Origin of the sequence: Microcoleus sp. SVA1B4 (assembly GCF_036700545.1) — a bacterium.
In the GTDB taxonomy this organism is placed as follows: Bacteria; Cyanobacteriota; Cyanobacteriia; order Cyanobacteriales; family Microcoleaceae; genus Microcoleus.
The window spans coordinates 1-115,343 of sequence record NZ_JAUBPB010000005.1; the positions used below are offsets into that span (position 1 = coordinate 1).

Annotated in this window: 93 protein-coding genes and 2 pseudogenes (1 of these 95 running past the window's edge); 39 read left to right on the top strand and 56 right to left on the bottom strand. The window is 45.9% G+C overall.

The features are described 5' to 3' along the window. Positions 1-113 precede the first annotated feature (113 nt). Complete coding sequence (ffh, locus tag QT987_RS03835) at positions 114-1,565, bottom strand: signal recognition particle protein (protein ID WP_333237412.1); 1,452 nt, start codon at positions 1,563-1,565, stop codon at positions 114-116. 307 nt (positions 1,566-1,872) lie between these two features. Here ffh and QT987_RS03840 point away from each other — a divergent pair. After that, positions 1,873-2,098: pseudogene (locus QT987_RS03840) on the top strand (type II toxin-antitoxin system HicA family toxin). Then, entirely contained in the window at positions 2,095-2,322 is a 228-nt protein-coding gene (locus QT987_RS03845; protein ID WP_190739090.1) for a type II toxin-antitoxin system HicB family antitoxin, read from the top strand. Before QT987_RS03840 ends, QT987_RS03845 begins: the two are co-directional and overlap by 4 nt. An 87-nt stretch (positions 2,323-2,409) precedes the next feature. Here QT987_RS03845 and QT987_RS03850 read toward each other — a convergent pair whose 3' ends face one another. After that, a complete protein-coding gene (locus QT987_RS03850) occupies positions 2,410-3,855 on the bottom strand; it encodes an NB-ARC domain-containing protein (RefSeq protein WP_333237414.1) in 1,446 nt (481 codons plus the stop codon). A gap of 154 nt (positions 3,856-4,009) precedes the next feature. Between QT987_RS03850 and QT987_RS03855 the strand changes: the two genes are divergently transcribed. Further along, on the top strand, positions 4,010-4,519 hold the full coding sequence (locus QT987_RS03855) for a hypothetical protein (protein WP_333237416.1): 510 nt from the start codon (positions 4,010-4,012) through the stop codon (positions 4,517-4,519). A gap of 3 nt (positions 4,520-4,522) precedes the next feature. Continuing rightward, positions 4,523-5,302 (top strand): Tat pathway signal protein, encoded by a 780-nt coding sequence (locus tag QT987_RS03860; protein WP_333237418.1) that lies wholly within the window; start codon positions 4,523-4,525, stop codon positions 5,300-5,302. A gap of 275 nt (positions 5,303-5,577) precedes the next feature. Here QT987_RS03860 and QT987_RS03865 read toward each other — a convergent pair whose 3' ends face one another. From QT987_RS03865 to QT987_RS03875, 3 genes are all read right to left on the bottom strand, one after another. Then, positions 5,578-7,080 carry a tetratricopeptide repeat-containing serine protease family protein gene (locus QT987_RS03865; RefSeq protein ID WP_333237420.1) on the bottom strand — a complete coding sequence of 501 codons (1,503 nt, stop codon included), beginning with the start codon at positions 7,078-7,080 and terminating at the stop codon, positions 5,578-5,580. Between the two features lie 297 nt (positions 7,081-7,377). After that, complete coding sequence (locus QT987_RS03870) at positions 7,378-7,983, bottom strand: Uma2 family endonuclease (RefSeq protein WP_333237422.1); 606 nt, start codon at positions 7,981-7,983, stop codon at positions 7,378-7,380. Positions 7,984-8,128: 145 nt separating this feature from the next. Next, complete coding sequence (locus QT987_RS03875; protein WP_333237424.1) at positions 8,129-8,911, bottom strand: calcium-binding protein; 783 nt, start codon at positions 8,909-8,911, stop codon at positions 8,129-8,131. A gap of 670 nt (positions 8,912-9,581) precedes the next feature. Here QT987_RS03875 and QT987_RS03880 point away from each other — a divergent pair. Further along, positions 9,582-11,966 (top strand): GAF domain-containing protein, encoded by a 2,385-nt coding sequence (locus QT987_RS03880; protein ID WP_333237426.1) that lies wholly within the window; start codon positions 9,582-9,584, stop codon positions 11,964-11,966. Here the strand turns inward: QT987_RS03880 and QT987_RS03885 are convergent. Beyond that, entirely contained in the window at positions 11,956-12,204 is a 249-nt protein-coding gene (locus QT987_RS03885) for a hypothetical protein (protein WP_333237428.1), read from the bottom strand. The two genes, QT987_RS03880 and QT987_RS03885, sit on opposite strands and share 11 nt — an antisense overlap. A gap of 65 nt (positions 12,205-12,269) precedes the next feature. Between QT987_RS03885 and QT987_RS03890 the strand changes: the two genes are divergently transcribed. Next, complete coding sequence (locus QT987_RS03890) at positions 12,270-17,783, top strand: protein kinase domain-containing protein (protein ID WP_333237430.1); 5,514 nt, start codon at positions 12,270-12,272, stop codon at positions 17,781-17,783. Positions 17,784-17,977: 194 nt separating this feature from the next. Then, entirely contained in the window at positions 17,978-18,415 is a 438-nt protein-coding gene (locus QT987_RS03895) for a hypothetical protein (RefSeq protein ID WP_333237432.1), read from the top strand. A 90-nt stretch (positions 18,416-18,505) separates the two neighbouring features. Here QT987_RS03895 and QT987_RS03900 read toward each other — a convergent pair whose 3' ends face one another. Next, positions 18,506-18,928: a DCC1-like thiol-disulfide oxidoreductase family protein gene (locus QT987_RS03900; protein ID WP_333237434.1), complete on the bottom strand. Its 423-nt coding sequence runs from the start codon at positions 18,926-18,928 to the stop codon at positions 18,506-18,508. A 42-nt stretch (positions 18,929-18,970) separates the two neighbouring features. Further along, entirely contained in the window at positions 18,971-22,051 is a 3,081-nt protein-coding gene (locus tag QT987_RS03905; RefSeq protein ID WP_333237436.1) for a PAS domain S-box protein, read from the bottom strand. A 660-nt stretch (positions 22,052-22,711) separates the two neighbouring features. Here QT987_RS03905 and QT987_RS03910 point away from each other — a divergent pair. The 6 genes from QT987_RS03910 (at position 22,712) to QT987_RS03935 (ending at position 30,417) form a co-directional block, all read left to right on the top strand. Further along, complete coding sequence (locus QT987_RS03910) at positions 22,712-23,905, top strand: NAD(P)/FAD-dependent oxidoreductase (RefSeq protein WP_333237438.1); 1,194 nt, start codon at positions 22,712-22,714, stop codon at positions 23,903-23,905. 125 nt (positions 23,906-24,030) lie between these two features. Then, positions 24,031-24,759: an HAD-IA family hydrolase gene (locus QT987_RS03915; RefSeq protein WP_333237440.1), complete on the top strand. Its 729-nt coding sequence runs from the start codon at positions 24,031-24,033 to the stop codon at positions 24,757-24,759. A gap of 257 nt (positions 24,760-25,016) precedes the next feature. After that, positions 25,017-25,640, top strand: a complete 624-nt coding sequence (locus QT987_RS03920) for a DUF3859 domain-containing protein (protein ID WP_333237442.1) — start codon at positions 25,017-25,019, stop codon at positions 25,638-25,640. A gap of 72 nt (positions 25,641-25,712) precedes the next feature. Next, positions 25,713-27,467, top strand: coding sequence for an asparagine synthetase B family protein (locus QT987_RS03925; RefSeq protein WP_333237444.1), 1,755 nt, complete (start codon positions 25,713-25,715; stop codon positions 27,465-27,467). A gap of 179 nt (positions 27,468-27,646) precedes the next feature. After that, positions 27,647-28,867 carry a decarboxylase gene (locus QT987_RS03930; protein WP_333237446.1) on the top strand — a complete coding sequence of 407 codons (1,221 nt, stop codon included), beginning with the start codon at positions 27,647-27,649 and terminating at the stop codon, positions 28,865-28,867. Positions 28,868-29,103: 236 nt separating this feature from the next. Beyond that, the gene (locus tag QT987_RS03935; protein WP_333237448.1) at positions 29,104-30,417 is read left to right on the top strand and encodes a hypothetical protein; all 1,314 of its coding nucleotides are present in this window, start codon (positions 29,104-29,106) and stop codon (positions 30,415-30,417) included. A 316-nt stretch (positions 30,418-30,733) separates the two neighbouring features. Here the strand turns inward: QT987_RS03935 and argJ are convergent, their stop codons facing one another. The 4 genes from argJ to rpsF form a co-directional block, all read right to left on the bottom strand. Beyond that, entirely contained in the window at positions 30,734-31,975 is a 1,242-nt protein-coding gene (argJ, locus tag QT987_RS03940) for a bifunctional ornithine acetyltransferase/N-acetylglutamate synthase (RefSeq protein ID WP_333237645.1), read from the bottom strand. A gap of 313 nt (positions 31,976-32,288) precedes the next feature. After that, a complete protein-coding gene (locus QT987_RS03945; protein ID WP_015176121.1) occupies positions 32,289-32,429 on the bottom strand; it encodes a hypothetical protein in 141 nt (46 codons plus the stop codon). Between the two features lie 61 nt (positions 32,430-32,490). Continuing rightward, entirely contained in the window at positions 32,491-32,685 is a 195-nt protein-coding gene (locus QT987_RS03950; RefSeq protein ID WP_006631905.1) for a hypothetical protein, read from the bottom strand. An 820-nt stretch (positions 32,686-33,505) separates the two neighbouring features. After that, positions 33,506-33,841: a 30S ribosomal protein S6 gene (gene rpsF / locus QT987_RS03955; protein WP_006631907.1), complete on the bottom strand. Its 336-nt coding sequence runs from the start codon at positions 33,839-33,841 to the stop codon at positions 33,506-33,508. Positions 33,842-33,856: 15 nt separating this feature from the next. Here rpsF and QT987_RS03960 point away from each other — a divergent pair, with 15 nt between their 5' ends. Further along, positions 33,857-34,774 (top strand): carbohydrate ABC transporter permease, encoded by a 918-nt coding sequence (locus tag QT987_RS03960; RefSeq protein ID WP_333237450.1) that lies wholly within the window; start codon positions 33,857-33,859, stop codon positions 34,772-34,774. Between the two features lie 125 nt (positions 34,775-34,899). Here the strand turns inward: QT987_RS03960 and QT987_RS03965 are convergent, their stop codons facing one another. The 8 genes from QT987_RS03965 to glyA form a co-directional block, all read right to left on the bottom strand. Continuing rightward, positions 34,900-35,100: a hypothetical protein gene (locus QT987_RS03965; RefSeq protein WP_333237454.1), complete on the bottom strand. Its 201-nt coding sequence runs from the start codon at positions 35,098-35,100 to the stop codon at positions 34,900-34,902. A 46-nt stretch (positions 35,101-35,146) separates the two neighbouring features. Continuing rightward, positions 35,147-37,699 (bottom strand): HDIG domain-containing metalloprotein, encoded by a 2,553-nt coding sequence (locus QT987_RS03970; RefSeq protein WP_333237456.1) that lies wholly within the window; start codon positions 37,697-37,699, stop codon positions 35,147-35,149. Positions 37,700-37,928: 229 nt separating this feature from the next. Continuing rightward, positions 37,929-39,077: an ADP-ribosylglycohydrolase family protein gene (locus tag QT987_RS03975; protein WP_333237459.1), complete on the bottom strand. Its 1,149-nt coding sequence runs from the start codon at positions 39,075-39,077 to the stop codon at positions 37,929-37,931. Positions 39,078-39,256: 179 nt separating this feature from the next. Beyond that, entirely contained in the window at positions 39,257-39,697 is a 441-nt protein-coding gene (aroQ, locus tag QT987_RS03980; protein ID WP_333237461.1) for a type II 3-dehydroquinate dehydratase, read from the bottom strand. A gap of 112 nt (positions 39,698-39,809) precedes the next feature. Continuing rightward, positions 39,810-39,947, bottom strand: a complete 138-nt coding sequence (locus QT987_RS03985; protein ID WP_333237463.1) for a hypothetical protein — start codon at positions 39,945-39,947, stop codon at positions 39,810-39,812. A gap of 299 nt (positions 39,948-40,246) precedes the next feature. Beyond that, on the bottom strand, positions 40,247-41,503 hold the full coding sequence (locus QT987_RS03990; RefSeq protein ID WP_333237465.1) for a competence/damage-inducible protein A: 1,257 nt from the start codon (positions 41,501-41,503) through the stop codon (positions 40,247-40,249). Positions 41,504-41,703: 200 nt separating this feature from the next. Continuing rightward, positions 41,704-42,759 (bottom strand): MraY family glycosyltransferase, encoded by a 1,056-nt coding sequence (locus tag QT987_RS03995; protein WP_333237467.1) that lies wholly within the window; start codon positions 42,757-42,759, stop codon positions 41,704-41,706. A gap of 588 nt (positions 42,760-43,347) precedes the next feature. Beyond that, entirely contained in the window at positions 43,348-44,631 is a 1,284-nt protein-coding gene (glyA, locus tag QT987_RS04000; RefSeq protein ID WP_333237470.1) for a serine hydroxymethyltransferase, read from the bottom strand. 168 nt (positions 44,632-44,799) lie between these two features. Between glyA and QT987_RS04005 the strand changes: the two genes are divergently transcribed. Then, positions 44,800-44,997 (top strand): hypothetical protein, encoded by a 198-nt coding sequence (locus QT987_RS04005; RefSeq protein WP_190739976.1) that lies wholly within the window; start codon positions 44,800-44,802, stop codon positions 44,995-44,997. A 142-nt stretch (positions 44,998-45,139) separates the two neighbouring features. Continuing rightward, positions 45,140-45,613, top strand: a complete 474-nt coding sequence (locus tag QT987_RS04010; protein WP_333109200.1) for a Tic20 family protein — start codon at positions 45,140-45,142, stop codon at positions 45,611-45,613. A gap of 109 nt (positions 45,614-45,722) precedes the next feature. On the opposite strand, the gene QT987_RS04015 is transcribed toward QT987_RS04010, so the two are convergent. After that, a complete protein-coding gene (locus QT987_RS04015; protein ID WP_333237472.1) occupies positions 45,723-46,499 on the bottom strand; it encodes a fumarylacetoacetate hydrolase family protein in 777 nt (258 codons plus the stop codon). Between the two features lie 808 nt (positions 46,500-47,307). Here QT987_RS04015 and QT987_RS04020 point away from each other — a divergent pair. Next, positions 47,308-53,847, top strand: coding sequence for a hypothetical protein (locus QT987_RS04020; protein ID WP_333237474.1), 6,540 nt, complete (start codon positions 47,308-47,310; stop codon positions 53,845-53,847). Between the two features lie 180 nt (positions 53,848-54,027). On the opposite strand, the gene QT987_RS04025 is transcribed toward QT987_RS04020, so the two are convergent. Beyond that, the gene (locus tag QT987_RS04025) at positions 54,028-54,609 is read right to left on the bottom strand and encodes a 5-formyltetrahydrofolate cyclo-ligase (protein ID WP_333237476.1); all 582 of its coding nucleotides are present in this window, start codon (positions 54,607-54,609) and stop codon (positions 54,028-54,030) included. A 215-nt stretch (positions 54,610-54,824) separates the two neighbouring features. Continuing rightward, entirely contained in the window at positions 54,825-56,219 is a 1,395-nt protein-coding gene (locus QT987_RS04030; RefSeq protein ID WP_333237478.1) for an NB-ARC domain-containing protein, read from the bottom strand. Positions 56,220-56,685: 466 nt separating this feature from the next. Here QT987_RS04030 and QT987_RS04035 point away from each other — a divergent pair, with 466 nt between their 5' ends. After that, positions 56,686-57,297 carry a hypothetical protein gene (locus tag QT987_RS04035; RefSeq protein WP_333237480.1) on the top strand — a complete coding sequence of 204 codons (612 nt, stop codon included), beginning with the start codon at positions 56,686-56,688 and terminating at the stop codon, positions 57,295-57,297. A gap of 134 nt (positions 57,298-57,431) precedes the next feature. Next, the gene (locus QT987_RS04040; protein ID WP_333054669.1) at positions 57,432-57,749 is read left to right on the top strand and encodes a hypothetical protein; all 318 of its coding nucleotides are present in this window, start codon (positions 57,432-57,434) and stop codon (positions 57,747-57,749) included. A 62-nt stretch (positions 57,750-57,811) separates the two neighbouring features. Here the strand turns inward: QT987_RS04040 and QT987_RS04045 are convergent, their stop codons facing one another. The 8 genes from QT987_RS04045 to QT987_RS04080 form a co-directional block, all read right to left on the bottom strand. Beyond that, positions 57,812-58,069, bottom strand: coding sequence for a hypothetical protein (locus QT987_RS04045; protein WP_333237482.1), 258 nt, complete (start codon positions 58,067-58,069; stop codon positions 57,812-57,814). After that, positions 58,029-58,391, bottom strand: a complete 363-nt coding sequence (locus QT987_RS04050) for a DUF6972 family protein (protein WP_333237485.1) — start codon at positions 58,389-58,391, stop codon at positions 58,029-58,031. The genes QT987_RS04045 and QT987_RS04050 overlap by 41 nt, the downstream gene beginning before the upstream one ends. A 92-nt stretch (positions 58,392-58,483) precedes the next feature. Next, positions 58,484-59,095, bottom strand: a complete 612-nt coding sequence (locus tag QT987_RS04055; RefSeq protein ID WP_333237647.1) for a Uma2 family endonuclease — start codon at positions 59,093-59,095, stop codon at positions 58,484-58,486. A gap of 1,179 nt (positions 59,096-60,274) precedes the next feature. Then, positions 60,275-61,219 (bottom strand): GDP-L-fucose synthase, encoded by a 945-nt coding sequence (locus tag QT987_RS04060; RefSeq protein ID WP_333237487.1) that lies wholly within the window; start codon positions 61,217-61,219, stop codon positions 60,275-60,277. 403 nt (positions 61,220-61,622) lie between these two features. Then, positions 61,623-62,654, bottom strand: coding sequence for a GDP-mannose 4,6-dehydratase (gmd, locus tag QT987_RS04065; RefSeq protein ID WP_333054667.1), 1,032 nt, complete (start codon positions 62,652-62,654; stop codon positions 61,623-61,625). Between the two features lie 445 nt (positions 62,655-63,099). After that, positions 63,100-63,831 (bottom strand): sugar transferase, encoded by a 732-nt coding sequence (locus tag QT987_RS04070; protein ID WP_333054666.1) that lies wholly within the window; start codon positions 63,829-63,831, stop codon positions 63,100-63,102. A gap of 243 nt (positions 63,832-64,074) precedes the next feature. Beyond that, on the bottom strand, positions 64,075-65,241 hold the full coding sequence (locus tag QT987_RS04075) for a glycosyltransferase (RefSeq protein WP_333237488.1): 1,167 nt from the start codon (positions 65,239-65,241) through the stop codon (positions 64,075-64,077). After that, complete coding sequence (locus QT987_RS04080; protein ID WP_333237490.1) at positions 65,238-65,450, bottom strand: hypothetical protein; 213 nt, start codon at positions 65,448-65,450, stop codon at positions 65,238-65,240. The genes QT987_RS04075 and QT987_RS04080 overlap by 4 nt, the downstream gene beginning before the upstream one ends. A 218-nt stretch (positions 65,451-65,668) precedes the next feature. Between QT987_RS04080 and QT987_RS04085 the strand changes: the two genes are divergently transcribed. Next, positions 65,669-67,762 carry an iron uptake porin gene (locus tag QT987_RS04085; protein ID WP_445299714.1) on the top strand — a complete coding sequence of 698 codons (2,094 nt, stop codon included), beginning with the start codon at positions 65,669-65,671 and terminating at the stop codon, positions 67,760-67,762. 499 nt (positions 67,763-68,261) lie between these two features. Here QT987_RS04085 and QT987_RS04090 read toward each other — a convergent pair whose 3' ends face one another. Then, the gene (locus QT987_RS04090) at positions 68,262-70,019 is read right to left on the bottom strand and encodes an NFACT RNA binding domain-containing protein (protein WP_333237494.1); all 1,758 of its coding nucleotides are present in this window, start codon (positions 70,017-70,019) and stop codon (positions 68,262-68,264) included. 238 nt (positions 70,020-70,257) lie between these two features. Beyond that, the gene (locus QT987_RS04095) at positions 70,258-71,811 is read right to left on the bottom strand and encodes an NAD(P)/FAD-dependent oxidoreductase (protein ID WP_333237649.1); all 1,554 of its coding nucleotides are present in this window, start codon (positions 71,809-71,811) and stop codon (positions 70,258-70,260) included. 66 nt (positions 71,812-71,877) lie between these two features. On the opposite strand from QT987_RS04095, the gene QT987_RS04100 reads away from it, so the two are divergent. Beyond that, complete coding sequence (locus QT987_RS04100; protein WP_333237497.1) at positions 71,878-72,507, top strand: hypothetical protein; 630 nt, start codon at positions 71,878-71,880, stop codon at positions 72,505-72,507. Positions 72,508-72,665: 158 nt separating this feature from the next. On the opposite strand, the gene QT987_RS04105 is transcribed toward QT987_RS04100, so the two are convergent. Further along, on the bottom strand, positions 72,666-75,836 hold the full coding sequence (locus QT987_RS04105; protein ID WP_333237499.1) for a tetratricopeptide repeat protein: 3,171 nt from the start codon (positions 75,834-75,836) through the stop codon (positions 72,666-72,668). A gap of 1,057 nt (positions 75,837-76,893) precedes the next feature. Continuing rightward, positions 76,894-77,379 (bottom strand): hypothetical protein, encoded by a 486-nt coding sequence (locus QT987_RS04110; protein ID WP_333237502.1) that lies wholly within the window; start codon positions 77,377-77,379, stop codon positions 76,894-76,896. Between the two features lie 213 nt (positions 77,380-77,592). Between QT987_RS04110 and QT987_RS04115 the strand changes: the two genes are divergently transcribed. After that, positions 77,593-77,778: a ribbon-helix-helix domain-containing protein gene (locus tag QT987_RS04115; protein ID WP_333128561.1), complete on the top strand. Its 186-nt coding sequence runs from the start codon at positions 77,593-77,595 to the stop codon at positions 77,776-77,778. Between the two features lie 310 nt (positions 77,779-78,088). On the opposite strand, the gene QT987_RS04120 is transcribed toward QT987_RS04115, so the two are convergent. The 5 genes from QT987_RS04120 to metK all read right to left on the bottom strand — a co-directional run bounded on the left by QT987_RS04120 (position 78,089) and on the right by metK (position 85,898). Then, entirely contained in the window at positions 78,089-79,885 is a 1,797-nt protein-coding gene (locus tag QT987_RS04120; RefSeq protein WP_333237504.1) for a HAMP domain-containing sensor histidine kinase, read from the bottom strand. Positions 79,886-80,233: 348 nt separating this feature from the next. After that, positions 80,234-80,539, bottom strand: a complete 306-nt coding sequence (locus QT987_RS04125) for a hypothetical protein (RefSeq protein WP_333237506.1) — start codon at positions 80,537-80,539, stop codon at positions 80,234-80,236. Positions 80,540-80,785: 246 nt separating this feature from the next. Continuing rightward, complete coding sequence (locus QT987_RS04130; RefSeq protein ID WP_333237508.1) at positions 80,786-82,702, bottom strand: HEAT repeat domain-containing protein; 1,917 nt, start codon at positions 82,700-82,702, stop codon at positions 80,786-80,788. A gap of 550 nt (positions 82,703-83,252) precedes the next feature. Next, the gene (locus QT987_RS04135) at positions 83,253-84,428 is read right to left on the bottom strand and encodes a family 10 glycosylhydrolase (protein ID WP_333237510.1); all 1,176 of its coding nucleotides are present in this window, start codon (positions 84,426-84,428) and stop codon (positions 83,253-83,255) included. A gap of 207 nt (positions 84,429-84,635) precedes the next feature. Further along, entirely contained in the window at positions 84,636-85,898 is a 1,263-nt protein-coding gene (gene metK / locus QT987_RS04140; protein ID WP_333237513.1) for a methionine adenosyltransferase, read from the bottom strand. A gap of 313 nt (positions 85,899-86,211) precedes the next feature. Between metK and QT987_RS04145 the strand changes: the two genes are divergently transcribed. From QT987_RS04145 to QT987_RS04150, 3 genes are all read left to right on the top strand, one after another. Then, positions 86,212-86,682 (top strand): AAA-like domain-containing protein, encoded by a 471-nt coding sequence (locus QT987_RS04145; RefSeq protein WP_333237516.1) that lies wholly within the window; start codon positions 86,212-86,214, stop codon positions 86,680-86,682. Between the two features lie 162 nt (positions 86,683-86,844). Continuing rightward, positions 86,845-86,946, top strand: a complete 102-nt coding sequence (locus tag QT987_RS29845) for an AAA-like domain-containing protein (protein WP_445299588.1) — start codon at positions 86,845-86,847, stop codon at positions 86,944-86,946. A gap of 12 nt (positions 86,947-86,958) precedes the next feature. After that, on the top strand, positions 86,959-87,198 hold the full coding sequence (locus QT987_RS04150) for a hypothetical protein (RefSeq protein WP_333237519.1): 240 nt from the start codon (positions 86,959-86,961) through the stop codon (positions 87,196-87,198). A gap of 450 nt (positions 87,199-87,648) precedes the next feature. Here QT987_RS04150 and QT987_RS04155 read toward each other — a convergent pair whose 3' ends face one another. Beyond that, positions 87,649-87,996: a rhodanese-like domain-containing protein gene (locus QT987_RS04155; protein ID WP_190659224.1), complete on the bottom strand. Its 348-nt coding sequence runs from the start codon at positions 87,994-87,996 to the stop codon at positions 87,649-87,651. A gap of 138 nt (positions 87,997-88,134) precedes the next feature. Continuing rightward, positions 88,135-88,761: a hypothetical protein gene (locus QT987_RS04160; protein WP_333237524.1), complete on the bottom strand. Its 627-nt coding sequence runs from the start codon at positions 88,759-88,761 to the stop codon at positions 88,135-88,137. A 196-nt stretch (positions 88,762-88,957) separates the two neighbouring features. Between QT987_RS04160 and rpsD the strand changes: the two genes are divergently transcribed. Then, positions 88,958-89,566 carry a 30S ribosomal protein S4 gene (rpsD, locus tag QT987_RS04165; RefSeq protein ID WP_172190738.1) on the top strand — a complete coding sequence of 203 codons (609 nt, stop codon included), beginning with the start codon at positions 88,958-88,960 and terminating at the stop codon, positions 89,564-89,566. Positions 89,567-89,975: 409 nt separating this feature from the next. Here rpsD and QT987_RS04170 read toward each other — a convergent pair whose 3' ends face one another. The 4 genes from QT987_RS04170 to QT987_RS04185 all read right to left on the bottom strand — a co-directional run bounded on the left by QT987_RS04170 (position 89,976) and on the right by QT987_RS04185 (position 96,372). Beyond that, positions 89,976-91,178: a catalase gene (locus QT987_RS04170; protein ID WP_333237527.1), complete on the bottom strand. Its 1,203-nt coding sequence runs from the start codon at positions 91,176-91,178 to the stop codon at positions 89,976-89,978. Between the two features lie 346 nt (positions 91,179-91,524). Beyond that, entirely contained in the window at positions 91,525-93,171 is a 1,647-nt protein-coding gene (locus QT987_RS04175) for a peroxidase family protein (protein ID WP_333237530.1), read from the bottom strand. An 84-nt stretch (positions 93,172-93,255) separates the two neighbouring features. Continuing rightward, complete coding sequence (locus QT987_RS04180) at positions 93,256-94,443, bottom strand: DUF2235 domain-containing protein (RefSeq protein ID WP_333237533.1); 1,188 nt, start codon at positions 94,441-94,443, stop codon at positions 93,256-93,258. A 486-nt stretch (positions 94,444-94,929) separates the two neighbouring features. After that, the gene (locus QT987_RS04185; RefSeq protein WP_333237536.1) at positions 94,930-96,372 is read right to left on the bottom strand and encodes an MFS transporter; all 1,443 of its coding nucleotides are present in this window, start codon (positions 96,370-96,372) and stop codon (positions 94,930-94,932) included. 718 nt (positions 96,373-97,090) lie between these two features. On the opposite strand from QT987_RS04185, the gene cbiD reads away from it, so the two are divergent. The 3 genes from cbiD (at position 97,091) to QT987_RS04200 (ending at position 100,889) form a co-directional block, all read left to right on the top strand. Next, positions 97,091-98,212 (top strand): cobalt-precorrin-5B (C(1))-methyltransferase CbiD, encoded by a 1,122-nt coding sequence (gene cbiD / locus QT987_RS04190; protein WP_333237651.1) that lies wholly within the window; start codon positions 97,091-97,093, stop codon positions 98,210-98,212. 347 nt (positions 98,213-98,559) lie between these two features. Continuing rightward, complete coding sequence (gene guaA / locus QT987_RS04195; RefSeq protein WP_445299589.1) at positions 98,560-100,161, top strand: glutamine-hydrolyzing GMP synthase; 1,602 nt, start codon at positions 98,560-98,562, stop codon at positions 100,159-100,161. A gap of 512 nt (positions 100,162-100,673) precedes the next feature. Continuing rightward, complete coding sequence (locus QT987_RS04200) at positions 100,674-100,889, top strand: hypothetical protein (protein ID WP_006631949.1); 216 nt, start codon at positions 100,674-100,676, stop codon at positions 100,887-100,889. 462 nt (positions 100,890-101,351) lie between these two features. Here the strand turns inward: QT987_RS04200 and QT987_RS04205 are convergent, their stop codons facing one another. The 6 genes from QT987_RS04205 to QT987_RS04230 form a co-directional block, all read right to left on the bottom strand. After that, the gene (locus QT987_RS04205; RefSeq protein ID WP_333054634.1) at positions 101,352-101,927 is read right to left on the bottom strand and encodes a TIGR04376 family protein; all 576 of its coding nucleotides are present in this window, start codon (positions 101,925-101,927) and stop codon (positions 101,352-101,354) included. Positions 101,928-102,295: 368 nt separating this feature from the next. Then, a complete protein-coding gene (locus QT987_RS04210) occupies positions 102,296-103,534 on the bottom strand; it encodes a hypothetical protein (protein WP_333237542.1) in 1,239 nt (412 codons plus the stop codon). Positions 103,535-103,984: 450 nt separating this feature from the next. Further along, positions 103,985-104,542 carry a hypothetical protein gene (locus QT987_RS04215; RefSeq protein ID WP_333237544.1) on the bottom strand — a complete coding sequence of 186 codons (558 nt, stop codon included), beginning with the start codon at positions 104,540-104,542 and terminating at the stop codon, positions 103,985-103,987. Continuing rightward, complete coding sequence (locus QT987_RS04220) at positions 104,529-105,647, bottom strand: AAA family ATPase (RefSeq protein WP_333237547.1); 1,119 nt, start codon at positions 105,645-105,647, stop codon at positions 104,529-104,531. The genes QT987_RS04215 and QT987_RS04220 overlap by 14 nt, the downstream gene beginning before the upstream one ends. A gap of 77 nt (positions 105,648-105,724) precedes the next feature. Continuing rightward, on the bottom strand, positions 105,725-107,647 hold the full coding sequence (locus QT987_RS04225) for an ABC-F family ATP-binding cassette domain-containing protein (protein ID WP_333237549.1): 1,923 nt from the start codon (positions 107,645-107,647) through the stop codon (positions 105,725-105,727). Positions 107,648-107,677: 30 nt separating this feature from the next. Next, entirely contained in the window at positions 107,678-107,842 is a 165-nt protein-coding gene (locus QT987_RS04230) for a hypothetical protein (protein ID WP_333237551.1), read from the bottom strand. Positions 107,843-108,163: 321 nt separating this feature from the next. On the opposite strand from QT987_RS04230, the gene QT987_RS04235 reads away from it, so the two are divergent. Continuing rightward, positions 108,164-108,418 (top strand): hypothetical protein, encoded by a 255-nt coding sequence (locus tag QT987_RS04235; RefSeq protein WP_333237553.1) that lies wholly within the window; start codon positions 108,164-108,166, stop codon positions 108,416-108,418. Continuing rightward, positions 108,411-108,674: a type II toxin-antitoxin system RelE/ParE family toxin gene (locus tag QT987_RS04240; RefSeq protein WP_333237555.1), complete on the top strand. Its 264-nt coding sequence runs from the start codon at positions 108,411-108,413 to the stop codon at positions 108,672-108,674. Before QT987_RS04235 ends, QT987_RS04240 begins: the two co-directional genes overlap by 8 nt. 50 nt (positions 108,675-108,724) lie before the next feature. Here QT987_RS04240 and QT987_RS04245 read toward each other — a convergent pair. Further along, a pseudogene (locus QT987_RS04245) lies at positions 108,725-108,889 on the bottom strand (ATP-binding cassette domain-containing protein); the annotation flags it as partial. Positions 108,890-108,986: 97 nt separating this feature from the next. Between QT987_RS04245 and QT987_RS04250 the strand changes: the two are divergent. The 7 genes from QT987_RS04250 (at position 108,987) to QT987_RS04280 (ending at position 112,404) form a co-directional block, all read left to right on the top strand. Continuing rightward, positions 108,987-109,739, top strand: a complete 753-nt coding sequence (locus QT987_RS04250; protein WP_333237559.1) for a hypothetical protein — start codon at positions 108,987-108,989, stop codon at positions 109,737-109,739. A 93-nt stretch (positions 109,740-109,832) separates the two neighbouring features. Next, positions 109,833-110,216: a hypothetical protein gene (locus QT987_RS04255; protein WP_333237561.1), complete on the top strand. Its 384-nt coding sequence runs from the start codon at positions 109,833-109,835 to the stop codon at positions 110,214-110,216. Positions 110,217-110,224: 8 nt separating this feature from the next. Continuing rightward, positions 110,225-110,560 (top strand): hypothetical protein, encoded by a 336-nt coding sequence (locus QT987_RS04260; protein ID WP_333237564.1) that lies wholly within the window; start codon positions 110,225-110,227, stop codon positions 110,558-110,560. Between the two features lie 62 nt (positions 110,561-110,622). Then, on the top strand, positions 110,623-111,006 hold the full coding sequence (locus QT987_RS04265; protein ID WP_333237567.1) for a hypothetical protein: 384 nt from the start codon (positions 110,623-110,625) through the stop codon (positions 111,004-111,006). After that, complete coding sequence (locus tag QT987_RS04270) at positions 110,996-111,343, top strand: DUF5615 family PIN-like protein (RefSeq protein WP_333237570.1); 348 nt, start codon at positions 110,996-110,998, stop codon at positions 111,341-111,343. The genes QT987_RS04265 and QT987_RS04270 overlap by 11 nt, the downstream gene beginning before the upstream one ends. Before the next feature lie 67 nt (positions 111,344-111,410). Further along, positions 111,411-111,551 carry a nucleotidyltransferase domain-containing protein gene (locus tag QT987_RS04275; RefSeq protein WP_333237572.1) on the top strand — a complete coding sequence of 47 codons (141 nt, stop codon included), beginning with the start codon at positions 111,411-111,413 and terminating at the stop codon, positions 111,549-111,551. A 481-nt stretch (positions 111,552-112,032) separates the two neighbouring features. Further along, positions 112,033-112,404 (top strand): DUF4342 domain-containing protein, encoded by a 372-nt coding sequence (locus tag QT987_RS04280; protein WP_333166918.1) that lies wholly within the window; start codon positions 112,033-112,035, stop codon positions 112,402-112,404. An 86-nt stretch (positions 112,405-112,490) separates the two neighbouring features. On the opposite strand, the gene QT987_RS04285 is transcribed toward QT987_RS04280, so the two are convergent. The 3 genes from QT987_RS04285 to QT987_RS04295 all read right to left on the bottom strand — a co-directional run bounded on the left by QT987_RS04285 (position 112,491) and on the right by QT987_RS04295 (position 113,815). Further along, a complete protein-coding gene (locus QT987_RS04285; protein ID WP_333237575.1) occupies positions 112,491-112,958 on the bottom strand; it encodes a serine hydrolase in 468 nt (155 codons plus the stop codon). A gap of 319 nt (positions 112,959-113,277) precedes the next feature. Continuing rightward, a complete protein-coding gene (locus QT987_RS04290) occupies positions 113,278-113,610 on the bottom strand; it encodes a hypothetical protein (RefSeq protein ID WP_333054618.1) in 333 nt (110 codons plus the stop codon). Positions 113,611-113,641: 31 nt separating this feature from the next. Next, on the bottom strand, positions 113,642-113,815 hold the full coding sequence (locus tag QT987_RS04295) for a hypothetical protein (RefSeq protein ID WP_333237577.1): 174 nt from the start codon (positions 113,813-113,815) through the stop codon (positions 113,642-113,644). 276 nt (positions 113,816-114,091) lie between these two features. Here QT987_RS04295 and QT987_RS04300 point away from each other — a divergent pair, with 276 nt between their 5' ends. Continuing rightward, positions 114,092-115,343: the 5' portion of an AAA-like domain-containing protein gene (locus QT987_RS04300; RefSeq protein WP_333237579.1), read on the top strand. Its footprint extends 614 nt past the window's final position; only the first 1,252 of its 1,866 coding nucleotides appear in the window; it begins with the start codon at positions 114,092-114,094; its stop codon lies off the right edge, out of view.

Here is a 115,343-nt window from a genome sequence, read left to right on the forward strand (position 1 = left end):
GGAATTTTAAAGTCCCAAAAGCCTTTCGACCCCAATTATTTACTCGCTACCCCTTGACAGTTCAAGACAGTATCTACAAATTTTTGACGATCGTGCAATATGTTTGACGCTTTCTACAACTGTCCAAAACCTTTTTTTGGCTTATCTTTTTTCTTTTTCTTCTTCTGCTGGGCACCCATATAGCCACGGGAACCGGGCTGCATTCCTCCGGGGCCGCCCATTCCAGGCATTCCCGGCATTCCCGGCAATCCTCCCATTCCTGTAAAGTTGCCTTGACTCATTTGCTGCATCATGGTACGCATTTTCTGGAAGTCGCTCACCAGCTTTGTTACGTCGTTTTCAGCGTAGCCGGCGCCTTTGCCGATGCGGCGGCGGCGGGATGGAGAACTTGCTAAAAGTTCGGGATTGCGGCGTTCTTCAACTGTCATCGAATTAATCATGGCTTCGGTGCGTTTTAGCTGCACTTCTCCCTGCCGCATTTGTTCATCTGAGAGTTTGTTCATCCCCGGAATCATTTTCATGATGCCGCCGAGGGAACCCATATTTTTTAACAGTCTGGTTTGCTTGAGAAAGTCGGTAAAGTCAAACTTTGCCGTGAGCATTTTCTCTTGCATTTTTTCGGCGTCGGCGATGTCAAATTCTTCTTGCGCTCTTTCTACTAGCGTCAAGACATCGCCCATGCCGAGTATTCTCGATGCCATGCGATCGGGATAAAATGGTTGCAAGGCTTCCACTTTTTCGCCGACGCCGACAAATTTAATCGGCGCACCGGATATTTGCCGCACGGATAAGGCTGCACCGCCGCGGCTGTCGCCGTCTAATTTGGTTAAAATTGCGCCGGTAATGCCGATTTGTTCGTGAAAGGTGCGGGTTAAATTTGCTGCTTCTTGGCCGGTCATGGCATCAACAACTAACAGCGTTTCGTGGGGTTGTACTGTTTGTTTGATGCGGGCCAATTCTGCCATCATGTCTTGGTCGATTTGCAGGCGGCCTGCTGTATCGACGATGATGGTATCGATGCCGATTTGTTTGCCGTGTTCGATGCCTTGGCGGGCAATTTCTACGGGGTCAATGTCTTTGCCTAATTCAAATACTGGTACGTCGATTTGTTTGCCGAGTGTCAGCAATTGGTCGATCGCGGCTGGTCGATAAATGTCGGTTGCGACTAGCAGTGCGGTACGATTTTGTTTGCGGAGGTGCAGCGCTAGTTTGGCGGTAGCTGTGGTTTTCCCCGTTCCTTGCAAACCTGCCATCAGGATAACTGTGGGCCCGGATTCGGCGGTGGCTAGGGGTACGTTGGTTTCCCCCATGACGCGCACGAGTTCGTCGTGGACGATTTTAATGAATTGTTGGTCGGGACGGACGCCTGAAACGACTTCTGCGCCTTGTGCTTTTGCCGCTACCTCTGAGATGAAGTTTTTGACGACTTGGAGGTTGACATCGGCTTCCAGGAGGGCGCGGCGGACTTCTTTGAGCGCGTCTTGGATGTTGGACTCGGAGATTTTATTTTGTCCGCGCAGTTTTTTCCAGGTGGATTCGAGTCGATCGGCAAGGGCTTCAAACATAGGGCATTGTTGGCTAGTCAGTCTTTTTAATTTTAAGGCTAAATGGGGCTGTTTGGATTAATGTTTTGCTAATTTTTCAATAATCCTTTCAGGGCGGGCTAGAAGCCCAACCCACAAGCAAATTATTCATGTGTTGTGGAACAGGCATCTTGCCTGTTCCTAAAACTGCTATAAGATGTGAGTTTTTACGCGGATTGATGCTGAAACTAATTCAAATTAATGTAGTAGGGTACGTTTTGACAAACCCTACTTTCTGGAATAGGATTAAAGTATTTCCGTCACCTTGCCACAATTTTAATGTCTGCTTATGCCCAAAAAGATTCGAGAACTCAAAAGCCTGCTGCTAAAAGCTGGGTTTACTTATCGTTCGGCAAAAGGCAGCCATACAAGATGGGTTCATCCTTTACTACTATCATGAACCAATTACCATTGCTGGAAATGATGGCGATGATGCGAAACTGTATTTAGAGAGAGAAGTTAATCGAAAAATTGGAATATTGAAAGCAATTGAAGAAGAGGAAGCTGAATCATGAAATTACCTTATATAATTGTTATTCAATGGTCGGATGAAGATAACTGCTACCTAGTTCACTTACCTGATTTTCCATCTCAGCAGTTCCACACTCATGGAGATACCTACGAAGAAGCTTTGCAGAATGCAGTAGAGGTATTAGAGCTTTTAGTTGAAGAATATCAGGTAGATGGTAAATCTCTCCCAGAACCTAAAACTCTAGTAGAAAACTTGCTGTTTGCTTGATTATTGATTTGAAGCGATCGCCCTTCCCAAAAAAACAGGCGATCTTATGTAGAAGGGCGATTGTTTTTATATTTGGAGGTTTTGAAGTTATTTGATGTTGGTTTTTACGTATTCTGCGATCGCCGGTTGGACTGTGAAGAGGGTGCGATCGCCCTTTTCGACTTTTTCCATTAATGACCTGCGTCTCAAGGATTCGACGGCTTTGAGGAATTCTGAAGGGGATAATTCCAGAAGGGCTGGTTTTTTGGAAATTTCGACTGCTTTGTTTTGATTGGCCAACCAAGACGTTACTTGTTTTTCGGAGTCTGACAAACGCTGAAAATGTTGGTGCAATAAATATTCTAAGTCTCCTAAGACTAGGCTATCATAGGATAAAAAATCGGAAACATTGCCGCTAAATAAGTCTTGAATTGCAGCGGCTACTGTATTCAACCACAAGGGATTGCCTCGGTAAAGGTCTATCAAGTCTGACCATTTTTCTGATTCTGCTAAGCCTTTTTCTGTGAATATTTCTCGCGCTGATTCGCCTAAACCATTGAGTTGCAATGTTTGACAATTTTTCTGATGGCCTTCTAATGCTGCAATTTCTCTGGGTTTTTCCCAACTGAGCAAAATTAGGCAACTGTTGTGGCATGATTCTATGATTTGTTTGAAGAATGCGCCATAGTTTTCATAGCCTGGTTTGTAGTTTCCTGCTAGTTGTCCGCTGCTGAAGATTGTTTGCACGTCATCGAGGATGATGAGACAGCGATGCGATCGCAAATATTCTATAACCCCCCCCAACCCCCCCTTGCTAAGGGGGGGAGACGGAGACGGAGGCTTGATCTCTTCGCCCCCCCTTGATAAGGGGGGGTTGGGGGGGTTAGTTTCTTGCTGCTGCGATAGGAATTTAATTATGTCGGTTTGGAGTGTTTGTAGGGGTGGCGTGTTGTGGAGGCTTCGCCAGATGATGCAATCGAATTCCTGTTGAATTTGTGGGATTAGTTGGAGTGTCAGGGCGGTTTTGCCAATACCGGATAAGCCTAAGATGCTGATGAGACGGGTGCGGTCTAAAATCCAGTTTTCTAGGGTGGAAAGTTCGGATGTGCGATCGAAAAATGTCGATATTTCTGGTGCGTCGCCTAAGTCGATGCGGGGCTGTTTTGCTGTTGGTTGGGGGTTTTGGGGTGTTTTGGGCGATCGCACTTTTTCAGAACAAACGTTAAGGTTATGATTAACTGTTACATTCTCACCAACTGTTACATTTTCGCCAACGATTGCTGATTGATAATTATAAATTTTACTATTTTCTAATACAGTCCTAAAATTTGCTTTAGTAATATTTTTTCCTAATTCTTTAGAAAGTATTTTCCAAAGTTGTGATCCGACATTTCTGACATGACTTGGACTTGAGTAAACTTCTTGAGCAATTTGCGTGTAAGTTATGTCTTGTAAGGTTCCCCGCAGAATAGCTTCTTGCACGTAATCTAAATGCTTTCCCGTCTTAGCAAAAATTAGCTCATCTGCCAGTGTCAAAACTTCGGCAATATCCATAGATTAGGGAGAAGCTGGAGTTTACGTCATTCATTATACCTGACATTTCGTACACTTGTGACATTTTTGATTTTGTCATCTATCTAAAGTCAGGACTTTTCCTACACAGCTCATCCTTTATATTAATTGATTAAGGTATTAGCAGGATATTTTTATGAAGCGAGTGCGGTGGCTCAGTGGTTTGCTCACGGCTGGGGTGTTGTCTTTTACTCTAGCAACTGTTGGGGCACAGGTGGCCCAGGCCCAGCGGCCTATTCCTTTGATTGACCTGCAATGTGTTCAGCGATCGGGTAGCTGGAAGGCTAGCCAAAGAGATATTTCTGTCGGAAGACAAATTTACACCACTGTTTTATATATTCAAAATCGTACCGCTATAACTTGTAGGCTTCCAGGTGGCCCCGCTTCTCTCCGATTGGAGTTTGCGATTCCTGATACCGAAAACTCCCCACCAGCACGAATAGATGTTTATGTTGACGGAAATCAAGTAGCTTCTCGCACTGGCGATCGAGGTCAAGTAAATACAATGATAGTAGATATTAGCAATGGCAAAAGTCTAGCAGTAGAAGTATTTTGTGCTAGAGCCACAAATTGTCAGAGTTTTACTCCCTACTACTTTATGAAAGCTCAAATTGAGCCGGGAGCACGCTCTCCAGGGAGTCGATAAATTATGAGTATCAGCCGCCGTCAATTTAATCGTATCATCATCTGGGGTGGCGCTTCTTTTGCTGCTTCCGCAACATCCGGCATCTTTTTCCCCAAACCTGCCGAAGCTTATTCCCTAGAATTTCCGATTAGTGCTTTATCAGCCGATCGCGTTTTTAACGGAATTCAAAAATATTGTGGAGCACAGCCCATCCCCGGCGTTCTCTCACCAATCGTACAAGGCAATACTAATGTTAGCAGTAAAATAGAACCAGCGGCCGCTAACGCCATTCGCACCGCAGACAAAGAATTTGTTAACCGCAATTTTACCAGCAAAAGAACCGAATTAGCGGTAACTGGCAGCGGTTCCAATTTTGCTGCTGATACCAGTCGGCTGTGGGGGCGGCAAAGACAGGATCGAGTCGGCCCGAATGTTGGCTTTGGCTTCGTGCAAAAGTGGGAAGATCAATACAGCGATGCCAAAATTTCTGGGCCGACAATGTGCGCTATTCATAACGCTCAACAAGTCTTAGCCGATCAAAGATTAACACCTCCTGAAATCGCGGCTTCTGTATTGCCAACTCGATCGCGATTGGATGATTGGGGCTCTTGGGGAGGGGATGCGGATGCGTCTGCTGGGAGGAATCCCGGTGCTGTTTTTGCTCAATACGATACAGCCGCAGGTACGGTGACATCTCGCTATGATTTAGTTGAACCGGGGCCGAGAGGTTTTGGGCGTGTAGAGTATACTATTGAAGCGGAAGATCAGCCTCGGCGGGTGATTTTGGTGACGGTGAGGTTTTAGGGAGAAATCAGCATTACGAAAATCCTGTTGGGGCGGGTTCGCCAAGATTTCTGATTCACATCCAGGGTATTTATAAACCCGCCCCCACCCACGAATAGGGCCGGGGCGGGTTTATTTGGCCTGTTTGTTTCTGTCAAATATTGTTTGTGAACCCGCCCCTACCTTATGGTGGGTGGGGGCGGGTTTATTTTACCTGTTTGTTTGTGTCAAATATTGTTGGTGAACCCGCCCCTACAGGATTAATTGCAATCCGATCGTCGATTATATCATAACGTTTATTGTCTTTGCAGTTGAGCAATCAAATCTAATGCTTTTTGAGCATCTGCATTCATTCCTTGAGTCCTAAATAAACGAGCCGCTTGCTGCAAATCTGCGATCGCCCCTTGTCTATCTCCCATTCTCACCAACGTAATTCCTCGGTTAGCAAAAGCCTTAGCATAACTGGGATTGAGTTGAATCGCTTGAGTGTAATCAGCTAAGGCAGAGCGATCGTTATTGATGCGAAACAGCGCTAATCCTCTGTTAAAATAAGTGTTAGCGCGACCGGGATTAATTTGCAGCGCTTGATTGAAATCGTCGATCGCCCCTTTTTGATCGCCCAAGTCCGAAAGTGCTAATCCTCGGTTGTTGTAAGCCGCTGCAAAGTTTCTATCCAAGCGGATGACTTGAGTATAATCTGCGATCGCCCCCGGTTTGTCTCCCATTGCCGACAAAACCAGCCCCCGATTGTAGTAAGCGTCAACATAACCGGCATTTAGGGCGATCGCCTTGCTATAATCAGCGATACTTTTGGGCATTTGTCTCAAATCGGAATAAGCGAGGGCTCGATAGAAATAAGCTTCCGCGTAATCAGATTGAGTTTGAATTGCTTGGTTAAAATCGGCAACAGCCCCTGACAAATCTCCCTTGTCAAACCGAGTTAAACCGCGAACATAATAAGTCTTAGCATCTTGCGGATTGTTCAGTTTCAGAGGTGCAGTAGCAGTTGGAGAGGTATTTATCAAAAGAGCCGATCGATTTAAACCTGCTTCGGATAATTTAGCTATAAAAGTGTTGATAGGAATCGCTGAATTAAATCCTGTTTTAATATCGGCTAAACCTGTAATAACTTTTCCGTCAATGACAGGATCGTAATCCCGATCGCCCTCTCCATGAACTCCAACTACCCGCCCTTCTCCATCAAATACAGGCCCTCCACTCATTCCCCCTTTCGTGACAGCATTGTAGCGCAAATTATACCCTTGGGGATGACTTGAAATTCTGCTTGTAACGAAGCCCGGCACAAACTCGAAATTGCGCTCTTTTTGGTGCTGGTTTCTGCTAGCCGGAATACCTGGATAGCCAAACACAAAAATTTGTGTAGCAACTGTCGCTTGTTCGGAATCGCCGAAAGTGACAACAGGATAAGAATCTGCACTGTTAAATGTTACCACTGCTAAATCGGGAGCATTCTGACCTTTCTGTAATAGTACACGACGGGTTACTGGATAGTTTTTTCCCGTATGACTGCGAATTGTATAGGTAAGTTTATCATCATCAACTACATGGTTAGCTGTCAGGAGAGTGTAGGTTGTACCTTGTTTTGCAATAATAAATCCCGTTCCACCACGCTTATCCGATCTGTTAATTTGAACGGTGACAGATTCAGCGAATTTGGCAATTTCTTGGGGAGTTTTTGCGAAAACAGGTGCTGCTGCAAAGACGACTATTCCTGCTACTGTTACTGTTCCTGCGAGGATGCTGGCGAGGGAATCAAACCGCGAATAATCCCTATTCATAGATATTTGCTGAAGAGTAAGATTTTTTATACTTATGACTTACGCATGGGAGTCCAGAAACCGGGTTTTTTGCCCCGAAGACCCGTTATTACCACAGATTCGGTAAAAAACCCGGTTTCTTTGGTCGAAATGCGTAAGCCCTAATACTCCGAATAGTATAGATTAAAATAAAATTTCTGAAAACCAGAAACCCTGATGTTTTCAGATGATTTCGATTTTTATGACATTTCGTACATTTCGTATATTTCCGCCATTGCCGGCCTTACTAGGCCATATTTTATTTGTATATCTTCTAGGTTAACCAGCTCTAACTGCGTCCCGAAACACTTTCAAAGCTTCTTTTTCTTCGGACATTTGCAGGCATCTCCCCAGCAATTCTAGATCCAAATCCGGCAACAGCATACTCCCAGAAACGCGATCGTAACCCTCCGAGTGCAGTTGGTAAATCGAAAATACTCCGTCTTCCCAAAACCAAACTTCCCCTACGTTAAATCTGCGGTAGTATTCCAGTTTATTAATAGTTCCGCTAGTAAAAACAACTTCGATCGCCAAATCGGGTGTTTCTCGCTGCCGTCTGTCTTCGCCAAAATAGTAAGATAAATCTGGTTCCTTGCTGCTGCCTTTTGTTTCCCCTTGGAGTGTAGCACTCCCTGTCGGTGTAAAACTAATATCTTTTTCTAAGAAAAAGATCATTAACATTCCTGCCAGCAGGCATTTAATGGTTTCATGTTCCGGCGAAAGTGTCATAATTTCCACATATCCGTCGAGGTAAGACAAGCGAACACTGCGAGTGTACTCTAGCAAGGAATCCAGAGCTTTGAACTGTTCCCAAGTCATTGATAGCGGCAAAATCAACCGCTGTTCCGGGAGTGCAGTTAATTTGGGGTGAGTGGCAATGGTCATATATACTTTACCCGATTTTTAGTTTCTACTTTTAGATTAGCATAATAATATATAAAGGGAGAAATTGGGGACTTCGATCGCTCTTGTTCCCCCCTTGTTAAGGGGGGTTATGGGGGATTTTGCCAGTCTAATTCCCTACAAATAACTAAGCCAAAAACTGGAATTGAGAACCGTTAACTGCCAAAGCAAACGGACTTGCCTGTTCAAATGCACCGATAAGTTCAAAGTTGTCCGTGTTTAAAACTATCCCCACAATCTGTCCGGTAAATATGTTTTCAATCACCATGTCGTTGATGATTCCGTCGTTATCGTAAGCAATCAAATTGTCGTTTTCAAAGAAAAGGTCTAGTTCTGTTAAACCGTCCGTCAAACCGATGCGATCGCCCTCGTCGAAGTTAAAATCGGTAATGACATCGGCTCCATTTATACCAAATGCTTCATCGTTGCTTCTGAGGACGAATATGTCACCACCGAGGCCTCCCGTGAGCACGTCAACTCCCCGATCGCCTGCTAAGAAATCGTCGCCCTCATTGCCCTCTAAATCGTCGTCTCCTTGCCCTCCCCGCAGGATATCGTTTCCGAACCCTCCGAAGATCAGGTCATTTCCGGCGTCGCCCCTAACTACGTCGTTGCCATCATTTCCATCCAGGCGATCGTCCTCTTTCCCGCCGTAAATTATGTCATTTCCGCCACCACCACCGATAATATCATTGCCGTTATTTCCTAACAGCCGTTCGTTAGAATCCGACGAACCTCCTATAGTATCGTTGCCATCGAGTCCCCAAACTCCCCAGGGAAAAGACGCCAAATTTCCATTCCCTACGTTAATCTCATCGGGTGTAGCGAATGCCAAAAGACGTGGCCCGCCCCCAGCAAATACAGGAAATCCCGTCACATCGCCAATAAGATTGTTAACCGTTAAAGCCATAACTATGTCCTTTCAAAAATCCTCTTAGCTGTATTATACATTTTAATTATTCTCTTGCCAAATAGCAAGAATGTTTGGATTTGGGCTGCAATTTTTATTTTCTCAATTAATGACAAGCAACCTGTTGAGCTATAGTCAATTACAATTATCAATACTTCGGTTACGCGATCGTATCAGTTACCAATTCCCAATTCCCAATTACCAGGGCTGTGCTTCATTCAACCCAAACCTGCTATATATCTCGCCTTTTAGTCAAATAGCATTAGTTGCTGACACGAATTTTTTGATGGTACCCGCCACGTGATTTATCCGTGGAATCAATCCAAAATCTAAAATCGAAAATCCTCAAGCCCCCGCATTTATCCGTAGGGTCAATTCTTTAATCTAAAATAGAAAATCTAAAATCGATTGACACTATCCGCTACTGTCTACCGCTTATAATGGGTGTTACCCCCCAGGCAGTAAACACGTTAATATCACCTATAACGTCGAGACTGAGAGGTTGTTTGTGAATAAAAGTAAAAGTCCCTGGGCCCATCCTCCGAGAAAAAACCCAGTTTCCGATACCCATACACAAACTTTACAAACAGGATATAAGCTCTTTACAAAGCCATAATCGCCGATCGCTGACATTTTTTGGCAAAATCCACTGCTTTCAGGTGTTTTACTCATGTCTACTCCTAAATCGTCTTCCCATCAAAACAACAACTCCGTAAAATCACTGCCAGCGACAGATATCGTCCCAACAAAGCCAGACAGTAACAATCTGCCCAGCGAACCAAGTATAGAACAGCTACTGGAAGCTTTGGCGGGCCAAGTACCCAGTCAATCTTCAGAAATTGAACCCTTGAAAACGTGGAAACAAGATTTACAGCGATTGTTTCAATTTCTCGGCGATCGTCGCGTTTTAATCGCAGTAATGCAACCAGGAACTTTTGCCCTGCGGTACGCTAACGCGGCATTTTGTCGCTTGGCAGGTTGGGAGGAAACGTCCTTGGCAACTCAATCTACCAACGGTTTGTTTGCAGAAACCGACATCACTCTGCTGCAACTATTCGAGGATGGGGACGGCAAAACAGCAGAACAATTGTACCGCCGCCACCTTTTGCACTGGGTATTTAAGCAATATTATCAAATTGACATCGACGGTTTACGGGTGCTAGAAGAACCTGTCATGGCGAGTGTAAAAAATCCCAAACACAGAGAACCTAGATTTATAGAATTTTGGCTGGGTTCGGAACAGTTGAAAATTACTCGAATTGACTCAAAAATAGATGAATTTGCGGATATTTCTTTAAGATTAATGCCTGTAGCGGAACGGGAAGCTTGGCTGATGCAGCCGAATCAACTGGAGAATTTAGCCGATCGATTGCAGTTGGATAATTATCGCGTAGAAGGCTTGCTGTTGCTAGAAGGTTTTGATGTCACTGTGCAGGAGCAAATTCGGCGGCTGACTCAGTTATTGATCGATCAAGATTCGATGCTGCGGCCAGAGAAATTTGAGAGAATCGATCGGTGTTTGCGATCCCTCTTCCATGCTGACGGCACTTTGCTGCTGCGCCCCGACGGCGAACAGGTACAGCTATTAGTTGCAAAAGACGGCCAACATTTGCAGCCGATTCTTTATTCAATGCACTCCCTAGAAGCTTCTCACTTTTTGAAGGCCACAGCAGCAAATCAAGTTTGGAATGTGCCAGACTTGCGTAGGGAGTGCGAAACCGAGTGCGATCGAACTTTGCGGAGAATGGGAACTCGATCGATGCTGCTGGTGCCCCTCGTAGTCAAATCCGTCACCCGCGAGGGGTGCGGGGTACGGATTTTGGGAGTCGTGGGGCTGTTGTGCGATCGGCCAAACCACTTCAACGGCATTGACGCTCAACACGCCCAAGAACTCATTCCCGCCTTCATTGCAGCCCTGCGGCAAGCCATCCAGGAGCGGTTTACCCACATTCACAACATCCACCCCGCAGTCGAGTGGCGGTTCGCTCAAGAAGCAGAAAGGCGAAGTTGGGGACTACCTCCAGAAACAATCGTATTTGCTGATGTTCATCCGCTATACGGAATTTCGGACATTCGCGGTTCTAGCGACGAAAGAAACCGAGCCATTCAAACTGATTTGCTCGAACAATTTCGCTTAGGTTTAGTCATAGCTGATGCTGTTTGCGAAACACAAACTACCCACCTCGGCGAGCAACTGCGACTCGACTTGCTCGACTACATCCAGCATTTAAAACAAAAAGTAACAGTCGATATGGAGGTGCGAGCAGCCGAATATTTAAACGAGCGTTTAGAAGTATATTTTGACTATTTTGTGCAGTGCGGGCCCAAGGTTCAGGCAGCAGTTAAAGCTTACCAAGCAGCCTGTGAAAATGAGCACAACTGCGTTTACAGCGATCGCAACCGCTACGACCAAATGTTGAACCTAATCAGCACCAAACTTCAAGAAACCTGGGCTCGCTGGCAAGAAAAAATGCAGCAAATTTTGCCCCACTACTGCGATATCGAATGCACCGACGGCATCGATCACATGATTTATGCAGGAAAATCGATCGACCCCACATTCAGCCAGTTTCACCTACACAGTTTACGGTACGAACAACTGCGAGCTATTTGCGATTGCGGCCGCACAGTTTTTCGCCTGCAAGCCGAGTCTCAAATCAACATGGAACTCGCACATTTAGTCTTAGTGCAGAATACCACGATCGACATTTTTCACAACGAAAACACCGAAAAAATGTTTGATGTCAAAGGCACTCGCGACATCCGCTATGAACTCGTCAAAAAGCGGATCGAAAAAGCCGTTGACAAAGACGCACAAGAGCGAATTACCCAGCCAGGAATGTTAACGGTAGTTTATTCAACCGAAGACGAATGGGAAGAGTACCAACAATACTTGCGCTACTTGTCTCGCGAAGGTTGGGTAGAGCCAAAAGTTCAGACGGGCATGGTAGAATCACTCCAAGGAGTCAGCGGTTTAAAATTCGCCCGCGTGCGTATTTTACCTGAACCGGAATCTATTTCTACTATCTGTGAAGTTACGGTAGTCAGCGATTGATAACCCGTTCAATAGCCCGTTTGAGGCGGAGTGCGATCGCTCCCATCTCCTCCTGTTTGAGGCCTGCGTGCGATCGCTCCCATCCCCCTGAAAAACGGTGCCGCGAAAACATCCGGGACTCACACACAAGACCAATATTACATTTAAGATGTTTGTTGACACCAACGACCAAGCCCACATTGTCACTTCTTGTATATTCCGTGTGATGGGAAATCGCCAAATACACGATCGGAATCACACCAAATCTAGATTAAGTAGTGTTAATCTAATCCCAATTATGTCCTGTAATTTATAACTTAAGTGATGTTAACCTTATCAGAATACCAAATAATTTCTACTCTGCACGAAGGCGTTGAAACAATAATCTATCGCGGACAAACACCGACAGACTCGCCCCCAGTAATTCTGAAAGTCCTCAAAGCCGAATATCCCACCCTCGAAGCCATTACCAGGCTCAAACACGAATATCAAATCAGCCAAAATTTAGACAGCGAACAAATCGTCAAAGCCATCAGGATCGAAACATTTGACCACCGATTAGGAATCGTTTTAGAAGACTTTGGCGGCGAATCCCTCGCCCAACTGCTAGAAAGAGAAACCTTGAGTCTGCAAGCAAAATTAAACATCGCCCTCCAAATAGTCAAAGCCTTACAATACCTGCATTTTCACCACATTATTCACAAAGACATCAAACCCAGCAACATCATAATTAACTCGCAAACAAAACAAGTAAAACTAACCGACTTCGGCATTGCTACACAACTCAACAAAGAAAACCCGCAATTTAACAACCCCAACTCAGTCGAAGGCACCTTAGCCTATATGTCACCCGAACAAACCGGGAGAATGAACCGCACCCTCGACTACCGCACAGACTTTTATTCCCTTGGTATCACATTATATGAAATGCTGACTGGAAAATTGCCTTTCCGCAGCAACGACCCATTAGAAATAGTTTACAGCCACATCGCAGTTCAACCAATATATCCCCATCAAATCAATTCAGAAATACCTGTCGCCATCTCAGAGATAGTAATGAAATTGATGGCAAAAAATGCCGAAGATAGATATCAAAGTGCGGCCGGATTGTTAGCCGACTTAGAAATTGCTTTGCATCAGTTAGAAACCACCGGACAAATTGCCGACTTCATCCCCGGACGCTTAGATATTCTCAGCCAATTGTTAATCCCCCAAAAATTGTACGGTAGAGAACAACAAGTCAACGAACTATTAGCAGCATTTGAACGTGTAGGGGCGGGTTCACCCAAATCTTTGCCACCCAACCTAAATACAGAAAAACCCGCCCGCCCCAATGCAGAAACCCTTTCAGCCGCATCTTTTCCACCCAACCAAAATACAGAAAAATTCGCCCATTGCCAAAGCGAATTAATGCTAGTATCAGGCTACTCAGGCATCGGTAAATCAGCCGTAGTCAACGAAGTTAGCAAACCAATTACCAGGTCAAAAGGTTACTTCATCAGCGGCAAATTTGACCAATTAAAACGCAACATTCCTTATGCCTCATTAATCCAAGCATTTAACTCCTTGCTGCGGCAATTGCTAACCGAAAGTGCACTTTCATTAGAAATATGGCGCACTAAAATTTTAACAGCAGTGGGAACAGAGGGCCAAGTCATTGCCGACGTAATTCCCAAAGTTGAATTAATCATCGGCAAACAGCCAGAAGTCCCAGAACTCGCCCCTATAGAATCCCAAAATCGATTCAATCGGGTATTCAAAGAATTTATTCGCGTTTTCGCCCAAAAAGAACACCCCCTAGTTATCTTTTTAGACGATTTGCAGTGGGCAGATTCAGCAACATTAAAGTTGATGCAAATACTAATAACTGACCCTGACCAGGAATATTTGCTGCTAATCGGTGCCTATCGAGACAATGAAGTTAGTCCGACCCACCCCTTAATTCAGACCGTAGAAGAACTTGAAAAAACTGGTACAATAGTCAACAATATCGTGTTGCAACCGCTTGATTTAGCAAATGTGACGGAATTAGTCACTGAAACACTTAACACTTGCACAGAAAAAGTAACAAATCTAGCCGATTTAATCTGGAATAAAACGGGTGGCAATCCTTTTTTCTTGACCCAATTACTCCAAGCACTTTATCAAGACTCTCTTTTGAAATTTGAATTTGATCGCATTACCAATCAGGGAAATCACAGTGGCTGGTATTGGAGTATCGATGAAATCCAAGCCATAGGAATCACCGATAAAAGTGTGGTGGAACTGGTAGCTTCTCGCATTAAAAAGCTGCCCGAACCCACGCAAGAAGTGTTGAAGCTAGCAGCTTGCGTGGGAGATAAATTTACTCTAGATGTGCTGTCACTTGTTAGCGAAAAGTCAGCTAATACTACAGCAACTGAACTTTATTCAGCTTTACAATCCGGGTTAATTCTACCATTGAGTGATGCCTATCGCATTCCTTTAGTTTTCGATCGAGCCGAATCAATCAACCTCAAGTTAGACACTTCGCGGGTTACTTACAAATTTTTGCACGATCGCGTTCAGCAAGCCGCATATTCGCTCATTCCCGAAGACCAAAAGCAATTAACCCATTTAAAAATCGGTCAATTACTGTTAAATAATACTCCAGCAGACAAGCTAGAAGAAAACATATTTGATATCGTCAATCAATTAAATGTCGGAATTGAGACGATTAGCCAACAGTCAGAAAAAACTCAGTTGGCACAATTAAATTTAACTGCTGGACGCAAAGCCAAAGCGGCGGCGGCCTATGAAGCTGCTGTTAGGTATTTGCGGGTTGCTATGGAATTATTGCCGGCAGATTCTTGGCAATGTCACTATGACTTAACGTTAGAAATCTACGAGTCAACAGCCGAAGCTGAATACTTAAATATCAACTATGAAGATTCAAGAAAGCTGGTTGATGTTGTACTGCAAAAAGCTAAAACTTTACTCGAGAAAGTGAATGTTTATGAACTTCAAATCCAGTCTTATAACGCTCAAAATAGAGTGGTAGAAGCACTCAACACAGGACTAGAAGTTCTGAAACTTTTAGGCATTTCTTTTCCTCAAAATCCCCACGCGCTACATATTATGGCGGGACTGAGTAATACCAAACTGAGCTTGGGATTGAAACGAATTGAGGATTTAGCTAACTTGCCAGAAATGATTGATCCCGAAAAACAAGCAGCCATGCGGATTTTATCAGGGATTCTCAGCAGTGCTATTCAGGCAAAACCCCCACTGATACCGCTGCTGGCATTTAGGATGGTCAAGCTGTGTATTAAATACGGTAATTCGCCTTATGCAAGTATTGCCTACGTTTATTATGGCGTAGTTATGTGCAAGCTAGGGGACATTAGTTTGGCATACCAATTCGGTCAACTGGCAATTAGGCTGTTAGACAAATTTCCCTCCCGTTCAATCAAAAGTAGAGTTTATCCAACATTTGGTTCTTTTATTCACCACTGGAAAGCTGCTCTCAAGTCAGGATTAGGCGATCTCAAAGAAGGTTTTACAAATGGGATGGAAACTGGAAATTTGGAATTTGCTGGTTATGCTATAGGTGCATATTGCTTAAACAAAATGTCGATAGGAGAGCCGCTAGATTTGGTGGAACAGGAGACTGGTAAATATATGAAACTAATGCAGCAATCTAAACTAGAAATGGCTGTACAGTATATAAGTATAGGCAGGCAGACAGCCCTCAATTTGCTCGGTCAAGCTGTCGAACCCTGTCATTTAGTCGGTGAGAGATTTAATGAAGTCAAAACGCTCCCCATTTTAATAGAATCTAAAAACTTTTTTTTAGTGGGTTTGGTTTATCATGCCAAAACTCAGCTTAATTTTATATTCAAAAACTATGCTCAAGCATTAGAAAATTCAAGGTTATTTGAGAAACATGAGGAGTCTGTAGCCGGATTCGATGTGGTTGCTCTGAATAATTTTTACTCATCTCTCAGTATGATAGCTTTGTATCCAGCAACTGGCAAAGGGGAACAAAAGCAATATTTGAAAAAAGTGCTGCAAAACCAAAAGAAGATGAAAAAATGGGCAGTTCATGCTCCGATGAATTATCAACACAAATACGACTTGGTAGCAGCGGAAACAGCGCGAGTGTTGGGGCAAAATACCGAAGCAATGGAATTGTACGATCGCGCAATTGAGGGAGCCGCAAAAAACGGTTACATTCAAGAGGAAGCATTAGCCTATGAATTAGCAGGAGAATTTTATCAATATTTGGGTAAAGAGATAGTTTCTCAAGCATATCTGACTAAAGCCTATTATGGATATATCCATTGGGGAGCCATCGCTAAAGTTAAACACTTAGAATCAACACATCCTTTCTTAGCAGCACAGACGCGCACAATTCCAACCCCAACCCTCGATGTCACCCGCACTACCACGGGAAATACTACCAGTAGTAGTTTAGGCGATTTATTAGACTTAGCTACTTTTATTAAGTCGGCGCAAGCCATTAATGGTGAAATTGTTCTAGAAAAATTGTTGACCAAATTAATCAAAATTATTTTAGAAAATGCAGCGGCTCAAAAAGTAGTGCTGCTGCTGGTGAAAAACGAGATCCTCTGCATAGAAGCTACTGGAAGTTTTGCGGAGGATAAAGTGACACTCTTACCCTCTATTCCCGTAGAAAATAGTCAAGATGTTCCCCTGTCTGTGATTAATTACGTACACCGCAGTCAAAAGCATCTAGTTTTAGACAATGCGACTGTCGCGGAACCTTTTAACGTAGATGCCTACATTCAGAAATATCAACCCAAATCAATTCTCTGTTTGCCGATTATTTATCAATCTCAGCGGCGCGGAATAATTTATTTAGAAAATGCTTTGACAGTAGGAGCTTTTACAGCAGAGAGAGTTGAAGTATTCAAAGTGTTAATTTCTCAAGTTGCTATTGCTGTAGAAAATGCTGGTTTGTACGCGCGCGAGAAAGAAAAATCTCAACAGTTAGAAAAATCTTTCAATGAACTGCAACAGGCGCAACTGCAACTGATTCAAAGCGAAAAAATGTCGGCTCTAGGCAACTTGATTGCAGGGGTTGCTCACGAAATTAACAATCCGCTTGGTTTTATTGCGGGCAATCTTGATGCTGCTGCTGAGGCTAGCTTAGATTTGATTGATTGCTTACAACTTTACCAAGAAAAATTTCCTAATCCTGGAGATGAATTACAGGATAAAGCATCAGAGATTGATTTAGAATATTTGATTGAAGATTTGCCGAAAATGCTTTTATCTATGAAATCAGGTACAGAGCGCATCCGCAATATTAGCAAGTCTTTGCGGACTTTTTCTCGCGCTGACAGTGCGAATAAAGTGTCAGCAAATATTCATGAGGGCATCGACAGCACTTTGATGATTTTACAGTATCGTCTGAAAGCTAAAGATACTCGCCCCGCGATTAAAATTATCAAAGAATACGGAGATATCCCGTCAGTTAAATGTTATTTTGGGCAACTGAATCAGGTATTTATGAATTTGCTGGCAAATGCGATCGAGTGTTTTGACGAATTCAATCAGGGTCGCACTTACGCTGAAATTGAAGCTTTACCGAATACGATCGCCATTATCACTCATCTCTCGGAGGATAACAACAACGTGGTGATTAAAATCAAAGATAACGGTCAAGGGATGTCATCGGAGATCAAGTCGAAAATATTTGACCATTTATTTACTACCAAAGGAGTAGGAAAAGGTACGGGTTTGGGGTTGTCTATCAGCAGGCAAATTGTGGAAGAAACCCACGGCGGTAAACTAACTTGCGAATCGGTGCTGGGAGAAGGTTCGGAATTTGCGATCGTCCTGCCGCTGAATTAAGGGACTCGGCGGTTGAAACCGCGTCTACACAAACGAAGTCTGCCTCCGCAGACTAAGAGGGAGTAACACAATTTTTAAAATTTGTCAATCTCTAATTATCTTTTAAAAAGTCCGCTGTTCACAGTCTACATTCGGCAGTATGCAGTTACATTATTAGCTAAATGTAATAACTATATTTGATAGGAGTATTTCGAGTGAACGCTGCCGAACAAGCCAAAAATATAGAAGTTGCCAGCAAAATTGCTGCGGTTGTTAATTTATTCAAGTCCGAATTCCCGGATGCAAAAGTCGATTTGAAACCTTGGATGAATGACGAGGATACTAGAGAACTTGTCGATCCAGATTCGATCGACATTGGCTTCCATTTTCCCGGTAGAAGCCGCTTGTTGCAAAGCCGCAGCATTTTGATTCAAATCCGATTTTACCAAGATCCGGTGGAAGGATATCGGCGGGCGATCGGAGTTGAGGCCGCCGGTTACGATCATAGTGGTCAGCAGTGGCACTTTTCTACTGTGGAAAATTGGAATTTTCTCGGCCTAACCGAACCTGCGGTGGAGTCGGCGCAAAAACTCAAAGACTTTTGCCAGCAGATTTTTGATTTGTTTAATCAATCAATCGATTTTAGATTTTAGATTTTAGATTTTAGATTGAAGGTCAATCGGCGATTGAAATCGGGCAACCACGGGGGGATTGCCCCTACGGAAACGAAGGTGGATTTGGTATTAGTCCCGATTGTCGCAATTGCCGATCGACTTACAGCCAACTGGATAAACAGATTTGTAAGTAGTCGATCGCTTGCCAAACAAAGTATAGCGGTTATCGCGGACTTGTTCGTACACGCGATCGCCCATCCACTTCATCCCCGGCATTGCCCGATAAGCAGCCACAAAAACCTCGCCAGCAGGCAATATCCGTCCGATTTCCTCCGCCGCATCGCTGCCCTGCCAGCGGCGTTCCGGGGTGTTGCCATCTATCAAAATCATCCCCATTTCGCAGTCACCAGACGTAATCCCAAAGTGATTTAATTGCTCTAAATCTTGCATGGAAATATACTCAAAATTCTGGCCTTTATCTAAGTTTTCTAGTAACTGCACCAAGGTAACGCAGAGATTGCAATTGCCGTCGTAAATTACGTTATATTTCATTAGTTGACTGTTGACTGTTGACTGTTGACTACTGACTACTGACTACTGACTATTCCCTACAGGAATCTCGATCGCAAATTCCGTACCTTGACCCGGTGCAGAATCGCAATGAAGCTGCCCGCCGTGCTTTTCCACTACAATTTGATAGCTAATAGACAGCCCCAAACCAGTACCTTTACCGGGTTCTTTCGTAGTAAAAAACGGATCGAACAGCCTTTCGTGAACATCTATCGGAATCCCCGGGCCGTTGTCAGCAATCCTAATCACAATATGAGAAGGATGCCGAATCGAAGTATCAGAAACAGCAGAATCGGGTGGCATCAAAGCATCCTGTTCATATTTTACCTCCGTACAAATCCGCAGCGTCGGCGAAGGACAATAAGGAATAAGCGCCTGTTCCCCCTGCGCCCACTGTCCAGTCTCCATTGCCTCTTCCAAAGCATCAATTGCATTGCCGATAATATTCATAAATACCTGATTCAACTGTCCTGCATAACACTGTACGCGGGGCAAATTCCCGAACTCTTTGATCAGTACAATTTTAGGATGCCCTGCCGTTTCTTTCAACCTGTGTTGCAAAATCAACAAAGTGCTTTCAATCCCTTCGTGAATATCCACCTGCTTTTGTTCGGCTTCATCTAATCGCGAAAAATTCTTCAGTGACAGCACAATTTGACGAATTCGCTCTGCTCCCATTTTCATCGAATTTAAGAGGTTCGGCAAATCTTTGAGCAGAAAATTTAAATCAACATCATTTATTTCTTGTTGAATTGCCGATGTTGGTTGCGGGTATTCCTGCTGGTAAAGTTGCAGCATTTTTAGCAAGTCTTTAAAGTAATCGTCAGCGTGCATGACGTTGCCGTAAATAAAGCTAACTGGATTGTTGATTTCGTGAGCAACGCCAGCGACTAATTGCCCCAAACTTACCATTTTTTCATTTTGAACCATCATGCTTTGAGTTTTATGCACATCCCGCAGGGCTTTTGCCAATTCTTGATTTTTAGCCCTCAATTGACTTTCGGAAAGTCGCACCGCTTCTTCTGCGTGTTTGCGATCGGTAATATCTTTACGAATTGCTACATATTGATGGGGTTCGCCGTTGGTATTTAAGAAAGGTACAATGGTAGTATCCAACCAGAATAATGTGCCATCTTTAGCTTGATTTTTCATTTCTCCTCGCCAAACCTTTCCCTGGCGGATGGTTGACCAAAGCTCCTTGAAAAAATCGGCTGAGTGATAGCCAGAATTGACAAGTCTGTGGGTTTTGCCAATCAGTTCTTCTCGGGAATATTTAAAGAGTTCGCAAAATTGATCGTTGACATAGGTAATGGCTCCGAATTCGTCGGTATTCGAGACAATTGCCGATTGATCCAAAGCAAATTTTTCAAATTCCAACTCTTGGAGAGTTTGGCGCAATTCTGCTTCGGCTTGTTTGCGATCGCTAATATCGGTAATCATCCGCAACACCCCGGAAAATTCGCCCTCACCGTCGAACATCGGCGTCGCCGAGACGATCGCCCACAAGTGAGATCCGTCTTTGCGAGTAAACTTAAAATCGTGGCGTTCGCGAATGCCTTGCCGCCGGCGCTGGACGTAACTTTCTGCTATTTTCCTAGACTCGCAGTCGATAAACTCAAATAGCGATCGCCCCAGCATTTCCTCCACAGTATACCCCAGCATTTCGGCCATCATGCTGTTAGCAAAAGTCGTGATACTTTCGCTGTCAAACATCCAAACGCCCTCCGAAGCCGTCTCGACAATGCAGCGGTAATAATTCTCCCTCTCCCTGACTGTTGCCTCTGCTTGCTTGCGATCCGTAATATCAGTTTGTACCGCAATAAAACCTTCTAGTTCGCCATTTTCTTGATAAATTGGGGCGATCGAAAGCGCCACCCAATAACCCTTTCCATCCTTGCTGTAATTGTATATTTCCTGATTAAACGGCACGCCCGCAGCCAAAGCAGATCGCAGTTGAGCAATAGTTACCGGGTCTGTTTGAGCGCCTTGCAGTACATCACCCGGTTTTTTTCCCTGCATTTCTGCCAGCACATAACCGCTAATCCGAGTAAATCCTTCATTCACCCATTCAATGCAGCCTTGAGCATCAGTAATAATCACACCATTTTGCGTTTTTTGAGCCACAATGGCCAAGCGCAACAATTCTGTTTCAGTTTTTTTGCTTTCCGTAATATCTTCAGCAATACCCAAAATGTACTTAGGCGCGCCCGATTCGTCAAACAAAGGAACTTTTTTTGTGTGCAAAATCCGCTTGCCTCGGTGCGGAAGTTCGATAGTTTGTTCGGGCAAATCTACGCCTTTTCTAGTTTCCAGCACTTCTAAATCTTGTGCTTGCAAGTAATTGGCCTGAACTGACTCCAACAAGTCAGCAGCATTGTTTAAAATCACTTCATCCCTGGAATAGCCAAACAATTCTTCGCTAGCAGTATTCCAATAAATAAATTTTTGCTCTACAGCATCTTTAATAAAGACGCTAATTGGTAGATTTTGCAGTACCGCATTCAGAAAATCTTGAGTGTTTCGCAGGTTTTCCTCAGCTCGCTTTCGTTCCGTAATATCCAAAATTACTCCGTCGAGATAAACAACCCGACACTGAGAATTTGCGATCGGCGAAACCGGCGAAACTGGCAAAACCACAGCCGACAAAAAGCCCTCAATTTCTCCTTGTTCCTCTTGTTTTCCTCTATCCTCTTCCGCCTCGCAGCAAACAGCTTTGCCTTTTTCGTAAACCCAGCTAATAGCGCCGTCAGCCCGGACAATCCGGTATTCAAGGATGTACGGAGTTCTGGTTTCTACACTTTTTTTGACAGTAGCATCCACATTTTTGCGGTCTTGAGGATGGATAATGCTGGCAAAAGAACGGACGCGATCGTTGATAAAATCAGAAGAAGGATAGCCTGATATTTCTTGAACAGCCTCGCTCAAAAACGCCATTGTGCGTGTTAATTCCTCCTCGTCCGTATACTCGCAGGTACAGCGGTAGACAGCACCAGGAATATTAGCTACTAAATTTTTATATTTTTCTTCGCTTTTTAACAAAGATGAGCCGTCTTCCTTATTGGGATCGCCGTTCTTAAATTTAGAAGAATTAGAGGAAATTTGCATGATTTTTTCACTTGTGAGTGCGGGGGCAAGTGTTAGAGTAGATTACCCTATAAAAAGTGAATTAAATTGGCGAAATAATTCGTTATAAACTAATATAGTACAAAATTAGTTCTGCGAACATTCAGAAAATTTGAGGGTGGCTAATAGGTAGAGCTAATCAAGGCTATAAAGGTAGAAAACAGTTCGGAAACGCATTGTCTAACGGATTTAATGGATTTAACTCACGCCCAGAGCACAATTATCAAGAACAGGCAAGAGGCCTGTTCCACAACAAGTGCATTTTCTTGTGAAGAGAACTATTATCAAGAACAGGCAAGATGCGTGCGTAAGTCCTGCCTTATTGAGAATGGTGCAACATATGAGTTAAATTCACATCTTGCACCATTCTCAATAAGCCTTTTCTGAACAGGCAAGATGCCTGTTCCACAAAGAATAGATTTTCTTGTGGAACAGGCATCTTGCCTGTTGCTGACAATGGTGCAACATCTCAGTTTAACGGATTTAACGAATGGATGTTGAGGTTCGAGGGAAATAGGGAAGATTTTCTCACTTTCCCACTCTGCGACTCTCCCACTCCCCCACTCCCCTTCCCCACTCCCTCACTCTCGTTAGAATAAGATAAGTTTCCTTGCTACCGACCAGCCCCTCAAACAAAAAACCATGACTCAACAACAACCCCGGATTTGCATTCTCGGCGGAGGCTTCGGCGGACTCTACACAGCCCTGCGCTTGAGTCAGTTACCCTTCTCCAAAACCGAAAAACCCGAAATAGTCCTAGTTGACCGCCGCGATCGATTTTTGTTCGTTCCCTTGCTGTACGAACTCCTGACCGGCGAACTCCAAACCTGGGAAATTGCCCCCCCGTTTGCCGAACTCTTGGAAAACACAGGTGTGCGCTTTTGTCAAGGTACTGTCTCCGGCATCGATGTGGAGCAAAAGCGAGTGCAGTTACACGACGGGCCAGAAATTCCGTGCGATCGCCTGGTTTTAGCTTTAGGCGGCAAAACCCCTCTAGATATGGTCAAAGGTGCCGTTGAATATGCTTACTCATTTCGCACTCTCGACGACGCCTACCGCTTAGAAGAAAGACTGCGGTTTTTAGAAGCCAGCAACAACGACAAAATTCGGGTGGCGATCGTCGGCGCCGGTTATTCAGGAGTAGAATTAGCTTGTAAATTAGCCGATCGACTCGGAGAAAAAGGTCGCGTGCGGTTAGTTGAGCAAGGGGACATGATTCTGCGGACATCACCGGAGTTTAACCGCCAAGCCGCCACCCAAGCTTTAGAAAAACGGAAAGTGTGGATCGACTTAGAAACAGCAGTAGAGGCGATCGAAGCAGACACAATATCCTTACTTTACAAAGGACAATTAGATGTTCTCCCCGTAGACATAGTGCTGTGGACAGTAGGAACTCAAGTTAGTCAAGCAGTGCGATCGCTACCCCTCAAACAAAACCAGCGCGGTCAATTAATAGTCAATCCGCAGATGCAAATTATCGACCATCCAGATATATTTGCCTTGGGAGACTTAGCTGAATGTCACGATGCAAATGGTCAAAAAGTCCCCGGAACAGCCCAAACAGCCTTCCAGCAAGCTGACTACACCGCATGGAACATTTGGGCCTCCCTGACCGGCCGCCCATTACTTCCTTTCCGCTATCAGCCCCTAGGAGAAATGATGACATTAGGAAATGACAACGCCACCCTAGCCGGTTTAGGAATTAAACTCGACGGACAACTAGCCCACATTGCTCGCCGCCTAGCCTATCTCTATCGGATGCCAACATTTGATCATCAGCTAAAAGTTGGTTTCAATTGGATTAGCAAGCCGATTCAGGATTTGCTGAAAAGTTAGTTAACTGTTAACTGTTAACTGTATTTATTAGTCCGCGCAGGCGGACTTTGTTTGTATAGTAGCGGTTTAAACCACCCAAAAACCTGACAAATAACAAATAACAAATAACAAATAACAAATAACAAATGACCAAAGTAATTTTTTTAGACGCCGCAGGTACACTATTTGATGTTCGCGGTAGCGTCGGCGAAGTCTACGGAGAACTAGCCAAGAGTTTTGGAGTAACAGTTAAAAGCGAAGAGTTAAATGCAGCCTTTTTCCAAAGTTTCGCCTCAGCAAGCCCGATGGCATTTCCAGGGAGAGAAACGGCAAAAATTCCCCAATTAGAATTTGAGTGGTGGCAAACAGTTTCCGCAAAAGCATTCCAAATAGCAGGCATTTTCCAGCAATTTTCTGACTTTCCCAAATTCTTTGTCGAACTCTACGCTCATTTTGCCACCGCCGAACCTTGGTTCGTCTATGCCGACGTATTGCCAGCATTAAATAAGTGGCAGCAACAAGGAATAGAATTAGCAGTAGTCTCGAATTTCGATTCCAGAATTTATGCAGTATTAAAAGCACTAAATTTAGCTGAATATTTCACATCAGTGACAATTTCCACCGAAGTTGGCGCAGCCAAACCCGATTCTCAAATTTTTACCGCCGCTTTGCAAAAGCACAACTGTATTGCGGAGAATGTGTTGCATATCGGCGACAGCTTCAAAGCTGATTATTGTGGTGCTAAAAATGCGGGATTAAACGCAATTTGGTTGAATCGCCAACAGGAAAAAATCAATTCAGGCAAATTGCCTTTAAGTGAAACAAAAATAGAAGTGTGCAGCAGTCTTGATTTTATAATCGAGGTTCTTAAATAGAGGACTTAGCGATAATGTGTAGGGTGCGTCGCTGTCAGAGATTCAATAAAAATTGGAGAGTATAGATGGCGACGCACCTTACCATAGCTTTTACATGAATTTTATGAGGTTAAGGTTAGGATTTTTATGAATTGACTTTGAGAGCTGTTTATTGAATAATATGAGTAATTTAACCGCAGAGAGCGCAGAGGGCGCAGAGGAAGAGAAGAGAAATGTGATGTGATTTTTATATCTAATTTTTACTGGGAAGGAACTCTATGGAACCTCGACTCACTCAAACTCAGTTAGCACAGGTAGTCGCTGAAATCGACAAGTTATCGCAGCAGCGCGAGTTAGAATTGGAACCCGATCAGGTAAGAGAAATTTTACGGGAGTTGAATCTGCCTGATGAGCTTTTAGAAGATGCGATCGCCCAAATGCGCCGCCGCGAAGTCCTAGAAAAACAGCAGCGACGCAACCGCTGGATCGCGATCGCCTCGACAGCGTGTGTCATATCTGCGATCGGTATAGGCGTGCTGTTCGGGCAAAATCAGCAGCAGCAAACTGCTCAAATTGTCGCAGGAGAAGACCGAATTGCCCTATCTCAAAAGGGCGGTGACAGCCTTACTCAAGTCAACCGTCAAATCAATCCCCGCGTTTACTATCAGGTGACGTTGCAAAATGCTCTGATCGGTCGTGAGTTGTCTTTACAATGCGACTGGATTAATTCTAGCGGTCAAACTGTGCATCAGGGCAGGTATCAAACTCGCACGATCGATACTGCGGTTTGGAATACCCACTGCTTTTACGATCTCGGATCTGCTGCGGCCCCAGGCAAATGGGAAGTTCGGATGTCCCTGGATGGGCGCGTCATCAGCAGTGAACCTTTCACGGTGAAATAAATAGACTTATCCAAAAAAGCCTGTTTTGAACAGGCAAGATGCCTGTTCCACAATGATTATGGGAGATATCTAATGGGTGCGATCGACAAACCTGCACATTTCATCGGCTATTGGGGACTGGACGATCGCACAAAAACGCTCAGCCGTTTAGTCCCAGATTACTGCATTCGGCAGGGCAAATTATCAGAGTGGGCGATCGCCTCTGCATCAATCCTCACGGCTGACACAGTGACGCTGAATGCTTGCGGGCGATTTGGGCCAACCGATTTACCGGGAGATGCTTGGGCCGCGGTAGAAGGGAAACAGCTAAGGCTGGGGCGCGATCCGTTTGGGCGAGTGCCGTTGTACTGGATGCAGTTGGGAGAAACGATTTGGTTTTCGACGCAAATGCAATTGCTGCTACCGCTGATTGCTTCCCCTCAAATTAGCCCGATCGCCCTACACAGTTATGCTTGTTTTTCCTACGTGCCCACGCCGTTAACGCCGATCGAGCAAATTGCATCCGTAGCAGCCGGAAGCGAGATGATTTGGGAAATCGCCGATATTAAGGATCTGCCGAAAGTGAGATCGCTGCCTTCAGCTTGGCAAGAAGCGCCCCAACTACTGCGCCGTGAGGATGAGGCGATCGCACAATTGCAAGGGCTGTTGCAACAGGCGATCGATCGACAAGTGGCCGATTTGCCGATCGACGAACCCGTGGGCGTTTTACTCTCCGGCGGCATCGATTCTTCCCTGGTAACGGCGCTGCTAGTGAAAGCAGGCTTGCAGGTGCGCGCCTATGCCCTCGATTTTGGTGTCGAAGCCTATTCCGAACTGCCCTACGCCCAACAGGTGGCGGACTTTTTTCAGATTCCGCTGATCCGAGTGGCGGCGACGGGCGATGCAGTGTTGCGGGCGATCGGGCCAACCGCCAAAGCCCTCGATTTACCCTATGGAGATGGCACGACGGCTGCGCTGTTTTTGCTCAAACAGGCGGCGGCGCAAGACGTGCGAGTTGTATTCAATGGCGAGAATGGCGATCAGTTATTTGCCGGATGGACAAACAAGCCTTTGATTGCACACGGAGTTTACACGGCAGAACATCCGGCCGGAAAAGAAACTTTTGAACAGCAGTATTTGCGGACGTTTCAGCGATTTTATGGTTATGAAAAACAGATTTTTTCGCCAGAAATGCTCGATCGCATCCAGTCTCACGATTTGAGCGTTTATCTGCAAGACGCGATCGATCCCGGTTGTTTGTCGAAGAGGTGTCCTTCCCTGCTAGCGAGGCTGCGGCGGGCTTCGCTGATGCTCAAAGGTGCCCAAAATATTCAGCCGAGGGCAACGGCATTGGGGTTTGCTTGCGGTTTGTGGGTGCGATCGCCCTTCTGCGACCCCGACCTCACGGAGTGGACGTTTCAACTCCCTGGCGAGCTGCTACTGCAAGGTGCGTGCGAAAAATACATCCTCAAAAAAGCCTCCGAACGCTGGTTGCCACCGGAAATTGTCTGGCGGGAAAAGCGCGGGATGGGAGTCCCGTTGAAGGTTTGGTATTACCGGGAGTTTTGGGCTGCGATCGGCGATCGGCTGAATCCGAATCTGTTGCGATCGCAAAATTGCTGGCAGCCCCATTTGGCTGACTCGATGTTATCGGGACAACTCGGAGTTGCCATGCGCGATCGCTATATTGGCAATAATCTCTGGTTGCTGCTGATGTGGCAGGCATGGCGAACCGAGGTTTTAGGCGAAATTCCGGTTAAGCGATCGCTCGATCATGTGTTTTGGTTGCCACCGGCGATCGGGCAACGCATTTGGAAATATCGAAGGAGGTTGATGGTTGATAGTTGACAGTTGACAGTTGATATGGGCGGGGCGGGTTTATAAATTTGTTGGCTTTGAATTTGAGAATAATGGTGAACCCGCCCCTACAAGATATGGAATTATATCAGACAGATCCATCGGACTTGATATAACCTCCGTTACATCCGTTAAATCCCGTACATTCCTCGTTGCCAAACTTCTTCCTTATGACGGAATCTTTGCTACAGAATGAAACCAAAACTCATTCGCCGCCGTTCTCCGAAGCAATGGCCCAGCGACTTTTGTCAACTTATGGTTCGCCTTTATATGTGTATCAGGCCGATATCCTCCGTCAAACCCTTGACGATATTACCCGATCGATCGACTATCCGCACGTTCAGTTTCATTTTGCTAGCGTCACCAACGGCAATATTGCTCTGTTGCAATTGATTCAGCAGGCTGGTTGGGGGCTACACGCGAATACACCGGGGGATGTTTTTTTGGGACTGAAAGCGGGTTTTACGAGCGATCGCATTGTCTACACCGGCAGTAACCTCAACAGGGCGGATATTCAGCAATTGATTGAATGGAAGATCGATCAATTTAACTTCGATTGTCTGTCCCAACTCCAAGATTTTTGCGAATATTCCGGGAGTCAACCGCGATCGATCCGTGCCGAAATTGGACTGCGCCTCAACTCACCAGAATTGACGGGAGACAGTCGGATTGGAGTGCGTCCCGCCGAATTCGAGAAAGCCAACGAAATCGCGCAGCAGCAGGGGTTGAGGATTACCGGATTGCATTTTTATAGGGGGACTGGAACTAACGCCACGAGTGCTTTTACGCAGGCGATCGATCGGCTAATTGCGATCGCCCAACTGTTGCCCGATTGGCGAACCCTCGATTTTGGCGGTGGTTTTGGCTATCCCTATCGAGGCGGTGCGGTGTTTGACTGGCGGGAGTTTGGTGCGGCGATTACTGAACGATTGAGTGCGCTATCTCGCCCGATCGAGTTGGTGATTGAACCGGGACGATCGGCGATCGCAGGTTGTGGCGTTTTGCTTGCGAAAGTTGTTTCGGTGAAGTGGTTGGGCGACAGGCAAATTGTCGGCGTGGATACGACTGTATCAAATCTATCGGTACCTGCGGTGCACGGGGGCTATCGGGCGATCGCAACTTGGGAAACTGGCGATGTATCGCGGCATGAAACGGATATTTGCGGCAACACAACTTATTCGCGGGATTATTTGGGGCGCAACTGTTGGCTACCCAAACTCAAAACTGGGGATACGATCGCAATTTTGGATAGCGGGGCTTACGGCTATGCGATGTCATCTCATTTTCTGCACCGCCCCCGCCCTGCTGAGGTGTTAATTGATGCTAAGGGCGATCGATTAATTCGACAGCGAGAAGACTATTCTATCTTGTTAAACGGGCAAGTATTTTAAACCTGAGATGTTACACCATTCTTAAGAACAGGCAAGATGCCTGTTCCACAATAAATAAATTCTCTTGTGGAACAGGCATCTTGCCTGTTGCTGACAATGGTGTAACATCTCGGTTGTAACGAAGTTATCTCTCTTCTCTTCCTCTGCGCCCTCTGCGGCCTCTGCGGTAAAATCATTCCAAAACAACCGTCAACGATATAAATCCATTAAATCAATCAGGAGTAACCGAAATGGGAATGAAATGCGTCCAGTGTAATACCGATAACAATTTGCGCGATCGTACCAGGAACTCAGGTCGCTGTAAGAATTGCAATCATCCGTTTGTCTTTGAACCCACTACCGTCACTGATAAAACATTGGCATTCACCGATCCCTTTTTCAAAAAGGCGATCGAAAATATTTCCAGCCAAAATATGTTGTTTTTTACGCACAAACAGTTTTTGTATTTTATTGACCAAAAGCTTAAATCTCGCGCGCCAGAAACCAGTTGGATTTTGACCTACTTCTTGTTTAGCGTATTTGCTGGAACCTTCTCCCTTACCTTCGCTCTTGCTATTTTTTCCTCACAATTCGCAGTTATTATTTCCTTCGCTCTCTACAATTTGATTTGGATATGGCTATTTTTCCACTCCAGCAAATCTCCTGCTCAAGGTATTCGCGGCAGAAGAATTAATGCTAAAAACCTCCAAATTTTAGGGGGAATTATTTTAGTGAGCGGCATTTCAGGAAGCCTAATATTTGATTATTTTCCAGGATACATCGTAGCGATTATACTAGGGCTATTTTCCTACTGGCTCGGCATTTACCAAAAAACTCGCCCACAGATAACGGGTGAAATATTTCTAGTTAATCAAGCGCAGAGCGATAAATGGCTGCGAGACTGGCAAACAGTGAACGGCACATTAGAAAAACTGCTCCCTGCACCTCGTCAAGAAGCTTTACCCGCCAGCATCGATCGCGAAGTTAGCGCCTACAGTTTCGATCGCGCAATTATCTGCGACAGTGACGAAATCGCTCAATTCCTGATTGCCAACAACGTCCATTTTGAAAACAACTGCGCCATTCTTAGTATTAGTGGCTATCCCCAAAGCATCTTCAGTACCGTGATTGAAATGCTGCGGCGCAATACCGATTTAAAAGTCTATGCACTGCACAATGCGAGCCCTGCAGGAGTTCGCTTGGTAAATCAACTGCGAACTAATCCAAACTGGTTTGCGAATCAAGCGGTGACAATTTTTGATTTGGGAATTTCTCCCCGTCAAATCTTAGCATCCCGCGATATGTTTGTGCAGCAATCTCAAACAATCGCACAAACAGCCCGTCAATTACCCGACGCTGTAAGGCAAAGTTTAACAGCAGAAGAACTAGCATGGCTGGATGCAGGCAATTTTGTGGAATTGGAATCGTTTACGCCGCAGCGGTTGTTGCGCGTGGTGAATTATGGGCTTGCTCAGAGTGGCGAACCGCAGGGTAACGAGGGCTTAATATTAGTGGATGATAATGTTGGATATGGTGGCGGCTATGTGTTTGTCTCCGATAGTTTTGGTTAGGGCGTGTTTTCAAGACTTTTTTATTATTAATAATAACCTTAAAAAGTCTTGAAACTTAGTCTGAATAAGATTTTTAGCGCTCTTTTGTTAAAATCCTAAAAAGCTGAGCTCTGTAACGGCTTTAGCGATTTTAAAATGAGGAGGAAAAAAGCTGAGATTAACTTGGTGAGTAAAGGTTTGAGATTTTTTAAATTCCCCCCACGGGGAGGGAATTTAGTTTAAATTGTGTGAAATTTGCCTTCAACTTTCTCTCGTCTGGTTTTGTTTTTGTAGGCGCGGTTTCTAACCACCAGGACTTCTAACCGCCTGGACTTATTTAAGTCGTATACTCCGCATTAATCTTCACGTAGTCGTAACTCAAATCGCATCCCCAAGCTTTCGCAAAACCGCTGCCATTCCCGACACTAACCTGAATTAAAACCGTATCAGCCTTCAAATATTCCCCTTCCGCAGCCGCTTTCATATAATTACTTGCAGCAGCGCGATCGAACTCTTTAGGTTGTCCGTTTTCCATCATCAAAAAATCCCCCAATTGAATCCGCAAATTCTCTTGCTCGAAAGCGACACCAGCGCGCCCAGCCGCCGCCGCAATTCTGCCCCAATTCGGATCGCGTCCGAAAATAGCAGCTTTCACCAAAGAAGAACCGACAATTGTTTTGGCAATTTTACTCGCAGAAACTTCATCTAGCGCGCCACTAACTTGCACTTCCACCAAACAAGTTGCACCTTCGCCGTCACGGGCGATCGCCTTTGCTAAATGCACGCAAACTTCTGTCAGCATCGCCTCTAATTTTTCAGCATCTGCCCCCATTTCTGTAATTGCGGGTGTGCGGGATTGACCGTTTGCCAAAGCAATTAGCGAATCGTTGGTACTGGTATCGCCGTCAACAGTAATTTGATTGAAACTTCTGTTAGCCGCCCGACTCACCATTTCTTGCCACAAATGCGATGACACTGCTGCATCGCAAGTTACAAATGCCAGCATTGTTGCCATATTCGGGTGAATCATTCCCGAACCTTTGCAAATGCCGCCGATGCGGACGGGTCGATCGCCAAACATGGTTTCCAGCGCGATCGTTTTCGGCACTAAATCAGTCGTACAAATAGCCTTAGCCGCCGCATCGGAACCAGTTTCCGATGCCTCAGCAACTAATCGGGGAATTCCCGCCCTCAGCGGCTCCATTTTTATCCGCTGTCCGATGACGCCAGTGGAGGCCAAAAGAATCGATTCTGGAGGAATATTCAGCGCTTCTCCCAACAATTCGGCACTTTCGAGGGCATCTGCCAAACCTTGTTCGCCAGTAGCAGCATTAGCTTGTCCCGCATTGCACAAAATTGCTTTCGCACTGGGTTTAGCTTGCAAACGCTGGCGGCAGTAGTCCACGCAAGCAGCCCGGACAGTGGAGGTTGTGAAGACTCCGGCGGCGATCGCGTCTACCTCTGACAAAATTAAACTTAAATCTGGTAAGCCTGAAGGCTTCAAGCCCGCTGTAATTCCCGATGCTCGATACCCTCTGGGTGCTGTAACTCCGCCGTCAATTTCTTTCCAGTCTGACATCATGACCTCCCTAGTAGCCTTCAATCTGCTGAAAGGGGATTATACCATTTTAGATTTTAGATTTTAGATTTTAGACTTCGGCGTGAGCGCTCAGTCGAACGATTTTAGATTTTAGATTTTAGATTTGCCATTCTTTTGGGCCCAATTTCCCATTCCTCATTCCCAATTCCTAATTCCCCATAAAACTAATCGCGGCTTCCAATCTTGAGTTAGAACTCAAGAAGAAGTCGCGACGGTTTGGTAATTGACATTATTAATTTTTAGCTAGCAAACAACACACTCGATTCAACTATCTCGCCGTTGAAAAAAGGGGTTATTTGCGATCGATACTCGCTGGAGAACCAGCATCTAAACCAACTTCAGCAGCCACACGGCTCAGCATGGATTCCTGACGGTTTTTGACGACGTGTTGATGGCGCATCATCAGGTTGCGGGCTTGTTCTTGAGTGGACATAACTGATTTCTCCAAATTATAGGTAATAACTTCGTAGACAATTGTCGAAATTGAGTTTGCCCTAGCTCATAGTGGCGTTGCTGCGATCGTAGCTGGCTTGAAAGCTGGGCTGCGGTTTGCCTTGAATGTGACCCCAGTAGTGCGTATCTTCCATCCCGACTTCGGTGGCGGTGCGGTTGAGCATGGATTGCTGGCGGTTCTTCACCAGTTGGTGGTGGCGCATCATCAGAGAGCGAGCTTGATTTTCGGTAGACATATGGGGTTCCTCCGTATTCTTTAGATTAATGTTGGGCTTGTTTTTTCTTCTCTTCTATCACTATAACAGACAATTCTGTATCTAAAGCTACCAAATAAAAATTGTCACAAAAGTTTACAATTGGGCTATGGGGCGAGAATCTCGATCGAGGTTGCAGGGAGTGCGATCGACCTTGGGCTAGTTGATTCAGGCCCAACCTCAAGCAGCAGTTGGCAAAATTTGACAATACTCCTCTTCTAAGAGCCACATTTTAGCGGCTACCTAATTGCCAAGGGCAAAAATAACTTTATAGTTTGGTTCAGAGTTATAGATGCAGAATTTTGCCTCTCAAGAAAGTCGAATTTGCCTTAGTTAACAGTAAATTTAATAAGTAGCGAATCACAATTAGATTTACAATGATTAAGCAGCTATGCTCAAGCATAGTCAAGTTTTTTCTAGTCAACTAGATAATAGAGTTGGGCTAAGTGAATCGCCCTCGCCATCCTCAAAAAGCGAGCTTTGTTTGTTGATAAAAATAGATTAAGTCCCAGCAGTCTCCCCACAAAAAAGAGCGATCGTCCTCCCGTAGAAAAACAATCGCCCATTCACCTATAATTTCAATTAACATCAAGTCCCGCCCTTAAAAAACTATGTTCCACAATTCCAGAGCTCCCCCCAGCCTCTTTTTCAGGAGGCTGCCAGGGGGAGCGAAAGGCTCTGACGTTAGTTTTTCAAGTTGTGTGTACAGGGTAGCCCTTAAGAAAGGCGTGCCGGAGAATAAGCGGCCCTAATCGTCAAACAGTAGACTGGTACTACATAAAACGTTAAGTTGACAGGAATGCTACTCGGCGACTTCAGCTTCAGCTTCCGCTTCAGGTGCATCTGGCACATCTTGCTTGATAGTCAAATAGCGAATCACTTCTTCGCTCAGACGCATCGCGCGCTCTAGGGTAAAAATTGCAGCGCCCGGAGCTGTATAGTTCATTTGAACGTATACTCCGTCCCGGTGCTTGCCGATTTCGTAAGCCAAGCGGCGCTTGCCGCGGTGCTGAGTTTCGATGCTTTCAGCACCTTGATCGCGCAAAATAGTTTGATATTTAGCGATCGCCTGGTCTGTCATTTCCTCACCCAAATCTGGGCGCAGAATGTACATAGTTTCGTAAATAAACGGTTTCATGGCAATAATCCCCTTATGGACAACAAGGCTTCTCACGAAGCAAGGACTTATTATCATATCCCAACAATGAACAATCTCAAAACTAAAAAACCAAATTCCCCAAACAACACTCCCTCGCCGTGGAGCACCCTGTGGACGTACAGCATCATGAGCGCGATCGCACTTTTAATGCTGTTTCCCTTGCTGTGGCTGCTCAGCACCTCCCTCAAATCCCCCAACGAAAACATCTTTCAATTCCCCCCGCAACTGTGGCCACAACAGCCAACCCTCGAAAACTTCATCAAAGTTTGGCAAACCAACCCCTTCGGCCGCTACCTTTTCAACAGCACCCTAATTGCCGGTCTCACAGTTAGCATCAACGTCCTCTTTTGTGCCCTCGCCGCTTACCCCTTAGCCCGACTCAACTTTCGCGGTCGCGAAGCCATCTTAATCACGATCGTTTCCACAATCATGATTCCCTTCCAAATAGTCATGATTCCCCTATACATATTGACTGTACAACTCGGACTAAAAAATAGTTATTTAGGCGTAATCTTTCCCGGACTAGCCTCAGCCTTCGGCATATTTTTATTACGACAAGCATTCCTAGCAGTTCCCAAAGAACTAGAAGAAGCCGCCCGCATCGACGGCTGCAGCGAATTAGGCATTTGGTGGCACGTCATGATTCCGGCAATTAAGCCGGCTTTAGTTACTTTAGGAATTTTCGTATTTATCGGTTCTTGGAGCGACTTTCTGTGGCCGCTGCTAGTTTTAGACAGGCCGGAATATTACACTTTACCTTTAGGTGTAGCCAATTTAGCCGGGACATTTTCCTTAGATTGGCGTTTAGTGGCGGCGGGTTCTATTATTTCTATTGTTCCAGTTTTAGGACTATTTTTGCTTTTGCAAAAATACATTGTGCCAACAGAAACTGCGGCAGGAGTCAAAGGATAGAATCAGCACAAAAAATCGGCGTTTATCCGCGTTCCTCTGCGGTTAAAAATTAAAATCTTTTGAACTCAAAACTCACAAAATTTATTTGTGATGTAGGAACAGCCAGCAATCTGCTGGATTGTTTACTACGCTGGGGTTGTAGATACTATCATCGCTTTTGCAAATGCGATCGATGCCGAAGACTGGCAAAAATTGCGATCGCACCTAGCCGGCGAAAGAGATATCGACTCTTCGGAATTTTGAGGAATCAAACAAACTATGGTAATTGTCAGCGACAATCCTGAAGTGCATGGCGGTTTGCGGGGCAAATCGCAATAAAATCTCATTCACAACTGAAATGCGAACTGATTTTTCCTAACTAAAAAATTCCCCCTACCTGGGAGTAAAAACTGCACTAGGGTAAGCAATCCGCTTGTGATTGAACTGTTCCCAAACTCGCACAAAAATCTCCGCAATTAGAGACATATCCTCCCGCGTTAAATCCGAATCAATCAACTGATTATCCTGCCAGCGAGCCCTCAAAATCTTATTAACCATATTCAAAGCCTCTTCATGAGTAGCATCCTTGAGCGATCGCAAAGCAGCCTCGCAAGAATCCGCCAGCATCAAAATCCCGGTTTCCCGCGACTGCGGAATCGGCCCATCATAGCGAAAATCCTCCTCCCTCACTTGGCGACTTGCGATTGTTAACTTTGAATTATCCGCATCTGGCAACACCATCTTTAAATCTTCTATTTCTTTTGCAGCAATTTGCTGCGCTTGGTGGTAGAAGTAAGCAATTAACATTTTACCTTGGTGTTCGGGAATAAACGCCTGAATTGCCTTCGGCAATCGATGCTTCCGCGCCATCACCAAACCCTCAGTAACGTGCTTTTTAATAATCTCCGCGCTCGCCCAAGGGTCATTAATTTCATCGTGCTTGTTGGCCCCGCCCATTTGATTTTCACAAAATCCCAGCGGGTCGTGCATTTTTCCAATATCGTGGTATAATGTCCCAGCTCTGACCAGCTCAACATTGCAGCCAAGTTCCCGGGCCGCAGCCTCTGCCAAACTCGCCACAAACAGCGTGTGCTGAAAAGTCCCCGGAGCCTCGGCAGCCAACCTCTTCAACAGCGGGCGGTTGGGATTGGCAAGTTCCGCCAGCCGGATCGGCGTAATCAAGTCAAAAACGTGTTCCAAATAAGGGCTGATGCCGATCGCCACAACGCTCCAAGCCAAACCGGCCAAACTTTGCGCGCCCACCGTACCGAGTACGACGTACCAAATCGCACCGGCAGCCGCGCTGGCAATCAAAGTCCCCACCAGATAAACGCTGCCCTGAGCCAAGCCGACAGCTACGCCCAAAAGAGCCAATTCCTCGCGCGATCGCAGCCGCCCGGCCATAAAAGCGCCCAGCAATCCGCCCGCCCCGCTAGCCACCAAATGAATCAAGTCCACATTTAAGCCAATGGGCAGCAGCGCCGACAGCAGCCCCACCACAGTGACTCCCACCGCCGAACCGTAGAAGCCGCCCGCTAAAATCCCGATCGCGGGCAAACTCGTCCAAGGCAGCCCCAAACTCACCAGCACCGGCGCGCTCAAAGTCAGCAGCAGCAATAGCAAATGATCTCTGCGGCGCAAGCGGTAGTGCCTTTCCACCAGTAGTACGATCGCAATTGCCCCCGCGACTAAACAAACAAAACCCGTCAGCCCCAGCCAATTCACCCCCCGCCGGCTCAAACCAAAATAGTCCAGCAACACGAAATCTTGCTGCGATATCTCTTGTCCTTGTGCAACAATTATCTCGCCCTGATCTACTGCGATCATCACCGGTTTCACCTTTTGGGCCGCTAATTCAGCTAGCTGTTTGGTTTCCTCCCGATCTCTCACCAGATTTGGCTGCAAAATCGCTGTTAAACCCTCAACCGCCAAACCTTGGGACTCTAACGGCACTTCATCAGCCACTTGCAGGTTCACGGCTTCTTGTAAAATCTCTTTGGGCAACCCCTGCGGGATACCTTGAGCCACCATTCTTTTTGCCGCCCGACTCATACCGGTTTGGGTTTTCTGCCAAGCTGCTTCGGACAAATCAAACAGCGAAGTATCGTAAATCTGGGGCAGCCCCAAAACCGACGGTTCTCCCAGCGCCTCCACAGCATTGAGATAGCGCTGGCGAGCAGAGGAAATACTGTCTGTCAGGCTTTGAAAGTCTGCTGCCCGGACTGATCGGCTGTAAGCTTGCAGTTGAGCGATAGCATCTTGCTGAGACTTGTTATCTGTTGCCCCAGCAATTGCCGGGGAATCCAAACTCAATCGCTCGGAAGTTGCACTTTTGTCACCCGCTTGCGCCAAAATCCAGCGCCACTCCCACTCGGGACAGCCCCGCAAGTAAACCTGAACCGCAAGTGAGAGCGCCGAGGTACTCGCAAACGGAAACGGGCCTACCGCCTCCCGTAGCTCGCTTCCCTGCTGCAAAAATTGTTGCAATTCTTTATAAATTTGTCGATCGACCGCCGAATCCAGCATTAATATAGCTACAGCCCCTATCCGCGCTGCTTTCCGCTGTTCTTCAGTAGTTTTGTAATCCGGGACGCTAGCAGTGGCAGGAGCCTTAATCGTCTGAGGAGCTTTCGTCCCCACATCCAGTTTCGGCTGGTTGTAGAAGCGGTGGCCCAGAGTGCTGCTTAGGGAAACTACCGCTACCAGCGCCAACATAGGGGAACGAGCTTGATTTTTGAGGCTTGATTTGGAGGTTTTACTTGTAAATTTAGTAGTAAAAGTCTCGGGAAGAAGCCATTTCTGGCGCGACAAACGGCTCAGGAGAGGCCCGCCAGCGCGTGAGGTATCTGCTTTGCTGCCATTTTGCACTTTAGCAATGTGTTGGCGCAGTGAGCGCGCAGCCCCTAGCTGCTCAATCTGTCGCATCAATGAGGAGAGCGTATTCATTTGTGTCGAAGATATATCACTGTTATCCAGCAGCTTTGTCAGAATTTCTGACTATGCATCTTGATTGATTTTATCCGAACTACCCATATTCTCGTTGAAACCCGGTTTTTTGGGGCAGGCGCGTCCGATTTAATTTTTCACTTTTTAATCTTTAATTGGCGCTCTCCTTCCACTTTCGCTTTTGACTTGTTAATTGCTGGTTTCCCCTTACTGTTAAAAGCTTTAACCTTTATATTTTACGAGGTCTAATGACATAAGGTGCAGCCACCGATCGGGCTAGCACTGCAGAATCAAGTCCGGCATCGGGCCTGTAAACGCCTGCCCAAACTGCAAACAGGTTATTTGCTAACTCTACAATTTTTACATCGCTGCCAGTTCCCCAGAGCAAAGGTTCTCGGCCCTCGGCTAGCTGCTGCGAATTAACTTGAGCCGAAGATACCTGTCGCCATTCTACAGGAATCGCAGCAACGCCGTTATAAGCTCCAGACAAAGCTCCCGTCAAAGCGCAGGTTATTTGTCCGGCTATACCACAGCGGGCAGCGCGCACCACTGACAAGCGCAAGTCTTCTGGGGTGTTCAAAAAGCAGTAGAAAGCTAAGGCAATGGGAATGAAATTTCCTGGATTGACAATTGACTCGGTTGGTAATTTTTTTTCACCTTCGCCCTGTCTTTCTCGCAAAGCTGTGGCGCTTTTGCACAGATGAGTGGCGGCTGTTTCTAAATCGGCTCCCTTTTCTAATAGTGTTTGTACTTGCAGCAGCAGCTCTGTTAAGGCATTCTCTGTTTTCAGGTAGGCAAGTGTTTGCTCGATCGCTGTCGCGGGGTCAAGTCTTTCTTTGAGAGATCGGGCGATCGTATATGCTACTGCTAAAATTGCTGTTTCCCATTCTGGCTGGTTTTCGTTGTGCCAAACCTCTATCGCCAGCATGATTTTTTCTCGCAGTTTGGCTTTATTTTCGTGAAAAAACATCGCCGATGGCAGCGCAGCAACGGCAGCTTCACCAGGGTTAAGCAGGGTTTGAAACTCACTGTTGCGGGGATGGTAGATTTCCGACTTGGCAAATGCTTCCCAAGTATCGCGCCAATCTTTTAAATCTAAACCCCTACACCGAATTAAACTTTGAGCACACGCTACCGCAAGTGTCCCGGATGCGGATGAGTCTTTGCCACTTGGGATTTTACTGTTGACAGAATTCAACGCCAATGTTGCGCCACTTACGGTCAATTGTTGGTGTTTCGTCAGTTGTAAAATCGGCTGCAAGTCTTCTGTTTGGGGGGGAATACCGACGAGTTGCCTCTGGTATTGCAGGCCTAGAGAGTCTCCTAAAACTGCCCCCAGGATGGTTCCTTGAAACTTGCTCAACAGGGAATGCCGCATTTGAATTTAACTCAAGTTGTTAGTAATTGGTAATTTATAATTTATGATTTTTTATGGTATCCTGTTTTACCCAAGTCTTGTGGTTAATTTGAATTCAAGCCAAAATTCAACCCAAACATATAAGGGCTGGTTTTCCATCTAAAACCTGCCCTCATCCGATCGCTACCATCGGTAAATTTTTAATTTTTAATCAGGTAACTAACTAGAGCTTGCAGCCCCAGCCGATAACTTTCTGGGCCAAAACCGCTGATTTGTCCGATCGCCACCGCTGCGATAAAGGAGTGGTGCCGAAAATCTTCCCGCCGATAAATATTGCTCAGATGAACTTCTACCGCCGGGATATTCACCGCTGCGATCGCGTCTCTAATTGCCACACTCGTATGAGTATAAGCTCCAGCATTAATCAATAAGCCTTGGTGCTGCCCTAACATCGAGTGAATTGCATCCACCAATACCCCTTCATGATTCGACTGCTGAATTGAGACTTGCACCTGGAGGGCTTGCGCTTCTCGTTCTAGCAACTTGTTGATATCATTTAAAGTCGCAGAACCATAAACTCCAGGTTCTCGCTGACCCAATAGATTCAGATTAGGGCCGTGAAGTACCAGGATATTTAACAATTTTAAAATTTCCCGCGCAACAAAAATTATGAGAGTTTTGACATGGGATTTAGAACCAGTCTGCCACCTCAAACGTCAAACCTTAAACCTCAAACTTCTAATTCAGTCCCGACTACCTGCGATTCCTCGGTTGGTTTACAGGAATACGAATCGGTTCTAGTTCAGGTTCATGTTCGGGACTCAGCAGTCCTTCTATCAGCTTGCGAACCCATTCTTTAATTTGTTCCAGCACCTTTTCAATGTCTTCCATTGAACGGATAGCTCCTTTTTTTATAGTCTAGATTGCTAAACCGACGGCTAAATATCTGAAAATAAGCAAGCACGACTTTGAAACCAAAGGTCAAACTTGCTTTCTCGCTTGCTGGTTATTTTGAGCAATGGAGAGAGTCAGTATATTGGCCAATCAGTCCTCTCTTATTATCATAACTAATCTTTACAGATAATCAAGAGGCAAAAGGAAAATTGCCGAATTATATCGGAGTAGAGAGTGTTAAATAAAGCTTAAGCTTACGGTTTACTGTTGACAATTGACCAATCGTAGGATTTTTTCTACGCTTTTGCCAACAATAATGTACGCCGGAGCCGATCGAGCGCCGTACAGCTACTCAAATTCCGAATCCACTCGCGGCCTCTGGCATCGCCAAAACGGTATTCAAAGCTTTCTGCGGATCCGTGGGGGCCAGCTAAACCAACATAAACCAGTCCGACAGGTTTAGCATCTGTGCCACCTCCGGGCCCGGCAATGCCTGTAATACTCAATCCCCAATTTGTATTGAGACTGGCACGCACTCCCGCAGCCATTTGTTTTGCCACTTGGTGGCTGACTGCCCCAAATTCGGCTAAATCTTGCGGCTTAACACCTAATAATCCTTCCTTAACCCGATTGTCGTAAGAAATAATCCCGCCTAAAAAGTAGCTCGAACTGCCGGGAACACCCGTCAGCATCGCCCCCAATCCTCCTCCCGTGCAGGATTCAGCCACGCTAAGAGTTTGCCCCGCATCCAGCAACAATTGGCCCACAGTCGAAGCGAGGGTATCGCTATCAGCACCGTAACAGTCTAAGCCGGCAATTTGCCGCAATTGTTGTTCGATCGGCTCAATCAAGTTTTTCGCAGCCACTTTCTCGTTTGCGCGGGCCGAAATCCGCAGTTTGACTTCGCCGTGATTGGCGTAGGGAGCCACAGTAGGATTAGTTAAATTCAAAAAACTATCTACTTTTTCCGCCAATGCTGACTCAGCAATCCCCCAAAATTTTAATGTGCGGCTGTAAATAGTGGCGCTGCACCAGCCGTTATTTTGCAGGTAAGGAACGGCGGTTTCTTGCCACATCAAGTGCATTTCCGCCGGTACGCCGGGAAAAGTCATTACTGTCACGTCAGAAACCGGTTGCCAAATAATGCCCGGTGCAGAACCGCTGCGGTTCGGCAGAATATCCGCAGTTTCTGGAATTAAAGCTTGCTTGCGATTGCTGGGACTCATGGTGCGTCCCCGCTGGGCATATTTGTATTCGATATCGGCGATAATTTCCGGCTTTTCTATTAAGGGAACCCCAAAAAAATCGGCGATGGTTTCCACTGTCAGGTCGTCTGGTGTGGGGCCCAGACCGCCGGTGAAGAGCAAAAGCTGCGATCGACTGACGGCGATTTCTAACACTTGTTTGATACGTTCTGGATTGTCCCCCACCACTGTTTGATAGTAGTGAGGGATTCCCAGACTCGCTAATTCTTTGGCTAAAAACTGGGCATTGCTATTAAGAATATCGCCTAACAGCAATTCAGTGCCAACACAAATAATTTCAGCAACCATTATTCGATTTTAGATTTTAGATTTTGGATTTTGGATTGGGGAATTGGGCAAACAGGGCATTGGCAAAACAGGGAATTCGGCATTGGGCATTGGGCATTGGCCCGCGCAGGGCATTGGCCCGCGCAGGGCATTGGGAATTAGGCATTTGGCATTTGGCATTAGAAATTATTTTTCTTCCTTCTTCCTTCTTCCTTCTTCCTTCACCTAGCGTGTCTCCAAACTTTCCAGCTAGCATATCCCAGCAAACTTGTTGCACCCATAGCGTAAATTACGCCGCTCGGAAGCGAAAAAGCTAGGGCTAAACTTCCCACCCACAGTGTCAGTGAGTAAATAAATAAAACCGCAAATCGATGGGATAGTCCGGCTTGTAGAAGTCTGTGGTGGAGATGGCGCTTGTCAGCAATAAACGGTGACTTGCCGTTGCGAAGTCGATCGAGAATCACCGCCGACATATCTAAAATCGGTACAGCTAAAATTAAATAGGGCAGCAACACAGAAGTAACAGCCGTAGTTTTAACTAACCCAATTACTCCCACTCCAGCGAGAGTAAACCCGATAAAATAAGCCCCGCCATCTCCCATAAAGATTTGAGCCGGATTGAAGTTGTAGCGCAGAAACCCCAATGTCCCGCCAGCCAAAGCCGCTGCAATGAGGGCCGCCGCTGGTTGCTGCATCGCCAAACTGACAATCAGCATCACAACGGCTGCAATCCCTGAAACTCCGGCTGCTAAACCGTCCAAACCGTCAATCCAGTTGATGGCATTCGCCATGCCGACGAGCCAAATCACGGTAATTGGCAAGCTCAGCCAGCCAATATTAGTCAGTCCCAAGGAGGGAACTGTCAGAAACTCAATCTGTACGCCTGCCATCCAAACGATGCTGGATACGCCAATTTGCATGAGCAAGCGTTTTAATGCCGAGAGCGAAAATAGGTCGTCTGCTAAACCGATGAGGAAGAATCCGATGCCGCCGAGGGTGACTCCCCAAATTTCGTATTCGTCTTTGGGATTGAGAACTTGTCCGTTAGCATCGATGAAGCCTCCTGAGATCCAGACAAATAAGAGGGCAGTGATAGTGCCGAGAAAGATGGACACTCCTCCCAAGCGCACCATAGGGCGCTTGTGGACTTTTCGCTCGCCTGGCCGATCGACTCGCCCGCTTTTGAGACCAATTTTTTTGACTATTGGTGTACTCCAGAGGACGATGATCGCAGAAACCAGAAAAGCGAGTATGTGGTACAGATACTGGTACGGCATCTGAAATCAATTTTAAATAGTGCGGGGCAATTAGTCTGTCAGGCAGAGTCTACTACATTTCAGATGGCTTATAACAAGGAAACATCTTGAAGAGCGACTGGGGGTTTGGGAGTCGGAGATTTGCCGCAATGGCAGTTGCCCTGGGGCGAATTGTCAGGTTGTTCATTCATAACTCTCGAATTAACGATTTGAAATATCGACTTTTTCGCGAGCCAAAAAGTCGATATTTGGCGAGCGGGCCCAGTTGAGCGGTATCTTTCGCAACCTACAAATACCGTTATTCAAACCAGCCCCGCCCGACAAATATCTTTACTAAAAACCGCCTTGGCGATCGATATTTTTGGTGAAAACCGCTTGTCAATATCGCTACCGGCAACTCTCAATCTTTTCCTGCTCTTTATATCCGCCCCAAAGCGGTTACAAGCCCCCGATACAATCGATGGTCGATCCCAAAATTTAAGATGCTAGTTCAATCCCCCAGATTCAATGCGAGAAGAAATCTAAAATCTAAAATCTAAAATCTAAAATCGACTAACCCTTTTACCCGTACACTTCCAACTACCAATTTCCCATTGCCGATCAGGAAAATTAAGCTAATGCCGGCACTTTCAAGTACAAGTGGGGATATAACGGGAAGCGATCGCACAGTGCTGCTACTCGACGCAGGCAGTCTGCTGCGACGCTTTCATCATCTGGATTTAGCAGGCGATCGGCAATAATATTGCCAATCTCAGTAAATTCTGCTGTTCCCATTCCCCTGGTGGTCATCGCCGGCGAACCGAGTCTCAAACCGCTGGTGACAAAGGGCGATGCCGGATCGAAAGGCACGGTATTTTTATTAGCAGTAATATTCACACCGCTGACTAATTGGTCCGCTAGCTTGCCTGTCATATTTACCGATCGCAAATCAACTAGCATTAAGTGATTGTCCGTGCCACCGGAAACGAGTTTTAAACCCCGCTGCTGCAACTGTGTCGCTAAAGCGCGTGCATTTTCAATTACTTGACCGGAATAAGTTTTAAATTCAGGCTTTAATGCTTCGCCGAAAGCTACTGCTTTGCCCGCAATGACGTGTTCTAAGGGCCCACCTTGAGTGCCGGGGAAAACTGCTTTGTCAAACTTTTTACCTAATTCCGGGTCATTAGTCATAATCAAGCCACCACGGGGGCCGCGCAGGGTTTTGTGAGTGGTGGTGGTGACTGCGTGACAGTGGGGGAGGGGGTTGGGGTGATGCCCTGTGGCGACTAACCCGGCGATGTGGGCGATGTCTGCGAGCAGGTAGGCTCCGATTTCGTCGGCGATCGCTCTAAACTTCTCAAAGTCGATAATTCGCGAATATGCTGAATACCCACAAATTAGCAATTTCGGTCGGTTTTCTTTGGCCAGTGCCAAAATTTCGTCGTAGTCGAGCTGTTCTGTTTCTTGGCTGACGCCGTAGTGAAAAGCTTTGAACCATTTGCCGGATACGTTGACCGGCGAACCGTGGGTCAAGTGTCCGCCGTGGGACAAATCCATGCCCATTATTCCGTCTCCGGGTTCCAGCAAGCTCAAAAATACTGCAAAGTTGGCTTGAGCGCCGGAGTGGGGCTGGACGTTGGCGTGAGCGGCTCCAAATAGCTGTTTGGCGCGATCGATCGCGATTTGCTCGATGCCGTCAATAAATTCGCAGCCGCCGTAGTAACGTTTGGCTGGCAGTCCTTCGGCGTATTTATTGGTCAGCACTGAGCCTTGAGCTGCCATTACCGCTGCGGAGGTAAAGTTTTCGCTGGCGATGAGTTCTAGGTGGTCTCGCTGCCGCTGGAGCTCTTGCCCGATTAAATCGGCAATCAGCGGATCGGTTTTGGAAAGGAATTCTAAGTTAGTGTCCGTCACAATAATCAACCTCTTGACAGTTTTGGGATTGGGAATTGGGGATCTTATACCGTACTACGGATTTCGCACCATTGACATAAATATTACGTTGTGTTCAGGTTAAGCGGTTTGTCCCCAACTCCTGACATACAATGAAATTACTGGTGTGAAACCTGCCGGAGGTATCAAATGTTAGTCATTTTAATGGAAAATCAGATGCTTGCCCCTCAGTGTGTTTGCCAAAGTTGTTTGCTGGCAGATCGCACTGGCCAACCGCGCTGGAGCGGTGGAGAGCTTCGCTGTGGACATCCAGTTGCTAAACCTACGGAAAATTTGCCCGATCGGTACGAGTGTCAAATGGGCTTCACGATCGCTAATATTAAATAAAAAAGCCTGCCTCTGGTAGTTGGGGCTGCTCCCTGCTGAGTGAAAAGCAAGTTCCGGCAGAGTCGAAACACAAACCCTGCTGCTGCGTTATCCTGAGTTTAATGGAATTCATAGTTAACCGATCGACTCAGGAGAGTTCATTATGACTTGGCGCGGGTCTACAACTGTTACAGACCGGATTTTTGCTTCTTTGCCTTATTTGCTCCCGTTGGTTGACGGGCTTGCCTTTGGCAGGTTTCTGTTTACACAGTTTCCTGTCCTGCAACTGTTGTTGATACCGCTAGCTCCTTTGATGCAAATTTATAGTTTGCCCTTTGCTAGCTTGATTATCTTCTTTGCCCTGTATTTAGGAGTAGTTAGAAACGAAAACATCAGTCACTTCATTCGTTTTAATGCAATGCAGGCGATTCTTTTAGACATTGTTTTGATGCTGTGCGGTCTGGTTTTGCCGATTTTTTCTAACGGCCTCCAAGTCGCATTTATTGCGGAAACTCTGTATAACATGGTGTTTTTGGGCGCTTTTGCTGCATTTGTTTATGCAGTCGTGCAGTCGCTTTTGGGACGCTATGCAGAGATTCCTCCGCTTTCGGATGCTGTTTATATGCAGGTTCGTTAGTCAGGAAAGCAGTTGGTAGTTGGTAGTTGACTGTTGGGAGTTGGCAGTTGTTAGTTGGTTATTATTTGTTGGTTGTAATGCCCAATGCCCAATGCCCAATGCCCAATAACTAATAACCCATAACTACTGTATTTTCAAGACTGCCGATGCCTTCAATTTCGATGCGGACTCGATCGCCTATTTGTAGCGGCCCTACTCCTTGCGGCGTTCCTGTCAGTATCACATCACCGGGAATTAGGGTCATTATTTGACTGATGTAGGAGACGAGAAAGTCTGGCGAAAATACCATGCGATCGATCTGGGATGACTGTACCGGTCGCTCGCTCTCATTGACAAAAGTCTGCAATTGTGCAGCAGGACTCAGTTCGCGGACAATCCAAGGCCCCAAGGGACAAAAAGTATCGAACCCTTTGGCCCTCGCCCACTGGTTGTCCCGCTTTTGCAAATCTCTGGCTGTTACGTCGTTGGCGATGGTATAGCCCCAAATTTTGCTGTGTGCTTGTTCGGGAGTGCAGTTGGTACAATGTTCGCCAATCACCAGGGCCAATTCTCCCTCGTAGTCTACCCTTTCCGACTGCTGTGGATAACGAATCGCTGCACCTGCAGGGATGACTGCACTCGGAGGCTTGAAAAATAGCAGGGGTTCTTCCGGTACTGGGGTTCCCATCTCGGCGGCGTGATCGACATAATTTTTGCCTACGGCTACAATTTTTGAGGGAGAACACGGGGCGAGAATTTGGTAAGTATCGGGTGAAAGTTCCAAATCGGTTGGTTGTCCTTTTAACCAGGGCGGTGCATCAAATACTTGAACGCTGTGGCTTAGTTGCAGTAAACCGTAATGGATGTGTCCTTGTGTTGTTTTTACTCGAACGTAGCGCTGGGCCATAGTATTTTAGATTTTAGGTTTTAGATTCTAGATTAAAAGGATAGCGGAATAGGACTTGCAGTACGATGTTCTCTCAACAATCGTCAGGGTTACTACGGGCAAATCATGGTAATGAGTGCTCCTGTGCCCTATTTCCCCAAGATGCGACTTCTACGATATTATGTCATCGTTTCATAACAATTAAGTTTCTACGGGGAATTCAGTGCAAATACTGAATTGACCAATTACCCTCGATTGGCCTACGCAATATTTACGTGAGAAAAATCAAGTTTGTGTGAAGTAATAGCAAAGAACCTATTTTTTTGTGAGTAAATTAGCAATTATGGTTAGAGATTTATACAGGATTTTCCGAACACGTAATTAGGACGATCGCACCAATGAGAAAAATTAATTGCGATCGGGCGTTTACGTGCTTTCCCTAAACGTAGTTTTGGTGTAATCTTGCTAGTAAATAAAATACGCATCAGTATCAGTTCGGAAGAACAACAGAGATAGATCGAAACTACGAAATTTCTATTGGGGGGGTGCATGAAGATTGATATTAAAGATTTTAGAAAAGCGCGCACTTGGGAATTTTCCAGGGGCGTATTTTGATGTGACGGGCTTTCTGCAAAGTTTTGTAACAAATTCGGCAAAACTGCATAAAAATTAGGGGTTCACCCCGATAGGTTTTATAGAGGGTAATACTGGCGCGATCGCGTTCATTATTTCCTCATAGTATCGCTTGGGAAAAAAGGCGAGTAAGTTTTGCGTGTCTGCATTTACATTGTTCAGGGTTCACTAACATAATTGATTGGAGAAAAAATTTATGGCTACTACTCAAAATGCTCAATTTAACGTAGTTTATGATGAAATCATCAAACAATCTGGAAAAACAAATATTGTATTTGTTAACGGAATTTTTGTGGTAGAATCCGATTATACTACTAAAATAGTACCAGCAATACGAAAGACTTTTTTTGATCTCAATGAGAATGATATAAACAACTATTCAAAGGAGGGAGCTAATTATGGAGGAATTTTCAAAAATACTTCCAATTACCATAGTTCATTATGGTTTAATCCCAATTATAATGACTCCATTAAAGATGATCCAATGATCATTGCAACGGAATTGGCAAAAGTAATTTTAATTCCCGTTTTACATTACGCTGTAGGAAAGTATATAGCAAGCTTGACAGGACTTGATGGAGTTGTAAATATAGCTGAAAGGTGGGCAGACACTTATGATATAATTCAGAAAATTATATCTAGCGGGGGTAATTTATCAGCATTAGCAATTGATGATTATTTTCAAGCGAAAATCATAGATTTCATATTTGAGTTTACACCTGCGAATGTAGTAGATAATATTATCACTAGCTTAAGTGATGACAATGATTTAAAAGAAGCACTTAACCAATATTGGTATAAAGATACGTGGCCGAGTAAAGCAGTAAATACTAACTTAGTACCCCAGCTAAGAGAATGGCTAAAAGATGGTAATAATTCTGCAATTTTGATAGGTCATTCTCAGGGAAACTTTTTCTTGGAAGATGCTTTATCAGAACTTTATGGGACAAATGCCGATCCTAGAGTAAAAATTATTGCTATGGGTTCACCAACTTTGTATCAAGCCGTTGGTGGATTGGATAATTGGGGAGGTATAAATAGAAGTAACTATGAAAATGACCCAATAACTCAGTTACAGTTGTCAGCCAGTGAAATATCGAATCCTCTTGCCAAAATAGCTACTTTGTTGAAACCTCTTTGGAAGATGGCTCAGTTAGTAGCAAGTGGACAAGGGGTAATGGATTATCATGTAAATACTACTCCAGATGGTAATCCCAATCCCAAAGGATATATTGGTAATGATGAGCATAAAGAGGTAATGCAAAAATACTTTAAGGATTCTTTTTACCAAATTAATCCAACTGGTTATTACTTTCCTACTCAAAATAAATCAATGCGTCCCGGTACAGAAGATGATGACTGGATTGAAGGAAATGGTAATATTCAAGGTGGGGGTCGCAACGATGTCCTAAAAGGAGGAGATGACAACGACACTTTAATAGGCGATCAAGGTTATGATGTATTAGATGGTGAAGGGGGTCAAGATACGGCTGATTACTCCCGCAGTAAAGCCATCAAAGTTCAAGCAACACAAGTTGCAGGTCAAAATGTTTACAAGATTATAGACAGTTTTGTAGATATCAAAAATCAGCCAACAGTAGATACCGTTTTAAACGTTGAAATTATCAGTGGCTCACCCGGTAATGACACGATGGAAGGCGGTGACAATTTTCAAGACTTCTTCAAAGGTCAAGGTGGAAACGACTCTCTATATGGTAAAGGAGATAACGATACTTTAGAAGGAGGCGATGGCGAGGATCGCCTCGAAGGTGGTAGTGGTGAAGATTCACTCATTGGCAACGAAAAAAATGACAATCTTTACGGCGAAGCAGGTGAAGACTTACTAGATGGTGGTACTGGTAATGACTGGCTAGAAGGAGGCAGCGAAAATGATACTATCTACGGCAAAGAAGATGACGATAAATTGTATGGCAATGATGGCAATGATTCACTAGACGGTGGTAGTGGCAAAGATTGGCTTCAAGGTGACAGTGGAAATGACACTCTCTACGCCAAAGAAGATGACGACAATTTATATGGCAATGAAGGTGAAGACTTACTAGATGGTGGCGATGGCGAAGATCGACTTGAAGGCGGCGGCGAAAACGACACTCTCTATGGTCAACAGAAAAATGATGCTTTGTACGGTCAAGGCGGTGACGACTGGCTAGAAGGTGGCTCAGAAGACGATCGCCTCGAAGGAGGAGACGGTCAAGACTTCCTTAAAGGCGATCCAGGCAAAGACATTCTCTACGGTGACGCAGGAAACGACACTTTAGACGGCGGCCTTGATGAAGACATCCTCTATGGTGACATCGGAGCCGATCGCCTCTACGGTCAAGAAGCAAACGACTTATTATACGGTCAATCAGAAAACGACCTTCTCGATGGAGGTAGTGAAGCAGACATCCTCTACGGCGGTAAAGACAGCGACACCCTTCACGGCAGAGCCGGAAACGACTTCATCTACGGCAACAATGACAACGACTTCCTCTACGGCGGTGCTAACGAAGACTGGCTAGAAGGCGGTCTAGGTGCAGACTGGCTAGAAGGCAACACAGGCAACGACACCCTCTACGGTCAAGAAGGCAGTGACAGCCTTTTTGGTGGCGATAACCAAGACCTACTCGAAGGCAGCATCGGCAACGACTTCCTCTCAGGAAACGCAGGAAACGACACCCTCTACGGGCAAGCAGACAACGACACGCTATATGGTGGAGGCAACCAAGACCTACTCGAAGGCGATACAGGCAACGACCTGATGTACGGCGACACAGGCAGCGACACCCTCTACGGCAACGAAGATAACGACACCATCTACGGCGGCAGTGAAAACGACTCCCTATTTGGCTTTACAGGCAACGACCGACTATTCGGCGACGCTCAAAATGACTTCCTCATGGGAGAAGCAGGCGACGACTTTATTAATGGCGGTAGCGAAGATGATACCGTCAGCTACCACAACTCCCCCAGTGGCGTAACAGTCAACATTGACGAAAGCCAAGGTTACGACCACAACATGGCCCAACGCAAGCAAGGAGAAGTCAACTCAGCCAACCCAGAAAACTACTACACCGACCTAGAACCCAACTTTGGCATCCCTGCTGGACGCGCCTATGACGGATTTGGCAACACCGACACCCTCACCAACTTAGAAAACATCATCGGTTCCGACTATAACGACATCCTCGTTGGCAAAGACGGTCAAAACCACATCAAAGCCTTAACAGGCGACGACCTGCTAATTGGCAACGCCGGGAATGACACCCTCGACGGCGGAGATGACATCGACACCGCCAGCTACCGCCGCGACAAAAGCGGAGTCACCGTCAACCTAGAGACAGGCATAGGCATAGACGGTTGGGGTGGTACTGACAGAATCATCGACGTTGAATACGTCATTGGTTCCGATGCCAACCAAGGAGACGACATCACCGGCGACAGCAAAGCCAACATCATTACCGGTGGCAATGGTGACGATCAAATCAAGGGTCAAGGCGGTGAAGACAAACTCTATGGGGAACGAGGCAACGACAAAATCTGGGGCGGTCAAGGACAAGACCTTCTCTACGGCAACCAAGGCAAAGACACCATCTACGGCGATGACGACGCTGCTGGCCCCGGCGGAAACGACAGCATCTACGGTGGCGATGAAGACGACGACATCTACGCAGGAGGCGGAGATGACTTTGTTTCCGGCGACAACGGTTACGGCAACGACAACATCTACGGCAATGATGGTACAGACACGCTACACGGACGTGCTGGTAACGACTTCATCAGTGGCGGCGAAGGCAAAGACTTCATCTTTGGTGAAGGCGAAGACGACAAACTCTATGGCGATGGTGGCGAAGACTCCATCATCGGAGATACCGGGGACGACTTGCTTGATGGCGGTGATGACAACGACACCTTAGAAGCAGGAGAAGGCAACGATAAACTCTACGGTCAAGCTGGTAATGATACCCTCAGCGGTTTTACTGGCAACGACTTCCTAGATGGCGGTAGCGGTAACGACACTCTCAATGCAGGAGAAGGCAACGATGATCTCTACGGTCAAACCGGAGATGACTTACTTGATGCCGGTGCTGGCAACGACCAACTCTTCGGAGGCGATAATGCTGATACCCTTTTTGCTCAAGCAGGTGAAGACTTCCTTGATGGCGGTGCCGGCAATGACCAACTATCTGGAGGAGAGGGGAATGACAAACTTTACGGTCAAACCGGAGACGACTCTCTGGATGCAGGTAGCGGCAACGACCAACTCTTAGGCGGCGACGGCAACGACATACTCCAAGGTCAAGCAGGCAAAGACCTCCTAGACGGCGGTGCCAATAACGACACCCTCTACGGCAGCGATGACGATGATAAAGTATTCGGTCGCACCGGTGACGACTACCTAGACGGCGGCAACGGCAACGACCAATTAGAAGGCGAAGAAGGCAACGACATCATCTTCGGTCAAGCAGGCGAAGACCAACTCGACGGCGGCATCGGCAACGACACCCTTGCCGGCGGCGACGGCGAAGACCAACTCTTAGGTCAAGCAGGGGACGACTCAATGGACGGCGGGGCAGGCAACGACCAACTCAAAGGCGGCGACGGCAACGACGAACTCTTAGGCCAAGGAGGAGAAGACAAGCTAGACGGTGGCGATGGTAACGACATCCTCCGAGGAGGCGACGGCAACGATGAACTCTTAGGCAAAAACGGCGATGACTCCCTCTACGGCGGTGCCGGCAACGACATTTTCGATGGCGGTTTAGGTAATAACCTCCTAGCTGGGGAAGAAGGCGACGACCTCCTCATCGGCAACAATGGCCTCGACACCCTCTTAGGCGGTGACGGCAACGACACCCTCGACGGCAAAAACAATGACGACTCCCTCGATGGTGGTGCCGGCAACGACATACTCGACGGCCGTGAAGGCAACGACAGCTTAGAAGGCGGTAGCGGCGACGACTACATGGACGGCCGCGAAGGCAACGACTGGATGAAAGGCGGCGACGGCAAAGACACACTCTTAGGCCGTTCCGGCGACGACAACATGGACGGCGGCGGAGACGACGACATCCTCGAAGGCAGTTCCGGCAACGACACCCTCGACGGCGGTTTCGGTTTCGACCTGATTCAGGGAGGTGCAGGCAATGACACCCTCTTAGGTAACGAAGATGGTGACACCCTCTACGGAGACAGCGGCGATGATTCCATCCTCGGCGGCAACGGCAACGACGTAATCTACGGCGGCAACGGCAACGATAACCTTTATGGTGGCGGTGGTCAAGATATTTTCATGCTTTCGCCCGGTGAGGGAGTAGATATTATCTGGGATTACGTCATTGGCCAAGATAATCTAGGTGTTGTGAAGGGACTGAGAAATGACGAATTAGAGTTTACCAACGGCAGCGGCGAAAATGCCAAAGATACCTTAGTCTGGCGTGGCAAAGGCAAAAATAATGAACTTTTAGCCATCCTCAAAAACTTACAATTCGGCACACCAACACCTACGGAAACACCTGCACCCACGGAAACACCTGCACCATCGGTGACACCTGCACCCACGGAAACACCAACACCTACGGAAACACCCACACCCACGGAAACACCAACACCTACGGAAACACCCACACCCACGGAAACACCTGCGGTAACGCCTGCGGTAACACCTGCGGTAACACCAGCACCTGCGGTAACACCAGCACCTGCGGTAACACCTGCGGTAACACCAGCACCTGCGGTAACACCAGCACCTGCGGAAACACCAGCACCATCGGCAACGCCTGCGGTAACACCTGCGGTAACACCAGCACCATCGGTAACGCCTGCGGTAACACCTGCGGTAACACCTGCGGTAACACCAGCACCATCGGCAACGCCTGCGGTAACACCTGCGGTAACACCAGCACCATCGGTAACGCCAGCACCTGCGGTAACGCCTGCGGTAACACCAGCACCATCGGCAACGCCTGCGGTAACACCAGCACCATCGGCAACGCCTGCGGTAACACCAGCACCTGCGGTAACACCAGCACCTGCGGTAACACCAGCACCTGCGGTAACACCAGCACCTGCGGTAACGCCTGCACCATCGGCAACACCAGCACCTGCAGTAACGCCTACACTAGGGGAAACACCCACGCCATCGATAACGCCTACACCATCAGTAACGCCTGCACCTGCACCTTCCCCTGTCCCTGGTATCCTCCTACTAGGTAACTCAGGCTCTAGTTCCCTGATGGGAAATGCAGGCGATGACACCCTGATGGGCAATGCAGGCGATGACAGCATTCTCGGTGGTGCCGGCAACGACAGTCTCAACGCCGACACCGGCAATGATTACCTCGACGGTGAAGCCGGCAACGACACCCTCACCGGTCAAAATGGTACTGATTCCCTATTCGGTGGCTTTGGTGATGACTGGCTCGATGGTGGTGCTAACAAAGACACCCTCACAGGCGGAATGGGTGACGACACCCTCACGGGCGGAAACGGCCAAGACTTATTTGTTTTTGCTTCTGGAAACGGAGTTGATACCTTACTTGACTTCACTGCCACAGGCGGCAATAAAGATATTCTGGGCTTGACGGGCGGTTTGACATTTGCTCAGCTAACCATTGCCCCCGACTCCAATCCTGGCAATACCATCATCAAGGTAACTGCTACCAATGAAGTCTTAGCCGTTTTAACTGGCGTGCCAGCAGCTTCCCTCAACAGTTCCCATTTCCTCGCCATCTAGGCAACCGGAACCCATCGGCGAAATTATCAATGCGAATCGAGGTTTGAGTCCCAGTTCAAACCTCGGTTTCTTGATATGATTGAACTCTCTCAAACGGCTAGATTCAAATCTGGATAATAACGAGACAAATCAATAACTCTTATAGACTTAATTGCGGAAAATTAATTTGTCGATCGACCTTTAAGATGTTTGCTGTATTATTTCTAACCCGCTTTCTGTGCACATTCCGCGCAGCGGTTTGTCCCAGGAGTCAACTGGTAGTTGGGCGACCAAGGCAAATTCAAAGATAATGCCGATCGTAATTTTTGATTCCCACTCAGCTAAACTGAGCATTCGATCGTAATAGCCGCCGCCGTAGCCCAAGCGATAGCCGCGAACATCGCAGCCTACAGCGGGTACGAGGATTAAATCTACTTCTGAGTAATCTATTTTAGGAGCATCCGCCCGTGGTTCTAGTATCCCATAAGCTCCAGTATGTAAAGCATCTCCGGGCTGCCAGATGTGCCAGGATAGCTCTTTGCCGACACAGCGGGGAAATCCCCATTTGCGAGGAGTTACAAACAGGGGACTTAAATCTGGTTCTTGGCGACAACTGAAGTAGGCGAGGATGGTTTTTGCTTCGGTGAATAGGGGCGAGTTTTGGAGATGATTGCAGATGCTCGTGCTCTTTTGTCTCCATTCTGGTGCTGATAGGGATTTGCGGGTGTTGAGGAGCGATTTTCTTAATTCGGTTTTAGTTAATGAAGGTTGAGCAGTATTCATATTTGCGATCGAGTCTCTCGTTTGACTTCCAGTCCGACAGGGGTTGAAAACCCCTGTCTCACAGCGAAAGTCCTCTAAAAGAGGACTACAATTCATTGCATTTTCATCACACTCTGTAGTCGGTTTTAACCGACTTTAGCTTTGAGGCAGGGGTTTCAACCCCTGCCGGACTGCCGGACTGCCGGACTGTCGGACTGTCGGACTGTCGGACTGTATCAACAAACTGGATTTGAGAGCACATATTGTCTCACCACAGGACAAACGCTGAATAGCGTTTCATTCTCCTGTTCTTCTATTTCAACTAGCGATCGCCTCCCCAAAGATTGCAGCCCGTTGAATAACTCCGAGGGCGATAAATCGGCATCTTGTAGCAATTGCTCTATTGAAACTGAATTTGCTTCGCGGCTGAGGCGGCAGATGAGGTTTTTCTCTAATTCTGACAAACGATTTATCTGCGGGTGCAATGTTGCTGCCAATTCTTCACCTAAGAATATCCTATCATATTTTAAAAATTCTGCAACCCTACCTCGGAATATTTCTTGAATGGTGGTGGCGACTATTTTTAACCACAATGGATTGCCTCGGTAGGTGTTAATTAGGTTTTCCCATGTTTCGGAATTGAGTAAACTTTTTTGCCGGAAAATTTCGGCTGCTGCTGCACCTATGCCTGTGAGTTGTAAGCTGCGAACTGGTGAATTTTCACCTTTTAAGGCGGTAATTTCTCTGGGTGGTTCCCAACTGTTGAGGATTAAACAACTGTTGTGGGTTGTTTCTCCGATTTGTCTGAAGAGGATGCTGTAATTTTCGCATTCGGGGCGGTAATTTCCTGATAATTGTCCGCTGCTGAGAATGGTTTGCACGTCGTCGAGGATAATGAGACAGCGGTTTTTTCGCAGAAATTCCATTAATAGGGAAAGTCGATCGGGAATGCTGGTAGGGAGTTCGATTTCGGGTTTATTTAAGAGAAATTCTAGAAGATTTTTTAGGGTACTTTCTAACGGTGGGGAGTGGCGGAGACTTCGCCAGATGACGCATTCAAAGTTATGCTGAATTTTTTGGATGAGGTGGAGGGAAAGTGCGGTTTTGCCGATGCCGCTGAGTCCTGATATTGCTGCGAGGGTGCACTTTTCTTGGACGATCCATTTTTCGAGGGTGGCGAGTTCGGATGTGCGCTCGCACAATAATGAAATATGAGGTGCGTCTGCTAAGTCTAGTCGGGTTGGGGGTTGGGAGGTGTCTGAGGTGGGGGTTGAGGGCGATCGCTTTTGTGGATATTCTGAAAATTGACTATCCTTACAGACATTGACATTACCAATAAAAAAATCGTTTCCCGAATTTGATGAAATGATGAATAATTGTCGTCTCTCAAGTGTCGATCGTAAATTCGAGGGAGTAACTTCTTCACCTAATACATTTGATAAACGCTTCCATAATTTTGAAGCTACATTCCTGACGTGACCTTCGCTACAATGCGATACTTCTGCGATTTGAGAGTATTTTTGACCTTCCCATACACCACCCAGGATAGCTTCTTGCAGATCCTCCAAATGTTCTCCCGTCTTAGCGAAAACCAGGTCATCGGCAAATCTCAAGACTTCTTTAACGTCCATCGGTGACTTAAGTTTAGGGGTTTGGCTTATTATACCTGCTATTTTATGACATTTTATGACATGGATGGCAACATTTGATTTTTTTTGACAGTGATCGTCAGGTAAAACAACTTACATTTTCTGACGTTGTATGACTGGACATCACTATAAATATAATGATATTATCCAAAGATAAGCGATATTTTTCCGCTAATGAACTATAGCACAACATTGGAGTATTAAGCTCATGGCTGACCAACCAAAAAGAGAACCTAAGCTAAAATGTCCCCTGTCGCAAGAACAAAAGGAGACAGTCAAAGAGGTTGCTGATGTCATTGATAAGCATAGAAAAATTGTGAGAAAGATTACTGGTAAAAGTTAATATATTAACTGGCTTTCCATAATATAGCTGTAAGAGTCAAAAATATATTTTATTGCTTTTTTGCAACAAAATATAACAAAAAAATACTTCCCTCACTAATTAATCATGAACGAAAAAGAAAATCCAAATGAAGTGGCTAGTGAAGTCGCAAGCAAAGTTAAATCCACTCTTAATGACGCTATCCAAGGATTAAAAATTTTTCTAATTAATCCTGTTGGCGGTCTTCCAGTTTTTTTTGAAGGGTTAGGCAAGGAACGTGCTTTAGGAGTTGGAATTGCTTTTGGAATAGCATATGTAGTTTGCTTTGTATTCGCGTGCCAAAAATTTTTAACACAATTTTCGAGCAATAGCTCATTATTTAATTTGATACTTGCCAGCGCTGCTAATTTTTTGAGTATAGCAGGGGCTAGTTTTTTGACGCGCAAACTATTTCGGGGATATGGTAGCTTTCAAGGGGATATATTCATTGCTGGTGTCGCTTTAGTTCCTGCGTCATTATTGCTATTAATCAGTAGTCTTTTAGGAATAACGAATGTGGAAATTATTTTTATAGTTATGGTTGTGGCTATAACCTACACAATTTTAATGATTTACACTGGCTGCCACAAGATTTCTGGAATTCCAGAAAATGCTGCTGCTTTTGCAGTTTCAGTCATGTTACTTTTGAGTGGCTGGTTATTTAAAATCTTGATTTTATCTAACATATTGAAAAGCTGAATAATGTAGGAACCAAGATGAGAAATGATTTGAGCTGGTTTGAAATAATCAGACTATTTTTTGAACTGCTTTTTCAGCTAGTTGACTAACAGTATTGATTTATCGTAAGTATTTGACCCTAAAAGGAAAGAAAGATGGATGCACTGGTAGCAGCAATCACACAAATTTTAGATTATATTCACACTCAAGGCCCAGACGCGATCGCGCAGCTAACGGCACTACTCGAAGCTCTCCAGGTGGGAGCTGTTTATGTTGCCGCTCTGTTTGGCTTGGTTGCTAACGTACCGGCGGTGATTGAAATTCTTAGCCAGTTGATAGCTTTAATCAGTTCAGGTGCCGGTGTTCCTGAAATAGCGGCGGCGATCGGATCGTTGGCGGGCCCACTCGGAGTGTCTATTGAGTATGTCATCCATATCTTACAAATTATCGGCGCTTTTTTGCTGGCATTTTAAATATATCAAAAGCGATCGCCCTTCCTGAACCGAGGTGCGATCGCCCTCATAATATCACAGTCTCAAACTATTTCCGAGGATAAAAGCCTACCATCAACTCGCTCATATTCATCTTCCACGAGCCACGAGTGAGCCTCATCGTAACTTGAACTTAAAAACAGCGGTTTATAATTCGCCGATGGCTCGTAAATACAACACTTACTATTTTTGCCACCCACTAACATCAGAATTCGAGGCGGGAAAACAATCGGATCTACCCACAACTCGATAAATTCCCAATCATTGATTTGTTCGACGAGGTTTTGTGCGGGGGATAACATGGTAATTATCGGTTCCTTTGATGATTTTAATTTCTGCGTAATACAGCGGAATGCGACTGCCGTCGGCTCTGATTTGATAACCTATAGGATAATCAAAGTATAACCCGTAGCGATCGTAGTCATCGGTTTCATCCTCAATCCCTGTAAGCTCTCCTCTATCTATAATAGCTTGTATCACTAAATCCATTGTGGCTCTGTCATTAAACACATGAGCTTTTCCTTCTTTTCTCAGCAGTCTTTGTACCTGTGGCGTTTCGGGAAGATGCTTGTCAAATAAACTGGTTCTTGGGTCTGGTGTTAGTTCGCGGTTAATGCCACTCATTAACTAATCATATAAGATACTTGCAATTCAGTTTACCATCACCTTACATCAAGCTCGCCCTTCCTTAACTGAGGTGCGATCGCACTTTCCATTTATCCCCTAGATCGCACTTCGTCAATATCTGCTTCTGAATCTTCCTTCGTAAAAATTACATCCTCATAAATAGCATCAATACCTGTGCGAAAATCTACGCTAGCCAAGTGAATCTCGCTTCCTTGAGTATAGGAATACAAAACCCACAACCCTTCAGCATTGCGACGAAAACACTCTACCCGCTCACGTTTTTGACTAATTAACACATACTCTTGAAGGGTTTCTAATTCTTGATAGTCAGCAAACTTATCACCCCGATCGAATCCTTCCGTACCATTAGACAACACCTCGACAATTAAACAAGGATATCTCTTAAAAGATTGAGATGATTTGTCCCGTTCGTCGCACGTTACCATCACGTCGGGATAGTAGTAAATATTCTTAGATTCAATCCTAGCTTTCATGTCCGACATATAGACACGACAGCCACTACCCCGAACATGATTTCTCAACAAGGTAACTAAGTTGACACTAACAGTTACATGAGCGTCATTTGCACCTGCCATTGCATAGACTTCGCCCTGAATATACTCATGTTTGAGCGGACTGAGTTCTTCTAACTTCAGATACTCTTCGGGCGAGATATAATTGTGGGTGCGATCGGCAATCATTGGCTTTCCCAAATTTCAGTTTTCGATGATTTCAGTCGAGGTATTTGTATTATAGCAGTTTTCACTCCGATGAAATACAGGACACCGCAGTAGGGACACGGCACTGCTGCCGACTATTGTCAGTGAATTATCACCCAAATTTGTATAATTTCTTAGTGCCAGAAGGCGGACTGGTTTGTGTAGGATAGGTGGCAATCGCCGACTCTTATAAATGAGGTTTCTCACCCGCATTTAGTATTATATCATGTACGATCGAGCGATTAAAAGGGCGGGTTTTTGAGATTGTCAATTATTGGCAGATATTTTTCGTGAACCCGCCCCTACCGTATTAGGGGTAATCGGTTAGAGAGTCGATGGCAGGGTGTCCCCTACCATCTCTCCTACAAAACCGTGCTTGCGACTTTCACCGCACACGGCTCCTGAGTGATGTAATCCTGGTTATGGATACAGTATGCTCGCATAATGATCTGATTTCTACCGCTTGATAGTTTTCCTTTTACCCCTACATCCCACCATCAGATTTTTCTGTGGCATTAGGCTTTTAAAGGGCTACTTAGTCTCTATCTTTTACACCACCCGGCGCTGTCAGCATATCTCTGCCATTACACCAGAGCTTTGGCTTCTGCAACCATCCCACACATTCACAGCTTACGGCTAGCAACCTACTTGTATTATCAAGGGCTATGAATGCTTTACTTCGTTCCGATTACACATTGGTTGAACATGACAGCGTAATGCTTTCCACCGGGTTTATGGGCAGTGCTTGTAAGTCAATCCGATAATTGCTTATGCCCTATCCTTGCCTTTTGGCTTGGTCTATCAGCCGTTTGACCATCTATCATAACGGTGGTTCAGACACATTTTTGCTTTCGCTACGCATAAGTTCTTGCTCGACAGCTACCCCATTCGGCTAGGAGTCTTCTGCCTTTTATCCCCGCTTTATCCTGTTAGTTGCTATTTAACATTGATAGGGGATATGCTTTTACCGCTGCACCTGCGGACTGGGACTTGACTTAATGTCTCACCCAGAAGTGTAATCAGTTATCATTGACTCCTCTGAGTCAGGCTAACCGTCCCTGAATAGGAGTACCTATCCATTTAGGCTAAACGAATCGCACACCGGAAATAATATTATTCCTAAAAAAACCCGGTTTCTTGAAGAAACCGGGTTTTTCACACTCAAACTGCGTGTTTTCGATACCAATCAATCGTATTTTTCAACCCATCCTTAAACTTCACCTCCGCAACAAAACCAAACTTTTCCTTAGCCCTTTGCGTATCCAAACAGCGGCGCGGCTGACCGTTTGGTTTGTCTGTTTCCCAAACAATTTCTCCCTCAAATCCCATCAATTCGCAAATGGTTTCCACTAAATCGCGAATTTTAACTTCGCTATTCGTTCCCAAATTTACCGGGTCAGATTCACTGTAAGATTGAGTTGCCATCACAATTCCCCGCGCGGCATCTGTGGAATACAAAAACTCGCGGCTGGGGCTGCCGTCTCCCCAAACAGGCAGTGTTTTGTCTCCCCTTTCTTGGGCTTCGTAGACTTTGCGAATTAAGGCGGGGATGACGTGGGAACTTTTCGGGTCAAAGTTATCTTCCGGGCCGTACAGATTTACTGGTAGCAAGTAGATACCGTTGAATCCGTACTGCTGGCGGTAGGATTGCAGTTGCACTAATAAGGCTTTTTTGGCAATTCCGTAAGGTGCGTTAGTGACCTCTGGATAGCCGTTCCACAGGTCATCTTCTTTGAAAGGAACTGGGGTCAAGTTGGGATAAGCGCAAATCGTGCCGACGCAGACAAATTTTTCGACTCCTGCTTCGTAGGCGGCGTGGATTAGTTGCGCGCCCATCATCAAATTGTCGTAAAATAATTCAGCGGGTTTGACTAGGTTTAAACCGATGCCGCCGACGTGGGCGGCGAGGTGAATGATGATATCTTGTTGGTCGGCGGCGCGCTTGCAGTTTTCCATGACGCGGAGGTCGCAGTCGCGCGATCGACTTACAGAAATTTTATCAGCATCGGCCCCTGCTTTCACTAGCTGGTCGATTACCTGACGGCCCAAGAAACCGGCGCCGCCCGTGACTAGAATGCGTTTGTTGCTTAAATCCAAGCTGGTCATAATTTTAGCCTCGGGATTTTGAATAAAGGTCGATCGACAATTTCAATTCTAAAATTGTTGCTTTAGCAAAAAAAGCTTTCAGCTACAGGATGAGGTTGCCCACAAATTTGTTTTAGCTGCACCCGATAGGGACAATTTGCGCCGTGCACACCCGAAAGTTAGATATACGGGTCGCGACTCCTCAACTATCATTTTAATGTTTTTTTTAGCCCGCACAGCCGAAAATTTGGCGAGCAATTAAGCTGGTTCTTTGAATGCCGATCGCACTAATAGCTGTAACCATCCTCTGATCAGTTGTGAAGTGTGTGCAGGGGCAATCCTCCGGTGCGCGCCTTTCGCCAAAGGGGTAGACACGGGGCCCTACCCCTACAAATTGTTCGCACTGACGGCTTGATGTAGCAGCTTAATCAAATCCGTTGCCCGAACCTCGACCTTGCTCCTCTAAAGCTTTCATGTCAGCATCTACCATTAAATGTACTAACTCCTGAAAAGTTACAGAAGGTTCCCAATTTAATTGCTGGCGCGCCTTAGTCGAATCGCCAATCAAAAGTTCGACTTCTGCAGGCCGCAAGTAGCGTTCGTCAAACTCCACATATTTTTGCCAATCTAAATTGACGTAAGTAAAAGCCAAATCGAGAAATTCCTTAATGGAATGGGTCTCGTTGGTAGCAATGACATAATCGTCAGGCTTGTCTTGTTGCAGCATCAGCCACATCGCCCGCACGTAGTCTTTAGCATAGCCCCAATCCCGCTTAGAATCGAGATTGCCCAAGTAAATCTTTTTCTGCTTGCCGGCGACTATTCTGGCAACGGCGCGAGTAATTTTGCGAGTTACAAAAGTTTCGCCACGGCGGGGAGATTCGTGATTGAACAAGATGCCGTTGCAGGCAAAAAGTCCGTAAGATTCGCGATAATTTATTGTTTGCCAGTGCCCGTAAACTTTGGCGCAGGCGTAAGGACTTCTGGGATAAAAAGGAGTTGTTTCCTTCTGCGGAACTTCTTGTACCAAACCAAACATTTCCGAAGAACCTGCTTGATAGAACCGCACTTCTATGCCGGTGCGGTGCTGATAGTCCCGAATTGCTTCTAGCAGCCGCAATACTCCCATCCCTACGGTGTCAACCGTATATTCCGGCGAGTCAAAACTGACTCGAACGTGAGATTGAGCGCCTAAGTTATAAATTTCTACCGGCTGAACTTCTTCCAATATCCGGCGGAGAGTGGTGCCGTCCGTCAAGTCGCCGTAGTGTAGAAACAGGCGCGCACCTTCGCTGTGAGGATCGACATAGATGTGGTCAATTCGATCGGTATTGAAACTAGAACTGCGCCGGATAATGCCGTGAACTTCATATCCTTTCTCTAACAGTAATTCGCTCAAGTAGGAGCCGTCTTGACCTGTAATACCTGTTATTAGCGCTCGCTTACGTTGCGTCATCTGATTTTCCTTTGACAGGCTGTGTTAATTTACAATAAATTTTTTGGCAGAGGCTGTTGCTCCCTGCCGGCCGTATTCTCAAACTGCTTTATAAAACTTACTCAAACTTAACTTTAGTTACCTAAAGCCCGTTGAAGTTTACTTCCTACGCTGTTGGGTAGTGGGCTATCCCAAGATAAGTAGGCTATCCCCCTTAAGCCAAAGGTTATAGAGTTAAGTTTAACACCTAAACCTAAAGTAGTCTATCTAGAATAACTGATATTTCTAGATGAATAAGAGGTAGGTTTATTTAAGTATTTGCCCCTTTAGTTAAGCTGACAATTCTGCGATCGGCATCCCGGAACTGTTTAGTTTTGACAAAGAGTTTGTCGCTGACTGTCAGTAGTCAGCATCAGTGGTCAGTAACAAATAAAACTAACTACCGATTGCTGACTGCGGACAAAAATTAGTATGCGCCGTTATTTTTGGGAAAAATCACAACTCCAATTGTTTTGAAAACAATCCACATATCCATCCAAAGGTTTTTGTCATTTGCGTAATAGAGGTCGATTTGGACTCGGCGGGGATAGGGAATGTCGTTGCGACCGGAAACTTGCCACAATCCTGTAATTCCAGGTCTTATGGTGAGAATTTTGTTGATGTGATTGCCGTATCTCGGCAGTTCTTCTTCAACTAAAGGTCTGGGCCCAACGACGCTCATATCTCCTTTTAAAACATTCCAAAACTGGGGAAACTCGTCTAAACTGGTCATTCGTAAAAATCTTCCAATCCAGGTAATTCGAGGGTCTTGTTTCAGCTTGAAATTGTCCTCAAACTCTTGACGCAAATGCGGAGAATTTTCCATGATTTCTAGCAATATATCGTCCGCATTTTCCACCATCGTTCTGAATTTAAGGCAATAAAACCTTTTACGGTTTTTGCCTACTCGTTCCTGTACGTAAAAAATAGGACCGGGCGAGCTTAAGGCGATTAAGAAAGCCAAAAGCAGGTAAACCGGAGCAAACAGGATCAGAACCGATAAGGAAAACAGGATGTCAAATAACCGCTTGAAAAGTTCTCCGTCGAGGCTCTGTAGAGAACGACTTATGCGTCTATCTCCTTGCAGGACAGACCCAAAACCGCGTCTTGCGATCGCTCGAATTACCTTGCCGGAGATTAGTTGGCTGTCGGCAGTCATCTTACTCCTTCACTTCACACCACACACAGTCCTGATCATAAAGCCTCAAGACGCTTTGTTCTCTCAATTATGTTGCCAATACTCAATTTTCTGCCTTCAGAAGGCTTCAAAAGGCAGAACGAAGAAGGAAGATGGCTTCTCAACGCACCAGGAAGAAGGCACAAGGCACTGATGCAGAGGTCTTCTGAAGGCACTTATACAAAGGCAGAAGGAAGATTGTCCCGCTATCGGGCTCTGGCACTCTCAAGCCCCAGACTCGGTAAAATCACGGGATTGAAATTCCTGATAGCAGCCTTCCACAAAAGCTAGATAGCGCTGCCCAAAGACATCGGGGGCAAAATGTTCAGCGCGCAACCTGCTGATTTCTGGCTCAAATTTGCCTTGCAACTGCTCAAATTCCTCGACAGCTTCGACTAATGCTGCTGGGGTTTGGGAGGAAAAAAATAAACCAGTCCCAGTCTCTGGGTGTTGGCGAATGTCGAGCACTGTCTCCAAAGCGCCCCCTGCTGCATAGGAAATTACCGGTGTTCCGCAAGCTTGAGCCTCTACCAAAGCTATGCCAAAATCTTCGCAAGCTGCATAGACAAAGGCTTTCGCCTCTGCCATGTACTTTTCAACGATGGAGGCGGGCTGCCAGCCGAGCACTTGCACGTTGGGTTTGGCGATTTGCCGAATCATTTCTAATTCTGGCCCGGTGCCGATGACAATGAGAGTATGCCCTAGTTGATTGAATGCTTGGACGATCGCACTTACGTTTTTGTAACTTACCAACCGACAAACCGTGACGTAAAAGTCTTGTTTTTGCCGCATCAAGGAAAATCGCTCGATATTTACCGGCGGATAAATCACCTGGGCCCGCCGCCGATAGCAGCGCCAAATTCGGCGCGCCGTGTGTTGAGAGTTAGCGATGAAATAATCAACGCGATTGGCGGAAATTACGTCCCACTGCCGCAGTCGATGCAACAAATATCGCGTCAGCAGACCCTGGATGCCCCGTCCGGCTTTGCTGCTACGCAAATAGTCAAAAGTTAAGTCCCAAGCGTAGCGCATGGGCGTGTGGCAGTAGCAGACGTGCATTTGCTGGGGACTGCTGAGGATGCCTTTGGCGACGGCATGGGATGAGGAGAGGATGATGTCGTATTCTCGCAGATCTAGTTGTTCGATCGCGATCGGCAGAAACGGCAGATATTTTTGGACACCGCTGCGGGCATTGGGAAACTGCTGCAAAAAAGTTGTGCCAATCTGTCGCCCGAAAAGATAGCTTTCGGGATTGGCTGATTCAAAGTCGATGAGGGCATAGATATCTGCCTCGTCTACGTGTTTGAGGATTTCCTGTACTACGAGTTCTGAACCGCCAGTAGCTAAGGGCGTCAACCATTCGTGAACTAGGGCGTATTTGAGTTTTTTCACTTGTATTTGTAGCCGATCGAACGATGTGTTAGCGCCATTTCTGTCAATATTAATCTTACTGAGGGCTCACTTACGCAATATCGGGCCATCAACCAGGTTTCTAGGTAGGTATCTTCAAACTGAGATGTTGCGCCATTCTCAATTACTTGTTTAGGAACAGGCTTTTCGGCCTGTTCCACAAGAAAATTCCCTCTTTGTGGAACAGGCATCTTGCCTGTTCTTGAGAATGGTGCTCTTCGGTGAGTCAAACCAAGGATTTTGGGAATAAACGGGGTTTTTGTCAAATCAGCCACAGCAAAACTGCACTTTTCGGCAGTGATTTCCCCGATTGTTGACAAGAAATACTATTAGGCAGAATATTGAAGGTGATTTGCTGGCGCCTAAATCTTCGGAACGGGCGATCGGCTCAATGTGGTGTGAGGAAAAAATGTCCAAATTTTTGTGGAAGGGACTTTTAATTAGTCCCGCTGTATTGGCAGCAAGTTTAGTCGTATCTTCGACGGCGCTAGCAGCAGAGAAACCTGTAGAAATTGCCACCACAGATCAAGCTGATCAATTGCCATTAGCAGGTGCTGTAACCGAGGCGTCAAAGTCTGAGACGGCAAAGCCTGAGACAGCCGAACCAGCGTCGCTAGCTAGCAACTTGACTGTTGAGACTATTGAGAAAGAAAGTGCGAACATCTACGAGGGCTTTCCTTCGGATCGCTTGGCTAACGCTAACGAGCCGATTGCCCCAGTTGCCGAACAAGCAAAAGCACCGGAAGTTGCAGCTGCAGATTTAGGCGAAACCAAACCCGCAGTAGCGCCCGCAACTTTAAGTCCCGAACAACCTGTCGCGGAGCAAATTCCCGCAGTAGCGCCCGCAAACTTAAGCGAAACGCAACCCGCCGTTGCACCGGCTAATTTAAGCGCCCCAGAGCAGATTTCCCAATCGCCAAATCCAAGTGCCCAACCTCCAGCACAGTCAAATGTTTTAGAACAAATCAACCAATACAGCGCCGAAGACAGTAGCAGCGAAGATGCGGCTGGCCAAGTAACCTCAGTTTCTCAACTTTCCGACGTTCGACCCACCGATTGGGCGTTCCAAGCTTTGCAGTCTCTAGTAGAGCGCTACGGGTGCATAGCTGGCTATCCTGACGGCACTTTTCGCGGCAACCGGGCGATGACTCGCTACGAGTTTGCAGCAGGTTTAAATGCGTGTTTGGATAAAGTTAGCGAGCTGATTCAAGGCGGTTCCAGAAATCTGGCGACGCGAGAAGATTTGGCTTCTGTGCAAAGGTTGCAAGAAGAATTTGCGGCGGAATTGGCAACTTTGCGCGGCCGCGTCGATGCTTTGGAAGCGCGCGCCTCTGAATTAGAAGCAAATCAGTTTTCAACTACGACTAAACTCAACGGCGAAGTGATATTTGGTTTGGCCGGTATCGCCAGGGGAGATGATGCCGAGGGTCGCGAAGCTGATCAAACCACGGCTTTTGGTAGCAGGGTTCGTATCAATTTCGACACGAGTTTCTCAGGAGAAGATTTGCTGAGAACTCGATTGCAAGTTTTAAATTTGGGTGCGTTTTCTACGGAAAATACGAAAACTGCTGAAGGGGAATTGCGGTTTAATGTCGGGCCTTTTGGCGAGGCTAACAATATAGTAGCTTTAGATGCGCTGCTTTACCAATTCCCTCTAGGCAAAAGCACGACTGTAATTCTCGAAGCTAATGCCGGCGCTGCTGATGATTTTGTTAACACTGTCAACCCTTACTTTGACGGAGACGGCAGCTACGGCGCTCTTTCTAACTTCGGTACTCGCAACCCGATTTACTATTTGCTTGGTGGTACTGGCCTCGCTCTGCGGCATCAGTTTGGGGAAAAATTAGAGCTTAGTTTGGGGTATTTGGCCGGCGACCCCGCGAACCCGACGCGGGGTAACGGTTTGTTCAACGGTTCTTACGGCGGTTTGGCTCAGTTGACTTTCAAACCGAGCGACAGCATGGCTTTAGGTTTAACTTACGTTAATTCCTACAACTTAATTACCAATACCGGCAGCAATGCTTCTAATTTTCCGCAGCGTCTCGGTTCCTTCGGGTTCGACAGCGATAGCAATGTGCCAGTTTCTAGCAATTCCTACGGCGCGCAAGCTTCGTGGCAGTTGAACCGGAGATTTGCAATTGGCGGTTGGGCTGGTTACACTAATCAGCGCATTTTATCCAACTTGGGTACTCCTACGGGTTCTGTGCAGCGGGGCGATCAAAAAATTTGGAACTGGGCAGTTACTTTGGCTTTTCCTGATTTGTTGAAAGAAGGAAATGTGGCGGGGATTATCGTAGGCATGGAGCCGCGGGTGACGAGTTCTACTAATCGGACTTTGCCGGAAGATAAGGATACTTCGCTGCACGTTGAAGGTTTCTATCAGTTTAAGTTGAGCGACAATATTTCTATCACTCCTGGTTTGATTTGGCTGACTGCTCCTGACCACAATAAGAATAATTCTGATTTGGTGATTGGGGTTGTTAGAACGACGTTTACTTTCTAAGGAATGAGAATTAAATAACTTCCACTCTTGAAAGTGGGATGGGCGTCCCGCCCGTCCTTTTTGGACGGGCGGGACGCCCATCCCACAATAACAATTAAAATTGTAAGTTATTTAATTCGCGATCCTAAGAGCGGGTTTAATGTTTCAACAAAAACGACCAGCTTTAGCTAAAGCTGGTCTGCACAAATAGTTAAATCCGTTGTGTTCCCACAGTGTTTTTCTCACAGTGAGGAAACCCAAGTTGCACGTTTCTTTGCAAATGGTTCTCAAACAAATATCATCTCTCTTAAGTGGTATTTAAACAACAAAATTTAATTTTTTGTAATAAAACTTTACATTACAGTGGAATATTAATTGTTAGGGGCATCGCACTTTTTCTTACTTTGTATAAAGTAAGAAGGCTTCAAAAACCCGGTTTTCGTGTAGTTTTCTGGCTACCAAACCTGTTATTTTGCCTAAAAACGCTGCTCAACCCTATTACTCACTCACTTTGTATAAATCAAGCCGGGGCTTGCTGCGGTCTACCCCAGACAATTCGCTCCTGCTTGTATACAACCATACCCGGTTTAGCACCTTTCGGCTTGTATACATATTTCGGTTCTGTATAAACTACGGGGACTTGTTCGCTGTGGCGCGCGCGACTGTAGTAAGCAGTCATGTCGGCTGCAAATTGCAAATCGGTTTCTTCAGCCACAGTACCGGGTGTGAGACGCAGCAAGGCGTGGCTTCCGGGAATCTCTAGGGTGTGGAACCATAAGTCGTAGTCGTTGGCGGTGCGAAAAGTGAGTTGGTCGTTTTGGCGGTTGTTGCGCCCGATTAATAATTCAAAGCCGCTGGGGGTTTGGTAGCGGTGAAATTCGATCGCAGCATTTTTGTCCGTACTGCGGTAATCTGGTACGTCTAGATATTTTTGCTGGATCAGTTCTTCGCGGATTTCGGCGAGGGTTTGCAAATCTTGGGTGTTGCGGTAGGTTTCCAATACCGAAAGTGCGGCTTCAACTTGTTCTAAATAGTCGATTTCTTCCTGTACGGCGGCTAACAATGGTTCTACTGCAATCCGAGCTCTTTTAAGTTTTTGGTGTTTTTTGTAGAGGGCTTGAGCGTTTTGAACGGCGTTTTTTTCCGGGTTTAAGGAAATGATCACTGGTTTCTCGGTTTCAAAGTCGGGGAGAGAAATTGATTTCATTCCCGGTTCCCAATGCTGCAAATTTGCCATCAGCAAATCGGCTTGGGATTTGTGGGTGTCGGCGTCTGCTGATTGCTGTAAACGTTCTTTAAATGTGTTGGCTTTGAGGCGCAGTTTGGCTAGGACGTTGTTGAGTTTTTGGGTAAGCTGATGCCGCAGTTGCGCGAATACTTCTTGATTGATTTCGCCTGTGTAGTAGCTGTTAAGTAATTCTTGAACCGAAGAAGAATCAGAGGGCGGGCACGGGGGCACCGCCCCTACATTGTGATTTTCTGGTGCGGGCCAATCGATGACGGTGTAGCCTTCGGGGGTAAAACTTGGGTGAAATTTGGAGTTTTCTAGGCATTGCAGCCAGTATAGCCAGCGTTGGAATAGTTGCTGCCAGTCGTCGGGATTGAGGCTGTCGGTGGATTGTTCGGGGTCTAAAGAAGCCGATCGAATCATTGACAAAACTAAGGCTTTACTCATCCCTCGGTAATTCTTCAACAGATTGCCCTTTAATTGCCCAGGAACCAGGCTAATTCGTGATTGCCAGCGGTTTTGAGATTCGGTCAGACTCGGCACTGCGTCGGTCAAAGACGGGGGCATTTCGTAGGGTTGCCCGGTTTGGATGGGACGGACTGTGGACTGTTTGGCGCTGACTTGGTGGGCGCAGGTGACAACGAGGTTGTCTTGGGCGGTGAGGATGACGTTGCTGTATTTGCCCATGATTTCGGCGTAGAGATGCCAGAGGGCTGGTTCGCCGGGGCGTTTGGCGAATTGCAAGTCGATGACTCTTTCCCAGGAGGAAACAGGGGCGATGGAAACTAAGGCTAAACCGCTGAGTTGATGCCGCAGTTGTTCGCTGAAGGTGAAGGTGTCGGGAATGCGGGGCGGGGGGTCGCCGACGCAGATGCGGGCGGCCACAGGATGCCAGGAAAGGTCAATCCAGCCGCGCCCTTTCATGGTGCGGAGGGCTAGGGACACGGTAAATCGATCGCGCTGGTAGACTTGTTCTAAGCGCGCTGGCAGCCATTGGGCTCGCAGTTCGCTGCAAGCTGCGGTTAAAGTTGTAAAGTCTACGGGTTGCACGGTGGCCTCTTTGCGATCGAACTATCTATTTATATGCTGACAGATATCGGTCACATTTTACTAACTAATATCAAATTATTGTTTACTCTTGGGTTCGCATCCTTCGCTAGGAAAGCCCTTCAATAATCCCGTTAACAAATAACAAATAACAAATAACTAATAGACATCTCCTAAAAAGCAGGTTTTGAACAGGCAGGATGCCTGTTCCACAATAATTATGGGAGATATCTAATAACAACTAACTAATAACTTCCCGAATCAATTGCAAATGTTTGTCCAAAGGTGCGATCGTATTGGCTGCGATCGCCCCGCTAGCAGCAACCGCCGGCAAACCAATTCCCGGAAATGTCGAATCTCCGCAGCAAAACAGCCCCGCTAAAGGTGTTGTCGGGCCGGGAAACAAGCCGCTACCCGCCCGAATTCCGGGCCCGTAGGAACCGCGATGGCGGCGCAAAAACCGTTCGTGGGTTAGGGGTGTCCCAACTAAGGTGAATTCTGTGCGCGATCGAATATTCGGGATAATTCTCTCTAAGGCTTCCCACATTACCTCGGCGCGCGCTTGTTTTTGCAGTTTGTACTCTTCGCTGGTGCGATCAAGCTTTTGCCACAAATCGTAAGGCTCGTTTCCGGGGGTATATGCGTGAATGACGTGCTTTCCCGGAGGCGCGAGGCCGGGGTCGAGGAGGGAGGGAATCGAGACGAGAACGACGTTCTGAGGGGCCGAAACGCCCATTTCCCAGTCTTTGACGAAGATGTAGTGACAAGCCAAGTCCGATCGCACTCCGGCAGCATCAATTCCCAGATGCAGGTGCATGAAGCTGTCGCACTCTGGCGTCGCCTGCCTCTGTTGCCGAAACCTTTGCGGGACTGAGGTTTCAGGCAACAGTTTCAGGGTATCCCAAACGGAAGCGTTGGAGACGACGGCTTTGTGCGATCGAATTATTTTCCCCGATCGCAGCCGCACGCCCGCAGCCCGGTTGTTTTCGATCAAAACTTCTGCAACGTGGGAATTTAGCAGCAACTGCCCTCCGTGGCGCTCTAAACCGCGTACCAGGGCATTTACCAAAGCTGCACTACCGCCGATCGGATAGTCCAAAACTGCATTGGGGCGGTACCAGTCGGCGAACATGAAAGCGACTTCGGCTGCGATCGTTCCGTCGGCGGGAAGTCCAGACAGCAGGAAACACAACAAATTCAGCCAATTTCGGACAAAGGGATCTTTGACATTTTTGTCCATTATTTTGCTGAAAGGGCCTGCAAGTGCGATCGCGTCGCCAGCACTTTTCAGGAAAGCCGGCGCAAATTGGCCGAGGGAAAAAACAGCGCCCAAATCGAAGCGCAAAGCCAGGGAGGGCAAGGCTGTGGCAGCTTTGGCGTAGGGCTCCATGATGCGCTGGAGTTGCCGCCATTCGGCGACTGCTGCCGCGCCGCGCAGTTGTGCGAGCACTTCGCCAAATTGACTCGCACCAACGGATGTGTCGAAATCGCCTTCTGGCAAACAGCAACCCCAGGTATCGTAGGTGATGCAGGGGAGTTTTTCGCCGATGGCATCCAAAACTTGCCGCAGCGGATTGGCAGACGGGCTGTAGGATAATCCTGAGTAAAGGGAGGGCCCGGAGTCGAAGCTAAATCCGTCGCGTTCAAAACCGTGTGCGGCGCCGCCCGCGATCGAATGGCTTTCGCAAACCACAACCTCAAAGCCATAGCGGGCGAGCATTGCAGCGCAAGTCAATCCGCCGATTCCGCTGCCGATGACGATGATTTCTGTGTCTGTGGGGGCGATCGCAACCATGTTTTTCTCCGCTACATCAGCTAATATTATCTCTGTTACCAACAATAAAACTGGTTTGTATATTAAATGGAAAATATATCTATTCTAGAACAAGCCGCTAAATCTAATTCTAAACCATCTTCCAACGCCGTAGTGGCCGCCCTCCTAGAAGCTGAGAAAAGCGCGAAAAAAACCAAAATTCGCTATTCTTTCGAGCAATTAATCGGCAACTGGCAACTCTGCCTTATCACCGGCACGAAAAAGACTCGACAAAAAGCGGGGATTGTGTTGGGTGCGGGACGTTATATCCCTGAGTGGATTGCGAAAATTCAAATTGCTTATTCGGCTGAACCTGTTGCTGAAGGGGAAGAGAATCGCGAAACCGGCAGGGTGGAGAATTCGGTGCAAGTTGGGGCGATCGTACTAACTCTTTCCGGGCCGACTAAGTTTTTGCCTAATAATATTTTAGCTTTTGATTTTACCAGAATTACTGTGAAAGTGTTGGGTAAAACTGTGTATCAAGGATTTATTCGCGGCGGAGAAGCGCGGGAGGCGGAATTTTTTAGTTTGAGTGTGGGGAAGCAGGCATTTTTTGCATATTTTCTGGTAGAAGATGGGATAATTGCGGCTAGGGGAAGGGGTGGTGGATTGGCTTTGTGGGGGCTTGTAGGGGCGGGTTCACCAACAATTTATAATTCCCACAAACAATCTACATAAACCCGCCCCACCCAACGACAGAATGCGATCGCGTGCAATTCAACGAATATTATAAGGTGCGTCGCTATGAAATTGTCCATTTTTCATTTGGGATTTTTAATAGCGACACACCCTACAGCTACTATCAACTGTCAACTATCAATTGTCAACTTCTATAACTACCGCGCATCCCCAATTAAAATAAACGGCGACCAATAAAACGGATGCCGCTCAATTTGACTCAACTTAGCTTGCCGCAAAGCATCATTTTTACTCATCCCTTTATTGATATTTTGATAAAATTCAACCATCAAATCTTTAGTAGCGGAATCATCAACACTCCACAAACTCGCCATCACAGCTTGCGCGCCGGCACGCTCAAATATATAGGCCATTCCCGATATTTCTTCACCGTTGGAATTCGCTTGTATGGCAGTTTCACAAGCACTTAAAGTGATGAGTCTGGTGTTTCGCAATCCTAATAACGCGGCATCGCGAATATTGAATTGACTGTCAGCAAACAGCAATGTATTTTCCTCCATGCCCAAATTTTGACAGCCTCCCGGTTGGAAACAGCCGTGAGTTGCGAGGTGTAAAAAGGGAAAGCGGGGCGCTTGAGTTTTGAATCGATCGAGGGTGGCGTCATTGCCGATATAAGCTGAACTTCCTGACAATAATTGAGCGATATTTCTGACTTCTGCTTCGGAACCGGGTAGATTTTGGGGTGGACGAGGGACGGGATTTCCTAATGCTAAGACTCCACCTTTTGAAGTTGAATCGGGAATTGTTCTGGTGGAAATGCGGGTGAGATAGTTGACGGGATATTTCTGGATGAGGAATTCATTTGTTTGTTTGTCATACAGGGTTTCAAAGGGGATGTAGCGTAGTTTTTCCGTGGCGATGATGCTCAATTGTTTGGGGGAAATAGCTTTAATTTGGTCTTCGATCGGACGAATCAGGATTTCGTAAAGTTTGCTGCCTGTTACGGTGAAGTTTGTTTCGCCAATATCTTGCACTTCTTTGCGGTATTGAGTGAGGAGATTGTCGAATTCTTCGGGAGCGATCGGAACTTTTTTAACACTTAAACTGTCTTTTGTCAAGACAAATAGGGCGACGGTATTGGGGACACCTGAGATATTTGTCAGCAAGACGGGTTGAATGACAGCGGTATCTGGCGCGATATTTGCTTTCAGTTGGGCGATGTCTTTGGGTGTGGTTTCAAATAGTTCGGCGACTTCTGGGAAACTGCGGGAAATTTGTTCTGCTTGGCGGTTGACTTCTGTTTCTAATTCTCGCATTTGTCGGGAGAGATTTTCGGAGAAATTGTCTTCGAGTTGGCGGCGAAGCGTTTGGAGTTGTTGATTTTTTTGATTCCACTCGTCAATGGCTTTTTGTGCTTGGAGGTTGGCTACTTTGGCGTCAATTAAGCGGGTGTAGTCGGCGAGATCGGCGGTGGTGGCGATGTTCACCCATTGAAAAGCGCGATCGGCTTGGTTTTGATCGATGAGGATGTCAACAAGTGCAACGGCGCTTCCTCTTTCACCTTCTAAAAACTTTTGGCGGTTTTCTCGCTGTAAACCCTTTCGTATTTTTAAGGTAATTTGGACAGATTGCTGAAAATTTTCGATCGCTTGAGTTGGTTGCATCGTATCTTGATAAACTGCACCAATATTACTCAAAATAGTAGCTTCCATCATCCGATCGCCCACTTCCCGTTTAATTAGTAAAGCTTGGTTATAGTATTTTAATGCTTCTTCTGGTTGTCCAATACTGTGGTACACTCCACCAATATTATTCAATGTAGTAGCTTCCCCCGCACGATCGTCCACTTCCCGTTTAATTGGTAAAGCTTGGTTATAGTATTTCAATGCTGATTGCGGTTGTCCAATTCTGAGGTACACTCTACCTATATTATTCAATGTAGTAGATTCCCCATTGCGATCGCCAACTTGCAGCAGAATTGGTACGGCTTGGTTATAGTATTTTAACGCTTCCTGTGGTTGTCCAATGTTGGCGTATACTGCACCAATATTATTCAATGTAGTAGCTTCCCCCGCACGATCGTTCACTTCCCGTTTAATTGGTAAAGCTTGGTTATAGTATTTCAATGCTGATTGCGGTTGTCCAATGCTGAGGTACACTCCACCTATATTATTCAATGTAGTAGCTTCTATCATCCGATCGCCCACTTCCTGCAGAATTGGTAAAGCTTGGTTATAGTATTTCAATGCTGATTGCGGTTGTCCAATGTTGGCGTACACTCCACCTATATTATTCAAAGTACGAGCTTCTATCATCCGATCGCCCACAGCCAGCAAAATTGGTAAAGCTTGGTTATAGTATTTTAATGCTTCTTCTGGTTGTCCAATGCTGAGGTACACTCCACCTATATTATTCAAAGTACGAGCTTCCCCATTGCGATCGCCCAGCTTCTGCCAAATAGGTAAAGATCGGTTATAGTATTTTAATGCTGATTGCGGTTCTCCAATGGTGCTGTATACTCCACCAATATTAGTCAAAGTAGTAGCTTCCCCCTTGCGATCGCCCACTGACTGCCTAATTGGTAAAATTTGGTTATAGTATTTTAATGCTGATTGCGGCTGTCCAATACTGTGGTACACTAAACCCATATTATTCAAAGTAGTAGCTTCCCCCGCGCGATCGCCCATTTTCCGCCAGATTGGTAAAGCTTGGTTATAGTATTTCAATGCTTCTTGCGGTTTTCCAATACTGTGGTATGTTCCACCAATATTACTCAAAGTAACAGCTTCGCCGTTGCGATCGCCCACTTGCCGCCAGATTGGTAAAGCTTGGTTAAAATATTTCAACGCTGATTGCGGTTGCGAGATCGTTTTGTACACTGTACCAATATTAGTCAAAGTACGAGCTTCAATCGCCCGATAGTTTACTGCCCACAAAATTGCGAAAGCTTGCTTCAAGTATTTCAATGCTTCTTGCAGTTGTCCAATGCTTTTGTAAAGTTCACCAATATTATTCAAAGTAATAGCTTCCGAGTTGAGATCGCCCACTTCCCACCAAATTGATAAAGCTTGTTTGTAGTATTTCAATGCTTCTTGCACTTGTCCTATACCGGCGTACATTGCACCAATATTATTGAGTGCTAGAGCTTCATGTTGTCTCTCTTTAAATTGTCGTGCAGTGGCTAAAACCTGCTGCCATGTTTCTATTGCTTGTCGCGGTTGCTGTTGCCTTGCTTGCTCTATGAGTTGCTTTAATTTTTCAAGCTGTGAATTTTGACTTTGCGCCCAACTCGGTTGCACCATCACCGGCAGAGTCAGAGGAGTCAGACACACACCCAAAACCAAAACACTGCTAATAATTCGTTTCATTCTTTTCATGATTTACCACTGACGATTAATAGAATAGGCATCTGAATTTGGACTTAGGCGTATTATACTTTTACTTGCTGTTCTTGAATGCTTTGATATTGCCAAAATAATTGTTATAATTAAATAACCAAGTTGCTGTTATGTCAATTCATATTATTCAGAAGCTGTATTCATAAAAGTCATGATTTAAAGCTATGAGGTTCATCAGTCTGACGTTCTTTTTCAATTTTCGCAATAATTTCATCTATTTCAGCAAAGACTTTAGTCAATTCTTTAGCTTTTTCAAGCGATCGACCAACGGTGATGGCAAGAATTCCAACGGTTCGTCAAAATCATCAGAAATTGTAATTAGTCCTTTGTCGCTGCCAAAGCTGCTGTATTTAGGTGAGTATTATTCAATTTTATAGACAGTTTCTGGTTCTATTCCTGGTTTGATATCTTTGATTTTACTTTGTTTAGATTGCATTTTTTGTCTGAGATAAATTGCCGATATTAGGTCAGACAAAGTAAATTTTTCAGGCAGTCGATCGATTAAGTTGCGGACTTATTATTGAAGATTGATGGTTTCCATCGGTTTTAGTAAAGAGAGTTTGCTTTTTAATTGTAGTAGAAGCGAACTAGGAGCGATCGGGCTTTTTGCAAAAGTCTGGCTCCTCCCGCAGTCTGGCAGGGAATTAATTCCCTGCCTCATAGCGAAAGTCCTCGCTTCCGAGGACTGCAAGATCGATCGAGAATGATGCAAGGTATGAATTGAAACAGACAGAAATTACGCGCTCCCACCAAAGAAACCGGGTTTTTATCGAATCTGCCGACTGCAACGAATATTGTCGTAAAAAACCCGGTTTCTAGCCCCCCGCGCACAAATCTTAACTCTCCTCTTCAGTCCTCGGAAGCGAGGACTTTCGCTATGAGGCGGGGGTTTTTAACCCCCGACGGACTTAATGCGGAGTCGCTACAATTGTCACCGTCATTTTTGTTGATTAGAGCTCTCCAGAAAAGCCAGTCTTGAACAGGCTTTCCGGCCTGTTCCACAATAATTATTGGAGAGGTATATTGATTAGGTACGATCGCACATAACAACTTCAAACACACCCCCTGGAATAAACCGACACAAAGCCCTCCGCCGATCGTCCGCATCTTGGCGATTGACAAAACGCGCAATTGTATAGTGCTCAGCATTCGGTAAAATTCGGACGATCGCCCAACAATTGATCTCGCCCCCCTTTGACTTTTCAGGTGTTTTCGAGATCGAATTTGAGTTGAGTTCGATCGCGGGGCGATCGGCGATCGTCGGAGAATTTGCTTTTCTCAGAGTGTTGAGGTAGCGGGCGATCGTACTACCTTTGAGAGTCGCCCCGACGCGCAGAATCAGAAACACCGCAAAGCTTTCGATCTCTGGCCCAGTCATGCGCGCGCGATCGGCATCAAAATCCTCATCAGAGTAGCTGCGGATACCCGACAGCAGTTGCATAATGCCAAAATCATTCAAAGCTTGTTGATAGCCGCGGTTATATTCGCTGCCGTCGCTCACAGGCTTTACCATAGTAATAGTCTCCTTTTATGTGGATTGTCTCCTTGTATTTGGGGAACCATTAGCCAGCGCGGGCCCTGCAAAAGTTCAGCGCTGGCTTTTGACTCTCTAAGATTATACCACTTAAACGTTACATATGTGTGTCGAAAATGACGTGAACTCGACAAGATAGCGCAGATACAGCACAATGACGATTACCGTAGACAAGAAAATACTGAGCCTCTGATGACCAAACGCTTAACCACTTATTTGGCTGATGGAATCCATGACATCCTTGAAGAGTGGGCAAGTCAAGAACGCCGTTCAGTCAGCAGCTTGTCAGCATTCATTTTGGAGCAAGCAGCCAGAGAACGGCAAAAGGAAATGAAACAACAGCCCCAGCCATCGGATGACAAGCAGGAGAAAAGTTGAGTGGACGCATTAAAGCCGAAGAAACCGGGTTTTTTGCGGTTTTTGCCGGCTGTAACGAAGTATTTGGCAAAAAAACCCGGTTTCTGACCACCCGTGCGTCCACTATATGAAATTTATCGGAATCGATTTAGGTTGGATCTCAGCAGCAAGGGGTTTGTGCTATTTGAATTGGCAAAATAACCAATTAGAATTAATAAAGTGCGATCGCCCTCACTGACAAGACTAAAACATTTCGACATAAAGCCAGAGGTTTGAAACATAAATTTTCGCCCCTCTGCCTACCCCCTAAATCTCTCGCCCCAAAATCACATCACCCGTTTCCTGCTGGTATCCGCACAGTGAAAATAGACCCTTTTCCCTCTTCGCTTTCTACCAAAATTTCCCCACCCATCATCTGACAGTAGTAGCGGCTAAGTGTCAGCCCCAATCCGGCGCCGTCGTAAGGTCGCGCCGCTGAAGAGTCAGCTTGCACAAAAGCTTCAAACAATTTGTGTTGTTGTTCTTCCGACATTCCAATTCCGGTATCTTTAACCGATAAACAAATCCAATCGGTGTCTTGAACATTCAGCAGGGGACAAGCGATCGCCCCAGAAGGAATTTCATCGGCAGCCATTGAATCGTCAATCGCCTCACGCCCTGCTGCATTCAATTTTCCACTTCCTGCAATGCGCCTCACAGTCACTTTCACCCTACCGTTTTTGGTGAACTTCGCAGCATTACTAAGCAGATGTATCAAAACCTGGCGCACTTTTTTGAAATCTGCGTGCATTATGCCCACAGTTCGATCGCACTCAATCTCCAAAACATTGCCATTTTTCTCTACCAACGGTTTCGCGGCACTCGCAACATTGTCAATCAGGGATTCGATGTCAAACTCCTGGATTTCGAGTTTCATACTCCCCGCTTCAATTTTTGACAAATCAAGGATATCGTTAATCAAAGATAGCAGATGCGCGCCTGCTTTTTCAATCTTCTGCAAGTCGGGTACAAACTCATCAAATCCCGCATCCTGGGCATCTTCTGAAAGTAGTTGACTGTAGCCAATAATCGCATTTAAAGGCGTCCGCAATTCGTGGCTCATATTTGCTAAAAACTGGCTTTTAGCAGTGTTAGCTGCGACGGCGACTTCTTTAGCTTGTTCTAATTCTTTTGTATGTCCCGAAACCCGCTCGATTAGGTGATTGAGAGAGGCCGCCAGAGAGCCGATTTCGCCTTGTCCGGTGACGGGTGCTCGCAAGTCAAAATTTGACTCAGCGGCTACTTGTTGGGCCACCTGAGTAACGCTGATCATAGGTTGAGCGATCGCCCGACTCGTCCGGTAAGCCACCATTCCAGCTACCACTACCGACAGCAGCATACTAAAAATAATTATGGCTTTTTCCATGCCTTGGGCGTCTTCCATCACTTCACCGCCTTGGCCCTCTTGCTGCTGGGCAATATCGAGGATTTTGCTCAATTCCTCAAGGCTGCTGTTGAGCTGTTTTACACCTTCTCCGCTTTCGATTGCGAGCAATTTTCTAGCCGACTCTATCTCCCGAGGCGATAGTTGCGATTGCTGGATTTCCTGCAAAGTTGACTTGAGAGTATCGGCGTAGGATTCTAAATTTTTAGTGCAATCTTGCACTAAAAGCTTGAGAACTTCCGGTTTTGCTGCCAGCCAAGCGGGTTGGCTGTCGGCAAAATTTTCTATACGCAACCGCAGATTTTTTGCCTTAACAATACTCTTAACCAACTGCTCTTCTTGCTGTTTTAGCTTGAGCGAATTATCTACAAAAGAATCTAGCTGTGAACCCTGCAATTGGGCCGCCAGCGCTGCATCTTTAAAATTGCCTAGCAATTGCGCTTGTAGGTGAGCATCATTGAATTGCTTTAATCCTTGTCCTTGGTAATAATCGGCAATCACCAGTCCGCTCAGTGAACCCAAAAATCCGATTCCTATTGCCAGCAAATACCCGTAGCCAATTTTTTTATGGATAGGCAAACCGCCAATTTTAGATGGCAAACTTTCGCGGATTTTTAAGGATAATTCTTCTACCAAATTATCCTTGGCTTTTTTTTTATTTACGGTTTCTACAGAAGCCACTTCTTCGGCAATAAAAACTGGCATCTGTTTACCTAAATTGGTATTTGTTTGGTTAACCTTTCGCGTTTTCACGTTTTTATTCGACGGGTTAAATGGTTCTAAGTCTGAATTCAATTCCCCCTGGTTTTCACAAACGGCAACCGATAAACTTGCTTCATGTCCTGTTTTTTTTAGCAAGTTAATTTTTGACATATGCAACCCCTGTCTTCTGTTAAAATCTATCACGCTCTTAAGTTCTCCAAACGGAAAAGCTTGTCTATTTGACCGTAGACATCTGCGAAAAAGCATCTGAAACTCTGGTCGAGTCAGAGGAGAAACTTAAATTCGGTTGATGTCTAAGAGATAATTAGGCTGTTGAGGACTGTTGCCAAATTACTTTTTCGACTCGTAAAAGTCTGCAGCAGGCAAAAAAAATAAAAACTTATCCCCGCAGTGAATTATCCCTGCGTGGAAATTTACAGGCAGAAAATTGTCTCTGACCTGTTTTGCCTGTGATTCGCCCAAAGCTGATATTGTCTGTTGACAATGCACCCGATTCCTTAGCTTTGGGCTTTGGCTGCCAGCAATGCGACGATTGCTTGACGGTTTTTGTTGAGCATCCGACAACTTCATAGCACAGAATGTCACAAATGCGGCAGCCGATCGAACTTTTGCACCCTGGCGATCGACTTTTGGCATTGTTGCCCCGCAAAGACAAGTCTGAGGTGAAGTGCCGTTAGTTGAGTATAACTGTAGGGCTCGCGAAAAGAAACCCGGTTTCTGCGAGTCAATCGATGGCGCGATTTTAGATTTTAGATTTTAGATTTTAGATTTTAGAATTGAAGCATTGACCCGACGGATAAATTCGGGGGGCAAGTTTTATCGGATACAGGTTTTTTATTTCTGGACGGATGAATCCGGGGTTTGTATCCTGAATGGTTTCTGTCAATTTTTGGCGATTGCGAGTTCTGGAGTGGCGGTGGTCAATTCGATCGCCAGTGCTAGCTTACCGTCTCTACCCAAAGCTTCATCGGCCAAGTGCACCATCCAGCGATTCGGCTTGGCTTGGGGTCTGGCGGCGAGCACTAACGCCCAAGCTTCCCGTTCTTTGCCACGACCCAACAGCGCCGCACAAACAGTCAAAGCTGTGGCCGTTGAACGGCTGATCCCACTTTGGCAGCAGATCAGCAAACTGCCTCCCTGCGACGACATTTTAAGGGCGAAATCAATAATTTTCAGTACATCCTCAAGGCTAGGCAAGATTTGATCGGGGTCGTCAACGGGGGTGTCGAGGTCGTTAAACTCCATGCACATTCGGTTTGGGATTTGATCAAAAGTTTTGGGTTCGGGGACGCCTGGGCTGCCGATCGAGATCAAGTATTTAATCTCGCGTCGCGCAGGGCGCTCAACAATGTATTCGCTGGCTTCTGCTTGCGAAGCGATCAGGATTTTTGGCAGTTTTTCACCCGACAAATCTGGGGAAACAGAGGGAGCAAAATCAACTGTTTCTGCCTCAGTGCTGACATCCGCCAAGTATTGGGCAGCCAGCGCACGAACGTCAGCAAATTCGGGATTTAAAGCTGTTTCCAGAGCAACAATAGCAGCCGTGGAGCCAATGTGACCGAGGGATTTAACAGCCTTTTGGCGCACTCCAGAATTTTCGTCCCCCAGCAGCCGCACCAAACCTGCCACAGCTTCCTCAGTCCCTATTTGCCCCAAAGCTGCAGCAACTCTCCACCGCACATAAGATTCGCTGTCGCCAATTGCGCTCGCCAGTCCCGCGACCACCATTTTTGGCAATTTCGCATCTCCCTCTGTATTGATGTTCCCAAGGGCAACCGCCGCCCTGCCGCGCACGAAAATATCTCGATCCCAGAGCGACCCGATTATGGCCACCATAGCCACCTCGCTGCTGATTTCCCCCAAGGCAGAAACTGCACTGCCGCGCACGTCTGAATCCTCATGGTTGAGGGCTTGCACCAGTCCCGCCACAGCCGTTTCCGTGCCGATTTGTCCCAAGGCCTCGGCGGCCCTCAAAGAAACTGCATAGGAGTCGGGATCATCGTGAAGCAATTCTACTAAGCCGGGTACTGCTTCAGAATCGCCGATTTTCCCCAAAGCCGCCGCCGCCCTAGCGCGGACGATGTGATTTTCGTCTCTGAGGGCATTCAGCAGGCCGGGAACTACCTCAGAGACGCCGATTTTCCCGCAGTTGACTGCTGCCCGCCAGCGCACTTCGGAGTCTGGGTGTTTGAGGGCTTTCAGCAGCGCGGGGACGGCTATTTTCGGGTTAATTTTGCCCAAGGCCCAAACAGCCCAGGCGCGCACTCTGGACTCTGGGTGTTTGACGGCTTTGAGCAGTGCTACGGCGGCTGGTTTCGAGTCAATTTCTCCTAAAGCCCAAGCGGCCCAAGCTTGGATTTGGGAATCTTTGGATTCGAGCGATCGGGCTAATTCAATTACTGCTGCTTCAGATCCGATTTTCCCGATCGCCCGAATCCCCTCCAGGCGCACGGCACTTTCTTTGTGGTTCAATGCGGCCACCAGCATCGGAATTGCCCGATCAGAACTTGTTAGGGCCAGCAGTTGAATTTTGACCAGGGGCGAAGTGGGGATTTTTTCGATTAATTTTATGGTGGCTGTTTGAAATTCTGGCTTTACCGTTCCAGCTAGCTTCGAGCCGAGTTTTAAATTTACTTTTAGAGCTAATTTTACTGCCCGCAAAGCCAGACTTTGCTGTTCTACTTGCGGCAATATAGTCGCCAAGGTGTGCATCCCTTGTTTTTGTTTCAAATATTTTTGATGGAATTGAGCATCGCTGAGCTTGGGTAGCTGTTGGATGAGGCTTGCTGCTGAGGTCACTGATTTATCCTAATATTTTGGCGAGCGGTTGAGATTGCTCTTTTAAACTGTCTTTAAAAAATATGGCGTCTACAAAACGCTACTTCTAAAAAAAAGCTTGCACCCACTTCTAAAATATGTCTTATTCCACTGTTGTTGCAACTCCCCAATTATTAATTATCGGGTTTGTTTGGGCGATCGGCTTGACAATTAGTTGCGCTTGCTGCTTGGCATCGCTGTGCTTTTAACTAGCTTAGCTCTGCTATATCATTTTATCCTCACATCTTGCACCATTGTCAGGAACAGGCAAGATGCCTGTTCCACAAAGAGTGAATTTTCTTGTGGAACAGGCATCTTGCCTGTTCATAAAAGCTTACTGAGAATGGTGCCACATCCTAAGTTTATACCAACTTGTCTGGAAATAGCGATCGGCACGGTTGACAATCAAGCATCCAGGATACAAGCCCCCGGATTCATCCGTGGGGTCAATACTTCAATTCTAAAATCTAAAATCTAAAATCTAAAATCGGTTGACTGCAAACCGGAAACAGCTTGATTGCGGGACAATCTCTCAACGAGCATAGGGCCCTTTTTTCAAAACCTTAGCCAAAGCGTTATCGTTATCTCGCAAACCTTCGTAAAAAAACATCACTTCTCCTTGAATGCCGCAAGAGCGGTTGTAAGCAATTACTTGCAACAACAGTTCGGGAGTTATGCTATATTTGCTGCCTCGATTCGTCAACAAAATACCGGGCGACACGCACTTTACTTGCTGCCCGCTAAGCTGTCCCCCAATCATTTTATCAACCAATTGTTTGTAAGCATTAAAATCGCGACGATAAAACTGCGGGTGAAACAGATCGACCAAATTTTTGTCAACCCAAGCTTTAGAATCTTGCAAATATTCCGCCAGCCCCCAGTCATAAGGACTCGGCGACATAGATAGCAACAAATCAGGATTAATCGCTTTCACTTCTAGGTATAAACGAGCCACAAACTCAGTAATAATATCAGCACGCCACTGCAGCCAATGTTGCTCTTTACAATCCGATGGTGCTGCTTTACCGCACTCTTCTCGATAGCGTTTAACCGTTTTTTCGTCGTAACCGCCTTCTACCGGAAACGCAATGCGATCGTCTCCTTGAACGCCGTCTACCGGATAATTCTTAGCAACTTCCAGCATCAACCCCAGCACAAAGTCTTGCACTTCCGGGTCAAGAGAATTCATCCAGTCAAAGTTATTTTTCTTAAGTAAATTGCCGCTGGCATCACGGGCGATCCACTCAGGTTTTTTCGCCAGCAAATGACCGCCCTGGCGATTGTAAGAACTCACAAATCCGTATTCAAACCAAGGAATCACTTTTAAACCAGCTCTCTTGGCCTCAACACATATTTCTGCTAAGATGTCGCGACCTTGATAGCGCGAGTCAATTTCTACCCCAAATTTTTCTCGCATAATTTTAGAAGGATAAGCCGTATAACCCTGGCTCCAAATTATAGGAAAAACGGTATTAAATCCCGTATCGGCGAGAAAGTCCATTGCCTCAGCAATTCGCTCTTTTGATGTGAGAACTTTGGAGTCAGTGGTGGTTATCCAAACGCCGCGAATTCCACCAGGATTGTTAGTCGCAAACGAACTTGGCAGCGTTGCTGGATTGGTTGCAGAAAATCCAGTCGTCGCCAACCGCTGTTGGAGGGAAGAGGCCAAACTGCGAATTGCTGATTGGAAAGGTGTGAAAAATCGCATTTATTTATTCTTTTTTTCTTTGAAGGTGGGCGCTGAACCCGCTACGTTATTATTGATTGGTAGCACCCGATATTATTTATGGATAAGATGGGTCGAAGAACACCCGATATTATTTATGGATAAGGTGCGGAGTACGCACCCTATATTGATTGGTAGCACCCGATATTATTTATGGATCAGGGGCGCTGCGCGCACCCCAAAATTGTACTATCCAGCTACTCCAGACAACTTCTGGCTCAAAGCTTCTTTCAAAAGTTCCGCCTTATCGGTTTCCTCCCAAGGCAAATCTAAATCAGTGCGTCCGAAGTGACCGTAAGCCGCCACATCTTGATAGAAACGGCCGCCTCTTTCAGCAGGCAAATTCTGCAAGTTAAATGCCTGAATGATTCCCGCAGGACGCAGTTCAAAATGCTGCTTCACAACTTCCAAAAGGCGATCGTCATCAACTTTTCCAGTGCCAAAAGTTTCGATCATCATGCTAACAGGCCGCGCAACGCCGATCGCATAACTCAACTGCACTTCGCACTTTTCGGCCAAACCAGCCGCCACGATATTTTTAGCAACGTAGCGACAAGCATAAGCCGCGCTGCGGTCTACCTTGGTGGGGTCTTTCCCAGAAAAAGCGCCGCCACCGTGGCGGGAATAGCCGCCGTAGGTATCCACAATAATTTTGCGGCCCGTCAAACCCGAATCTCCTTGAGGCCCGCCAACCACAAATTTGCCGGTGGGGTTGACAAGGAAGCGAGTTTCTGCATCCGGCTTCACGCTAATATCGGCAAACACGGGTTGGACGACTGCAGTCCAAAGGTCTTCTTTGATTTTGGCTTGAACTGCGGCTGTTTCTGTGATGTCGCCGATCGTTTCGGTATGCTGGGTAGAAATTAAAATCGTATCTATGCCAACAGGTTTGCCGTCCTCGTAAATCACCGTAACTTGGCTTTTGCCGTCGGGACGCAGGTAAGATAACTGACCGGTTTTGCGGACTGCGGCCAGTTGACGGCAAATCCGGTGCGCTAAACTAATCGGCAGAGGCATCAATTCCGGCGTTTCGTTGCAAGCAAACCCGAACATCAAACCTTGGTCGCCTGCTCCAATGGCGTCTAATTCCTCTTCACTCGATTGTTCCCGGCTTTCGTGGGCTGTGTTCACCCCTTGAGCAATATCGGGAGACTGAGAATCAAGAGCCACCAACACTGAGCAACTATTGGCCGAAAAGCCGTTGTCAGCGTGGATGTAGCCAATATCGGCTATTTTTTTCCGGGCTAATTCTATGTAATTTACCTGAGCTTTAGTGGTAATTTCGCCCGTCAGCAGCATTAAGCCGGTGTTGACGACAACTTCGGCTGCGACGCGGCTTTTGGGGTCTGCAGTCAGTAAGGCATCTAAAATCGTATCGGAAATTTGATCGCAGATTTTATCGGGATGACCTTCAGTGACCGATTCAGAGGTAAACAGGTAGCGGCGTGACAATGATTATTTCTCCTTAGATAGCGGCTCTTCCTGCGCGACTTCGACGACCAACGAGTTATTTTTCAGGTAAAGGCCAAGAAAGATCGCGTCTGGGCTACCGTCGAATTTTTGTCGGTCTGCAGAGCCGTGTTGAAGCAGGGTTTGAGATTGGGTAAAGTGACACTACTATAGCAAAGTCAGTTCCGGGAAGTCCCTAAAAACTTAGATTTTTTAGGATTGTCGATCGATCTTGGACACCGCTCGTCTACCTCCTAACCTGACAAAGGTTGATGCACAGTAAGATACAGTCAGGGTATCGCCTTGCGGAACGACTATGGCAGGACTCCAAAAATTACCAAACTTGATCCAAACAGTTGCAGACCTAGAATTTCCCGGCGGCCCCATACCGCTTGACTCTCGATTTTATATCGATCGCTCAGGGGCCGAAGCCTTGGTCTGTGCAGAAATTAGCAAACCCGGAGGCCTTGTTCGTATTAAAGCTCCCAAAAAAATGGGCAAAAGTTCGCTGATGCTGCGGATAATTGACGCGGCAGTCGATCGTGGATACCGCACAGTAACTTTAGACTTTCAGCAAGCCGACGCAGCGGTTTTTGGTAGTTTTGATAAATTTTTGCGCTGGCTTTGTGTCAATGTCGCTCGGCAACTCAAACTCGAACCAAATATTGATGAATTCTGGGATGAAGATATGGGCAGCAAGGTAAGCTGCACTATTTACTTTGAAAACTATTTGCTCGAACAAATTGACAGTCCCCTTGTCCCATTGGGGAGCATCTCATATTTGTAAAAACACTTCTTCTGGCTTCTTCCTTCTTCCTCTTTCCTCCTGCCTACTGCCTCCTGCCTACTGCCTCAAAACTCCAATTTATAGCTAGCCTGCAAAAGTGAGATGCTCCCTCCCATTGTCTTGGTGCTCAACGAAATAAATCCAGTATTTTAACGCACCAATATTGCTCAATTTTTTTTGTCGGTGATCCGTTTTTGGTACGAACCAGGTCGCGCTAGCAAAACTTGGCAAAAATTCCGCATCGTTGTTATTCATTCAACATAAATTTATATTGCTTTGAGTCTCAATCACTCTCCAGTTGCTGTGATTTTACCTCAAACTGATGCGACGGCAATTCTGCTTGTTGCTGAACAAATTAGACCAAAAGTGAAAGCTTTGAATATTGTTTTTAACCCGCAGATTCTTGACGGTCTACCTAATTCTGTGGTAACGATTAGTTTGGGAATTGCCAGCGTTGTTCCGAGCGAGGAAAATGATTCGATAACGCTGCTACTGGCGGCTGAAGAAGCTCTTTAGGACTCGAAAAGGCAGGGGCGCGATCGGCTCACTATGAGTACGCTTTTAAATTTTGGATTGGCTACTGTTAATTAGCTAATTCCGGGGAAATATAATTCGTTTCTACACATAACCTGTTGTGCATTTAATTTGTATGTTGAGGGCGGGATTTCCTGCCCAACCCCTACTCCCCACAAAGGGAAAGATTTATTTTACTATTCAATTTACAGCATATTCGGTGGTTGATGAAGTACAGTAGCCGCTAAATTTATATTGTGTGATTTTAATATGTAGGGTGCGGATCTGCGACCTTTTAAATGGAACTTGCAGATTGTTGGTGGCGACGCACCTTACTTACTACAAGATTGTGTGTACCGCACATACATGGAATATGCTGTAAATGCGGATTAGCTTACAAAGTCCGCCCGCGCGGACTCTGAAGAAAAGGATAGTTAAGAACTGGATTTGATGTTAATAACGGGGGACGGTTCTATCAACTACCATTGAATAAGCATCGATACCGCCAACGATATTTTTAACGTTAGTAAATCCTCGATCGGTCAACCACTGGCACATTTGAGCCGATCGCACTCCGTGATGACACAGAACTAAGGTTTCTGTATCGCGATCGAGTCTAGCGTCAATTTCACCAGACCATTCGGCAAACTCGCTCAGCGGAAAAGCTACAAATCCCGGCAGCGCCGCGAGTTCAATTTCGTAAGGTTCTCGCACGTCTACAAGCTGCAATTTATCAGCATTGGTTTCTGCTAATTGGCGCGCTAATTCTTCGACTGTAATTTGAGCAAAAATTTCTGACATTTGATTAGAAGAAAGAAGTCAGTTGGCAGTTGGCAGTTGGCAGTTGGCAGTTGGCGGTTGGTAGTTGGCGATTGGCAGTAGCTAATAGCTGTGGAATAACAAATAACAACTAACAACTAACAACTGACAACTGACAAATTAATTGACGGGCGCAGGCGGTGGAATTAGCTCCACAGGAGGGGTAGGTGCAGGGCGTCCGTCCAAGCTCACGCTGTCTCTGGGGTCAAGACAAGTGGTGATTAACCGGTCAGTGGGAAAGTCGAGCCTGCCGCTCAAACCGACTACGCATTCAGAAAACTGTTGTGGCAATAAACTGCGGCGGCATCCATCCAGCACTACCAGGGGATCAGCAGGTTGAGTTCGACTTTTGCTGTTAATATTCACTACGCAACTAGCCAATTCCTTGGGACGCCTCACCCGCCGACAGCTAGAGAGCGCTTCGACACCCGGAATATTGGTTTTGCGGTTGATTTCGAGGGCGCATTTAGATATGTCGCGGGGGCGGAGGGCGTCAGCACAAGCGGCGGCTGCGGCCTCTGCTCCCACTCCGGCGTCGATTAGTTCTAGGGCGCAGACGCGATAGGGATTCCTAGAGCGAGGGATTCTAATAGTGATGGCTGATGCTGGCGAGATTGGCAGTGCTGTTGCCAACAAACCGAGTGCTGCTAGCTGCGTGCCGAGAGCTAATATCCAGCGCGCGGTTGGGTTTGAGCCTGTCGGTGCTGGTTTTGGGGAAGAAGTGCGGGAAAAATTGCGGTTGTGCATGGCAGATCGAGTAGTGAGTTCTTTTGGCTGATTGGGGCGATCGATCGATCGGCTTTTCCTTCAGAATTTACCGCACATTATGGATCGCCCTCCGGTCGATCGTTTTTTTATCGATCTTTATTTGAATTTTGACCGTTACCAACATATAATATAGAGTCTGCATAAAATTGCATACAGATATTAGAGAGGAAAATAAATGTCTCGATATCGAGGCCCCCGATTGAGAATCGTCCGTCGCCTGAAAGAGTTGCCGGGTCTAACCCGCAAAACCCCCAGACGAGATTATCCGCCCGGACAGCACGGTCAAAACCGCAAAAAGCTCTCTGAGTATGCGGTTCGCTTGCAAGAAAAGCAAAAACTCCGTTTCAATTACGGTGTGACGGAACGCCAACTGCTCCGTTACGTCCGCAAAGCCCGCCGTGTCACGGGCTCCACAGGTCAAGTGTTACTGCAATTTTTGGAAATGCGCTTGGACAATACTGTGTTTCGGATGGGAATGGCTCCAACCATTCCGTCCGCTAGACAATTGGTAAATCACGGTCACATAACTGTCAATGACCGTGAAGTCAATATCGCCAGCTATCAGTGCAAGCCTGGTGATGTGGTTGCTGTGAAAAATAGAGAGCGCTCGCGCACAATGGTAGAAGCTAATCTCAAAGACCCAGGCTTGGCTCACTTGCCGAATCACTTGGAATTTGATAAGCAAAAACTGGTTGGCAAAGTTAATGGCGTTATCGAACGCGAGTGGATTGCTCTACAAATTAACGAACTGCTAGTGGTGGAATACTACTCACGGCAAGCTTAATTTATTAGTCATCAGTCGTTGGTCATTAGTCATCAGTTGGTTGCTAGCAGAATAATTAATAATTGGGTAGGAACCCAGTTATTGATTAATTGCTACTGAATAATGAGGACTAAGGACTGAGGACTAAGAATTCATAATTTTCAACACTCCCACCCCCTAAAAAGGGATGGGATTTTTTGAAGGTTTCGCTTGTTAACTTGTTTGAGTTGCCATTTGCTTAGGATCGCGAATTAAATAACTTACAATTTTAATTGTTATTGTGGGATGGGCGTCCCGCCCGTCCTTTTTGGACGGGCGGGACGCCCATCCCACTTTCAAGAGTGGAAGTTATTTAATTGTCATTCCTTAGACGACACCTGGCGGATGGCATTAAATGATGTGCCAGCCTCAAATTATTCCATTTATTCCCTTAAAATGTTTCTTCTCCGGTTGGTTCTTGGTGGACAAGACCTCGCTTTTGAAGGCGATAATTCGCTACAACCGGGTAAACAACACCGCGTATCCGATTGATCGCACCTACTGGACGATGAACTGCTAAGCCGTTCCAGGGAGAATATCTCAGGTTTTCGTTGAAATCAGATTGTTTTTCATAATCAATAATCTGATGCTTGACGGTGAGACGACCTACTCTCAAGAAGGGTGATTCTTTTTCCTTCCAGACATTGATGCCATCGTCGATCGGCATTTTTAGGCTGGTTTGGAACTGAATGCCAAAATCCCACCAGTATTGGGCATCAGGTTTCGCCAAAGCTTGAATTAGATCGTCCCGGTAATAATTGTCTGGTTTATTGGGATCTAAACCCAAGGCTTTAGCGCGATCGACAAAAGGAATTTTAGGAATTCCCGGTCGAGATTGTTCTGGAATTATCTCGTGCGGTGGTTTGCATGAAACCGGAGTAAACCCATACTTAATTACAGCAGGATATTCGACAGGAACTACACCCGGTTTAGAGGGATCGAAATCGGGATAGAGACCCAAAGCAGAGGGTGAACCGCTCCAATATTTTGCTGTTAGCAAACTCTTCGGAGTCCGGCTACCCGTAAGCGTTGACACAGCTAAAAAGTGTCTGGGATGTCGAATTAGCCACTTCTTCAATGTCTCTGGTGATTCAACCAGAGCAGAAAAAAAGCCGTAGTAATCTTTGATCGTTTGGCTCACAAATATCTCTGAATTGTGAACAATGATGTCCTGGGTTTTTGACTCGTGGCTTTGCGTGAGTCGTTCCCCTTCCACCCCGATGACTTTCACTGAAATTGAGCGCGAATCTTTTTGGTAATCAGGGTATACTTTGGTAGCTCCGTTAGCAAATCGCAACCAAACAGGATATTCTTTGGGTTTTGCTAGCAAACCTTGCTTAAGGGAAATAGCATTGAGTTGTGAAGAACTTAACGAAGCGCGTTTGCCCAATTCCCGTTTAATCGCTTCCTCATCAAAGTCAAAAATTTCCAGAGTTCCTTTAACGCAAGCATGAGTTTTGGCGTGAGTATCTCGCAGCGCCCGCTCTTTATCCCCGTAAAGATTATCCATCCGAAGCTTGGCCTGCTCAACCAAAAGATCGTAATATTTGCGTTCGTCCTGTTCGGGATATTCGGTAAATAACTTTTTGTTCATAACATAACCTTCTGTTAATCGCTAAAAAAGGTTCTACACAAACCGTTGGCTCTGTTAAATAGTATAACTGCTGGTGCAATTGCTCCCGAATTGCCGTAGGCGATCGCTTGCGAAAATATCGCCTTTTTCTTCCAATACGGTTCAGTTAAGCCTGATCCCCCCTAGCCCCCCTTAATAAGGGGGGGACAAGAACTTACTCTTGCGTCCCCCTTATTAAGGGGGATTTAGGGGGATCTCCGGGGAATAAACAGTTTTAACTAAACCGTATTGCTTTTTCTTCCTCATTTTTGAGGGCGCAGGTGTCTTTGCGCCCCCACTACTTTGAGTCTTAGTTGTCAGCTACAACTTAAAGATCGAAGGAGACTTTGTACTTAGGATCGCTTGGAGGAACATTACGATTCACTAAATCAGAGACTGTTTTGGTATTTTGGATAATTTCCCAACCAACCTCAGAAAAAGTTTCCTTATTGAAGACTTTAGGCGATAACAAAGGATTAGTTAAAGCTTGGGAGAAAGCATCAATGCCAATTATCCGTGCTACTAAAGGCGGAATTGCTGAATTTTTGCGAACATCTTCAGCGTACAATCCCACAAATAATTCAATCTTATCAACATGACCGTACAACTCTTTTAATTTCTGTTGAGCGTATTCGTCACCCGTAATTTGATTGAAATCAGTCACCCTGGGATAACCACACATTTCGCGGTAATCGTTATAACTGGCTAACTGCGCCTGCCGTCCGAGTTTAACAGATGCTAGTTCGGTAGCATCAATAAATGTATAGGGTGTTCCTGCGATCTTAAAATCAGGTGTGTTAAACAAACCAATTCTAGTGCCTGGTTGGGAACAACTTTCTTCCATCAATGCACCCAACCCTTTATCGATTAACATCTGATTATTCCAGAGGGAATCGTACATGGATTGTTCTTTACCGTCATAGATAAAGGTTTCCGGAATCGCACTATGCCAGCGATAGACAAAACTAAACTCAATCGCCATCCAATTTTCTCGATACCAACTTTCGTTGGTAAAGGCTTCAGGATCGGCAAAGAACCTAAAATTATAGGGCGTAATGTGGAAAATGTACTCTTCCATAATGATATTGAGAACAATCACCATGAGAATATTTCTCGCGGTTTGGAAGAGCCTCTCATCGTCCCATTCCGGATAGCTTTTGGACAAAACATCACAAATTCGATTATGCTCCCTGATACATAAAGTGTTGAGCATGACATAGCCAACTTGGACGTTTGCCCGTTCAACTCCCATTGCAAATAGCTTGCTTTTCTTTTCGGGGGGTTGTCTTTTCTCATCATTAAGGGGTGCATGAAGACCTTCAAATTGAGGATCGATAATACCCTGCTCAGGATCGGCATAATAAAAGAGTGGATACTCTTCTTCTACGCCATCTTTGCGCTTGAGTTTTTGGGTTTTAAATTTACCGTCTTTGAAAGCTCTGAGCATATTTGTTTGTTTGCGGGTCAACCCGTAAACATTACACATATCAATCTGATGGTTGGAGGTATTTTTGAAGCGGTTTTCCTGATCGATCCGGAGAAAACTATCTGTAAACCACTGCACCCAATAGGGAAAGAGCAGAGTCGATTTTTCCGAATAAATGGTTTTTCCGTCTCTTTTTTGGAATAATGTCTTTACTTTGTCGAGTGGTGGTAAATTCCCTTCTTTGTTGAATTCTGGGTCTGGAGGTAAATGTCGCCCAGTATAAGTCTTGTCTGTAAGTGAATCCCAAGAGATGTAGGTATCAGTTTTCTTGGGATTATCTGTCCCTGGAATTTTGGGATCTAAGCCCATTAAGCTATAGGGAAGCGGGCGAGTCGGAAGTTTGTAAATGATGCTATTGAGAAAAAATTTGTTTAGTTTACGTTTCAGAGGCTCGTAACTTTGAACTAAGTCCCAAATTGGTTTGAAATGAGTCAACGTATATGCCAAAGCTTTGTTGCTGAATCCATCTCTAGATGTATCTCTTGTCATGATTGCTTTTCCTTTCGATTGTTGTAGATTAGGTAGATTACAAAGTCTTCTTATGTTCGCTTCTGAGAGATTGATAAAGTTCGATCATTTTTCTATATTTTCAATTACTTTGGAGAGAATTTTTTGCAGATTCTTAGGCCGATAGTCTTGGCGTTTTTTCAATCGCTCGATCGCGCTTTCATGAATATCCTCAAGGGTCTCCCCCACCTCGCGCCACTTGATTCCTGCCAATTTGAAGAACCCAGGATTGTTTTGAAATGGAGCCTTATAATCAGGCTGGATATCCTTAATGGCATCTGGGTGGAATTCAAGCTTCAATTCAAAGTCACTGATTTGATCCAACATCCACTTCAAGACAGCATCTGATAACCCGCGGTATTCTGGCGTACCACCGCCGATGCAGCCATGCTCGCCTGGAAACCAAACTTGACGAAGCTTCTGGTTCGGGGCATCAGGATTTTTCTTCATCAGGGTAACATCAAAGATTTCGCGAATTTCGTCGATCGCAACGGCGTGCAACGCATTCTCAATATCCTTATTTAAAGTGGTGTCGTGGAATTTGTACCTTGTTTTGATCTGTCCCTCAAACTTCTTCAAGGCGGGTACAAGAGGAATACCAAGGGCTCCAACGGTGTCGAAACAACCAAGCAAGGTAATCGGGACGCGATCGCCCTTATCTTTGCCGAATTTTTCGCGGAAACTCTTTGCTTCCGAATGCTTTGGTGAAATCTCTCGCTTACGGTAAAGCTCGTAAGCTTGTGATGCCATGGTAACGTTACGGCGGGATAGGAGACCGGAGCAATAGATCATCCCCGCTAGACTCCTGACTGTGTAAGCACCGCGACTGAACCCGAATAGATAGATTTCGTCACCCTGATCGTAGTTGAAAGAAAGAAAACGATAGGCATCTTGTATATTTTTATCGATTCCCAGCCCAGTGACTCCGCCCACAATCTTGTTACTGTCTACTCCAATTCCCTCGTCATAAAACACAATCTGCGGAACCCCGTCACTGGCTGTCCGTTTGACGGCCTGGGCAAGCCTAACCACATTAGTTGGGCAATGAGTATCTAGTTTGTTCCAAGTTCCATCACAGCAAACTATCAGACGTTTCCCTGGTTTCGTCATTTTTATATTCTCTCTTTGAATTTGAAATTGGAGAGCGAGCTGTCTTTGGTAATCGGTTACAAGAGAATTGCCAATTCCGGTGTTTCTATCGCCTGACAGCGATCGCTGATTATTGATTGCTGGAAATCGATATTTTGGTGGCAATCTTTAGCTTTTTCGATTCTCAGGATAGTAGTCTCAAAACACCATCAAGTCTAGTTGGCTGTATTAAAATGTTAATTTTATTTATATTTCTTAACTAAAAATTATAGTGTGAAATAGTAGGTTGGGTTCTGGGAAAGTCCTCGATTTACCTAAAACGTAAAAAATTCAGAGCGTGAAATAGTAGGATGGGTTCTGGGAAAATCCTCAATTCTCCTAACAGAAGTAGCGATCCGACGCCCTAGCTAACACACCTTTAAACACATTTACGCTCTGCCTTGTCAGCTTGTCAAACAGCTATATCTGATCGATTTGTCCGTTGGCTGCAAGATAATAGTGAGGTATTGGCTACAGAGGTATCAGGTTGGATGCTCTGTTGAGGTTAAAATTTGTTTCAATCACTCTCAGGTTTTCTGCGATGTGGTTGAAGTTTTTAACAATCTGTGGGTTTTTCTGGTTTCTCGATCGGCAAATTTGTGCGAAAACTTCCTAGCCCCGGTTAAATTTGAAACTTCCAAAAGTGGGGACGATCGACCGCAGCGACTGGCTACGAGGTTCTCGCACCAAAACCAAAGGCACAAGAGCAATCAGCCGCACAGTAGCCGAGAGGGCAAACACTGCTCCCAAACTCATGCCCGGAAGTTCGGCAAGAAAGCCGCCGGCGGTAGTTCCCAAAGCCCCAGCTAATCCCGAAACCGCTGCGCCGATCGCAAAATAAGTCGAAGGTTGCTCGATCGACGCTATCTCCATTTGAATATTGTTAGTACACAGCGCGATCGCCCCTAAAGTCGTTCCCCCCAGCAAGTGCAGCAGCGGCAGCCATACCCATAGGGCAAACGGGTAATTCCCCGTACCCAACCACAGCAAAGGCGTTATCGCCACCACCAGCCCAACCGCAATTAGCAGGGGGCGATTTCCCCAGCGATCGGCCAACTTACCCCAAAACATCAGCAGCACTAGATTTGCGCCGGAACTTAAGCTGGTGTAAATCGTTACCAAACTCACATCCAAGCTTAAATTTTTCAGCAGGTAGATATTAAAAAAAGGCGCGCTGAGATTAACAGCAAATGTCCACACACTGAAGTAAAGAATAAATATTAAAAAATTAGAATCTTTCAGCACAGAAGGCACAAAATCTGTTACTTGCTTTGCTTTTTTCTCTGTAAGTCGATCGCTCTGTGCATTTTTTTTGTATACCTGCGGATTCACATCAACCATCAAGGATTGACACCCCAAACTAATCATTCCCGCCAAAACACCCACCAATAAAACAATACCGTAGCCCAAAATTGGGCCGCCGTCCCAAGTTGACACTCCCAATCCCATCAACGGCACTGCCAGCAAAGTGATGAGGCTGACAGCACTGTTGCGAAAGCCAAAATAGCGTCCCCGCAAGCGCTGAGGAACCACAGCAGCCATCCAACTGAACCAGCTAGAATTGGCCAAAGCTGCCAGCATACTAGCTGCTACGACTGTTACCAGTGTCCATTGCAGCAGTTGGTCGAGGTCTGCGTGCTGGGAACCCCAAACAATTGCCACCGCCAGCACCAGCCACAGCAGCCGCGAAATGCTGAATACAAATAGGTTGTAGCAGCGGCGGCTGGTTGTCCGATCTGCGATGTAGGCTCCTAATGGTTGCAGGAGATTTACCACCATCGGAATAGCAAAGAATATACCTATTTCCACGCTACTCGCGCCGAGTTGCAGCAAGAAGTTGCTCAGCAGCACGCCGGTGGTCGCCGACTCGAAGATAGTGGCAAAAACGCCGTCTAGAGTTGAGGCTTTCAGGGTCGATCGAACGTCTTTTTTGGAAAATTTGAGAGCTATTTTTGGAGAGAGAACGAGCTGAAATATTTTCGGGTCTACTATTTCTACTATTTCTGCAGTCTGAAGAGATAGAGGTTCATTTAACTCTGCAACTGGTTCAACCATAGTCAATCGATTTTAGATTTTAGGTTTTAGATTGTAGATTGGATAATTGAAGTAACAGGGTTAGATAAAACCAGCCCCACCTTCAAGAGGCTAACTCGAAAGTAGGACTGGCACGTCCGGGTAATTCAGATCAATATAAATGACTTGCGATCGCTAGGACATCAACCGGTTGGGAGATATAAATTTGCTAATTGTGAAAAAGTAGGTTTTAGGGCTTAACCAGGAAGCGAGCGCAGCATTTGGCATACCAAAAATTTCTCGAATTCCGCCTCAAACAAGTGTCCCCAAGGGCAAAAGCAAATTTCGCGCGAGCTCATCGACTCGGCTCTGACACCTTTACGGCTAGGTAAATTTATAGAAGGAAAGACGATCGACTTGCCGAGTATCGCTGCTAACGATTTGTACCTAATTGCTGGAATCCGTTTGTTCAGTGCCAGCGCTCGCGATCGAGATTCCGAGTTTTTTGTGAAAATCGCCCCCAGGTGCCGGTAAAGCTTCGGAGTGGGTTATTGGCGATCCTCTACGGGGGCTCCGCTAACGCACCTCCACAAAAGTGTGGCTGCGATCGGCAACTGGTAGGACAAAATTATTACTTGACAAAAATCACCCTAACTGACGATAATAGCAAACCCTAAAATTAAGCTTAAATGTTTAAGGGGTATCAGTGCTAAGGCGTGATGTCGATCGCCAGCAAATTTACGTATTTCTGCATTTGATCGTGACTAAAACTCAACCTTTATCGGGGTATACACTGCCAGTATTTGCCTGTGCGGCCGCACTTGCAGCTTTGCGGTGCTTACGCGCAGGTATTCAGTCTCTAGATAGCGTATCAGTCAATTTACTGGAACCGCCAATAACGGCAGAAATTCCGATCGAACAGGCGTCTGTACTCAAAACTGATACCGCTTTAGGAGTGACTCGCTCCGATCCGGGGGACAATCTCGATCTGACTCGCAATACCCCCGTTTGGGCAATGGTGGAATTGGGGAATTGCGAAGAGGGAGAGCAGATTGTGATTCTCGGCGGTGAAGGTATAGGGCGTCACACAGTCGGTGGAGGGGCGGCGATCTATGATTACGCAATGCGGCTGCTGCGATCGAATCTGACCCTAAAACTCGCACGGGGCGAAAAAATTACTGTCACCCTGATTCTGCCGTCTGGGCGGCAACTAGCCACCCGCACTTCTAACGAAGCTTTCGGCGTGGTAGAAGGACTTTCGCTGCTGGGTACAACTGGCATTTCTCAACCGCTGAGTGCCCCTGGACAGTTGGAAGTTTACCGCGAACAACTGCAACAAAAAGCCGAATTGTTTGACTGTTTGGTTTTCTGCATCGGCGAAAACGGCTTGGATTTAGCGCGACAACTGGGGATTAATCCTGATAGGCTCGTCAAAACCGCTAACTGGCTCGGCCCGCTGCTGGTAGAAGCCGGATATCAGGGCGTGCAGTCAATTTTGCTGTTTGGCTATCACGGGAAACTGATGAAATTGGCGGCGGGGATTTTTCACACTCACCACCACCTCGCTGACGGGCGCAGGGAAATTCTCACAGCTTACTGTGCTAAAGCTGGAATGCCCGCCGATGCGTGTTCCGCAATTTTTGCCGCAGCGACAGCCGAAGAGGCTCTTGGGCAACTGCGGGCTTTAGACGCCGAGTTTGGGAGCAATTGGGTCGATCGAATTTATGGCGACATCGCCCGACAAATAGACTTGCGCTCATCGGATTGCATTTTTACTCACACTAACTTGCACATCCCCGTGGGCTCGGTAATGTTCGGGCGCGATCGCAAAATTATTGTTAAAAGTGATATAGGAGATACATTTTTGACCCAAATTTGTTAATCTAGTGTGAATATCCCTGAATTCTGTTTAAAACATCGCTCAGGGATAATATTTAACAAGTAATAATTCTTTGTCCCTAGACCTTAATTATACTAGGTTGCTTCGGGAAGCTATTTCTGAAGCAATAATTCAATTAATTAGGGTAAGGCTCGAAGTAAATCTATGCTTGCCCTGTGCCCGATTAATCGACTAACATCGCTGACTGCAATCTAGTATGAATAAGATTTATTCCTAGCGACTAATGGTTCCTCGCCTTCCTTAGAATTGTACTGAGACCGCGACAGATACCTCCGCTACTTTCGACCCAATTAGCAATTAGCAATTACGCAATAACCGTGACTACTCAAATAGAAACTGAATCCGTTCTCACAAACTCTTTTGTGGAGCAGATAGAGCGCCAGATAATCGTGATTCTCGACTTCGGTTCGCAATATTCCGAACTGATTGCTCGTCGAATTCGCGAAACTCAAGTATATTCAGAAGTTATTTCTTACCGCACTACGGCAGAACAGTTAAAAGCTATCAATCCTAAAGGAATTATTCTGTCAGGAGGCCCGAGTTCTGTATACGATGAAAGAGCTCCCCACTGCGACCCAGAAATTTGGAATTTGGGAATACCGGTGTTGGGAGTGTGTTACGGGATGCAGTTGATGGTAAAGCAGCTCGGAGGCACGGTTGAGCGGGCTAAGTTAGCCGAATACGGCAAGGCGTCGCTATTTATTGACGATCCTACGGATTTGCTGACAAATGTCGAAGAAGGCAGCACGATGTGGATGAGCCACGGAGACTCCTGTTCCGAGTTGCCGTCGGGTTTTGAGATCCTCGCTCACACAGACAATACTCCGTGTGCTGCTGTGGCTCACCACGAGAAAAATTTGTACGGGGTTCAGTTTCACCCCGAAGTAGTTCACTCGATCGGGGGAATAGCTTTAATTCGCAATTTTGTTTACCACATTTGCGAGTGCGAACCGACTTGGACGACTGCTACTTTTGTTGAGGAATCGATTCGCGAAATTCGCGCACAAGTGGGAGACAAACGAGTTTTGCTGGCTCTATCCGGCGGTGTAGATTCTTCTACTTTGGCTTTCTTGCTGCACAAGGCGATCGGCGACCAACTTACCTGTATGTTTATCGACCAAGGGTTTATGCGGAAGTATGAACCAGAACGGTTGGTAAAATTATTTAAAGAGCAATTCCACATTGACGTTGAGTATGTTAATGCTCGCGAACGCTTTTTAGCTCAACTTGAAGGGATTACCGATCCTGAAGTAAAACGTAAGCGGATCGGTCACGAATTTATCAACGTATTTGAAGAAGAATCGAAGCGTCTGGGCCCCTTTGACTACCTCGCCCAAGGTACTCTTTATCCTGATGTGATTGAGTCGGCTGACACTAATGCAGACCCGAAAAGTGGTGAGCGAGTTGCTGTTAAAATTAAAAGCCACCACAACGTCGGCGGTTTGCCGAAAGATTTGCGATTTAAGCTGATTGAACCGCTGCGAAAACTGTTTAAGGATGAGGTGCGAAAAGTCGGCCGGTCGATCGGGCTTCCTGAAGAAATCGTAAACCGACAACCTTTCCCCGGCCCGGGATTGGCGATTCGGATTATCGGAGAAGTTACCGCAGAGAGACTAAATATTTTGCGGGATGCTGACTTCATTGTTCGCCAAGAAATTAATCGGCACGGATTGTACGGTGAACTTTGGCAAGCTTTTGCAGTTTTGCTGCCGATTCGCAGTGTAGGCGTGATGGGCGATCAGCGCACTTATGCTTATCCCATAGTCTTGCGATTTATTAAGAGTGAAGACGGGATGACGGCTGACTGGGCGCGGGTTCCTTACGATTTGTTGGAACTGATCTCGAATCGGATTGTGAATGAGGTTAAGGGGGTGAACCGGGTGGTTTACGATATTACTTCTAAGCCGCCGGGAACGATCGAGTGGGAGTGATTTCTAGTTAGCGATTAAGTAGGCGGACTAATTTTTTTGTCTGTCTACTTATTTGGATTTTGGATAAAAAGTCAACAGTCGTTACTTGTTGACAAGTGATTGAAGAAGAGGTAGTTCTTCCTATGAAGGTCTGAAACATTTGCACAGCAAGAGGTTCAGACTCGTGAAAAACGAAAATTATCACTGTGACACTTGAAGGGCCGAAGGTTGGTTCTAACTGACATCTTGCACCATTCTCGATAAGCATTTTAGGAACAGGCTTTTCGGCCTGTTCCACAAGAAAATTCACTCTTTGTGGAACAGGCCGAAAAGCCTGTTCTTGAGAAGGGTGCAAGATGTGGGTTCTAATTGTTCCACCGCTGCATTGGTTTCAATGTTGTGACTTCGATCACTGGTAACACGGACTTGGTTCACCGAATATTTTCAGTATTATCACGGAAAAAAACTAGCACCATCACTTGCTCTTAGAAGAAACCACGAGATGATTAAGGTGTCGAGTTCAAAACAATTTCATGTCTCCAGTTAATCTTCTCCCCGGCGCTATCAACGAATTAATTGCCACTGTCACCGATACTCACCGCGTTACCAAAGCTGACCGCTACGGCATGATGGCCGCCATCCTCGATGAGTCTATCAGTGAAGAAGAACGTGGCTCACTCGATCGTCTGATTCGCTCCCTGGTCAAAGGTAGGATTCAAGTCAGTGATGAACTCTCCATCGTCTCCTAAGCAGAAAGCTCGTTGAGAACTCGACACTCTACAAGAGCTTTCGATTGGGAAAGTTTAGGCAAGTCACTGATACAACTCTCTAGGGATAGCTTTTTGTATAATGCACTTTTGAGATAGACGATTAGCATTCACAACGTCATAAACATTATGACGGATAGCTGTATTCAGCAACGCCGAAAAAATATATAGAACATCCACACCATTCGGCTAACTAAGAAAGAAAGAACACGGGGGCTGAAGTCCGCCGTGTCGCTTCCCTCTGGGGACTAAAGTCTCGCTCGTTTCCCACATCCCGTATTATTTTTAGGATTTATTAATTTGCCCTCTAATTTTAGGATGGTAATTATATCAAGTCTGAGCGATCGATCGCCATACCGCAGCCTATGGGGGTTGACGAATATTTGCATTAGGAATCCGAGTTCCGGGTGAATCCGTCCCTAAAGGATTGGAATGCTTTCCTAACTATCGGCCTATATTGCGCTTCATGCGATCGAGTTCTTCGTCTGCTTCCCAGCGTTGAAACTTTTCTTCTAAAGGATCTGCCGCATTAAAACTGTTATAATTTGAACTCTGATTCCAACCCTTTGTATCCCAATTTGGCTCTGTTTTAGTGGTAGGGCGAGTTGCGGCTTCTGCCGCTTTGGCTCGGACTTCTTTTCGCCGTACTTGAATTTGGCGGTACAGTTCTTTTGCTTTTTCAATCCGTTCTTTGCAGCCTTGCATTTGACCCCAGCGCTGATTTCCCTGACGCAGCAAAGCGGCTTGTCGCTCTTGGGCGGCTTGAGCTAAATCGAGCCTTTGAGCAGCTTTAGCTTTGTTGATCCGATCGTTCCAGCGCTGAATTTCTTGGGCGGCCGAGAGGATTTCGGCTTGCAGTTTTTTCTCTTGTTTTTGGATATCGAGAATCAGCCGCAGAGTGTCTTCTTCTTGTTCCTTCAGTTGTTCTTCTATTGCCTGCAATTCCAGATGGGGATTGCTACGCAAAAATTCTTCTAATCTGGTTTCTAGAAAGCGGCTGAAATCATCAAATAAGCCCATTTTTTATAATTCCTCAGTCAATCGATTTTAGATTTTAGATTTTAGATTTTAGATTTTAGATTTTAGCATTGACCCCACGGATAAATTCGGGGGGCAAGTTTCTCGGATACAGGTTTTTTATTTCTGGACGGATGAATCCGGGGGCTTGTATCCTGGATGCTTTCGGTCATTAGTCATTGGTCATTAGTCATTGGTCATTAGTTATTAGTCATTGGTTCTTAGTCACTGGCGATCGATCATCGGTCATTAGTTGTCGGTTATTATAACTGTTTTCACTGCTCGTGATATACAGCCCGATCGCTGCCCATTACCGATTACCGATGATCTAACTCATAACTAATGACTAATGACTCATAACTGATGACTGATTAGAACTTTTGTCCTACAAAAACCGATCGCACATCTCCTCCCTTGCGAATCACTGCTTCTTGATTTTTGATTTCTGCCAGCGTCCAACCGCTAGCGCCGATGCTTTCGCCGACATAAATTCTGCGGGCTACGCCGTCTACTTCAAACAAAGCAGCCGATCGATCGCCCAACTCCAAAATCCCAACCAACGTGTGCGCGGAAGTCGGGGCGCTGCTGACGGCCGGTGCCGATTGCTCGGGCGCGGGCGCGGATTGCTGGGCTGGGGGCGCTGGTGCCGGTTCGGTTTCGCGAGCCAAAATCTTTGGCTGGGGAGACTCCGAGGGGGAAGGGGAAGCGGCGAGGGGATCTCGATTGCCTGCAGCGGCGATCGCACGACCCGAGGCTGGAGCAGCCGGTGAGGGGGAAACTGCGCCGGTTTGAGGAGCCGCCGGAGCCGCCGGAGCCGCCGGAGCCGCAGCCACCTGAGCAGGCGGAGCCACAGTCACCTGAGCGGGGGGAGGGATGACTACGATTTGGGGTGCTGGTGCTCCCGGCTGTGCGCCGGCTTGTTCTAGGGCATCAGCGATGCGGTTGACTGCTGAAGACAGACCTGCGGTTGCGGGCGGCGCGCCGGAAATTTGAATGCTCGGCAGCGTCCCTGGGGTGGGGGCTGCGGGAACTCCTGCAAGTTGCGGGTTAGCTTGGGGTGCTTTTTTTTGTTCGATCGCTTCTAGGGAGCGCTGCACGTATTCCACAAACTGGGTATCTGGTGCTGTTTTGCCACTTGCTGCGGGTGTCTCTGGTGCGGGGGCGGCGGGCAAGCGCACGAGTCCCGACCTGCTTGCGAGCCATAACCCCATGACTAGCAGCAGCGACCCAAATGCTGCTCCCAGCAGCATTCTGTCGAATGATTGTTTGGACTGCTGTTTTTTGGTTGTTTCTAGGGCGACTTGGCGGGCGATCGCTTCTACGTCTTTTTCGCCCTGCTGCGACTGGGGGGGTGCCAACTGCGACAAAACTATTTGAGGTACCGAGATCGACTTGAGCGCCACGAATTCTGGCTGCACTGGTTCCGATGGCAGTCCGCTGCTGCCGTCGAATGCTCGATCGACTCCTTCAAACAGTTCGTCCATCAACCGATCGGCGTAGGACTCTACTGCCACTGCTTCGGCTGGCACTGTTTCCACCGTCGCCCTCACGGCGATCGGCTCTGACGCTGATTCCAAAGACATCTGTTCGGCGATTACTTTTTGAGGCATAGTTTTCTGTTTGCTCCCGCTCCTCGACAACCCTGAGATTCTCAACTATCAGACTTCTACAGGATACTTGTGATGTTGACCAATTCTTGGCTCAGAACAGGTCAATTGTATCTCACCCATCACCATATTTTTAGTCCTCGGCCAACTTACTTTGCCCGATCGACTTTTGTTTTACCTGTTTTGGGACTTTTCGCCCCTGTTTTCTGCTGCCAGTCTTATTTGCTTACCCTGACTTTTACTGCATATTCTACTGCTTTTGTCAACCCCACCCTCCGGGTCTTCACAGTTTTTGACATACAGCTTTACTTTATGCTCTCGAAAAAAAGCGGGTTTTTTGTCGCTGTTTCCGATCTCATTGCTGCTTTGACAAGGATTTCAGACTTTTACTCGTCTTAAGTTTGTTAGTCAGCTTGCTTGACAGTAGTAACAGGTTGCAGATTTTCTCATAAGTCATGGCTGCAACAGTGGTAACAACCGCTGTAATTCCCCACAAGCTGCCTGAAGCGATCGCGGCGCATCTTCTGGTAAGCTCTGAGAATAACATCGATCGGCTAAATCCTCAACAGCGGTTTTGCAAACAGCCTCATTATTCTCAAATTTTGCATAAGCAGCCTCCTCATTCACAGCTTCTCCCTGCAAATAGTGTATCCAAGTCTCAATATTGCGCTTGGGAACAAAAATCGCGATCGCCTCATTCGGTTCCCTAATTTCCTGCTTATGTTCATCAAGCACACTAGCTAACCAATTAAGTCTTGCTGCCAGCGTACCCGTATCTGCATCAATTAACACAACTAATCCAATCGCCACCCGGTTTTTATTCTGGCGATAAGCTTTCACTTCCTCCGGATACTGACTGCGTACATACTGTTCTCCAGATTGGCTACCTTTCGGACAAATATTAGCTCTAAATTGACCTGTAAAACCTCGCTTTTTTAGGAAATAACGAGCAAAAACTTCCTGCTGTCTGTCCTCGCAGAGAATGACAATCTGAACTCTACGCTGACTCATTCAACCATCCCCGTGCAATCAGTTCAGAAACTGGCAATCCCGAATTGTCCGCTACTTCCTTGCTAATTCGTTTGAGTCGAACAGCAGCATTGCTTTGACGCTCAAACCAATAGCCAATCGGTGAAGCTAAAAGATAGTTAATTAACTCAGGATGGTGAGAAATTAGTAATGTTTGAAGTTTTCCCTCGCTACAAAGGTCATAAAGCTCAATCAGCCAGGGTTGAATTTCTGGCAAGGCTAAAAAGTTTTCCGGTTCATCAATCCACAAGGTATAATCTTCAGATTTAGTACCGTAAATCAGCGCGTATAAAGCAACTAATGTTTTTTGTCCGTCCGACAATTCTCTGAGACGATATTCAATTGGCTTGCTGTTATCTGTTTGTCCTGAAAACCGCAGTTTTAACACCACATTATCTTCGCTTACTCGCTCAAACTTAAAATTGTTGAATCCATCCAACACATCTCTTAAAATATTTCCAATCTCAGCAACTTTACCTTGGTCTTCAGATAAGTAGCGATACCAAGAAACAAAATTTTCCATCTTAGGAGTCAAACGCCTTTGTTCTTGGCTACTTTCATCAACCATCAAGCTGGGTACAACTTGCACGATGATAAATCGCGCCATCCGTTCTCTAAACCAAGTTAACTTCGTGTTGTCGTTTCTTGGCATTAATGAAGGCAGAATAGATTGCGACCAGTCAAACTGGTATTTCGGGCCCGGTGAATAATCATCTCGATAGAGTTGAACTTCGCCGAATTCAAATTGTAGTAAAGGCTGGTTATCAAAGAGCAGACTCTCGTACCTAACACGACATTTATCTCCATACTCATCGATTTGTAATTGATATGTGTAGCAGCCGTCATTACCGAGAATTTCTAGCTCGAAACGCTGAATTTGTAAGGTTTGCCAGCGGGTGAAGTCCGCAGGTCTGAAAATTCCTTCTACCTTACTCTCACCGCTGACTAATGCTTGGATTTTCTGCAAGACTTCAAAAACTGTTGATTTACCCGATCCGTTAGAACCCAGAAATAGATTAATGGCATCAAAATCTAGTTCAAAATTTACCAAACAGCGAAAATTGTCAATATATATTCGTTTCAGCATGGGATTTTTTCACTCATAATTCCTCTAGCTCCTGTCATTGTTAACAGGAGCTAAACACAACACTCGGACAGCCCAAATTAACCAACCCGTTCGGCTAACTCCAACCAGCGCTCAGTCGCATTATCGATCTCCTGCGTCAACTGAGCCAAACGATCCGATAACTTCTTCATCTCTGCAAACTCGCTCGGAGCATTGTGAGACAAAATCTTCTCAATGTCTTCTTTTTCAGCTTCCATCTTCGGAATTTGACTTTCTAATTGTTCGTATTCCCGCTTCTCATTGAAGGAAACTTTGGTTGATTTTTGAGTGGAATTTGTAGATTTTGAATTGTTAGATTCAACGGTGCGTGTAAGTTTTTCTTTTTCTTTTTGTTCTTTGATTTCTTTGTCTTCTTCGGCTTTCTTGTAGTCTAAATACACCGAATAATTGCCGGGATACAAGCGCAAATTGCCCCCAGGCTCCAAGGCGAAAACCATGTCTATCGTGCGATCGAGAAAATAGCGATCGTGCGACACCACAATCACGCAGCCGTTAAAATCTTCGAGATAATCCTCCAAAACCGCCAAAGTCTGCACGTCCAGGTCGTTTGTCGGTTCGTCCAAAATCAGCACGTTTGGCGCACTCATCAGCACCTTCAACAGAAATAATCGGCGCTTTTCCCCGCCCGAAAGTTTGTTAATCGGTGCATACTGTTGGTTCGGTGGAAACAGAAACTTTTCCAACATTTGAGAAGCGGTAATGATTTCGCCGTCCGCCGTTTGCACCAACTCTGCCACACTTTTCAAGTATTCAATAACTCGCTGGTCTTCGTTCGGTGTCAAATCCTCCGAATGCTGGTCAAAATAACCGATATGAATGGTTGTGCCAATTTCGACAGTACCCGAATCCGGCTGAATGCGTCCGGTGATGATATCCATCAGCGTCGATTTTCCCGCACCGTTGCAGCCAATAATTCCTATCCGGTCTTCGGGAGTGAAATTGTAGGTAAAATCTTTAATTAAAGTGCGATCGCCGTAAGCTTTACAGATATTCAGTAACTCAATCACCTTCTTACCAATCCGGCGGCCCGCTGTGGCAATTTCGACTTTGCCGTTGGCTGTTTTGAACTCCTGGGCTCGCATATCTTTAATGCGATCGATCCGAGCTTTTTGCTTGGTACTCCGCGCTTTTGGCCCGCGTTTGAGCCATTCCAATTCGCGCCGCAATACTCCCGCGTGTTTGCGAACACTGCTGGCGGCGGATTCTTCAGCTAGGGCTTTTTTCTCCAAGTAATAAGCGTAATTGCCAGCATAATTGTAAAGGTCGCCGCGATCGATCTCCAGGATGCGATTGGTGACGCGATCGAGAAAATAGCGATCGTGCGTAATCAGCAGCAAAGCACCGCGATAGCCGTTCAAATAATTCTGCAACCACTCCACAGACAGCGCATCCAAGTGGTTTGTCGGTTCATCCATCAGCAACACATCGGGCTCGGACAACAAAGCCGTTGCTAAGGCAATTCGCTTGCGGTAGCCGCCCGACAAGTCGGCAATTTTCGCATCAAAATCCTCAATCCCCAACTTGGTCAAAATCAATTTCGCCTTGGTTTCCAAGTCCCACGCATCCACCTCATCAATGCGTTCAGACACCGCAGACAGACGCGCCATCAACTTGTCTGTATCGCCTTTGCCGTGGGACAGTTGATCGGAAATTTCCTCGTATTCTCGCACTAAAGCCATTTGTTCGCCGCTGTCGGCAAATACTTGCTCTAAGACAGTGTGATTTTCGTCTAAATCCGGCTGTTGGGGGAGATAGACAATTGTAGACCCTGGATTGACCCAGCGATCGCCAGAGTCGATCGACTCCATACCCGCAATCATTTTCAGCAGGGTTGATTTGCCCGAACCGTTGGTGCCGATGAGTCCGACTTTATCGCCTTCATCCAGGCTGAAGCTGGCATCTGTCAAGAGTTCCTTGATGCCGAAGTCTTTTTTGATCGATCGCAGAGTAAAAATAGTCATGAGTATAGAAAGTCATTTACCTGACTTAGTTTAACGCAAGTTCGATCGAGTCCGGTTGCATCCGTATGGTCTGTCATTCGGATGGTAAGTCATTGTGGGGCGATCGATGGAAAACTCAGATTGTTGGCTACGCAGCAAGGAAGTGATTTTAGGTTGAGCGTTTCTAAGACGTTTTGCTGCTTCGATGTGGGTCAATAAAATTGAGAATTGATAATTACTACCAGGTCAAAAATAGACTAACTATTATATTTAAAATAAGTTATAAAAGTTTTTCAAATTACTATCCCCAGCAACTCCATGCTTTCCTACTTAATACTTCTTAAAGTGTTGTTTATTTGGGTTTATTTTTGATTTTTTTAGGTATTTATTGTATTCAGTAGGAATTCAAATAAAAATACTACGGAAACAACTTTTTTTACTTTATTTTTTATCAAACATTAACTTGGGTATGACGAGGAGATTGACAAACAAAAACCCTCTAGGTAAAATGAGGAAAAAAGCACGGATAATTCCCAAATGAACGATCGATCCTCAGCAGATTTGATATCACCCGCAGAGTTACACCGCCAGCTTAATGACTTACTCAAGCAACTATCACCAGAACGATTACAAGTGCTTGCTGATTTTGCGGCTTACTTAGCAAATGCTGAAAGCGAAGCTGCAACTCAAGAACTTTTGGAAATTTCTGGATTGCTAGAGCGAGTTAAGCAAAATCAAGCAACTCCTAAAACTGATTACACAACCTGGAGAAGTCTTCGCTCCGATGTATGAAGTTGTTCTCCATCCTGATGCTCAAAAGGTTTATGTCAATGCTGACAAAGCCCTAGCGAAGAAAATTGCCCGATGTTTGGAGCAGTTAGAACAAACTCCTCAGTTGCACCCTAACATTAAAGCCCTCAAAGGAGATTATGCAGGGTACTATCGCTACCGAATCGGGGACTACAGAGTGATTTACTCGATCGACGATGAAGTGGTGCAGGTATTTGTTGTGGCGATCGCTCATCGCAGTCAAGTCTATGAACCGTGAGGGCGAGTTAGTCAGCCCAGCAACAAGAGCGATCGATTTAATCAGTAAACGATCGACTCCATATCGGCAATCATTTTCAGCAGGGCTGATTTGCCGGAACCGTTGGTGCCGATGAGTCCGACTTTATCGCCTTCATCGAGGCTGAAACTGGCATCTGTCAAGAGTTCCTTGATGCCGAAGTCTTTTTTGATCGATCGTAGAGTAAAAATAGTCATGAGTATATAAGATGATTCACCTAATTTTAGGGTAGCATTCATTAGGGAATTTGAAATAATCCCCTAAATTAAATCTAATAATACTAGGAGATGTGCAATGCAGCAAATATTACTTTTCGGCAAGGATCACAAGTTTTTTCCTTGGTGTGATGGGTTTGAAATTAAGGGTAACGGTAGCATTGATTTTAGTGTATCTGGAGTTAATAAACTTCAGATACAAGAGGGTAAAGATATTAACTGGATGAATCTTATAGACTCACAATTACATAATTTGGCTAGCCAAGAAGAAATAATTGACCTAGGATATCGTCATAGTGGGGGAGATGAATTTGCATTTTACGACAAATACATATCAAGGCTTTGGAAGAAACTAGAGACTTACTGTAATCAGGAGTCCACTGCCGAAAGAGATTTTTTTAATTTATATTGTCATTTGTGCTGTCGAGATTATCATGGGGGAGCATCGTTACCAGCCCTAATTCCTCATGTTTACGTTAATTGGAATTTTTCCAAAGAAGAAAGAGCGAATAGAAAAAAGCCCTTTATTGTAGACTTCATATTCAAGAGTTCTGCGTTCGGAACCAACGACATAGTTGTTGTTGAGATTGATGGTCAATCTCACTACGCTAGGTATGATGATACTAAGAGACCAAAATATGAGCTTTCTGAAGATGTATATGCTGAACATTTAAAGAAGGATCGATGGTTGAGGAAGCAGGGATTTAAAGTTTTTAGAATTGGAAATAGTGAAATTAAGACTATCACATCATCGCCGGAAAAGGATAAACTCGATATTTTTCATGATTTCTTTACCGAAGTATTTGGAGAAATTGTTTTTATTGCGCGATAGGGGATTTGATTATAATCCATACTCTCCCTCGCATAACCGCAGTAGAACAGCGCTATAATAGACATAATCATAATCAGACTGGCGGTTTGTAAAGTGGATATTCTAATTGAGTCAACAAAGGGCTTTGAGAAAGATATTGCTAAGTTGAGTGAAGACGAAAGAGCAGCAGTGATTAAAAAAATCAACGATTGCGCTAGCCTCTTTCCAACTAAAAAATCTGATGTCTATCGTAAGCTGCGCCGCCTGCGCTTACCGACAAATCTTAATGGTTACGAATCTTCACTCTACACACTACGGATTTCTCGAACACTAAGGGTGATTTGGGCAGTTGACGAAGATCCAATTTTTGGGCAAGTTATTTTTACTCTTTTTCGAGCCGTCAAACACGAAGAACTCGATCGAGCATATCACGGTGTAGCAGAGTCTCTATATCAAGATATGCTTCACCACACTCTAGAAGCTGCCCAGATATCGTAAGCTTATTTATGGCACAGACTATTACACTCTGCGATGAATATGGCATTATTTACGAAGCCCTGAAGATTTGGCCAGATGATGAGCTAAAGATTTGTTTTCTTGAAGCTTTGGCAGAATTGGAAGACAACGAATGTCACAGAACGAGAAAATTTCCAAAGACGAGACTGCACAAAGTAAAGGGTGTGAAGCAGGCAATTTATCGTGCTGATATGGATAAAGTCTCAGGCTGGCGTATCCACGTTCAATACATTAATGGACAAATTCATCTCAAGGATATTATTGAGGGGCAAAGGCACGATGATGTAATTGAGGTGATAAAATTTAAGAAGGTACGCTATGAGTAGTTCTCAGTAAAACGACATTTGTACTATAATTCAAATACCAACCTTTGTTGGAGTATTTTTTTATGTCCTTGCAAGAGCTTAAAGAAAAAGCCAGCCAACTATCAGTCAGCGATCGCCTTGCCCTGCTAGGTGCGATCGTTCAATCCCTGCAAAGTACACCAGAAATCGAGAATTGGCAATATTTAATTGCACGCCCTCATGCTTGGCGCAAACAACTTTACATTAAGGGGCGTAAATTACTGGCATCGACTATTTGGCGAGACATGACTGCCAATCAGATGTCACCCGAACAAGCTGCCGAAAATTGGGATTTACCGTTGTCTGCTATCTATGAGGCGATTGATTACTGTCAGAAACATCAAGAAATTTTAAAATTAGAAGCAGACGAGGAACGCTATCGATTGGAAGTAAAAGGAGTGCAAGTTGAGCCTACGAATGCTGCTTGACGAAGATTCTCAAGCAAAGTATTTAGTCAATCTTCTTGAGGCAGCCGGTCACGATGTAGCCACAGTCAATACATTGGATTTAATGAATCATCCAGATTCAGTCGTGCTAGACGCTGCCAGAGAAAATCAGAGAGTGCTGCTTACACGCAATTGTGATGACTTTCAGCAATTGCATCAAGCGAACCCAGAACATTCAGGAATTTTGGCAGTTTATCAAGATCCTGAAGCTTCTAAGAATATGAGTTACCAGGCGATTGTGAAGGCAATTGATAATTTAGAGACGGCAGAATATGACCTCAATAATCAGTTTGTGGTTCTCAATCAATGGAGTTATTAATTTATCAGAAACCAGGAAGAGATTCTAGTTGTTCACTTAGAATCTGCATAGATGACGAGGAAGCTGAATGAAAACCCCGATCGCCCTACCAATTGACCAAATCACCAAATTCTGTCAACATTGGCAAATCATCGAACTCTCCCTCTTTGGTTCGATCCTTCGCGACGACTTTCATGCACACAGCGACATCGATATCTGGCGTTGCTGATTTACGGTATGAAAGGCTAAATATGCCAGTCATAGAAACCAGTATCGACAAAGCTTGAGGATTTTCAACTGATTTTTTTCATACCCTGATTAAGCAACGCCCTCAAGCATTCTATTAAGTTATTAATACATTACTTGAAGTTTGACGATATTCCCATTCCTGGGGCATTCATACCTTGATTCAGCAACGCCGAAAGTTTCAACAAAAAATTCAACAGACACCAGCCACCAAGACGCGGGCTAGCAGTACGCACCTTACTTGTATCTAGAGACGGGTTGTTTCAACAATATCTTCTCTACCTTTAGGCATAGATAAACCCGCCCCTATCTAACCAGACAAAAATAAAGTTTTGAGTAAGAAGGCGGGGGTGGAAAGTACGAATGCAGATTGTAGGGTTTCCTTGCCTGTCATTCCCAAGTGCGATCGCCGAAGATAAGGGTATAGAAATTAAACGGCTGGTTTTCACCCGCCCTTACACAAAATGAACTCACAACTAGAACAACAAGTAACAATTCTACAAGACGAAACAGCAGCGGCCGGAAATTCAGCCAACCCAACAGTTGAAACTCATGTATTCGCCTCAGAATTTGCCACAGAGGAAAAAGTCAGAGTGGAAGAATTTAAGATTAGCGGCGACAGCCTAATTGGTAAAGTCAAAGAACTAATTCAGCAAGGAAAACTCCGCCGCCTCGTCATCAAAAACTCGCAAGGGCGGACTTTGGCAGACATTCCGCTGATGGCGGGATTAGTAGGCGGCGTTGCGGGCTCAGTAGTATTTCCAATTGCTGCTGTACTTGCTACAGTGGGGGCAGTTGCCGCTCATTTGACTGTAGCAATCGAGCGCAAAGAATAGTCATTAGTAATTAAAAATCTTCTCTTCAAGTCCGCGAAGGCGGACTTTGTTTGTTTAGTAGCGATTTCAATCGCCGAATTGTCTGATCAACGCAAATTATCCGGTACCCTCGCCGCAGGTGGGTCTAAATAATTGTAAACAATGCGCGAAATTCGACGGACAAAATCTCTCACAATCCGGTCATTGTAAGGCCGCTTGACAAAGATTGCGGCTAAATAACGCTTACCGTTGGGCATATCAATAATTCCCGCATCGCCAACCACAAAGCCGATATCTCCGGTTTTGTCAGCAATAACTGCACCGGGACCCAAACCGGAGGGCAACAGCGTTCTAGTTGTATTATGCCGCAATAATTCTAAAGCTTGTTCGCGACTGGATTCAGAGACTAATTTATCGCAAGACAGCATCGCCAGCAACTTTACCATATCCACAGAACTTGTGGTATTTGTTCCTTGAAAATCGCCGAGCCAATTGCGAATTCTGGTGTCAGTTAATCCCCAACTGCGAAAACGTTCGTTGAGTTGACCCATTCCCCCCAAACGTTCAATAATCATGTTGGTGGCTGTGCACTTTTAGAGTCATGTTTAAAGAGAAAGAGTTGAACGGCTGCAACGATAAAGCGGCTGAAAAAACGTTTTCAACCGCTTTCGAGACGAAGCACCTAGCATGATACAGTCAACTCTTGCCCGCAGCCGTATTTTTTTTATTTTCTTTGAGAGTATTCCGTTTCCGGGACTCCTATCAAATCCGGTTCTCTTACCCCTTTTTCTTCGAGTCTCGCGCAGGCGGACGAAACTTTGTACAATGGCGAATTCTCTTGGGAGAATTCTTGTTTTGTAGGCACTAATTTTCTTCACATGAGATGAATTCAAATTAGGCCACTTCCCGATTTCTAGCATCTTCGAGGGAGTCGATCGCGGCTTTGAGAAAAACTTTTCCTTTAGCAACAAATCGGCGATCGCTCAAAGGATCGTAAGCTTCCCAATTACCGCTAACTTCGCGATCGCACCACAAAAACCAGCAGCGGTAGATTTCCCCGCTATCTATATCATCGCACAAAGCCAGCCAATCATCCCCCGTGAGAGCGCTGGCATCTAATGCTACCAATTCCACCCATGCAAGTGCAGTGCAGGCATCGATCGCCTCAGCGTCAACCGAGTCAGATTTGGTAGCTATAGGTTGTGGCGAACACAGTGTAGACTTCATAATTTCTCCTTAATTAAATGAATGAATTTGCCTATTTATGGAACTGACCCGGTACGCCAAGTGGAAAAACTGTGTTTTGAGAAATTTCTGGTTCGTCAAATTTACCAGCGGCTGATGCTTCTGTTAAATTATTAAGTGTATTAATTGTGAAAATGGCGGCGGTTCCCAAAGCGGCCATTGCCAGTCTGTGTAAGATTTTGCTCATTTGGCTGCTCCTTTTTTGCTTGGTGTATCTACTCTAAAAAGTTAAGTGGTGATTAGCGGCGGAGATTGGGGAGTTAAGAAAAACTTTTTATCCTAAAATATATTCAACTGTTGAAGCCGTTATCAGGACAGAGTTTGAGGAGTCGATCGCCCAAAAACCCTCTCGCAGTAAAATCCCTTAAATTCCGGCTGGCTGATTATCTTCCTTAAAATCGCCTAAAATAGGGACTTAAGGCGTTAAAATTTCTAGATTCGTTCCCCTTTCACTGCAAGCGAAGTGCTCAAGTCAAAACGCGATCGCGGTCGCATTCTCACTGCCTCTGGCTTAAAGAAACTTAACGAGGCGCTCCAAGAATGGTCTGACCGATATAACCTTAGAGGTACTCTGACTGAAATCGAGGCCGAGTCGGGCGTCGGTGCCGATACAGTCAGCAAAATTAAGCAGGGTAGAGAAGGTGCGGATTTGAGTAAAATTCGGCAGTTGTTCGCGGCTTTTGAAATGAATCTGGCGAATGGCGACCACCGATCGGCTAAACTTGAGGAAGCGGAAAATTTAGACGAGCTGGACAATTTGCCGCCAGCGGGAGAAACAGCCACCAGCAGCAGAATTGTTAAAGTATTTGTGAGTTATCGCAGCGCCGAACCCGATCGCGAGTTGGGAAAACACTTAGAAACGGCCTTAAGCGCGATCGGTCATACAGTTTTCACAGCAGAAAATAACATTAGATTAGGAGATAATTGGTTCGATCGCATTAATTTCTTTCTCCAAGAATGCGATTATTTGCTGCTACTGTTGCCGCCAACGGAAACCCAAAGCGAACTACTAACATATCAAGTTCAGAAAGCAAAAGAACTGCAAGACTCCCGCCCTGACAAAAAACCAATAATTCTCCCCATCCGCGTCGGTTTTCCCCTGAACGCGCCTCTAAATCACGATTTGCGTGGCTATCTGTACCGCATCAAACAGAGGGAATGGAAAACCACCGCCGACACTCCAATTATTATCGAAGAAGTTCTGAACTTGCTAGCAGAAACTCCCGCACCAGTCACGGAGGAAACGGAAGATTTAACACAAAAACAACTATTAGAAATTAGCAGCGACGAAATACCTCTACCCGCCGCCGAACCGGAATTACCGGGAGGACAAGTCGATGTCGCTTCTCAATTTTATGTAGAACGCCAGCCCATCGAAGAACGCTGCTATCAAACTATTGTGCAGCCCAGCGCGTTAATTAGAATTAAAGCGCCGAGACAAATGGGCAAAACTTCCTTGATGGCAAGAATTTTGCATCACGGAGCCCGTCAAGGCTATTGCACCGTGCCGCTAACTTTTCAGTTAGTAGATAAAGCCGTATTTGCAAACTTAGATAAATTCTTAAAGTGGTTTTGCGCTTACGTCGGCCGCGAGTTGCACTTACCCAATCAATTAGACGATTATTGGGACGAGATTTTTGGCAGCAAAGTCAACTGCAAAGATTACTTTGAAAAATACATTTTGCCGCAAATCGACAGTCCTTTAATTTTAGGAT

Bases quoted from the DNA above. Each gene is read 5' to 3' on its own strand.
- ffh (WP_333237412.1), bottom strand. From the start codon at position 1,565: ATGTTTGAAGCCCTTGCCGATCGACTCGAATCCACCTGGAAAAAACTG.
- QT987_RS03845 (WP_190739090.1), top strand. From the start codon at position 2,095: ATGAAATTACCTTATATAATTGTTATTCAATGGTCGGATGAAGATAAC.
- QT987_RS03850 (WP_333237414.1), bottom strand. From the start codon at position 3,855: ATGGATATTGCCGAAGTTTTGACACTGGCAGATGAGCTAATTTTTGCT.
- QT987_RS03855 (WP_333237416.1), top strand. From the start codon at position 4,010: ATGAAGCGAGTGCGGTGGCTCAGTGGTTTGCTCACGGCTGGGGTGTTG.
- QT987_RS03860 (WP_333237418.1), top strand. From the start codon at position 4,523: ATGAGTATCAGCCGCCGTCAATTTAATCGTATCATCATCTGGGGTGGC.
- QT987_RS03865 (WP_333237420.1), bottom strand. From the start codon at position 7,080: ATGAATAGGGATTATTCGCGGTTTGATTCCCTCGCCAGCATCCTCGCA.
- QT987_RS03870 (WP_333237422.1), bottom strand. From the start codon at position 7,983: ATGACCATTGCCACTCACCCCAAATTAACTGCACTCCCGGAACAGCGG.
- QT987_RS03875 (WP_333237424.1), bottom strand. From the start codon at position 8,911: ATGGCTTTAACGGTTAACAATCTTATTGGCGATGTGACGGGATTTCCT.
- QT987_RS03880 (WP_333237426.1), top strand. From the start codon at position 9,582: ATGTCTACTCCTAAATCGTCTTCCCATCAAAACAACAACTCCGTAAAA.
- QT987_RS03890 (WP_333237430.1), top strand. From the start codon at position 12,270: ATGTTAACCTTATCAGAATACCAAATAATTTCTACTCTGCACGAAGGC.
- QT987_RS03900 (WP_333237434.1), bottom strand. From the start codon at position 18,928: ATGAAATATAACGTAATTTACGACGGCAATTGCAATCTCTGCGTTACC.
- QT987_RS03905 (WP_333237436.1), bottom strand. From the start codon at position 22,051: ATGCAAATTTCCTCTAATTCTTCTAAATTTAAGAACGGCGATCCCAAT.
- QT987_RS03910 (WP_333237438.1), top strand. From the start codon at position 22,712: ATGACTCAACAACAACCCCGGATTTGCATTCTCGGCGGAGGCTTCGGC.
- QT987_RS03915 (WP_333237440.1), top strand. From the start codon at position 24,031: ATGACCAAAGTAATTTTTTTAGACGCCGCAGGTACACTATTTGATGTT.
- QT987_RS03920 (WP_333237442.1), top strand. From the start codon at position 25,017: ATGGAACCTCGACTCACTCAAACTCAGTTAGCACAGGTAGTCGCTGAA.
- QT987_RS03925 (WP_333237444.1), top strand. From the start codon at position 25,713: ATGGGTGCGATCGACAAACCTGCACATTTCATCGGCTATTGGGGACTG.
- QT987_RS03930 (WP_333237446.1), top strand. From the start codon at position 27,647: ATGACGGAATCTTTGCTACAGAATGAAACCAAAACTCATTCGCCGCCG.
- QT987_RS03935 (WP_333237448.1), top strand. From the start codon at position 29,104: ATGAAATGCGTCCAGTGTAATACCGATAACAATTTGCGCGATCGTACC.
- argJ (WP_333237645.1), bottom strand. From the start codon at position 31,975: ATGTCAGACTGGAAAGAAATTGACGGCGGAGTTACAGCACCCAGAGGG.
- QT987_RS03945 (WP_015176121.1), bottom strand. From the start codon at position 32,429: ATGTCCACTCAAGAACAAGCCCGCAACCTGATGATGCGCCATCAACAC.
- QT987_RS03950 (WP_006631905.1), bottom strand. From the start codon at position 32,685: ATGTCTACCGAAAATCAAGCTCGCTCTCTGATGATGCGCCACCACCAA.
- rpsF (WP_006631907.1), bottom strand. From the start codon at position 33,841: ATGAAACCGTTTATTTACGAAACTATGTACATTCTGCGCCCAGATTTG.
- QT987_RS03960 (WP_333237450.1), top strand. From the start codon at position 33,857: ATGGACAACAAGGCTTCTCACGAAGCAAGGACTTATTATCATATCCCA.
- QT987_RS03965 (WP_333237454.1), bottom strand. From the start codon at position 35,100: ATGAGATTTTATTGCGATTTGCCCCGCAAACCGCCATGCACTTCAGGA.
- QT987_RS03970 (WP_333237456.1), bottom strand. From the start codon at position 37,699: ATGAATACGCTCTCCTCATTGATGCGACAGATTGAGCAGCTAGGGGCT.
- QT987_RS03975 (WP_333237459.1), bottom strand. From the start codon at position 39,077: ATGCGGCATTCCCTGTTGAGCAAGTTTCAAGGAACCATCCTGGGGGCA.
- QT987_RS03985 (WP_333237463.1), bottom strand. From the start codon at position 39,947: ATGGAAGACATTGAAAAGGTGCTGGAACAAATTAAAGAATGGGTTCGC.
- QT987_RS03990 (WP_333237465.1), bottom strand. From the start codon at position 41,503: ATGGTTGCTGAAATTATTTGTGTTGGCACTGAATTGCTGTTAGGCGAT.
- QT987_RS03995 (WP_333237467.1), bottom strand. From the start codon at position 42,759: ATGCCGTACCAGTATCTGTACCACATACTCGCTTTTCTGGTTTCTGCG.
- QT987_RS04005 (WP_190739976.1), top strand. From the start codon at position 44,800: ATGTTAGTCATTTTAATGGAAAATCAGATGCTTGCCCCTCAGTGTGTT.
- QT987_RS04010 (WP_333109200.1), top strand. From the start codon at position 45,140: ATGACTTGGCGCGGGTCTACAACTGTTACAGACCGGATTTTTGCTTCT.
- QT987_RS04015 (WP_333237472.1), bottom strand. From the start codon at position 46,499: ATGGCCCAGCGCTACGTTCGAGTAAAAACAACACAAGGACACATCCAT.
- QT987_RS04020 (WP_333237474.1), top strand. From the start codon at position 47,308: ATGGCTACTACTCAAAATGCTCAATTTAACGTAGTTTATGATGAAATC.
- QT987_RS04025 (WP_333237476.1), bottom strand. From the start codon at position 54,609: ATGAATACTGCTCAACCTTCATTAACTAAAACCGAATTAAGAAAATCG.
- QT987_RS04030 (WP_333237478.1), bottom strand. From the start codon at position 56,219: ATGGACGTTAAAGAAGTCTTGAGATTTGCCGATGACCTGGTTTTCGCT.
- QT987_RS04035 (WP_333237480.1), top strand. From the start codon at position 56,686: ATGAACGAAAAAGAAAATCCAAATGAAGTGGCTAGTGAAGTCGCAAGC.
- QT987_RS04040 (WP_333054669.1), top strand. From the start codon at position 57,432: ATGGATGCACTGGTAGCAGCAATCACACAAATTTTAGATTATATTCAC.
- QT987_RS04045 (WP_333237482.1), bottom strand. From the start codon at position 58,069: ATGTTATCCCCCGCACAAAACCTCGTCGAACAAATCAATGATTGGGAA.
- QT987_RS04050 (WP_333237485.1), bottom strand. From the start codon at position 58,391: ATGAGTGGCATTAACCGCGAACTAACACCAGACCCAAGAACCAGTTTA.
- QT987_RS04055 (WP_333237647.1), bottom strand. From the start codon at position 59,095: ATGATTGCCGATCGCACCCACAATTATATCTCGCCCGAAGAGTATCTG.
- QT987_RS04060 (WP_333237487.1), bottom strand. From the start codon at position 61,219: ATGACCAGCTTGGATTTAAGCAACAAACGCATTCTAGTCACGGGCGGC.
- gmd (WP_333054667.1), bottom strand. From the start codon at position 62,654: ATGACGCAACGTAAGCGAGCGCTAATAACAGGTATTACAGGTCAAGAC.
- QT987_RS04070 (WP_333054666.1), bottom strand. From the start codon at position 63,831: ATGACTGCCGACAGCCAACTAATCTCCGGCAAGGTAATTCGAGCGATC.
- QT987_RS04080 (WP_333237490.1), bottom strand. From the start codon at position 65,450: ATGCCTGTTCCACAAAGAGGGAATTTTCTTGTGGAACAGGCCGAAAAG.
- QT987_RS04085 (WP_445299714.1), top strand. From the start codon at position 65,669: ATGTCCAAATTTTTGTGGAAGGGACTTTTAATTAGTCCCGCTGTATTG.
- QT987_RS04095 (WP_333237649.1), bottom strand. From the start codon at position 71,811: ATGGTTGCGATCGCCCCCACAGACACAGAAATCATCGTCATCGGCAGC.
- QT987_RS04100 (WP_333237497.1), top strand. From the start codon at position 71,878: ATGGAAAATATATCTATTCTAGAACAAGCCGCTAAATCTAATTCTAAA.
- QT987_RS04105 (WP_333237499.1), bottom strand. From the start codon at position 75,836: ATGAAACGAATTATTAGCAGTGTTTTGGTTTTGGGTGTGTGTCTGACT.
- QT987_RS04110 (WP_333237502.1), bottom strand. From the start codon at position 77,379: ATGGTAAAGCCTGTGAGCGACGGCAGCGAATATAACCGCGGCTATCAA.
- QT987_RS04115 (WP_333128561.1), top strand. From the start codon at position 77,593: ATGACCAAACGCTTAACCACTTATTTGGCTGATGGAATCCATGACATC.
- QT987_RS04120 (WP_333237504.1), bottom strand. From the start codon at position 79,885: ATGCCAGTTTTTATTGCCGAAGAAGTGGCTTCTGTAGAAACCGTAAAT.
- QT987_RS04125 (WP_333237506.1), bottom strand. From the start codon at position 80,539: ATGCCAAAAGTCGATCGCCAGGGTGCAAAAGTTCGATCGGCTGCCGCA.
- QT987_RS04135 (WP_333237510.1), bottom strand. From the start codon at position 84,428: ATGCGATTTTTCACACCTTTCCAATCAGCAATTCGCAGTTTGGCCTCT.
- QT987_RS04145 (WP_333237516.1), top strand. From the start codon at position 86,212: ATGGCAGGACTCCAAAAATTACCAAACTTGATCCAAACAGTTGCAGAC.
- QT987_RS04155 (WP_190659224.1), bottom strand. From the start codon at position 87,996: ATGTCAGAAATTTTTGCTCAAATTACAGTCGAAGAATTAGCGCGCCAA.
- QT987_RS04160 (WP_333237524.1), bottom strand. From the start codon at position 88,761: ATGCACAACCGCAATTTTTCCCGCACTTCTTCCCCAAAACCAGCACCG.
- rpsD (WP_172190738.1), top strand. From the start codon at position 88,958: ATGTCTCGATATCGAGGCCCCCGATTGAGAATCGTCCGTCGCCTGAAA.
- QT987_RS04170 (WP_333237527.1), bottom strand. From the start codon at position 91,178: ATGAACAAAAAGTTATTTACCGAATATCCCGAACAGGACGAACGCAAA.
- QT987_RS04175 (WP_333237530.1), bottom strand. From the start codon at position 93,171: ATGACAAGAGATACATCTAGAGATGGATTCAGCAACAAAGCTTTGGCA.
- QT987_RS04185 (WP_333237536.1), bottom strand. From the start codon at position 96,372: ATGGTTGAACCAGTTGCAGAGTTAAATGAACCTCTATCTCTTCAGACT.
- QT987_RS04200 (WP_006631949.1), top strand. From the start codon at position 100,674: ATGTCTCCAGTTAATCTTCTCCCCGGCGCTATCAACGAATTAATTGCC.
- QT987_RS04205 (WP_333054634.1), bottom strand. From the start codon at position 101,927: ATGGGCTTATTTGATGATTTCAGCCGCTTTCTAGAAACCAGATTAGAA.
- QT987_RS04210 (WP_333237542.1), bottom strand. From the start codon at position 103,534: ATGCCTCAAAAAGTAATCGCCGAACAGATGTCTTTGGAATCAGCGTCA.
- QT987_RS04215 (WP_333237544.1), bottom strand. From the start codon at position 104,542: ATGAGTCAGCGTAGAGTTCAGATTGTCATTCTCTGCGAGGACAGACAG.
- QT987_RS04220 (WP_333237547.1), bottom strand. From the start codon at position 105,647: ATGCTGAAACGAATATATATTGACAATTTTCGCTGTTTGGTAAATTTT.
- QT987_RS04225 (WP_333237549.1), bottom strand. From the start codon at position 107,647: ATGACTATTTTTACTCTGCGATCGATCAAAAAAGACTTCGGCATCAAG.
- QT987_RS04235 (WP_333237553.1), top strand. From the start codon at position 108,164: ATGAACGATCGATCCTCAGCAGATTTGATATCACCCGCAGAGTTACAC.
- QT987_RS04240 (WP_333237555.1), top strand. From the start codon at position 108,411: ATGTATGAAGTTGTTCTCCATCCTGATGCTCAAAAGGTTTATGTCAAT.
- QT987_RS04250 (WP_333237559.1), top strand. From the start codon at position 108,987: ATGCAGCAAATATTACTTTTCGGCAAGGATCACAAGTTTTTTCCTTGG.
- QT987_RS04260 (WP_333237564.1), top strand. From the start codon at position 110,225: ATGGCACAGACTATTACACTCTGCGATGAATATGGCATTATTTACGAA.
- QT987_RS04265 (WP_333237567.1), top strand. From the start codon at position 110,623: ATGTCCTTGCAAGAGCTTAAAGAAAAAGCCAGCCAACTATCAGTCAGC.
- QT987_RS04270 (WP_333237570.1), top strand. From the start codon at position 110,996: ATGCTGCTTGACGAAGATTCTCAAGCAAAGTATTTAGTCAATCTTCTT.
- QT987_RS04275 (WP_333237572.1), top strand. From the start codon at position 111,411: ATGAAAACCCCGATCGCCCTACCAATTGACCAAATCACCAAATTCTGT.
- QT987_RS04280 (WP_333166918.1), top strand. From the start codon at position 112,033: ATGAACTCACAACTAGAACAACAAGTAACAATTCTACAAGACGAAACA.
- QT987_RS04285 (WP_333237575.1), bottom strand. From the start codon at position 112,958: ATGATTATTGAACGTTTGGGGGGAATGGGTCAACTCAACGAACGTTTT.
- QT987_RS04290 (WP_333054618.1), bottom strand. From the start codon at position 113,610: ATGAAGTCTACACTGTGTTCGCCACAACCTATAGCTACCAAATCTGAC.
- QT987_RS04295 (WP_333237577.1), bottom strand. From the start codon at position 113,815: ATGAGCAAAATCTTACACAGACTGGCAATGGCCGCTTTGGGAACCGCC.